Annotated in this window: 98 protein-coding genes, 2 tRNA genes and 6 pseudogenes (1 of these 106 cut by a window edge); 56 read left to right on the forward strand and 50 right to left on the reverse strand. The window is 67.5% G+C overall.

Annotation, left to right across the window (positions count from 1 at the left end; genetic code table 11):
* Both KZ813_RS00005 and KZ813_RS00010 read left to right on the forward strand, forming a co-directional pair.
* Positions 1-384: pseudogene (locus tag KZ813_RS00005) on the forward strand (molybdopterin-dependent oxidoreductase); the annotation flags it as partial.
* A 14-nt stretch (positions 385-398) separates the two neighbouring features.
* Entirely contained in the window at positions 399-881 is a 483-nt protein-coding gene (locus KZ813_RS00010; protein WP_058733707.1) for a c-type cytochrome, read from the forward strand.
* A gap of 55 nt (positions 882-936) precedes the next feature.
* Here the strand turns inward: KZ813_RS00010 and KZ813_RS00015 are convergent, their stop codons facing one another.
* On the reverse strand, positions 937-1740 hold the full coding sequence (locus KZ813_RS00015; protein WP_219752957.1) for a hypothetical protein: 804 nt from the start codon (positions 1738-1740) through the stop codon (positions 937-939).
* Between KZ813_RS00015 and KZ813_RS00020 the strand changes: the two genes are divergently transcribed.
* The 3 genes from KZ813_RS00020 to KZ813_RS00030 are packed head-to-tail and all read left to right on the forward strand — an operon-like array spanning position 1715 to position 3378.
* The gene (locus KZ813_RS00020) at positions 1715-2086 is read left to right on the forward strand and encodes a TIR domain-containing protein (RefSeq protein WP_219752958.1); all 372 of its coding nucleotides are present in this window, start codon (positions 1715-1717) and stop codon (positions 2084-2086) included. The two genes, KZ813_RS00015 and KZ813_RS00020, sit on opposite strands and share 26 nt — an antisense overlap.
* 13 nt (positions 2087-2099) lie before the next feature.
* A complete protein-coding gene (locus tag KZ813_RS00025) occupies positions 2100-3089 on the forward strand; it encodes a caspase family protein (RefSeq protein WP_219752959.1) in 990 nt (329 codons plus the stop codon).
* Position 3090: 1 nt separating this feature from the next.
* On the forward strand, positions 3091-3378 hold the full coding sequence (locus KZ813_RS00030; protein WP_219752960.1) for a hypothetical protein: 288 nt from the start codon (positions 3091-3093) through the stop codon (positions 3376-3378).
* 303 nt (positions 3379-3681) lie between these two features.
* On the opposite strand, the gene KZ813_RS00035 is transcribed toward KZ813_RS00030, so the two are convergent.
* Positions 3682-4521: a hypothetical protein gene (locus KZ813_RS00035; RefSeq protein WP_219752961.1), complete on the reverse strand. Its 840-nt coding sequence runs from the start codon at positions 4519-4521 to the stop codon at positions 3682-3684.
* Positions 4522-4742: 221 nt separating this feature from the next.
* A complete protein-coding gene (locus tag KZ813_RS00040) occupies positions 4743-7130 on the reverse strand; it encodes a DUF5703 domain-containing protein (protein ID WP_219752962.1) in 2388 nt (795 codons plus the stop codon).
* Positions 7131-7561: 431 nt separating this feature from the next.
* On the opposite strand from KZ813_RS00040, the gene KZ813_RS00045 reads away from it, so the two are divergent.
* On the forward strand, positions 7562-8587 hold the full coding sequence (locus KZ813_RS00045; RefSeq protein ID WP_219752963.1) for an IS110 family RNA-guided transposase: 1026 nt from the start codon (positions 7562-7564) through the stop codon (positions 8585-8587).
* Between the two features lie 277 nt (positions 8588-8864).
* On the opposite strand, the gene KZ813_RS00050 is transcribed toward KZ813_RS00045, so the two are convergent.
* The 3 genes from KZ813_RS00050 to KZ813_RS00060 form a co-directional block, all read right to left on the reverse strand.
* Entirely contained in the window at positions 8865-9182 is a 318-nt protein-coding gene (locus tag KZ813_RS00050; protein ID WP_219752964.1) for a hypothetical protein, read from the reverse strand.
* Between the two features lie 976 nt (positions 9183-10158).
* Complete coding sequence (locus KZ813_RS00055; protein ID WP_219752965.1) at positions 10159-10734, reverse strand: hypothetical protein; 576 nt, start codon at positions 10732-10734, stop codon at positions 10159-10161.
* Between the two features lie 869 nt (positions 10735-11603).
* Positions 11604-12065 carry a hypothetical protein gene (locus tag KZ813_RS00060; protein ID WP_219752966.1) on the reverse strand — a complete coding sequence of 154 codons (462 nt, stop codon included), beginning with the start codon at positions 12063-12065 and terminating at the stop codon, positions 11604-11606.
* A 799-nt stretch (positions 12066-12864) separates the two neighbouring features.
* Here KZ813_RS00060 and KZ813_RS00065 point away from each other — a divergent pair.
* Positions 12865-13200, forward strand: a pseudogene (locus KZ813_RS00065) (transposase); the annotation flags it as partial.
* Positions 13201-13472: 272 nt separating this feature from the next.
* Here the strand turns inward: KZ813_RS00065 and KZ813_RS00070 are convergent.
* Positions 13473-14507, reverse strand: coding sequence for an IS110 family RNA-guided transposase (locus tag KZ813_RS00070; protein ID WP_219752967.1), 1035 nt, complete (start codon positions 14505-14507; stop codon positions 13473-13475).
* 64 nt (positions 14508-14571) lie between these two features.
* Here KZ813_RS00070 and KZ813_RS00075 point away from each other — a divergent pair.
* Positions 14572-15402: pseudogene (locus KZ813_RS00075) on the forward strand (IS3 family transposase); the annotation flags it as partial.
* A 231-nt stretch (positions 15403-15633) separates the two neighbouring features.
* On the opposite strand, the gene KZ813_RS00085 reads toward KZ813_RS00075, so the two are convergent.
* The 6 genes from KZ813_RS00085 to KZ813_RS00105 form a co-directional block, all read right to left on the reverse strand.
* Positions 15634-16479, reverse strand: a complete 846-nt coding sequence (locus KZ813_RS00085) for an aKG-HExxH-type peptide beta-hydroxylase (protein WP_219752970.1) — start codon at positions 16477-16479, stop codon at positions 15634-15636.
* Complete coding sequence (yhhC, locus tag KZ813_RS00090; RefSeq protein WP_219752971.1) at positions 16476-17057, reverse strand: cyclophane-containing peptide 2OG-Fe(II) oxygenase YhhC; 582 nt, start codon at positions 17055-17057, stop codon at positions 16476-16478. Before yhhC ends, KZ813_RS00085 begins: the two co-directional genes overlap by 4 nt.
* Positions 17057-18172, reverse strand: a complete 1116-nt coding sequence (gene yhhB / locus KZ813_RS00095; protein WP_219752972.1) for a cyclophane-forming radical SAM/SPASM peptide maturase YhhB — start codon at positions 18170-18172, stop codon at positions 17057-17059. Before yhhB ends, yhhC begins: the two co-directional genes overlap by 1 nt.
* A gap of 20 nt (positions 18173-18192) precedes the next feature.
* Positions 18193-18351, reverse strand: a complete 159-nt coding sequence (gene yhhA / locus KZ813_RS20445; RefSeq protein WP_373369230.1) for a YhhA family cyclophane-containing RiPP — start codon at positions 18349-18351, stop codon at positions 18193-18195.
* Between the two features lie 587 nt (positions 18352-18938).
* On the reverse strand, positions 18939-19940 hold the full coding sequence (locus tag KZ813_RS00100) for an MvdC/MvdD family ATP grasp protein (RefSeq protein WP_219752973.1): 1002 nt from the start codon (positions 19938-19940) through the stop codon (positions 18939-18941).
* Positions 19941-19948: 8 nt separating this feature from the next.
* Positions 19949-20518 (reverse strand): hypothetical protein, encoded by a 570-nt coding sequence (locus KZ813_RS00105; RefSeq protein WP_219752974.1) that lies wholly within the window; start codon positions 20516-20518, stop codon positions 19949-19951.
* A gap of 706 nt (positions 20519-21224) precedes the next feature.
* On the opposite strand from KZ813_RS00105, the gene KZ813_RS00110 reads away from it, so the two are divergent.
* Positions 21225-23633, forward strand: coding sequence for a TonB-dependent receptor (locus KZ813_RS00110; protein WP_373369231.1), 2409 nt, complete (start codon positions 21225-21227; stop codon positions 23631-23633).
* Positions 23634-23687: 54 nt separating this feature from the next.
* Entirely contained in the window at positions 23688-24212 is a 525-nt protein-coding gene (locus KZ813_RS00115; RefSeq protein ID WP_219752976.1) for a GNAT family N-acetyltransferase, read from the forward strand.
* A gap of 90 nt (positions 24213-24302) precedes the next feature.
* On the opposite strand, the gene KZ813_RS00120 is transcribed toward KZ813_RS00115, so the two are convergent.
* Positions 24303-24602 (reverse strand): calponin homology domain-containing protein, encoded by a 300-nt coding sequence (locus tag KZ813_RS00120; protein ID WP_219752977.1) that lies wholly within the window; start codon positions 24600-24602, stop codon positions 24303-24305.
* Positions 24603-24902: 300 nt separating this feature from the next.
* Here KZ813_RS00120 and KZ813_RS00125 point away from each other — a divergent pair, with 300 nt between their 5' ends.
* The gene (locus KZ813_RS00125) at positions 24903-25553 is read left to right on the forward strand and encodes a cation efflux transmembrane domain-containing protein (protein WP_219752978.1); all 651 of its coding nucleotides are present in this window, start codon (positions 24903-24905) and stop codon (positions 25551-25553) included.
* A gap of 693 nt (positions 25554-26246) precedes the next feature.
* A complete protein-coding gene (locus KZ813_RS00130) occupies positions 26247-27593 on the forward strand; it encodes a family 43 glycosylhydrolase (protein WP_219753364.1) in 1347 nt (448 codons plus the stop codon).
* Positions 27594-27780: 187 nt separating this feature from the next.
* Here the strand turns inward: KZ813_RS00130 and KZ813_RS20450 are convergent.
* A pseudogene (locus tag KZ813_RS20450) lies at positions 27781-27960 on the reverse strand (integrase core domain-containing protein); the annotation flags it as partial.
* Positions 27961-28283: 323 nt separating this feature from the next.
* On the opposite strand from KZ813_RS20450, the gene KZ813_RS00140 reads away from it, so the two are divergent.
* Positions 28284-28478 carry a hypothetical protein gene (locus tag KZ813_RS00140; protein ID WP_219752979.1) on the forward strand — a complete coding sequence of 65 codons (195 nt, stop codon included), beginning with the start codon at positions 28284-28286 and terminating at the stop codon, positions 28476-28478.
* A 407-nt stretch (positions 28479-28885) separates the two neighbouring features.
* Here the strand turns inward: KZ813_RS00140 and KZ813_RS00145 are convergent, their stop codons facing one another.
* Positions 28886-29263, reverse strand: coding sequence for a hypothetical protein (locus KZ813_RS00145; RefSeq protein WP_219752980.1), 378 nt, complete (start codon positions 29261-29263; stop codon positions 28886-28888).
* 143 nt (positions 29264-29406) lie between these two features.
* On the opposite strand from KZ813_RS00145, the gene KZ813_RS20455 reads away from it, so the two are divergent.
* On the forward strand, positions 29407-30096 hold the full coding sequence (locus tag KZ813_RS20455) for a FadR/GntR family transcriptional regulator (protein WP_219752981.1): 690 nt from the start codon (positions 29407-29409) through the stop codon (positions 30094-30096).
* A 278-nt stretch (positions 30097-30374) separates the two neighbouring features.
* Here KZ813_RS20455 and KZ813_RS00155 read toward each other — a convergent pair whose 3' ends face one another.
* Positions 30375-30779 (reverse strand): MerR family DNA-binding protein, encoded by a 405-nt coding sequence (locus tag KZ813_RS00155; protein WP_219752982.1) that lies wholly within the window; start codon positions 30777-30779, stop codon positions 30375-30377.
* Between the two features lie 62 nt (positions 30780-30841).
* Between KZ813_RS00155 and KZ813_RS00160 the strand changes: the two genes are divergently transcribed.
* From KZ813_RS00160 to KZ813_RS00170, 3 genes are read left to right on the forward strand one after another with little or no spacing between them, the layout of a single operon-like run.
* Complete coding sequence (locus KZ813_RS00160; protein ID WP_219752983.1) at positions 30842-31606, forward strand: MauE/DoxX family redox-associated membrane protein; 765 nt, start codon at positions 30842-30844, stop codon at positions 31604-31606.
* Entirely contained in the window at positions 31606-33447 is a 1842-nt protein-coding gene (locus KZ813_RS00165; protein WP_219752984.1) for a copper resistance system multicopper oxidase, read from the forward strand. Before KZ813_RS00160 ends, KZ813_RS00165 begins: the two co-directional genes overlap by 1 nt.
* Positions 33444-34598, forward strand: coding sequence for a copper resistance protein B (locus KZ813_RS00170; protein WP_219752985.1), 1155 nt, complete (start codon positions 33444-33446; stop codon positions 34596-34598). The genes KZ813_RS00165 and KZ813_RS00170 overlap by 4 nt, the downstream gene beginning before the upstream one ends.
* Positions 34599-34886: 288 nt before the next feature.
* Here KZ813_RS00170 and KZ813_RS00175 read toward each other — a convergent pair whose 3' ends face one another.
* Together KZ813_RS00175 and KZ813_RS00180 are read right to left on the reverse strand one after the other, a co-directional pair.
* Positions 34887-37226 (reverse strand): phospholipase D-like domain-containing protein, encoded by a 2340-nt coding sequence (locus KZ813_RS00175; protein WP_219752986.1) that lies wholly within the window; start codon positions 37224-37226, stop codon positions 34887-34889.
* Positions 37223-38908, reverse strand: a complete 1686-nt coding sequence (locus KZ813_RS00180; protein ID WP_219752987.1) for a hypothetical protein — start codon at positions 38906-38908, stop codon at positions 37223-37225. The genes KZ813_RS00175 and KZ813_RS00180 overlap by 4 nt, the downstream gene beginning before the upstream one ends.
* A gap of 369 nt (positions 38909-39277) precedes the next feature.
* On the opposite strand from KZ813_RS00180, the gene KZ813_RS00185 reads away from it, so the two are divergent.
* Positions 39278-40462, forward strand: a complete 1185-nt coding sequence (locus KZ813_RS00185) for a hypothetical protein (RefSeq protein WP_219752988.1) — start codon at positions 39278-39280, stop codon at positions 40460-40462.
* An 11-nt stretch (positions 40463-40473) separates the two neighbouring features.
* A complete protein-coding gene (locus KZ813_RS00190) occupies positions 40474-43293 on the forward strand; it encodes a DEAD/DEAH box helicase (protein WP_219752989.1) in 2820 nt (939 codons plus the stop codon).
* A gap of 262 nt (positions 43294-43555) precedes the next feature.
* Here KZ813_RS00190 and KZ813_RS00195 read toward each other — a convergent pair whose 3' ends face one another.
* Positions 43556-45154 (reverse strand): hypothetical protein, encoded by a 1599-nt coding sequence (locus tag KZ813_RS00195; RefSeq protein WP_219752990.1) that lies wholly within the window; start codon positions 45152-45154, stop codon positions 43556-43558.
* Between the two features lie 377 nt (positions 45155-45531).
* Between KZ813_RS00195 and KZ813_RS00200 the strand changes: the two genes are divergently transcribed.
* A protein-coding gene (locus tag KZ813_RS00200; protein WP_219752991.1) for an IS5 family transposase occupies positions 45532-46289 on the forward strand; the annotation gives its coding sequence in 2 pieces (ribosomal slippage) (positions 45532-45865 and positions 45865-46289; 759 coding nt in all).
* Between the two features lie 35 nt (positions 46290-46324).
* Here KZ813_RS00200 and KZ813_RS00205 read toward each other — a convergent pair.
* The gene (locus tag KZ813_RS00205; RefSeq protein WP_219752992.1) at positions 46325-46735 is read right to left on the reverse strand and encodes a phospholipase effector Tle1 domain-containing protein; all 411 of its coding nucleotides are present in this window, start codon (positions 46733-46735) and stop codon (positions 46325-46327) included.
* A 333-nt stretch (positions 46736-47068) separates the two neighbouring features.
* Here KZ813_RS00205 and KZ813_RS19965 point away from each other — a divergent pair, with 333 nt between their 5' ends.
* A complete protein-coding gene (locus KZ813_RS19965) occupies positions 47069-47455 on the forward strand; it encodes an ImmA/IrrE family metallo-endopeptidase (RefSeq protein ID WP_258046314.1) in 387 nt (128 codons plus the stop codon).
* A gap of 96 nt (positions 47456-47551) precedes the next feature.
* Here KZ813_RS19965 and KZ813_RS00215 read toward each other — a convergent pair whose 3' ends face one another.
* The 3 genes from KZ813_RS00215 to KZ813_RS00225 all read right to left on the reverse strand — a co-directional run bounded on the left by KZ813_RS00215 (position 47552) and on the right by KZ813_RS00225 (position 48801).
* Positions 47552-47707, reverse strand: a complete 156-nt coding sequence (locus KZ813_RS00215) for a heavy metal-binding domain-containing protein (RefSeq protein WP_219752994.1) — start codon at positions 47705-47707, stop codon at positions 47552-47554.
* Positions 47708-47713: 6 nt separating this feature from the next.
* A complete protein-coding gene (locus KZ813_RS00220; protein WP_219752995.1) occupies positions 47714-47974 on the reverse strand; it encodes a hypothetical protein in 261 nt (86 codons plus the stop codon).
* A 314-nt stretch (positions 47975-48288) separates the two neighbouring features.
* On the reverse strand, positions 48289-48801 hold the full coding sequence (locus tag KZ813_RS00225; protein WP_219752996.1) for a hypothetical protein: 513 nt from the start codon (positions 48799-48801) through the stop codon (positions 48289-48291).
* Positions 48802-49490: 689 nt separating this feature from the next.
* Between KZ813_RS00225 and KZ813_RS00230 the strand changes: the two genes are divergently transcribed.
* The 6 genes from KZ813_RS00230 (at position 49491) to KZ813_RS00255 (ending at position 58880) form a co-directional block, all read left to right on the forward strand.
* Complete coding sequence (locus KZ813_RS00230; RefSeq protein ID WP_219752997.1) at positions 49491-49955, forward strand: hypothetical protein; 465 nt, start codon at positions 49491-49493, stop codon at positions 49953-49955.
* A gap of 9 nt (positions 49956-49964) precedes the next feature.
* Complete coding sequence (locus KZ813_RS00235; RefSeq protein WP_219752998.1) at positions 49965-50204, forward strand: hypothetical protein; 240 nt, start codon at positions 49965-49967, stop codon at positions 50202-50204.
* A 182-nt stretch (positions 50205-50386) separates the two neighbouring features.
* Entirely contained in the window at positions 50387-50896 is a 510-nt protein-coding gene (locus KZ813_RS00240) for a Ros/MucR family transcriptional regulator (RefSeq protein ID WP_219752999.1), read from the forward strand.
* A 285-nt stretch (positions 50897-51181) separates the two neighbouring features.
* On the forward strand, positions 51182-52231 hold the full coding sequence (locus KZ813_RS00245) for a hypothetical protein (protein WP_219753000.1): 1050 nt from the start codon (positions 51182-51184) through the stop codon (positions 52229-52231).
* A gap of 206 nt (positions 52232-52437) precedes the next feature.
* A complete protein-coding gene (locus KZ813_RS00250) occupies positions 52438-52770 on the forward strand; it encodes a hypothetical protein (RefSeq protein WP_219753001.1) in 333 nt (110 codons plus the stop codon).
* 488 nt (positions 52771-53258) lie between these two features.
* Positions 53259-58880, forward strand: coding sequence for a DUF3320 domain-containing protein (locus tag KZ813_RS00255; RefSeq protein WP_219753002.1), 5622 nt, complete (start codon positions 53259-53261; stop codon positions 58878-58880).
* 43 nt (positions 58881-58923) lie between these two features.
* Here KZ813_RS00255 and KZ813_RS20310 read toward each other — a convergent pair whose 3' ends face one another.
* From KZ813_RS20310 to KZ813_RS00270, 3 genes and pseudogenes are all read right to left on the reverse strand, one after another.
* Positions 58924-59697, reverse strand: a complete 774-nt coding sequence (locus KZ813_RS20310; protein WP_219753003.1) for an abortive infection family protein — start codon at positions 59695-59697, stop codon at positions 58924-58926.
* 207 nt (positions 59698-59904) lie between these two features.
* Positions 59905-60015: pseudogene (locus KZ813_RS20540) on the reverse strand (PEPxxWA-CTERM sorting domain-containing protein); the annotation flags it as partial.
* A gap of 265 nt (positions 60016-60280) precedes the next feature.
* Positions 60281-60874 carry a hypothetical protein gene (locus KZ813_RS00270; RefSeq protein WP_219753004.1) on the reverse strand — a complete coding sequence of 198 codons (594 nt, stop codon included), beginning with the start codon at positions 60872-60874 and terminating at the stop codon, positions 60281-60283.
* Between the two features lie 70 nt (positions 60875-60944).
* Between KZ813_RS00270 and KZ813_RS00275 the strand changes: the two are divergent.
* A pseudogene (locus KZ813_RS00275) lies at positions 60945-61823 on the forward strand (YifB family Mg chelatase-like AAA ATPase); the annotation flags it as partial.
* A 42-nt stretch (positions 61824-61865) separates the two neighbouring features.
* Here KZ813_RS00275 and KZ813_RS00280 read toward each other — a convergent pair.
* Positions 61866-63188: a dicarboxylate/amino acid:cation symporter gene (locus KZ813_RS00280; protein WP_219753005.1), complete on the reverse strand. Its 1323-nt coding sequence runs from the start codon at positions 63186-63188 to the stop codon at positions 61866-61868.
* 73 nt (positions 63189-63261) lie between these two features.
* Between KZ813_RS00280 and KZ813_RS00285 the strand changes: the two genes are divergently transcribed.
* Entirely contained in the window at positions 63262-64551 is a 1290-nt protein-coding gene (locus KZ813_RS00285; RefSeq protein ID WP_219753006.1) for a M24 family metallopeptidase, read from the forward strand.
* A 4-nt stretch (positions 64552-64555) separates the two neighbouring features.
* Here KZ813_RS00285 and KZ813_RS00290 read toward each other — a convergent pair whose 3' ends face one another.
* On the reverse strand, positions 64556-65302 hold the full coding sequence (locus KZ813_RS00290; RefSeq protein WP_219753007.1) for a PEPxxWA-CTERM sorting domain-containing protein: 747 nt from the start codon (positions 65300-65302) through the stop codon (positions 64556-64558).
* A gap of 173 nt (positions 65303-65475) precedes the next feature.
* On the opposite strand from KZ813_RS00290, the gene alaS reads away from it, so the two are divergent.
* The 4 genes from alaS to KZ813_RS20315 all read left to right on the forward strand — a co-directional run bounded on the left by alaS (position 65476) and on the right by KZ813_RS20315 (position 72191).
* Positions 65476-68139, forward strand: a complete 2664-nt coding sequence (gene alaS / locus KZ813_RS00295; RefSeq protein WP_219753366.1) for an alanine--tRNA ligase — start codon at positions 65476-65478, stop codon at positions 68137-68139.
* A gap of 160 nt (positions 68140-68299) precedes the next feature.
* Positions 68300-70336 carry a S9 family peptidase gene (locus KZ813_RS00300; protein ID WP_219753008.1) on the forward strand — a complete coding sequence of 679 codons (2037 nt, stop codon included), beginning with the start codon at positions 68300-68302 and terminating at the stop codon, positions 70334-70336.
* A 67-nt stretch (positions 70337-70403) separates the two neighbouring features.
* Entirely contained in the window at positions 70404-71474 is a 1071-nt protein-coding gene (locus KZ813_RS00305; protein ID WP_219753009.1) for a catalase family protein, read from the forward strand.
* Positions 71475-71525: 51 nt separating this feature from the next.
* A complete protein-coding gene (locus KZ813_RS20315) occupies positions 71526-72191 on the forward strand; it encodes a methyl-accepting chemotaxis protein (RefSeq protein ID WP_219753010.1) in 666 nt (221 codons plus the stop codon).
* 148 nt (positions 72192-72339) lie between these two features.
* On the opposite strand, the gene KZ813_RS00315 is transcribed toward KZ813_RS20315, so the two are convergent.
* From KZ813_RS00315 to KZ813_RS00330, 4 genes are all read right to left on the reverse strand, one after another.
* Complete coding sequence (locus KZ813_RS00315) at positions 72340-73236, reverse strand: acyl-CoA thioesterase (RefSeq protein ID WP_219753011.1); 897 nt, start codon at positions 73234-73236, stop codon at positions 72340-72342.
* A gap of 8 nt (positions 73237-73244) precedes the next feature.
* Positions 73245-74372 carry an acyl-CoA dehydrogenase family protein gene (locus KZ813_RS00320; RefSeq protein WP_219753012.1) on the reverse strand — a complete coding sequence of 376 codons (1128 nt, stop codon included), beginning with the start codon at positions 74370-74372 and terminating at the stop codon, positions 73245-73247.
* A 139-nt stretch (positions 74373-74511) separates the two neighbouring features.
* A complete protein-coding gene (locus KZ813_RS00325) occupies positions 74512-75699 on the reverse strand; it encodes an acyl-CoA dehydrogenase family protein (RefSeq protein WP_219753013.1) in 1188 nt (395 codons plus the stop codon).
* A gap of 253 nt (positions 75700-75952) precedes the next feature.
* Positions 75953-77971, reverse strand: a complete 2019-nt coding sequence (locus tag KZ813_RS00330) for a 3-hydroxyacyl-CoA dehydrogenase NAD-binding domain-containing protein (RefSeq protein ID WP_219753014.1) — start codon at positions 77969-77971, stop codon at positions 75953-75955.
* A 560-nt stretch (positions 77972-78531) separates the two neighbouring features.
* Between KZ813_RS00330 and KZ813_RS00335 the strand changes: the two genes are divergently transcribed.
* The 4 genes from KZ813_RS00335 to KZ813_RS00350 all read left to right on the forward strand — a co-directional run bounded on the left by KZ813_RS00335 (position 78532) and on the right by KZ813_RS00350 (position 80817).
* Complete coding sequence (locus KZ813_RS00335; RefSeq protein WP_219753015.1) at positions 78532-79269, forward strand: Crp/Fnr family transcriptional regulator; 738 nt, start codon at positions 78532-78534, stop codon at positions 79267-79269.
* 46 nt (positions 79270-79315) lie between these two features.
* Positions 79316-80533, forward strand: a complete 1218-nt coding sequence (locus KZ813_RS00340; RefSeq protein WP_219753016.1) for an AI-2E family transporter — start codon at positions 79316-79318, stop codon at positions 80531-80533.
* Between the two features lie 53 nt (positions 80534-80586).
* Positions 80587-80663: transfer RNA gene (locus KZ813_RS00345), tRNA-Asp, on the forward strand.
* Between the two features lie 77 nt (positions 80664-80740).
* A tRNA-Asp gene (locus tag KZ813_RS00350) sits at positions 80741-80817 on the forward strand.
* Between the two features lie 42 nt (positions 80818-80859).
* Here the strand turns inward: KZ813_RS00350 and KZ813_RS00355 are convergent.
* The 4 genes from KZ813_RS00355 to KZ813_RS00370 all read right to left on the reverse strand — a co-directional run bounded on the left by KZ813_RS00355 (position 80860) and on the right by KZ813_RS00370 (position 82338).
* Positions 80860-81066: a DUF2842 domain-containing protein gene (locus KZ813_RS00355; RefSeq protein ID WP_219753017.1), complete on the reverse strand. Its 207-nt coding sequence runs from the start codon at positions 81064-81066 to the stop codon at positions 80860-80862.
* Positions 81063-81614, reverse strand: a complete 552-nt coding sequence (locus KZ813_RS00360; protein ID WP_219753018.1) for a 5-formyltetrahydrofolate cyclo-ligase — start codon at positions 81612-81614, stop codon at positions 81063-81065. The genes KZ813_RS00355 and KZ813_RS00360 overlap by 4 nt, the downstream gene beginning before the upstream one ends.
* Before the next feature lie 179 nt (positions 81615-81793).
* Positions 81794-82099 carry a cell division protein ZapA gene (locus KZ813_RS00365; protein WP_219753019.1) on the reverse strand — a complete coding sequence of 102 codons (306 nt, stop codon included), beginning with the start codon at positions 82097-82099 and terminating at the stop codon, positions 81794-81796.
* Positions 82099-82338 (reverse strand): hypothetical protein, encoded by a 240-nt coding sequence (locus KZ813_RS00370; RefSeq protein ID WP_219753418.1) that lies wholly within the window; start codon positions 82336-82338, stop codon positions 82099-82101. The genes KZ813_RS00365 and KZ813_RS00370 overlap by 1 nt, the downstream gene beginning before the upstream one ends.
* A gap of 74 nt (positions 82339-82412) precedes the next feature.
* Between KZ813_RS00370 and gap the strand changes: the two genes are divergently transcribed.
* From gap to KZ813_RS00385, 3 genes are read left to right on the forward strand one after another with little or no spacing between them, the layout of a single operon-like run.
* Positions 82413-83414 (forward strand): type I glyceraldehyde-3-phosphate dehydrogenase, encoded by a 1002-nt coding sequence (gap, locus tag KZ813_RS00375; protein ID WP_219753020.1) that lies wholly within the window; start codon positions 82413-82415, stop codon positions 83412-83414.
* A gap of 22 nt (positions 83415-83436) precedes the next feature.
* The gene (locus KZ813_RS00380; protein WP_219753367.1) at positions 83437-83886 is read left to right on the forward strand and encodes an MOSC domain-containing protein; all 450 of its coding nucleotides are present in this window, start codon (positions 83437-83439) and stop codon (positions 83884-83886) included.
* Positions 83883-85073, forward strand: coding sequence for a phosphoglycerate kinase (locus KZ813_RS00385; protein ID WP_219753021.1), 1191 nt, complete (start codon positions 83883-83885; stop codon positions 85071-85073). Before KZ813_RS00380 ends, KZ813_RS00385 begins: the two co-directional genes overlap by 4 nt.
* 112 nt (positions 85074-85185) lie before the next feature.
* Here KZ813_RS00385 and KZ813_RS00390 read toward each other — a convergent pair whose 3' ends face one another.
* From KZ813_RS00390 to KZ813_RS00405, 4 genes are all read right to left on the reverse strand, one after another.
* Positions 85186-85635 carry a MaoC family dehydratase gene (locus tag KZ813_RS00390; protein WP_219753022.1) on the reverse strand — a complete coding sequence of 150 codons (450 nt, stop codon included), beginning with the start codon at positions 85633-85635 and terminating at the stop codon, positions 85186-85188.
* Positions 85636-85705: 70 nt separating this feature from the next.
* Positions 85706-87028, reverse strand: coding sequence for an alkaline phosphatase family protein (locus tag KZ813_RS00395; protein ID WP_219753023.1), 1323 nt, complete (start codon positions 87026-87028; stop codon positions 85706-85708).
* Positions 87029-87117: 89 nt separating this feature from the next.
* The gene (locus KZ813_RS00400) at positions 87118-88587 is read right to left on the reverse strand and encodes a hypothetical protein (protein ID WP_219753024.1); all 1470 of its coding nucleotides are present in this window, start codon (positions 88585-88587) and stop codon (positions 87118-87120) included.
* Between the two features lie 52 nt (positions 88588-88639).
* Entirely contained in the window at positions 88640-88942 is a 303-nt protein-coding gene (locus KZ813_RS00405) for a hypothetical protein (RefSeq protein WP_219753025.1), read from the reverse strand.
* A 76-nt stretch (positions 88943-89018) separates the two neighbouring features.
* Here KZ813_RS00405 and KZ813_RS00410 point away from each other — a divergent pair, with 76 nt between their 5' ends.
* Positions 89019-89276, forward strand: coding sequence for a hypothetical protein (locus KZ813_RS00410; RefSeq protein ID WP_219753026.1), 258 nt, complete (start codon positions 89019-89021; stop codon positions 89274-89276).
* Positions 89277-89291: 15 nt separating this feature from the next.
* Here the strand turns inward: KZ813_RS00410 and ychF are convergent, their stop codons facing one another.
* Entirely contained in the window at positions 89292-90392 is a 1101-nt protein-coding gene (gene ychF, locus KZ813_RS00415) for a redox-regulated ATPase YchF (RefSeq protein WP_219753027.1), read from the reverse strand.
* 103 nt (positions 90393-90495) lie between these two features.
* On the opposite strand from ychF, the gene KZ813_RS00420 reads away from it, so the two are divergent.
* Positions 90496-91092, forward strand: a complete 597-nt coding sequence (locus KZ813_RS00420; protein WP_219753028.1) for a TetR/AcrR family transcriptional regulator — start codon at positions 90496-90498, stop codon at positions 91090-91092.
* A 242-nt stretch (positions 91093-91334) separates the two neighbouring features.
* Complete coding sequence (locus KZ813_RS00425; RefSeq protein WP_219753029.1) at positions 91335-92237, forward strand: hypothetical protein; 903 nt, start codon at positions 91335-91337, stop codon at positions 92235-92237.
* A 98-nt stretch (positions 92238-92335) separates the two neighbouring features.
* Here the strand turns inward: KZ813_RS00425 and KZ813_RS00430 are convergent, their stop codons facing one another.
* The 5 genes from KZ813_RS00430 to KZ813_RS00450 all read right to left on the reverse strand — a co-directional run bounded on the left by KZ813_RS00430 (position 92336) and on the right by KZ813_RS00450 (position 98969).
* Complete coding sequence (locus KZ813_RS00430; protein WP_219753030.1) at positions 92336-93847, reverse strand: efflux transporter outer membrane subunit; 1512 nt, start codon at positions 93845-93847, stop codon at positions 92336-92338.
* Positions 93847-95427 (reverse strand): MDR family MFS transporter, encoded by a 1581-nt coding sequence (locus KZ813_RS00435; protein ID WP_219753031.1) that lies wholly within the window; start codon positions 95425-95427, stop codon positions 93847-93849. Before KZ813_RS00435 ends, KZ813_RS00430 begins: the two co-directional genes overlap by 1 nt.
* Position 95428: 1 nt before the next feature.
* A complete protein-coding gene (locus KZ813_RS00440; protein WP_219753032.1) occupies positions 95429-96610 on the reverse strand; it encodes an HlyD family secretion protein in 1182 nt (393 codons plus the stop codon).
* A 293-nt stretch (positions 96611-96903) separates the two neighbouring features.
* A complete protein-coding gene (locus KZ813_RS00445) occupies positions 96904-97818 on the reverse strand; it encodes a family 43 glycosylhydrolase (RefSeq protein WP_219753033.1) in 915 nt (304 codons plus the stop codon).
* Entirely contained in the window at positions 97815-98969 is a 1155-nt protein-coding gene (locus tag KZ813_RS00450) for an endo-1,4-beta-xylanase (RefSeq protein ID WP_219753034.1), read from the reverse strand. The genes KZ813_RS00445 and KZ813_RS00450 overlap by 4 nt, the downstream gene beginning before the upstream one ends.
* A gap of 243 nt (positions 98970-99212) precedes the next feature.
* Between KZ813_RS00450 and KZ813_RS00455 the strand changes: the two genes are divergently transcribed.
* On the forward strand, positions 99213-99935 hold the full coding sequence (locus KZ813_RS00455) for a FadR/GntR family transcriptional regulator (protein ID WP_308461745.1): 723 nt from the start codon (positions 99213-99215) through the stop codon (positions 99933-99935).
* Positions 99936-99945: 10 nt separating this feature from the next.
* Here KZ813_RS00455 and mobA read toward each other — a convergent pair whose 3' ends face one another.
* On the reverse strand, positions 99946-100476 hold the full coding sequence (gene mobA / locus KZ813_RS00460; RefSeq protein ID WP_219753036.1) for a molybdenum cofactor guanylyltransferase: 531 nt from the start codon (positions 100474-100476) through the stop codon (positions 99946-99948).
* A gap of 227 nt (positions 100477-100703) precedes the next feature.
* Here mobA and KZ813_RS00465 point away from each other — a divergent pair, with 227 nt between their 5' ends.
* Together KZ813_RS00465 and KZ813_RS00470 are read left to right on the forward strand one after the other, a co-directional pair.
* Positions 100704-101804 (forward strand): M23 family metallopeptidase, encoded by a 1101-nt coding sequence (locus KZ813_RS00465; protein ID WP_219753037.1) that lies wholly within the window; start codon positions 100704-100706, stop codon positions 101802-101804.
* Complete coding sequence (locus tag KZ813_RS00470; protein WP_258046287.1) at positions 101801-102295, forward strand: bactofilin family protein; 495 nt, start codon at positions 101801-101803, stop codon at positions 102293-102295. The genes KZ813_RS00465 and KZ813_RS00470 overlap by 4 nt, the downstream gene beginning before the upstream one ends.
* 69 nt (positions 102296-102364) lie before the next feature.
* Here the strand turns inward: KZ813_RS00470 and purB are convergent, their stop codons facing one another.
* Both purB and radC read right to left on the reverse strand, forming a co-directional pair.
* Entirely contained in the window at positions 102365-103678 is a 1314-nt protein-coding gene (gene purB / locus KZ813_RS00475; RefSeq protein ID WP_219753038.1) for an adenylosuccinate lyase, read from the reverse strand.
* An 82-nt stretch (positions 103679-103760) separates the two neighbouring features.
* Positions 103761-104450: a RadC family protein gene (gene radC / locus KZ813_RS00480; protein ID WP_219753039.1), complete on the reverse strand. Its 690-nt coding sequence runs from the start codon at positions 104448-104450 to the stop codon at positions 103761-103763.
* Positions 104451-104548: 98 nt separating this feature from the next.
* Between radC and KZ813_RS00485 the strand changes: the two genes are divergently transcribed.
* The 10 genes from KZ813_RS00485 to uvrC all read left to right on the forward strand — a co-directional run.
* The gene (locus tag KZ813_RS00485) at positions 104549-107647 is read left to right on the forward strand and encodes an intermembrane phospholipid transport protein YdbH family protein (RefSeq protein ID WP_308461746.1); all 3099 of its coding nucleotides are present in this window, start codon (positions 104549-104551) and stop codon (positions 107645-107647) included.
* A 32-nt stretch (positions 107648-107679) separates the two neighbouring features.
* Positions 107680-107844, forward strand: a complete 165-nt coding sequence (locus tag KZ813_RS00490) for a YnbE family lipoprotein (protein ID WP_258046288.1) — start codon at positions 107680-107682, stop codon at positions 107842-107844.
* Positions 107845-107855: 11 nt separating this feature from the next.
* The gene (locus KZ813_RS00495) at positions 107856-108230 is read left to right on the forward strand and encodes a YdbL family probable chaperone protein (protein WP_219753371.1); all 375 of its coding nucleotides are present in this window, start codon (positions 107856-107858) and stop codon (positions 108228-108230) included.
* Between the two features lie 162 nt (positions 108231-108392).
* The gene (locus KZ813_RS00500; protein WP_219753372.1) at positions 108393-108725 is read left to right on the forward strand and encodes an AtpZ/AtpI family protein; all 333 of its coding nucleotides are present in this window, start codon (positions 108393-108395) and stop codon (positions 108723-108725) included.
* Between the two features lie 28 nt (positions 108726-108753).
* Positions 108754-109542: a F0F1 ATP synthase subunit A gene (locus KZ813_RS00505; RefSeq protein ID WP_219753040.1), complete on the forward strand. Its 789-nt coding sequence runs from the start codon at positions 108754-108756 to the stop codon at positions 109540-109542.
* 43 nt (positions 109543-109585) lie between these two features.
* Positions 109586-109813, forward strand: a complete 228-nt coding sequence (locus KZ813_RS00510) for a F0F1 ATP synthase subunit C (protein ID WP_019515901.1) — start codon at positions 109586-109588, stop codon at positions 109811-109813.
* Between the two features lie 62 nt (positions 109814-109875).
* Positions 109876-110370, forward strand: coding sequence for a F0F1 ATP synthase subunit B family protein (locus tag KZ813_RS00515; RefSeq protein WP_219753041.1), 495 nt, complete (start codon positions 109876-109878; stop codon positions 110368-110370).
* Positions 110363-110980, forward strand: coding sequence for a F0F1 ATP synthase subunit B (locus tag KZ813_RS00520; RefSeq protein WP_219753042.1), 618 nt, complete (start codon positions 110363-110365; stop codon positions 110978-110980). The genes KZ813_RS00515 and KZ813_RS00520 overlap by 8 nt, the downstream gene beginning before the upstream one ends.
* Before the next feature lie 352 nt (positions 110981-111332).
* A complete protein-coding gene (locus KZ813_RS00525; RefSeq protein WP_219753043.1) occupies positions 111333-113147 on the forward strand; it encodes a DUF885 domain-containing protein in 1815 nt (604 codons plus the stop codon).
* 204 nt (positions 113148-113351) lie between these two features.
* A protein-coding gene (gene uvrC, locus KZ813_RS00530; protein WP_219753044.1) for an excinuclease ABC subunit UvrC crosses the window boundary here: on the forward strand, positions 113352-114589 show its 5' portion. 682 nt of this gene lie beyond the right edge of the window; 1238 of the gene's 1920 nt are visible here — the first part of the coding sequence; its start codon is at positions 113352-113354; its stop codon lies beyond the right edge, outside the window.

A 114589-nucleotide genomic window follows, 5' to 3' on the forward strand; every position in this document is an offset into this window, starting at 1 on the left:
CCCGGTGCCAAGGACTTCCCGACCGTACCGATCAATCGCATGATCCCGCGTAGCTGGATGACCAGCCTGCCCGATGGTCAGGCGATCGCCTATGAAGCGTCGATCCCGGTCGGCGGCATCGCAATGGGCGGCGATTGCGGCGTCGCCAAGGTCGATGTGTCGTCGGACGGTGGCCGCACCTGGTACAGGACGACGCTCGGAGCGGACGAGGGCAGGTACAGCTTCCGGCGCTGGGACGGGCGGGTGCCGCTGAGACGCGGGCCTAACCCCATCATGGTGCGCTGCTGGAACACCAACGGTGTCGCTCAGCCGATGAAGCCGATCTGGAATCCCGGCGGGTTCATGCGCGGCAACATTGAAACCACCACCATCATCGCGGCCTGAGGAGCGAGCAAATCATGAAGACTCCGTCTCCCGGCGTGATGGCTGCTGGCCTGATCGGCCTGACCGGCATCATCCTCGTCTCGATCGGCGCGCCGAGCAGCCGCAAGGCGCCCGTTCCGATCTCCGAGATGTCTGAGCCGGCACCGGCCGCCAGCGTGTCAGCGCGCGGCTTCTCGCTTGCCTCGACCAGCGTCGACCTGCCGGCCGACGACGCGACCTACCCCGACGGTCCGCACGCCGACGTCATCAATGCCAATTGCACCTCGTGCCACTCAGCCAGCATGGCGCTGACCCAGCCTGCGCTATCGGCGGATCAGTGGAAGGCGACCGTCACCAAGATGCGTGAGGTGTATAAGGCGCCAGTGGCCGAGAAGGACGTCGATGCGATCGTTGCTTATCTCACCGCTATGCCGAGCCAGAAGGTGGCACCCGCGACCGGCAAGGCGCAGGACCCGGACCCCAAAGTGGCTCCTGATGTCTCAGGTGGAACCGGCTAACCGATCTACTTCCATAATCCCGAAATACCATCCCAATGGGAAAGCCCCGGCCGTCTCACTGGTCGTTCCTCTGTGGGGTGGGGTCGGTTCCGGCTGAGGGCGGAATGACACCCGAAGCGGACTGCATGATCTTTGGGCTGTCAGCCGCCCGGGTTGGTGAGTGCTGACCGGGTGTGCCGCTTGGCACATCTCTGCGTAGGTCTCCCTGCCCTATTTCCTCGTGGGTTCCGGCGGCGGCGGGGGCGGGGGCGGAGCAACCGGTGCTCGCGGTGCCGGGACCACCCCGGTTTGCGGCTGTGACGCCCCGCCGGGGGGCAAGGGCGCGCGCGGCGGGGGCGATATGCCCCTCGACCCGCTTGACGGGCTTGGCGGAGGAGGAGGACTTGGGCGGTTGCTCATTTGTGTGGATCACATTTGCCGTAACGAATGAGAACAAACATAGAAGGGCGGCGGGGAATGACCAGAGCGCAAGGCTGTTCAGCCGATCGGACCAAACGGCAATTGGTGGCGTTTCGGCATAGAGCGCGGCCCGGCGCGAGTCGATCGCCTTTCGCGCTGTCACGAAACTGATCGTAAGCGCGAGCAGCCCTACGACGTCGAGGGTCCATCCAGCGATCAACGCACTGATCCAGACCGCCTTGGAAAGTGGCACCGCGCTCCCTACAAATGAGACAGACGCAGCAAACAAGGCCGTGTGCGCAAGCGCTACAAAGCTGTCGCGAGCTGCTTCGTTCTGAGCGTGTGCTTGATCCAGAGCTTGCAGCTCATGTTTCACATCATCTGGCGAGCGCTGATTCATTGAAGATTTAGAACCATAATGGAGGATATTCGAAATGGCCGACAAGAAGGTACTCTTCATAGCGTTCGCTATCGAGGACGAACGCCAGCGTGACTTCCTCAAGGGTCAGTCGCTTCACTCCCGCCAGCCTTTCGAGTTTATCGATATGTCGGTGAAGGAGCCCTACGACAAGGACTGGAAGGATCGCGTCCGCACCCGGATCAAGCGGTCCGATGGCGTGATCGTGCTGGTCAGCAAGAACTCGGCGGCGTCCACCGGCCAGAAGTGGGAAATCTCCTGCGCCAAGGAAGAGAAGAAGCCGATCCGCGGCATCTACGCCTACAAGGATGATCGTTCGTCGATCGATGGCGTGGCGACGGTCGTATGGAGCGACGCCAACATCACCAGCTTCATCGATTCACTCTGAGCCGGAGGCGACGGTGCGCAAGGCCCTAATCGTCGGCATCGACCATTACGAGAAGATCAGTAACCTCAACGGATGCGTCAACGATGCGCATTCGGTGAAGACCATGTTGGAACGCCACGCCGATGGCACCGTCAACTTCGCAACACCCAAGCTCCTGACCGGAACCGGCCCAAGCGATCTGGTCGATCGGGACGAGCTGAAGGCAGCCGTGCGCGAGCTTTACGCCGACGATGCAGACATCGCCCTGTTCTATTTCGCCGGGCATGGCTTCATCGAGGACACTGGCGGCTATCTCTGCACCAGTGATAGCCGTAGCGGCGATGATGGTGTTCCGCTTTCAGATATCATGACGCTCGCTGCAAAGTCCGCCGCGAAGAACAAGATCATCATCCTCGATAGCTGCCACAGCGGCGCGGCCGGGGAGCGCCCCACCCATCCGGCCGCCGAAATCCGCGATGGGATGACAATCCTGACTGCTTCGACCGCCGAGCAATACGCGATGGAGGTCGAAGGCGGCGGTGCCGGCGTGTTCACTAGCTTGTTCGTCGATGCGCTCGGCGGTGCGGCTGCCAACCTGCTGGGTGATGTTACCCCCGGCAGCGTTTACGCGCACATTGATCAGTCACTTGGGCCGTGGAAGCAGCGTCCGGTGTTCAAGACGAACGTCAAGACCTTCGTATCGCTGCGCAAGGCGGCGCCGCCCATCGCGCTGACCGATCTTCAGGCGATCGCCAAGCACTTCCCGACCGCAACCTATCAACTCCCCCTCAATCCGACGTTCGAGCCCGAGCGTTCTGAGGAGCAGAAGAAGGATGCGTCCCTTCCGCCGCCCGACCCGGAGAAGACCGCCGTCTTCGCGGTCCTTCAGCGCTACGTTAAGGTAAATCTCGTTCGCCCCGTCGACGCCCCGCATATGTGGCATGCCGCGATGGGCAGCAAAGCGTGCGAGCTGACCGTATTGGGACAGCATTATCGGAGTCTCGTTGAAAGCGGGCTGATCTAACATGACCAATCCCTTCGACGCCGATACTCGCAAAACCTTGGTCGATCGTCTCGCCGCAATCGAGCATGAGCGGTGGTCGCACTGGCAGCGTTATATGCACGGCAAGGCAGCCAGGCAGGAAGATGGCTCGCTGCTGATCCCCGCCGACCTCGTCGCGCGCTGGGAAAAGCAGATTGCAACCGACTATGCCGATCTTTCCTCCGACGAGCAGGAAAGCGACAGGGAGCAGGTCGAGCGTTACCTGCCCATTATCGAGGATGCTTTACGTTCAGACGGCTCACCGGCATGACCGGGCGCATCATTTGTCTGGCATATCTCTGAGGGGCTGGATACGCCGGACCACCTGCTCGCCCCTCGGGTGGGCGCATATCCTGCTCACCGGCGAATACCTCTGGCCGAAAGACGCCGACGCTTAGGGTGTCATCTCGCCCTCAGTCGGAGCCGACCCCATCATAGGCGAGCTTCAGCCGTGATGCCGGGTGCTTCCACCGCTCCGGCGTCCCCGTAATACGGCTATTGAGAAGGTCGCCGCATTCCCGATTTCCGATCCCAATCGGAATGCCTCGGGCGCCTCGTCTGCGCGATGAGGGAGCTACTGGGCAGTCCGTTGAGGTAGCGAAGCTGTGAGCGGGCCCCCAAGGAACAAAGTTCCTGAGTAGGGCTGGCTTGGATCGTTCTGCAAAATAACCTCGCGTTTCGGCTGAGTTGCCTCTTCAATCTCATGCACTCCGCAACCAGCCTCCGTGCAGTTCCAGGCGTTACCCCTGCCGGTCGAGGTCAGGAGAAGTGTCAGGATTTCACGTCGCGGCAAAAACGATGCCATTGGCTGAAGCGTCTGAAACTGCTCCATTGGTTTTAGGCGAGCATGGGCGGAGCCGGTTAGGACAAGCACTCTGCTTGCGTCCTCACCACCCCCCCGGATCAATGCGGCCATGCGTTTCTCGTACTCAACCTGATCGATCGGCTTGTGGTCCAGCCATGGCATCCGGAACGCGCCGTCCTTGAACTCAAGGCTTGCCTGGAATGCGATCACGCGCTGAATGCGACCTTGCTTATGCAGTTTCCACAAAGTTCGGAACAGGTTGAACATCGCCTGGCTTGATCGCCCGTCGAGAACACTGTCCGGCTGGCCCGAGCGCCACATCGTTGCATGCAGAAACGCCGCTTCAGCTTCTTTGCCGCCGTTTGAGCTGAAATAAGTGTCAATCGCGGTTTGATCTTCCTCAGGCTGCTCGACAGCGACAATCACGGGAGCGGAACGGGACGCCAGGCAAACGAGGTTCGCGAACATGGCCGGCATCTCATTTGTGCCGTGCGTCTCCCCCGACACGACCCATTTGGCTCGCGTTGCTGCAACAGCATCTTCAAATCCGAGGACTGGGCTACAGACTGACGTGGCGGCAGCTGCGGCAAAGAAGGGAATGAAGAACACCGTTTCATGCTCCTGATGTGGCAATCCAATCTGGCAGCGACCGGTAGCAGGTTTGCCGGTCGGCTTCGCGATTGTTCGGCTCGCCCCCTGCCGAAGCATCCCAAATCACCATGCCAATCGAGACGGTGGGCGGCGTAAGCCAACGTTAGCTATGAGCGCTGCCTCACTCGAAAGCGGCCGGTCCGCAAACCTGCCCGATCAAGCCAGCCGCATAGCTGCGCTTAGCTAAGCTCAAGTCCGTTCGCCCATGCCGGCAGCACCACTCGCGACTGGGCGGCAGGGGGTTCAACCAACAGCGCGACCAACCGGCCCGCTTGCAGGGTGGCATCGACGCGGGTGCCGTGCGGCGCGTGAAGGCGAAAGTCGACGTCCCACTCGCGTGGCCAGGCGGGGAAGAGGTGGATCGAGTCGCCAGGCGTCTGCATCAGCATCTCCTGTAGACCGATCATCCCCGACCCACCCCAGTTATGATCCGGCGCCCAGTCGTGACCGGGACCCCAGAAGGTCGAATAGCGGCGGCCGGAATCCTCCATCTTGCGCGCGGTGAGCTTGGCGGCCTCGTCGGTCAGGCCAAGGCGGGCGCAGAAGATCGCGTCCTGGTGCCAGCTCTTGATGTCCTTCTGCGCAGCCGTGTCGACGCCATGGTGCCAGGTGTCGACCGCGAGTTGAAGGTTGGGCAGGCCGACGCCGAAGCGATGGTATGGGAAAACCGGGTACAGCTGCGGGATTTCGACGTTCTGAATACGGTCCCATAGCGCAGCGGGCGCGATCACCTGACGGCCACTCATGCGGCGGGTCGGGAGCTTCGGCAAGGTCGCGCGCAGGGCAGCGTAGCGCGCGCGAATCGCCGTGCCGAGCATCCGCTCGGGCAAGGCGAGCAGGGCGGCCAGAACCGCGTCCAGGCCGGCGATGGTGACCGTCGAATTCAGCGTGTTCTTGTAGGTCTCGCACGCGGTGCCCGGAAAAAGGACCAGTTTGCCGTCGGCGCTCAGCTCGGACCCGGTGATGCGCGCGTGCTCCCGCCGATAATGCTCGTCGAAGAAGGTGAGGCAGCTGTCGACGAACGCGAGGTCGCCCGACACATCTACGCCGGTGAAACGGCCGACCTCGAGCATCATCAGGCAGAATTCGAGGACGGTGTCCCAGAGATAATCGACAAAGGCGCTGTCCTCGACCCCGGGCGTGCGCGTGGCGGGCTTGTTCCAGGTCCGCTGCCAGCCCCACTCCTGCCCGCAGCAGAGGCCGAAATTCTCGATCTGCTCGACGAAGCATGCGCCCTTGTGTCCCCAATAACGCTGCGTCCGCAGCTCCGCTGTGCGACGGAGCCGGCGGTAGAAGTCGAGTTGCGGTCGCATGAGGTCGGCGTCGCCGCTCTTCAGCATCGGCCAATGGACCAGCCGCTGGTTCTGCGCGGTGAACTCGCCGCCGCCCCAGGCGCGATAATCGGGCGAGAGGCGCAGCTCGGGCTGGGTAAACTCGGGATCGACCGTGAAATTGCCACCATTGAACTTGGTCGGCCACGTGCCGCGCGCGTTGGTGCCAAGCTGGTGGCGGAAGAGCTGGTAGTTGCGCCCAATGCGCCATGGCTGGCTGTTTGGCCGAGCGGCGCCGGGCTCGACCACGATCCAGCTGCGCTCCCAGAAGGATCGCCACCATCGCCGGCTGCGCCGGCGAGACACTGCCGCGCCCGGATCCGACATAGCCAGCCGGCGCAGGCCCGCGACCCACTCATCGCGCGTCGGCGCCTGGGCGACGTGGCAGAAGAGGCGAAGCGCGTGCCGGCGCTGCGGGCAGCGGCTGCCGAGCGTCCAGCCGATGAAGGCGGTGCTGGCATATCGTCCCTCCACCGTGCCTGCAGGAACGAACCCATCGCCGCGCAACAAGGCGCCGAAGCCGAGCCCGGCGAGCGGGTTCCACAGCTGATCCTTCACCTCATCCAGCCCCTGCTGCTCAACCAGCAAATCGAAGACGCTGTTGTCTCGATTGTGGTGGAGGCTGAGCACACCACCCTCCGCGAAGCCGACCTCATCGCCATATTGGCGTGGGGTGACGGGCGCGCCATCGTAGGCGCGGTGCATCGACATCTCGGCCGGCAGATAGTCGCGGTCGTGGGTTCGCCAGCTTTCCCAGGTGGCCGTCATCGCGACGGCGGCGCTGCTCTCGACCGCGACGCGGACGATTGGTGAAGCGACGTCCGCCCACAGCGTGACGACGAGATTGCCGCAGGTCACCACCATCTCGCCCGTCACGAGGCTGAGGCGCTGCTCGAAGGAGGCGCCGCGGCCGAACGGCGACGGATCGAAGCGGAGCCGCGCGCGGCCGAGCTTCAGATAGCTGTTGGTCTCGTCGAAAGCGCCACTGCGGGCGACGTAGAACAATACGTCGTCACCCTCGACCCACACGTTCAGCCCGATATCGCCCGCCCCGCAGGGCATTGACTCGCCGGCGTCGCGGCTGGCGCTGCGCCACACGGGATCATAGCCGGCCATGCGTCGATCGAGCGGATCGACATCGTCTTTCCGGCGCTCGGCGCCTGCACCCGGCCGCGCCGGAGCGACCACGGCCGTTGCCGTCAGGCCCGCAAGTGTCGCGCGTTTCGCCTTGTCCATGGCGCAGTGTCGCGGCTGTTCAGCGGCGAGGCAAGGACTGACGCCACGGCATATCCTCCGGCAACTAAGTGGAGGGCGCGACCTTTCCAAATCGGTCGGAAGGGTGGGGGGCGCCCATCAGCTCTTACTTGAGTCTCGCGGCTCCCGGCTGACCGAGACGTTCACGCAGCCAGGTGGTGGCGTGCTGCGCGCCGCGTTCATCCGGGTAAAGGCGCCCGCTATTGCGTGGAAGTACCCGAAGGGCTCGAGCGCCGGGATGAACGGACGGCGGGAGTTGGGCGGCGAGCAGATGGTTCTGAATGACCGCAAGTGGGTCCTCGGGCACGAGAGGGCAGGAGCTACAAGGCGCCCAAAAGCGTTGGGGTGGACGCCCCCTGACGGCATCGATGTGCCAGAGTGGAGGTGTTGAAGCACCACTGCAGGAGGCGTCCATGGAAGAGGTTAGCACAGTCGGCATTGATCTGGCCAAGTCGGTTTTCCAGGTTCACGGAGCTGATGCGAGCGGAGCGGTCGTGTTCCGTAAGAAGCTGCGGCGGGACCAGGTCCTAGCGTTCTTCTCGATGTTACCGCGATGCGTGGTGGCGATGGAGGCATGTGCGAGCGCTCATCATTGGGCTCGCGAGATCGCCGCGTTTGGGCATGACACGAAGCTGATCCCACCGGCGTACGTGAAGCCGTTCGTCAAACGGCAGAAGAACGACATGGCTGATGCGGAGGCGATCTGTGAGGCAGCACAGCGCCCGACGATGCGCTTTGTCCAAGGCAAGAGCGCGGAGGCACAGGCATCGGCGGTGGTGTTCCGGACCCGCGACCTGCTCGTGCGTCAACGTACCCAACTGATCAACGCCCTGCGCGGCCACCTCACCGAGTTCGGTTACACCGTGCGTCAGGGGGTCGGGCACGTCGGCAAGCTGATCGAGATGGTCAGCGACTCCACCTCCGACATCCCGGCTCAAGCGCGACCCGTGCTGGTTGTGATCGCGCAAGGGCTGGAAGCGCTGCAGACGCAGATCGCCCTGCTCGACCGCGAGATCGCGAGCCGTGCTAAAGCTGATCCCGTGGCAAAGCGGCTGATGACGATCCCCGGTGTCGGCCCGGTGATTGCAACGGCGCTGGTGGCGCTGGCACCAGCTGCCAGCACCTTCCGTCGCGGGCGTGACTTCGCGGCTTGGCTCGGCCTCGTACCCCGACAGCACTCCAGCGGCGGCAAGGAGCGCCTCGGGCGGACAACGAAGATGGGCGAGCGTAGCTTGCGCAGGCTTCTGATCATCGGCGCGAGTTCGGTGACGAAGGTTGCGGCGCGCAGTCCTGATAAAGCCGGCGCATGGCTGGCCGGCATGCTGGCTCGCAAGCCACGCATGCTGATCACCGTCGCGCTCGCGAACAAAATGGCGAGGACCGTTTGGGCGCTGATGGCGCACGGCGGATCGTACAGAGCTCCGGCCGTGGCGGTATGACCGCCAAGGCTTGAGGCGTCAGGGACGCAAGGAAGGTCAGTAGAGAGGTATGGCGCAACGGTCAGAAGACGGGGTCGGGAAAACCAGTGAAATGTCCGTGCGCCTCGAGCGCGCAAAAGCGGTGTGGACCCGATCCGCGATCTCCATACAGGCCAGCAGCCGTGATGATGGCTGCATCAACAGGCCGGACACACGGAAGCACCTGAACCTGCGCGATCCAATCTTCCGAACACCCCCTTGTATCCGACGGGGCGTCCACACACGGACAATTGCGCAGCTACATCAGCAGCCACTTAACGATGCCCGCGGCACCCAAAAGGACAAGGGCGCATCCCCACCACGGAACAGGGATGCCGTCGTCATATTCCCCATGATCGACATACCTGCGAACATCTTGTCGCTGCCTCGCCCCGTATGAGTTGTCGCGAGAGCGAATGTCGGCATCATCCAGGTAGCGATGCACCGCCTCCGGCGTGGCGTCGATTGGCAGTTCACGTTGAAGCTGGCTCGCCAACCGTTCGACTTCCAACCAGTCCGTAGGCTCTGCTTCCTCAACGGCTAAGATTGCCGCCAAGCGGCTGCGCAGCTCGTCCATATCCATGCGTATAGACTACCTTAGGGGGCACTTGGCGCAACGTCCGCTAACCTGCCAACCAGGCCAGCCGGACAGCTGGGCGGAACGCGCGAAAGGCCTGAGCGGCGAGGTGAACGAGCGGCTGGAGTTCAGAAGGGAGCAGGGGCTTCTGGATGACCGGTATTGGGTCCTCGGCACGAGAGGGCAGGGGGCCGAAACGCCCAAAAATGGCACCTTCCCGCACAAAAGCCCGAGTCCAATTGCGGACGTCTGTTCACCGGCCCAGACTACCGGCCAATCGATGTTCCTGATGTAAGTCGGAGACGCAGTATTTGGCCAGCCGCCTCAAAGGGCTCAACGTTGTAGAGCAACGTTTAAACCGGCGAGGCAATCAGCGCAGGAGGTGCAATACCTGCGACAGTCTTTCTGGAAGATGTCGCTTGCCGTCTGCCGTTAATGGAAGCGCGAGGTTAAAAGGAGCGATCGGGAGGGCATCGCTACACCGAGGGCGGCGCGGTTCAAACAACCACTAATCACAACTTACTAGAAGTGCGGTCGAGATCGCAGGGCTGAGAAGCTCGTCCCAGATAATTTACTTGACCTGGTGCCTACCTATCGCTGACTGCACTTAAGATCGATGGCGTTCTTCGCAAGGTCCGTTACCGGCGTCCCCGCTCGCGCTTCCTCAATCTCGACACACCGCTCACGGGGACTACGCGTGTCCCGTTCGACAGGGAGGAGTAGAACCGGGTAAGGGAACGAAGGCGCATGAGCAGCAGCCTGCGCCTTCGTTCCACCGTCATGTTGATTCGTGTTCCACCCGGCGACCTGAACGGACGCAATTAGGGTGACCGACAGTAGGTTGCTCAACACCATGGAGGTCGTGTACCGCTTTCGGCTGAAATTGTCAATGATCACCCTCGCCGCGAAGCCGCAGCAATCGCACAACAGTCTCTTGCCTCTGTAGAGGCTAGGCAACTTTTATCTTAATTGTCAATTACTGAACAAAGTTAATATCTGGAGAAACAGTGACTACAATCTGGATGTAACAGCCCCACGTCGGCAATGGTCCATACATGCCGATACGTGATGGCGATGTTCCATTATTCTCAAACTCGACCGTTGCCTTGTCACTCGAGGGGCCGCAGAATTGGCTCTCGCCTCCATACTTTGTGTTTGGAACGTACGCGACTAGTCCATTTAAGACGCCTGACTTGTACGGTTCGCAGACGCCACCAGCGACACAGCGAGGATCTTTCGCTGAAATTGTGGTTGGTTCAAAGCGAACGCCGGCACAAGAGTTTTGTGGATTATTATTCGCAGTGCTTAGGCTATCGATAAAAATCGTACCACTGCGATCAGGCTTTCCATTCAATGCAGTGCCGGTATGAGCCGTGATCGTAAGCGAGCACGCCCAGTACTGCGCGATGCTACCAGGCTCTTTCTTGCTCATGTTGATACTTCCCGTTCCCGTGAAGTACGTGTTTGGCGGCGAGTACCCCTGTTGGGCCGACGCATTTGCAGAAAAGCCTACCAAGGCAAGTACCGCAAAGCCAAAACCAATAGCGTTCATAAACTAACTCCGGTTTATATTGAGGATGAAGGTCTCTAAACCTTCTGAATATATTGTTTCGACGCTCGTGATGTGTAAGCCCTGCTTTGAGAGGCCGTACGGTATTTCTCCGATGGCGTAGAAGGGCTCACCATGAGCAATCATTCTAGTCTTACTTCTTAGGGCTACGCGACAGGTATATTGACTACATGACGCAGCGTCCAACTCAAGAGGAAGGCCCGATTGCGATACAAAGCGGTTTAAAACCTCTTCTACCGATTGGGTTATCTGCGCTGAACTAGCCCGCGAAACCTTTTCCTGTGGAGCTAGCAGGGAGTGCACACTCAACGATGAAGCCAAGCCGGCCCACTCGACGGCCTTTTCAGTTGAAGGCTGAAGCCCTGTCGAGCTTGTGGAGCCCGCGACAACTCGCACGTCGAGCGAATCGCCGCTTTCATCCTTCCTTATCAGATAGGCTACAGCGACGACGCAGCTCAAAGCGAGCGATAGCACCGCCAGTAAGTGTATCAGCTTTCCAATGCGCAATGGCCACCCGTACGTTGCTAATCAACGAGAGCATAGGGAATGCTGACTACATGTATCCACTCGGTCAAGGCGCTGGATCCGTTTTGGACCAATATTCATCTTTTGCGCGGTAAAAGGCGAAGCGCGCGGGATCGCGCTGACGCTGAGCGGGGCCGCACTCTCGAGCGACTCAGCACTTTCGCAGTTTCCATCGAGGTCGCCTCGCGGTTGGTTCCTCCGAACCATCACCGGAACGCGACAGAGTGTAGCGAAGGGGCTTATCACCGTCCGTCGCCTCCAAACCTGCCGGTCCGCTTACCTGCCAGGATCAGACGTTCAGAGGACAGCTATGTGCGTAGATGCGACTAGGAAACTGCGGTGACTCTGGCCTTCTCTTGACGCCAACCCGCAGGCGTTCGGACGTACGAAAACTCGGTGTAACCTCCGCAAAGACCAGAGCATTCATAGCGCATCGTGACCACCGCGCTCTTGCCATCGGGAGAAATGATTGGAGGAGCAATCGAGAAGATCTGAGTGGAGGTTAAGTCGGCTCGCCCTGCAACGGGAGCGTGTATGCTAGCTTCGGCGCGTGCCCTATTATCGGCCAGTGGGTAGAGCCGAGTAACGAGCGGGCGTAGTGATGGGCAAACGTCTAGAAGATCCTGCTGGCTTCCGCCTGGCTTTGCATAGTAGCTACGGAAATCGTGGTTGGCGTTGAAGCCGGGAAGGTCTCGAAGGGCAACACGACCAACCGCGCACACCTCGCTCAGGATGATCTGGTCTCCGGTGCCGGTCGCGGCAGCCAAAGCCATCAGCAGCGTCAACATCCTGCCCCTCCCAATAGCTCGTCTCACGTCGAGCCTATAACCGATGCGCCCGTCGGGAAAGCGGACTGTCTCCTTACCTGCCAAACTCGGCCTGTCAGAGGTCAAATTACGTTCTTAGTTACGGATCGTAATTGGCCCCGACATGATCATTCTAGCGCTCGACGCCATGGCGCGCTCGTGGCAAGCCATCTGCTACTCTTCGGGCGTTGCCGCTGCTCCACCTGTCATCGGAGACGTGGGGGCTGGCTTATCGGCAGACTGAGGGTCGGGCTACCCACCTCCGCTCCTAAACAGTCGCTCCTTCAAGGCGTTGTGGAACCTTAGGATGCTTTTTCGCGAGGGAGGCCGCTCAGGCGGTGCGCCTAGGTCTTTCCGGGGACCAGGAAGGTCATGCTGTGGGATATGCCGGGCCAAGCAAGGAAAATACCATGCTCTGACCGGCCGACCAAGACTTAACAGTGGTCCGGTGACCCTCCACGCAACCTGAACGGTCCGCTTCCGCTCCTATCATCTGGAGAGCCGCCCGTCGCTTTCCTGCCAATCTCAGACGTTCGATGTGCGCCCGGCTGGCGCCACGGTCGAATGGGCAAGGTTTGGGGGGGGCAAGCGAATGTTTAGCCTGCTAGACGCGCACCCTAGTGGTCATCCGTCTGTCGCTCCAGCCAAAGCTGTGCCTGCCTCGCTTCAGAACAACGCTCGCGCCGATTGCGGCACTGCGCTTCCAACGCCTCGATCGTCCTATTGATGTGGCCCCCTAATTGACCTGACAGGGCCTCGCTCTTGGATAAGAGTGAGGCATATGACGGAGCATACGACCAGGCGTTACAACGACGGTGAGGTCCTCTCCGGGGTTCAGCGCCGGAGGCGCTGGACCCTGGAGGGGAAGGTCCGGATCGTCGAGGAGACATACCTGCCGGGCATGAGCGTGTCGCTGGTCGCCCGCCGGCACGGCATCGGCGCTGGCCAGCTCTTCACCTGGCGGCGGCTGATGGCGCAGGGCGCGCTGACCGCAGCTGGTGCCGGCGAGGAGGTCGTGCCCGCGTCCGAGTACCGAGCGTTGCAGGCCCAGGTGAGCGAGCTCCAGCGCCTGCTCGGCAAGAAGACCATGGAAGCGGAGATCCTCCGCGAGGCCGTGTCCCCGGCCGCAGGCCCAAAAAACGTATGGCCCGCCCCGTCTGCAAGGGTGATTGTTCGACAGCTTCCTGGGTCTGCATCAACGTATCCGGTCTCAAGGTCCAGCCTTGGCCAAGATGGGTTCCGCGCGCTCCGGGCCTCATAAACTACGCGGTGTCGAGCACCACATTCTTAGCCAGGCTGCCGGGCCGCCGAATCGACCGTTAAGCCATCTATCTTCCACCTCCACAGACATCGTGCGCGGCAAGCCGGAAGCCAGCCGCGATCTCTACATCAGGCCACCGCAGGCCCATGTTGGTAATCACGGCCGTGTCGCAACACCGCCCAAACAATGCGCGCGAGCTTGGCGGCGAGTGCAACGACCACGACGTTTGGATGAGCGCGGGTGAGCATCCGACTAACCCAGGCACCGACTGGCGTCGGCTTCTTCGTGAAATGGGCCAAAGCGGCTCGCGCGCCATGGATCAGTTGTGTCCGCAGGTATTTGTTGCCGCGCTTGCTGATGCCCATCAGCCTGGTCTTGCCCCCGGTCGAGTGCTGTCGCGGAGTGAGCCCGAGCCAGGCTGCCAAATCGCGCCCCTTCGCGAACGCAGATGCATCGCCGACTGCCGCCACAAGCGCCGTGGCGTTGATGGTGCCAATCCCGGGGATTGTCGCCAACCGCCTCGCCATATCGTCCTCGCGGGTCAGCGCGGCGAGTTCGTCATTGTAGGCGCCGATGCGCCGGTCCAAGCTGGCCCATTCCTCGAGCAGATCCTGCACTAACCGAAGCGCGCGAGGACTGACCGCCAGCTCTTTGTCCTTCATCATCTCGTCGAGCCGCTTGGCCAAGCACGAACGACGCTTGGGCAGGATCACGCCTCGCTCGATCAGCACGGCTCGAAGCTGGTTGGTCAGCCGCGTCCGGCCTGCAACGAGGCGCTCGCGTGCTCGGTGCAGAACCTGCAGATCGAGCTGTGCCTCGGTCTTAAGCGTGACGAGGCGCATCGTCGGTCGAGTGGCCGCCTCGGCGATCGCTTCCGCATCACGGTCGTCGGTCTTCTGCGCCTTCACGTAGGGTGCCACGTACTCCGGCGACATCAACCGCACCGTGTGGCCCTGCGTTTCGAAGGTGCGCCCGAGATAATGAGCACCACAGCACGCTTCCATCGCCACGACACAAGCCGGCAGTTCGCCAGTGAATTTGATCAGCCCTTCCCGCGTCATCCGCTTGCGCAACACCACGGATCCGCTCGCGTCCATTCCCGCCAAGCTGCAGCTGTTCTTACCCAGGTCGATCCCGAGCGTAGCAATTGGTGTCTTCGCCATCGGTCCTCTCCTCTTGATCTGCCGACGGAGTGTGCCGGATGATAAGGGGCGGGCCATCCCATAAACTGCTGTTGCGCTCGACCTCGTTGCCGGGGGACAGTCAGTGACCGCGGTGGCCGACGCTATCGGTATCAGCCGCCAGCACCTGTCGGCCATGCGCAACCGACCACCGCCCAAGCGGCGAGGACGACCGCCGCTGCCCGACGCCGAGCTGATCGCCGACATCCGCGCCCTTGTTGCTGATCTACCGACCTACGGATACCGCCGCGTGCACGCTTTGCTGCGCCGCCAAGCCCAGCAGACCGGGCGCGCAGCGCCCAATCCAAAGCGCGTCTACCGCGTCATGAAGGTTCACGGCCTGTTGCTCCAACCCCATAGCGGCAAAAGCGAGGAGCGGCGCCACGACGGCCGTGTCTCGGTCGACCGGCGCAACACCCGCTGGTGCTCCGACGCGCTCGAGATCGGCTGCGACAACGGCGAGAAGGTCCGCGTCGCCTTTGCGCTCGACTGCTGTGACCGGGAAGCGATGGGGCACGTCGCCACTACCGGTGGCATCACCGCCGAGGACGTCCGCGACCTGATGGTCGCCACCGTCGAGCACCGCTTCGGCCCCGTGAACCGCCTGACCGTGCCCATCGAGTGGCTCACCGACAACGGCAGCCCCTAAGTCGCCGGCGACACCAGACGCTTCGCGCGTGACATCGGCCTGATCCCGCGCACCACACCCGTCAGCAGCCCGCAGTCGAACGGCATGGCAGAGGCCTTCGTCCGCACCCTCAAGAGCGACTATGTCCGCGTGAACCCCAAACCCGATGTACGCACCGTCATGGAGCAGCTGCCGGCCTGGCTGACCCACTACAACGAGGTGCACCCGCACAAGGCGCTGGGCTACTGATCACCCCGCGAGTACATCGCGCAAACCCGCGAGGCCCCGTCAGGCATTTAGGGGGCAACGACAGTAGCGGCCCATGCGCAACCCTCAGCCGGGTGGAACCCGCACTTAAGCTAGGTTTTCGCACTTCGATCTAGAATGCACCCAGGTACTCAAGGGCGGCTTGATAATGTCCTGCGCTCGATCGTCGATTTCTCATCATCAAGGTCATGGACCCGCTGCAGAAAAACGATCTCACTTCAGGAGGGCGGTTGCCAGTAGGCGGCCGTCCGATGTGAGGTCCTGGCTCGCCGTAAGATCCTGCAACTGCGCGCACTCGGCGGCGATCTCGACCATTCGCTTACGGCAGTGGACGAGGGTTGCCGCATCGACATGCGTGCCGGCGCTGACGACGGTCAACCAGTCCTGAACCGCCTTGAACACGTAGAGCCCATGCAGCACCCCTTGCGTGGGGCGGAGTCGGCTCTGCCACGGTGAGTGTCGATACTCCGCCTCGCCGGCAACGAGCGGCACGAGGTCCTCGATCAGGCTCAACTGCAGGTGCATCGCCTCGTGCAGGACGCCTTCGGCGAGCCGGATGGCGGGTACTTCGTGGTTTGCCTTGTGCGCCCCTACGAAGATTGAGAACGGAACTCCGGGATCGCTGTAGCCGGTGTCGTACTCGGGACCCTCCACATCGACCGGGGTCACGGACCAGACAAGCGCTCGCACGGCCCTCGCAGCACCAGGAGCCATGTCGATCCACGCCATGGCTTCTCTGAGAGACTGTTCGAAGTGCCGGGTGTCCAGGTCACTCCTTGGTTCACGTAAGCCGATGGTGCCATAGCGAGATAGCATGGCGACGTCGTACAGTTCGAGTGGGATCGCGCGTTGCATGCCCGCATCGCGCATGACGGAGCCCCTTCGAGGAGCCTGGGAGGAGAGCGCCAGGACGCGCGCCGTACCATAGTTCGACGTGTCGATGTCGTGTCGGGCCAGCGACTGCCACGCAAGCTCGGAAAGCGGCTCGGCCAAACCGTCGTACCACCGCGACGCGGGTTCGGACAGCGACCGCCTGATGCGATCGTGCAGCCTGGTCAACGAGCGTTCCGGAAGGTGTAGACGATCGACAGGCGACTGCCCATGGAGATGGTGGAGACCGCGTGATGCGAGTTGTCGGAGATCTCGAACCCGAAGGCGCTGCGGTGTACGGGAAGGATGACATCCGTGACGCTGCGCGGGTCATCCGATGCGAAGAGCATGAGAAGGCCGCCGTTCCCCACCGACCATCCCCTGTTGAGCTGGACGACCAGGCGGTGCGTCTCCTGCCCATCGCCAAGATGGTCGTTGTGGATGCGGATCGTCTGTCCGGCTTCCATGCGATGTGCGCATACGTCGACTAGCTCGAGAGAACCCGAGGAGAGGCGACTGGAGAGTTCCGCGGCGACCGCCTCGATGAACTCGGGCGCGATCACGACGCCTGCAGCCGGCGGTGGAGTGACGGCCAGGAGCGAGAACTCGTTCTGCTCATAGAAGTCCGCGATCCGCAATTGCCAGGGCGCGTCCTCCTCCAGCCATCGCAGAAGGGCATCCGCCACATCGCCAGGGAGCAGGCCGGAGGTGATGAAGTGGGGGAAGGGGGTCGCCTTCCGATCGCTCCGGGTGAAATCGGGCAGCATCACGCCGCCCTGCCGAGGGACAGGTGCGTTCGCATCCGCTCGATAAGCCGCTTCTGGTCGGCGCAGAACACACTGGGGTTATCAAGCCCGTTGGCGGCGCTCCAACGATGCGCCGGCATTCCACCACCGCAGATCGTGAGATCCGGACAGGAGAGGCATGTGGGTGAGGATGGCCGCTGCTCGCGATGGTACGTCTCGAAGGAGGATGACGTGACCAGATCGACGATATCGTCGTGCACACTCCATGCTCCGTCGAACCTGTCCGTTCCGCCTGCCGACTTGAGCGTGTCGTTCTTGGTGATGGAACCGTCGGTCTCGACCACGAGGATGCCGTACTCGTCGTCTCCAACGCCCTCCTTCACTGCGCGCCCTCCGAGAATCAGCCTCAGCATGTCATCGAGAAGACGAATGCGGATCGGTGAGGCATCGACGAGGTAGGTGTCGAGGAGCCGCACCATCCAATCGCCATACTCCGTCGAGAGGATGCTCGACTTGCCGACGGGAAGGACGTCGTGATTGCCGTCGCGGTATAGGAAGTCGACGCTGGCGGTGCCGGTGGTCTTGAAGAAGGCGTAGACGTCTCTTGGGTCGACGTTCAGATCGATCACGCAGAGAAGGCCCGTCAGGAGCGAGTCACCCTTGGGGTGCGACAGTACACGTGCGATGGCCGCCATCACGGCGTGATGCGAAGCCCGCCCTCGCCGATCCAGGCGGTGCCGATCGTGGATCGATGCTGGACCGTCGAGACTGATGCTGATGCCGACATCGTGACGGGCGCAGATGTCGATCACGGCGTCGGTCAGCAGCAGGCCATTGGTCTGCACGTGGAGACCCACGGGCGAGGGGAGCTCGCGCCTTAGATCGGCACAGATCTCCTCGAAGCGCCGGGCACCGATGAGGAGCGGTTCACCTCCATGGAACACGATGCTGAGCGGGCGCCCCTGGCTCGAAACTAGCCGCGCGAGGTTGCGCCCGAGAGCCTGTACCGTGTCACGCGAGATCAGTTTAGGCTGCAGCTTCCAGGCATCATCGCCCATGCGGTAGACGTAGCAGTAGTCGCAATCCAGATTGCAGCGGCTCGCCAGCTTCACGAGGACGGTGTCGATCGAGATCATGCCGCACCCAATCGCGTGATCTAGCGATTATGCCGGTTGTGCATCCGGTTGTACGCAGTCGGCGCTCCTGTCGCGCCATTCCTCACCTCCTCGATGAGCCGCGAAAGGACGGCGCTGTCGACCTCCAAACGCTCCCCTTCGTATCCGGCACGCTCGCTGACTGCCTCTCTGGTGTCCAACTCGGATCTCCACGTGTTCCTGCAAGCGCTCTAGCACGGATGACGATCCGCATCCAGCCCGCCCCGCTCGTGAGCAACGGAGCTGAGCCAGGCTCTTGCCGCGGCATGACGGTGGCGTATGGAAATACTGGATGCTCACCTCGATGTTTAAAGCTAAGATTCAACATCGAGAACGGGCGTTGTCAGCGGGAGATCGAACCAAGTCGCGGCATGTATCGATGCAGATATTCGAAATCTTCGAATTCTGGTGACGCCGCACTAAGTGCGAACTGAGATGGGTCAACCGGTTTTCTCGACTTTGTGGCCGAACAGGCGGCTCTCGGTCGCTGGGCGAGGCGGACCGTCGCTCGCGCTTGCCGGACCACGACTGGCATTGACCTGGAAAGGGTGCCCGCCTGTCAGTCATTCGCGTCCAGCCGCCGGCGTACGGCTTGTAGAAGCGCCCAATCATGGTCGGGGTGGCGGAGTCGCGGGCTCGTCGACCTCGTGGTCGGGGCCGCAGCCGCGTGCGCAGCCGCGGTCTCGAGGGATGCTCGGGTAAACGCGACGGCTGCCGATGTTCCCGTGATCCTTCGATCGGAGTATGATCACGAGTCCCCCCGTTGATGCAGGCACTCGGCTATCGCGCGCGATATGCGCAACGGCGTCTTCGCTTCGAGCCAGCCGTACTGACCATTGGGATTGATCTCCAGGAAGACGTAGTTGCCCCCTTCGTCGACGATGAGGTCGATGGCGCTGTAGCGAAGGCCGTAGGACCGGCTCAGCCTTCGACAGCGATCCGCGACGACCTCGGGTAGTTTGCACTCCTGATGAGGAAGCTCAAGTGCGTCCCCTCGGCGCCAGTCCACGCGCGAACGCTCCTCGACTTGCGAGTCGATCTCCGCCGCGAAGATGCGGTCCTCCACCAGCGTCACGCGGAGTTCGTGGCTCTTCGGTACGTATCGTTGGAAGAGGGCTGGACCGGCCTCCAGGCGCTCTATGAGGATATCTGCGATTTCATCGTCGACGATCGTCGTGAAGAGTTCTCCAACCACGCTGCCGGGGTCCCAGCTCCCCGCACGCTCATAGAGCGCTGGCTCGCCGATCGACTTGACGATCACGTTGCCCTCGGCCCTGGTCGAGCGGAAGAAGGTGCGGGCGAGCTCCCGGGAGTTGGTGAAGAGCGAGTCTGGAATGGTGAACCCAAGCCGTCTTGCCCGGCGGAGTTGTTCGAGTTTGTTGGATGCTGCCCGCATGTTCTCGAGCGGACTGATCCAGTAGGCGTCGCGGAGGGCCTCGTACAACCCGGCCAGGCCGGCGACTGCCTCGTGATAGACGTACTCGCGTTCGTGCACGCCGACCTTGTGGTGGAAGCGGGGTCGTCGGGGCTTCCGGTACCAGACCGCTTCGATGCGCGACGCGTCCGTCAAGCTGCCGTCCTCGAGTTCCAGTTCACAGGTCTCGGTGGCGGACGTGACGGATTGCCGCAGCGTGGTTCTGCTGGGGAAATCTCCCGCATTGAACAGACCGAATCGCGCTCCGAGCTCCTCGAGCTCGAGCATCACATGGTAGATCTGCTGGTCCGCGCGATCGCTGACGATCAGTATCACGCGCCCACCTAGGCGGGGAGGGTTTCGAGAGGGTCGCAGTCCGCCCCATCGGGATCGAGGCTGACCCAGAAGACGCCGCACCATGTGTAGGACTGCCGGAGCGTGCCGCAACGCGTCGCCGCGATCTCGGCGGGCGCCTTGCCCGGTTGCGCCCGCAGGCTTCGTGTCCTCTCCAACTGCAGGGCTGCTGGACTGGCCTCGTCCGCGCTCGTGATCGGCTTGGCGATCCTGGAGGCGAGCAGTCCGCCGATCGTACCTCCTGTCAGGTCGGCGATCTCGGCACCTAGGTGGACAGGTCGGTGGACGACTTCGATCAGCTCGCTCGCGAGCGGAATGTCATAGGCGTGGACAGGCTCGCCGTCTCGCAAGTAGTCGTCGACAGGGGAGTCCGAGATGACCTCCTCTCTCCTGATGATGAAGGACCGTCCCGAAGGCATCCTGACGTCGGCGTCATGCACCTTGTAGCCGTAGAACAGGATGACGAGCACGTCCTCACGCTCGTTCAAGGATGACGGTATGCCGTAGAGTGTGATGCGGTCCGTGTCGCTCGCGGTGGTGTTCGGCTGAGTCGTCGCCATCAAGACCTCCATCGTCGTCTCGCCGCGGGTCGAAGTAGAACCGGTGATCTCCGATCCTGCCGCGTCGGACGTTGGCTAGATGTCGGATCCGCGTTTCACGGATCTCGCTCGTGCGACCAGTAGTCGGCGGTGTGGAAATACCCGTCGCGTTCGGTTGTGCACGCGAGTCGAGGCATCGTCCGACTTGCAGTGGGCATGCGCCCGGCGGCTTCGCGTTGCAAGCGAACTCTTCCTCAGGCGGCGGAACTGTAAGAATTTTGTGGTCTGCTCTGGTCGAGAGCGAAACCCTTACCCTGTGCTTGCCCTGGATTGGGCGCCACGTGTGTGGTCCAGATCAGCCAGTCATCTCGGTAGCCGGGATCGTTCGCATCGCGGATGTCCTGCCATGCCGGCCCGGCTCAATCTCGTCTGCGCCGCAGCGCGCTTCCGCGAAGCTCCGCTCTCACAGCCCCGCTGGCGCATGCACTGCCGCTCGCGATGCGGGTCGCGAAGACCCGCAGCGTACCTGCCTGCGACACCGATCTGACTTCAGTCGGTTGTGACTTCCCCTGTGGGTCGCTTCCGGTCACCTGCTTCGCGAGTGCTCGGCACCATCCGAGAGCCTCGCGGGGCGGGCGATGCCGGGCCGATTGACGCACGACGGGCTTCGACTAGCATGACGTGACTACCGGGATGCAGGACAGACCGGAGAACGACAAGGGGGGGGATGATGACCAAGGTGCTGGTCGGTGGGCGATCACGTCTGCTTCTCGCGGCGGCGAGCCTGATGCCCGCGACGACTTCCGCTGCCCAGACTGCGCCGGAACAGGTTGCTCAGGCGAGCGGTTCCGCGGACGCCCGGGACGACATCATCGTCACCGCCACCAAGCGTGCGACGTCGATCAAGGACGTGCCGTTCTCGATCAACGCGCAGACGGAGGACGACATCGCGCGCGCCAACGCGGGCACGCTCGAGGATCTGTCGCGCAACGTGGCCGGCCTGACGATCCAGAACCTCGGTCCGGGTCAGAGTCAGGTCGCTGTGCGCGGCGTGTCGGCCGGTCAGATCGCGCGCGACCAGCCGGGTGTGAAGGAGCAGGTGGGGATCTACCTCGACGAGACGGTGGTCTCGTTGTCGCTCTTCACCCCCGACCTCGACCTCTTCGATCTGAACCGGGTGGAGACGCTGCGGGGACCGCAGGGCACGCTGTTCGGCTCGGGTTCGGTAGGTGGCACGATCCGCTACATCACCAACCAGCCGACCACCGAACGCATCGAGGGTCGGGTCGAAGCCAACGTCAACATGGTGGCCGAGGACGATGTCGGTGGGCACATCAAGGGCGCGATCAACCTCCCGCTCGGCAGCTCGGCCGCGCTGCGTGCGGTGGGATACTTCACGCGCTACGCGGGCTTCATCGATGCGCTGCGCGAGGGGGGTGGGCGAGACGACAACGTCAACACCGGCAAGCGCTACGGCGGCCGGGTGTCATTGCTGCTCCAGCCTGCCCCGAACGTCTCCATCACGCCGCGGGTGCTCTATCAGAAGATCGAGACCGACGGCTTCAATCGGGAGGACGTCTACAACATCTTCGCCAACCGCTTCACGACTGTCAGGCCGCAGGTTGAGCTCGGGAAGCGGGAGCAGTACCTGCTGCGCGACGAGGCGTTCCGTGACGAGATCCTGATCGCCGATGCCAATGTCGCGGCGACGCTCGGCCCCGTCGATTTCACGTCGATCACCAGCTTCACGAACCGGGACATCCTTGTCAGCCGCGACGCGAGCGCCCTGACCGGAAGCGTATCGGCTGATCTCGGCTTTCCGGATGCCGGCGTGCTGCTGCCTGCCAACCTTCGCGACACCACCAAGGTAAACCAGTTCACACAGGAACTGCGTTTCGCCTCCAATGGCGATGGTCCCTTCCAGTGGCTCTTCGGCGGCTTCTACGCCCATACGGACCGCAAGTACGAGCAGACGCTCCCGACGCCGGGCTACGACGCCTTCACCGACGCCACGCTCGGCGCGGGCAGGTCGACGGCGGTTCGGAACGGCTTCGAGCCGGACTCCCCCTACAATGCGGCGATCCCCTACACTCTGAAGCAGCTCGCGATCTTCTCCGAGCTGAACTACGACCTCTCGGAACGGCTGACCGCGACCGCAGGCCTGCGCTACTACGCCTTCAACGAGGAGCGGACCTTCCGATCCGGCGGCCTCTTCACCAATCTCGACGACAATCGCGATCGTACCGCATCGGAGGGCTTCAATCCGCGCTTCCTCCTCAAATACGAGCTGTCGGAGGCGATCACGCTCAACGCGCAGGCAGCGAAGGGCTTCCGACTGGGTGGTGTCAACGACCCGCTGAACCTCCCGTTATGCCGGCCGGGGGATGCAGCGACGTTCGGTGGCTTTCCACGGTACGACGATGAGAGTCTGTGGAACTACGAGGGTGGCATCAAGGTGCAGGCTGGTGCGCTACGCTTCAATGCCGCCGGCTTCTACACCGACATCAGCAATCTCCAGGTGACCGCCGACGCCGGCAGCTGTTCATCGCGAGTGGTCTTCAATGTGGAGAAGGCACATACCGTCGGTGCCGAGTTCGAGCTTGCTGCGACGCCGATGGTCGGGTTCGACCTGTCCTTGTCGGGAAGCGTGGTGCAGGCGAAGTTCGACTCCACGCTGGCGCGACCGGACGGCAGCGTGATCGAGGGCATAAGGGACGGCAATCGGCTGCCTTCCGTACCCAGGTTCCAGATGGCAGGCTCGGCCACCTACACCTTCGCCGTGGGGCCGGAGAGCGACGCCTTCCTCACCGCCGCGTTCCAGCACGTCGGCAGCCGCTTCACTCAGCCGGGAGATCAGGAGGGCAATCCGCGCACCTTCGTTCCCGGTTTCACATTCGGCGGTGCGCCTGCCACCGCGGCCAACGTGCTCGATCTCGAACTGCCGAGCTACGAGCTCGTCAACCTGAGCGCCGGCCTCAACCTGCCTGGTCGCCTGGAACTCTCCGTCTACGTCAACAACCTGCTCGACGAGAACGCCAGGCTCGCCTTCGATCGTGAGCGCGGCGGCCGCGCACGCCTCGGCTTCAGCGTCATACAACCGCGTACGATCGGGCTGACGGCGCGCAAGTCGTTCTAGCGACGATTCCTTAAATGGCGTCGCCGCAGCGCGGGGGGTAGTAGGGCATTCGGAATGCAGCCTTTCGAGATCGTCGAGTATAGAGGGGGACGCGATCCAGAGATCGCGGCCTTCATCCTCGCCATCCAACGCGACGATGTCGGCGTTTACGTCGCCATCGAGGATCAGCCTGAGCTGCTCGATCTCGCCCATGCCTACGGCCAAGGCGCCTTCTGGCTGGCGGCGGCCGGGGGCGAGATCGTGGGCACCATCGGAATGATGCGCTTCGGCGAGATCGGCGTCCTCAAGAAGCTCTTCGTCCGGCAGGACCATCGAGGAAGGGGGGGCGTGGCCCATGCCTTGTACGAACGCGCTCTAGCCTGGACCATGGCGCAGCATCTGACGGCAATCCTGTTGGACACGCCGGCCGTGGCCACGCGCTCGCACGCCTTCTACGAGCGCATGGGGTTCCACCGTGCAAGCCGGACTGACCTGCCCGCCGGTTACGCCTTTCCGGACCGAGACAGCCTCATCTTCAAACAGGAGCTCTGCGGTGCCGTTGCGTCTCACGCGTGTCCGCGAGTTGACGGCACGACTTAAGCCGCCTGAACGATCTCTCGATCCGGGCGGGGAGCCGCTGACATCGCAGGCGCGCGTCGGGTCTTCTCATCGGCTGCCTGAAAGCGATCTTCAGATGCCCATGCCCTTTCGCAGTTCCTCGATGTCCTTCTTGCTCCTGATGAACTGCTTGGCGCCGTCGACACTGTTGCAGTTCTGAACGACGACCGAAGGCCAACTCATCGGCGGCCGCTGAGACCCCTTCCACTTCGCGCACTCGGCGTCGAGCTCGTCGCGAAGGGGGGCGTTCTCGACCAGCTCGGTGACGTTGTGCAGCGTCATGTTGGAGGACAGTCCCTCGTCGGACGGCGAGTCTGGCGATCCGCAGCTGGAGGCGACGGCGAGTGGGACGAGCACGAGGAGAGTTCGCAAGCTGTTACCTCCCTGGTATGCGGTCGGTTGTAAGGCACCGACGACCGATCATGAACCCTCGTGATGATGGTGAGCACGACCGCCAGTCATCGATGATTAGGACGCAGGCTGATCCGGGTGTCGCCGTCGGTATGCCGCCGGCGCAACGGGGTCAGCCCGTTCGCTGCATATGGCAGGGTCGTGTCCGTCTGGCGCCCGCCGAGTGGAAGCTCCGCGATCGACATCCCGCTTTCCTCCTTGACCCTCAAGTAGGTCGAGGGTTCATATGGGCCGTCCGAACCTTCTTCAAGAGCATGATTCATGTCGGACGAATGCTGTTCCAGAAAGGGCGATGCGATCGCCGCGCTTGGTCGGAAGGTCGAGCGACGGCGAGAGCTCGTAATCGTCATGGTCATCAACCTGGCGATGTTCCTCGCCGAGTTCTGCGCCGGTGTCGTGGCTGGGTCCTCGGCGCTCATGGCGGACTCGGTCGACATGCTCGGCGATGCGGTGGTCTACGCACTCAGCCTCTACGCCCTGCATCGCGGCGCCCGCTGGGAGGCCGGCGCGGCAATCGCGAAGGGTGGCATCATACTGATGTTCGGCGTGGCGGTCTCCGTCCAGATTGTCGACAAGATCGCGAACGGCGTGCCACCTTCCTCCTCGCTGATGCTGGTCTTCGGTGGGATCGCACTGGCCGCCAACCTCGGCTGCCTTGCTCTGCTGTGGCGGTTCCGTCGGGAGAACGTCAACATGTCTAGCACCTTCGAATGCTCGCGCAACGACGTGGCATCGAACGTCGGCGTGCTGATCGCTGCCGGACTTGTCGCGTCCTCCGGCGCGGCTTGGCCGGATCTGATGGTGGGCGGTGTCATCGCGCTGGTATTTCTGCGCTCGGCATGGCGAGTGTTGGCCCAGGCGGTCCCGGCGTGGCGCGCTGCACGGCCTGTTCTGCCTGAAACCTCGTATTGACCCGCTCCATGCCGAACTTCGGCCACCCACTGCGAGCGAAGGGCACGCGAACACGATGAAGGACGATGCCCTGATCTTGAGAGGTCCTCCGGGACGGCCTGACCGCCTCGATCTATCTGGCACGCTGTCACCGAGGAGTGATCGTGATCGACGAAGCTCACAGGCGCGTCAGGTGCACTTCGCGCTCCCACAATCATGCCGGCTTCCCGACGGCGTCGGTGGCGAGGAACTGCTCGGACTTATGCGCACCCGGGCCGAGCGCTACCCCGCGACGATCGCCATCGGCACATTGACGAAGTGGAATGCAGGGGTGAAAGGCTTCCGCGCCGCCGGCGGGGACATCGACCCCACCACAAGACCCCTTTGCTGGCACAGCGGTCGGAAACGATAAGACGGCGATTGATCGCGAGATCTACCACGATGCACCGCGAAATCAGCAACGGCAGCTTGCCTCCCTTGATCTAGTTTGGTGTGCATAGACGCCCTTGGTTCGACCACCGGCCTTAAACCGCCTCATTCGGCATGGTGTTGCTCGCTGGACACACGAAGGTAGTCATGGTCGATCGGCGAGGCGCTCACGAGGCATAGGGGAAGCAAGCCCTTGCGCCATGTCATGCTGTTCTGGTTCTCTACGCCAGACGGATGCGGCTCGGCGTGAGGAGCGGGAACGGTGCGAGGACGGGGCGCGTGACGATGTCGTGGAGACGCATTCCGGCGGGCGCCGCCTCCTTGTCGCTAGCGGCGGGCTGCTGGGCCTCCGCGCCTGAAGGGATGGCCGGCAATCCGGTGATCCCGGGCTATTTCGCGGATCCATCGATCGTCAGCCACGATGGCGAATGGTTCATCTACGCGACGATAGATCCGTGGGGTGGTGACACGCTGGGCCTGTGGCGTTCGCGCGACTTCCGCCACTGGACCTTCTCGACGCCTGACTGGCCCACAAAGGCGGCGGCGACCAGCCCGACCTCCGGCAAGAGCAAGGTCTGGGCGCCATCGGTCGTGAAGACGAGCGACGGGCGCTTCTGGATGTACGTCTCGATTGGCAACGAGATCTGGGTCGGTACCGCCGCTCACCCGGCTGGGCCGTGGCGCGACGCGAATGGCGGAAAGCCTCTGATCCCGCGTGATTATCGGCCAGGGCTCCACATGATCGATGCGGAGGCGTTCATCGACGACGATGGTCAAGCGTACCTCTATTGGGGATCGGGCCTAAACTGGGTCAACGGCCATTGTTTCGTGGTCAAGCTGCGACCAGACATGGTGACCTTCGATGGCGTCCCTCGCGACGTCACACCCGCGCATTACTTCGAGGCACCCTTCATGCTGAAGCGCGACGGGCGATATTTCCTGACCTACAGCTGGGGCAACACCACCACCGACACATACCAGGTGCGTTACGCGGTGGGCGATTCGCCTTTGGGGCCGTTCACCGAGCCGATGGACGTACCGATCCTCGCTACCGACAGGGCGCGACAGGTGATCAGTCCGGGTCACCACGCCATCTTTCGAGACGGCGGCCATGACCTGATCCTCTACCATCGTCAGGCGCTGCCGTTCGTCCCGGGCGGACCGGTGCGGCGCCAGATCGCGGTCGATCGGCTGATCGTCAAGGGCGACCGGCTGGTGCGGGTGACGCCGACACGCGTCGGCGCCACGATCCATGGCGCGGCGCCAAGGAGGGACGCCGCGCGCCGGGTGACGATGACCGCGTCAACCGCCGAGCCGGGCCATGCGGCGGCCGGGGCGGGCGATGACGATTATGCGACCGGGTGGCGCGCACCCGCCGGCGACACCTGGCTGCAGGCCGATCTCGGCACGGCCACCGCGGCCACGGCGAGTTTGATACGCTCCGCGACGCCCGCTACGCCGCTCAGCTTCTCCGTCTCGACGTCAAGCGATGGTGTTCGCTGGCGACGCGTCGTGCCGCTGTCCGAGATGACCGGGTCGCCGATCAAGGTGCCGGCATTGGGCACCGCGCGCTATGTCCGGCTCAGCTTCCCGCAGGGAGCGGACATCCTCGATTGGACCTTCCCTTCCTAGACGCAGGTCGTGCCGGCGACCGACGCAAGTGAACCGATCCGAGGTGCGGGTTCGCTTGCAGCGCCTCGGAGGCTCTCCGACGCTCCGGACCCGGGTGTTCGCCGGTTTCTCATCCGAGCCGAGTGGTCGGGGTTCGGCTATCATCGGGCGGCGACCGCTGCCGCGGCGGCAACATATGATACCCGGATTAGCCAGCCATGACATGTGTGAGGAAGGATCTGTTGTAGTCCCGCCGGCAAGCCTCGAGCTTGGCCCGCGCGTCCTCCCGGCACAGAAGCCAACGCGTACTCAGGCACTCGTTCCCAAGCCGCCCGTTGAAGGAAACGAAGGAGGCATTGTCCGTGAGCTTGCCCGGCCGACCCGAAACCGGCGCGACGCCATCCTCTCAGGTCGAGAGGTCGAGAGCCTTCGAGATGAACTCCGGCCTCCTGTCCAACTGGTTCCTCCCGGCGCACGGCGGGTCGAAGAGATCCGCGTCATCGCACTGCGCGCCTCGTCGAGCCACCCGGAACGCCCATCAGGTCGTGGACGATGGTGCCGACGCGGCGTCCTGAACAATCTGTTCGTCGTGTGTCGCCGATGAGCGGCGCTTGCTCGGTCGATCCTGCGTGTACGAAAGCGCAAGCGCACGCGGATGGCGCTCAGGCGCGATGGCTCGACCGCGATCTGCCGAAGCTGTACGATGTTTGCATGAGTCGCATCGACCCCATCGAGGCGTTCGGGCTCCCTCTCTACAGGAGCACGATCGACTTCCTGGCCCGTCGTGGCGTGCGGAACTGGGAGGCTCTCTGCAGCCTGAACGACCGGGAGCGTTCTCTGATACCTGGCTGGGGGAGGGTCACCGAAGCGAAATTCCTGAAGCGTCGTGACGCGCTCGTTCGGTAGGCGGTCAGCCATCCGCCAGGGTGAACGGAAGCATGAAACGGGCCTTTCGTGTTCCCTGGAGCCGATCGCGGGATGCTGGACCCGGTCGATGATCCTGGACGAGGCGCTCTGATACACCAGCACCGCTCCGCCAGGGCATGTGCGCGGAATGCACGGCCTTCCCCGGAGCGAGACGCTCCGATCGCTTCGGCAAGTACGCGTCGGCGCGCCGGCGGCCGTCGCGCCAGCCGACAGCCCACAATGGCCCATGCAGCAGGGGATCGCGACCATCAGCCCGGCCGTCGGACATGGACGCCTTGCGTCGCAAGTCGTCCACCGGTCCTTCCGCTGCAGCTCGAAGCGGCCCTCGAACACGGAAGGGCGATTGGCGTGACGGCGCTGCAACATGCAGCGTACTTTGAGCCATGTCAGCGCGACATCGTCGGATCCCGATCGTAGTGCTTCAACGAGCGACTGATCAGCCGGATGTGGAGGACCTGCGTCCCCACGAAGAACATGCCGATGACGATGAAGGACGGTAGGACCATCCCCTCCTGACCGGCCCTTGGTCGAGCCCAGTTCGCGAGCACGCACAGGGCAGTGAGTACGACAGATCCCAGCACGGGCACGAAGGCCAACGCCAATCGACGCGGCGCCGACCACGTGACTGTGCCATCGAACCACCACTGCATCGGCAATCGGCGCTCTCTCATCAGCTTCGCATTCGCGCGCGACGCGATTACGCACATCACGAAGCCGAATAGGACGGTTATGAACACGAGAACGACGGGATCTGCCCTTGCCATGTGCGCGCATAGCACGATCGATGGAGATCTTGGCAGCGGAATTGCTCAGCTCGTCGTTCCTCGAGCCTGACAAGCGTTCTGACGTCATGCCGCGAAGCCTCACCGGCTAGCCTGCGGGTGTGGATGCGTAGGGGAGAAGGCCATTGCGTGACACTGGTGCGGATTTCATCAGCGCGCCGACGAGGCTCTATCAGTCTGTTGGCCTTGCTCTGCTCCAGCGGATACATCGCGGCATCTACTCGCCTGATCGAAGGCTGCCGTCCGAACGGGTGCTAGCGGATCAGTTCAAGGTCAGTAGACCCGTGATGCGTGAAGCTCTGATTGCCTTGGAGGTCACGGGCAATCTGATCGCGAGGCAAGGTGGCGGGTACGATGTCGCTCGGCAGGAACGGGCTGTCCCGGGTGAATGGATTGAAGGTCGTCGCATCTTCGAAGGTGAGATCGTTGCCATCGCGGCTATCGAGATCGACGCGCGGCAGATAAAGCGGCTTGAAGCTATGACTTCGGAGATGGAGGCCGACAAGGAGGACTATTATCGCGTGAATGTCCTTGATAGGCAGTTCCATCTCGAGATAGCGCAAGCCACCGGTAACGCCGCCATCTCGCGCCTCGTCGAACGGCTCTGGCGCATTCGCAGCGTCTGCGCTGAGTGCTGCACGGCGCAGATCAGAGGAGGCGCGAGGGTCACTGAAACGCGCGTGCATGAGCACCGTGCAATCCTTGGTTCTCTTCGAGAGGGTGATCCCCTTGCGGCAAGAAGGGCCATGCACTCGCATTTCGATGGAGTGGCTCTCACCATAGCCGAGTACGGAGCAGTCGCATTGGGCGACTGATCGCTGAGATGAACTGTGGGCAACTGGGGTTGAAGTTTAGGTGGCAGTGAACCTGCACCTCCCGAAACCGATCCGCAGGAACGCTGCTCGGTCATCAGCCCGCGCGCGATCCGCGAGCCTACTTCGCCTGGTGGGCATGCTAATCCATCCGCAGATCGACGAGGACGTTCGATCGGCATCGCGGAAGCCTGTCAATGTCAGAGCCGGTGCCATTCCATCCGCTCGAAGGTGCGCCCGGAGGCATCCTGGGAGGCGGACGGTGGTCTATCGGAACCGCGTCACGTGTCGAACGCCGCCAGGATCGGACAGGGGCCAGTCTCGGATCGGCTGCAGTCCTGAGCAAGACGCGCCAGCGCCGTCCGTGCCGCTTGCATCTCCGCGATCTTGCGATCCAATTCCGACAGGCGGCGACCCGCCATCTCACGCGCCCGTGCACGATCGTCGGCGGCGTCGAGCTGCAACAACTCTCCGATCTCCTCGAGCGTGAAACCGGCGGATTGCGCCGCCCGGATGAAGCGGAGGCGGCGTAGAGCCTCCGGGTCGTACCGTCGGACGCTTCCCGCAACACCGTTCCGAATGGGTCTTGCGGGCGTCTCGAGCAAGCCGCGGCGCTGGTAGAAGCGCACGGTTTCGACGCCCACGCCACCTGCGCGTGCGAGCCCTGCGATGGTGAGGGACGACATGACTTGACTCCGGACCATGGTACGTACCCCATATAGGTGTCACGATCTCTCGGAGAAGTGACATGGCCGCGGCGGCGAAGAGTGCCAGCATCTACAGGATGGTGATGCAGACCCACGTCTGCCCATACGGATTGAAGGCCAAGGACCTGCTGCTTCGCCAAGGGTACGAGGTCGAGGATCACTGGCTGACGACGCGTGAGGAGCAGGATGCCTTCAAGGCGGAACGCGACGTCCGCACGACACCGCAGATCTTCATCGGCGGCGAGCACGTGGGCGGCTTCGACGACCTGCGTCGCTTCTTCGGCAAGACGGTCCGCGATCCGACGGTCGTCACGTACCGCCCGGTGATGACGGTGTTCTCGATGACGGTGCTCATGGCGCTGGGCGCGAGCTATGCGGCGTTCGGCTCGCCATTCACGGTCCGGGCGGGCGAGTGGTTCATCGGCTTCTCGATGGTCGTCCTCGCCATGCTCAAGCTCCAGGATATCGACAGCTTCTCGAGCATGTTTCTCGGCTATGACCTTCTGGCCAGACGGTGGGTGCCCTACTCCTACATCTATCCGTACGCGGAGGCGGCGGCGGGCGTGCTGATGGTCGCCGGCACGTTGACCTGGCTGTCCGTGCCGATTGCACTCGTCATCGGCCTTATCGGTGCGGTGTCGGTCTTCAAGGCGGTCTACATCGACAAGCGCGAGCTGAGGTGCGCCTGCGTGGGGGGCGGGAGCGCTGTGCCTCTCGGCTTCATCTCGCTCACCGAGAACCTGATGATGGTCGCGATGGCGATCTGGATGGTAGCGGAGCCCGCTGCGCTGGCCGGTGCGCACTGATGGGCGCTTCGTTCGATCGTCGCCAGGTCATGCGCGGGAGCGCTGCGGTTGGCGGTGGTGCCGCGCTGGCGGCTTGTATGCCGGCCTGGGCAAAGGCGGTGTCGAGCGGCGTCGTCCGCCCTTTACCGACCGTCTTTGGCGATGAGATCAAGCTGCGCGTCGCGCACCAGATGGTGACGGTCGACGGCAGGCGGATGCACGGCATCGGCATCAACGGCACGGTGCCCGGGCCGCTGATCCGGCTCCGCGAGGGGCAGCGGGCCCGGATCCACGTGGAGAACGCTTTGGACGAGCAGACCTCGGTCCACTGGCATGGCCTGCTGCTGCCGTTTCAGATGGACGGCGTTCCGGGGGTGTCCTTCCCTGGCATCCCGGCCCGATCGAGCTTCACCTACGACTTCCCCGTCATCCAGGCCGGCACCTACTGGTATCACAGCCACTCCGGGCTGCAGGAGCAGGAGGGGCATTACGGCCCTATCGTGATCGACCCGGCCGGAAGCGATCCGGTGCGATCGGATCGCGAGCACGTCGTGGTGCTGTCCGACCGAAGCCCGCTCCACCCGCATGCCATTTTCATGAGACTGAAGAAGCAGTCGGGCTACTTCAACCGCCAGCAGCAGACGCTCGCCGGTCTGCTGGCGGGTGAGGATCAGCCGCTGAAGGATCGGCTGATGTGGGGCGGGATGCGTATGGACCCGACCGACGTCGCCGATGTGACCGGCTCCACCTACACCTATCTCGTCAACGGCCATGGCCCTCGGGACAACTGGACCGCGTTGTTCCGCCCAGGCGAGCGCGTGCGCCTGCGGATCGTAAATGCCTCGGCGATGACGACCTTCAACGTGCGGGTGCCGGGGCTGAGGCTTTCGGTGGTCGCCTCGGACGGCATGAACGTCCGTCCGGTGGAGGTCGACGAGTTCCAGATCGGCGTCGCCGAGACCTATGACGTGATCGTCACACCGACCGACGAACGCGCGTACACGCTGGTCGGCGAGAGCGTCGATCGATCGGGCATGGCCCGGATGACGCTCGCCCCGCACGAGGGAATGGCGGCCGCGGTGCCGCCGCTGCGCAAGCGTCCCGTCGCCTCGATGAAGGACATGGGGATGGGCGGGCACGACATGGGCGAAGCCGGCACCATGCAGGGCATGGACCATGCCGCGATGGGACATGCGATGCCTGCCACGCCGGCGCCGATGGATCATGCGTCGATGGGGCACACCATGCCGGCAAGCCCCGCACCGTCAACCCCCGCGCCGGTTGCAGGCGGGCATGACATGGCCGGCATGAAGATGCGCGACTTCGGCAATGCGCCGGGCGTGAGGAGGGGTCCCGGCGTCCAGACCATCTCGCCGATGCCGGTCGATCGCACCGGCGATCCGGGGCAGGGGCTGGAGGACGTAGGGCACCGTGTCCTGACCTACCGCGATCTGATGGCGGTCGAACCGAACCCCGACGTGCGGGCGCCGGTACGCGAGTTGGAGATACACCTGACCGGCAACATGGAGCGCTACATGTGGTCGTTCGACGGCGAGAAGCTGTCGGAGGTCAAGGCGCCGATCCCGTTTCTCGCCGGCGAACGTGTCCGGGTGACGCTCGTCAACGACACGATGATGGGTCACCCGATCCACCTCCACGGCCACTTCTTCGAACTTGTGACGGGACACGGCGCCTTTTCCCCGCGCAAGCACACCGTCATCGTCCAGCCCGGGGGCAAGGTCAGCTGGGACGTCACCGCGGTCGAGGGCGACTGGGCGTTCCACTGCCACATGCTCTACCACATGCATGCGGGAATGATGCAGGTCGTACAGGTGCGCTCGCCCCAGGGAGCCCCGGCATGAAGGGACCCCTCCTCGGCCTCGCCTCGCTCGTCGCCACGCCCGTTCTGGCGCAGGGCTCGGACCACTCCATGCACAGCATGTCGGGGATGAGGATGCCGGCGAAGCCCGCGCCCAAGCCGGATGCCCGCGAGGCTTCGAAGCCGATAACTGCGAAGAGAGCGACACCGCGGCGCGGCACTGCACCGCAGGCGAGCAAGGTCCGCCCTCCCGCCCCAGCGCCCGCGAAGACCGATCATCCGAGCCATGGCGGCACGACGGCGCCCGCAGCGGCGGTTCCGCACGCGGGACCACGCGCGGGCCACCATATGTCATCGATGCCGGGAATGGACGCCGGATCAATGCCTATCCGAACCGACATCACGCCAGTGGGTCGGGCGGGCGCGGCGAAGGTCGGGACCGATCTTGCGCCGGGCAAAGCGCCGGCGCCAGCTCCTCAACCCGACCATCTCGCCGATCGCTTCTGGGGAGGTGAAGCGATGGCCCGATCGCGAAAGTATGATCTCCGTCGCGAGCATGGCGGGATGACGTACTATCAGGTGCTGATGAACATTGCCGAGTATCAGGTTCGCAAGGGTCGCGACGGCTACCGGTGGGACGGGCAGGGATGGATAGGTGGCGACATTGACCGCCTGACGATCAAGGGAGAAGGCGAGGGGACTCGGGGGCGAGGTCTGGAATCGGGTGAGGTCCAGGCGCTATACAGCCACGCGCTCGATCCATATTGGAACCTGCAGGTAGGCGTCCGCCACGATGTTAGTCCGGATCCGGCACGAACCTACGCGACGATCGGGATCGAGGGTCTGGCGCCATACTGGTTCGACGTCGAGGGCGCCGTGTTCGTGTCCGACAAGGGCGACGTGCTGGCTCGAGCCGAAGCCTGGTACGATCAGCGACTGACCCAGTTCGTGGTGCTGCAGCCGCGGATCGAAGCCAACGTCGCGTTGCAGAACGTGCGCGAGACCGCCACGGGGGCCGGCCTGACCGATCTCGAACTCGGCTTGCGACTGCGCTACGAGAAGTCGCGCCGACTGGCCCCCTACGTAGGCGTTTCGTGGGAAGGGCGTTTGGGGCATACGGCGCATCTCGCACGAACCCGCGGCATCGATGTCAGCGGTCTCGGCTTCGTCGCTGGCATGCGAGCCTGGTTCTGAACCGAAGCGGACGACCTGCGCTCCGTGTTCCGCATGACGTGCCCCATCGACCGATCATCGCTTCGGTCGACCCTGATGCTGTACCTCACCATCAAGGCGCTGGTATCGGCCGTGTTGATCTGATTCGCGCTCCGGACTGTCGATGTACGCCGGTGCGCAGGTTGGAGGCCCTGTGGCTTCGGACGAGGTGGGGAGCGAGCTTGTGTCCGCGTACGTCCGACGCCAACAGCCTATCGTTGGCGACGAAATGACGGCGAGGCAGCTTGCGCGCTCCAGCGGCAACACCGATCATGCTGCCCGACCTGATCGGAGTTGCAGCCGTGCGCCGAAGCTGCGCTCTAGCGCCGAACGCAAACTGCTCATGGTCTCGCCCGAGAGTTCCGCTGGTGTCAGGCCGAGGACCTTCACCACCGCGCGCCGCAGCCTGACGACGAAGGCCAGGAACTCGCGACTGTGCGAGGAGCTCGGCACAGCCCGTTCGATCGCTTCAAGCACCCAGAGCACCGTCGCCCAGCACTCCAGGAAGTCGACTGGCATTTCGATGAACTCTCGCGAGATCATCAGGCGCTTGATCGGCGCTCTGCGGCCGCAGAAGAAGGCCGCCACGACGCGCAGCGCCATTCTCGGCCATCCCTGCTCGCCGACATCAGCCGCCAAGCCCTGCGGCAATCCGTCATGCCTGGCCTTGTGTAGCAGCATCGTGAGCCAGAAACGGAGGCGGAGCACGTCGCTCGGCCCGCATGCCCCTTCGTCAACGGTCAGTTTTGCGACGTAGGCGCGGACCATTTTCTCGTATTGGCCGCCATCGATCCGCCGTGTGGCGGGGGGCGGCTCGATCGCAGGCTCCACGGCGTCGGCCTCGGCACGTCGCGTCTCCTCATCAAGGTCCCTCTCCTGATCCTCGTCGCCCAGCTCCATCCAACTGTCATCGAAGGTCCCTGCCTGCGCCGGGGAGTGATTGGATGCGCCACCTATCAGAAGGTTCAGAAAACCGCGTACGATGTCCGAGTGCGTTCCCGCGAGCGCGCAGTCCTTTCGGCCGACGGCGCGGCTGTCCGGCGAACGGACCTCCATGAACTCCTCGTAGCTGAGATGCCGTTCCACCTTGTCCTCGCTCGCAGGCGCGGCTCCGTGCGGCCGTGCCGCGGCCGGAGTTGGGGCGGGGCGAGCGGCGATGTCCGCACGGGCGAGTTCGTCAAATGCCTGGTGTAGCCAGAGGTCAAGGTCGGCGCCGGCGTCGAAGGCTCCAATGGCCTTGGCGACGGCACCGCTCGCGACTTCGCGACGTCGTCGACGGAGAAGCGGGCGATGGGAGATGTGAGCAGGGTTTGAGACGAAGCCGTCCTGCTCCACGACCACGAACGCAAGATCCTGGGAGTCTGCGCCTTCGACCAGGAAGGTCGTCCGGGAGTCTTCTAGCGGCAGATCAAATTGGATCTCGCCGACGTCGAAGCCGAAGATGTCAAGCAGTCGAAGCCGTCCCCTCCCGCTCAAGCAGGGCGGGGGCGACCAGCCGAGCGTGCATCCGTCCAGCTCGAAGGTGCCTGCGCGACGGGAGCCGAGTTCCGCGAAAGGGATCGGTGGAGACCACTCGATCTTCTTGACCTTCGATGGATCGAGCCCGTCGGCGGAGAGGCACTCCGCCAGGCCGAGTGCGTCCACGGCCCGGTCTCGGGCGAGCGATCGGTATATGCACGCCTCCGCATTCGACCCGCCGTGGCCGCGTCCGCCGAGCGCGGCTACGGTGCAGTTGGCGCTTCCGATGAGCAGATGGTCGTGAGTGGCGGTCGAGGCGATGAGGAACTTGGCATGCTTGAACCGACCTCCAAGGGAGGAGGGGTAGGCGCGCAGCGAAACGCCGCTCGGAAGGGGCACGTCGACCGGGAACTCCGTGCCGGCCGGGTCAAGCAGCACTGCGGTGGAAGCCGGCGAGAGCGACGCCACCAGCCCGGAGAGGGCGCGAAGATCCTCATCCCAATAGGGGCTCGCGACGACAAGGCGCTCCACCGCATCCCCACCAACGAGGTCGACGAACCTCGTGCCAATGCCGGCATCGGCACGTCGAACGAGGAAGGCAACGCCAGTTCCGTCATCGAGCAGTTGAAGCGGGCTCGGCTCCGCGCCGGCAAGCCACGGCGCCCGCTCGGCGGCCCAGATCAGGGCGTCCCGCGCGGTGCGGCTGTCGCGTGGCACGAGGGTGTCGAGATACCGCCATGCTGATCGCACGATCTCACGCTCGGGGCTGGGCTCGTCACCACACTCGATCTCCATCACGGTTTCGGCGTTCCCGGCGAGCCCCGCCGCCGTCACGTTGGCCGAGCCGACGAACAGCCTTCCCGAGCGCCGGCCAACCTGCAGCAGGATCTTGGGATGGAAGAGCCCGTCCGAGACGGGCGGCGAGATCAATTCGTAGTCACGTCCGAGCTGGCGCGGCAGCGGAGAGCCGTCGGACAGGGACATCGAGGCCATCCGCTCATCCGCGACCACCAGCAGGTTGGTCGCGCCGCTTGCCAGGACATGGGGAAGCATGAGCTCCTCCAGGGCGGCGAACTCGATCGAGAACGTGGTCGCGATGGTCGTATGGAAGGGTCGGGACCCGCGCCGCGACATGCGCTCGGGGTACTTCACTTCGTCGCTCCGATGAGGGAGAGCGCTCGTTCCGTAACGCCGGCGCGGCCAATAAGCCCTATGTCCTCCAGGAATTGGATGGCTGGACCAAGTCTAGGGTTGGTGGGGACGGGGGGGTAGCCGCTCCTTCGCACGAGCCGGCCGTCTCGCGAATCGAACAGAAACGTGTAATCGCGCTGTCGCCGCAACTTCTGCATCGCGACCCAGCTATGCCGGCGGACGACCCGCTCGACGACAAAGGAGGCGATCACCTCATGGATCGACCTGTCCGCGTGTTGGCCCAGCCAGGCGAGCTCCGTTGTGACAGACCGGGCCGGCCCCTGCGGCTTGAACTCGCGCGTAGCTACCTGCGACAGCTCGGGCCTGCTCGCCACGCGACCGTCGAGGGCTGCCATCAGCCGGATTGCGTCCCATGCCTTCCCCTCGGCTGTGCCGCGACGGCTGATGAGACGCGCCGCCGCGCCACGGTAGTCGAACTCGTCTGGATCCAGATCTGCCCGCAGGGAAGCCCACGAGACATCCGCTTTGCAACCGGCCTCAGCCGCGCTGACCAGCAGGCGCGCTTGGACCTCCGCACCGATCTCCGCGGGAGTTCGTCCCGAGTCGAACTCGCCCATGAGTTCCGTTGACCAATCGAGCAGCGAGGCGGCCGCGATCTGCATCAGGTCCTGGCATTGATAGGCCTCCCAGCGGATACGCTGTCGCTCCAGGTCCGCCGCGGCCAGCGGCGCTGCCGCAAACAGGTGCCATCGTACCATATCGCCATTCGGTCGACAGCCCAGCGCCTGCGCGGTTATCAAGATAAGCCGGAGCGAAGCCGCCCGGCTCGCGTCACGGTCGTTTGTTTCGGCCGGGACGAACAGAAGGCGTTCGTAGCAGCTCCGCTCGTATTGGACATCCGGGATCGCCGACGGCACGATGGCAGCCAGCCGTGACAGGTCGGCGCGGGCTACCCGAGCCGACGAGATGCTTGTCAGGAGGAGCGCTTCCACGGCCGGACCGATCGATGTCCGGAACGCGCTCGCAGTTTCGAGGCCGACTCCGTTGGTCGCGCGCTGGATACCGTGCTCGCCTCGGCGGAACAGTCCCATATCTACCATCTGCGAGTAGTAGGCGCCTCCGAAGACGCCGAGCGATTGCCGTAGATAGCGGACCACCCCGGCCTCGTTGGATGCGGCCTCGGCGAAGTCGATCACGTCCTCTTTAAGCGCCAGCCGTCGATCGGCCCATTCGACACCGCCAACACCAACCTGACCTGTCGCACTCGATGACACCAGGGCGTAGATCGCCTCAGCCCTGCGCACCCAGCTTCGCCAGGCGGCGAACTCGTCGGACGCTCCGGAGCGGGCGTAGGCGTCACTCACCCAGCAGTAGTAGCCGTAGTAGCGCATCCGCAACGTGACGTTGCTGATGCCGGGCAGCAGCGACTGGTAGAGCGCAACGCCGGCATTCTGCATGCCAAGCGGGTCGAGGCCACGCTTGTCCATACGATCCGTCCAGTCAGGATCACCGATCAATGCCCAGGCCCCCTTTTCTGCAGTACATCGTCGATAGGCGATGCTAGCGCCAGGCGAGGCTTCGCCAAGAGCGGAGCGGCAATCGAGTCCGAAGCGGGTGGAACGATGAGCTGAACTCAAGCGCCGAGTCATGCGATCGATGCGCATGACATCGTCATGCAACATGACGTGTCGGCGACATCAAAGGCGGTGTTCGGCCCGGCACGTCGACCCGACGATCAGCTTGAGCAGTGCCGCGCGACCTGGTCGTATCCAGGCGGCCTACTTGCCCATTCTGCTGGTTGCCAGGATCCACCCGTGGAATTGATCGCGCGACACCTTTCGGAGCCTGCGGCCCATCTACCGAGCGACGCGATCCAACGCTCAACTATGCCGGGCGGGACACGCTCTGGAGCTGGGATGATCCAGATCGGACCGGTCTGTTGGCGCTCTACTGATCCGCGCACACCGCATTTCGATCTTTGATGCCCTCATGCCTGTGTCGCGCGCTTGACGTCCAAGGATACTTGCTGAACCATTGTTCGCGGAGGGGCGATGGGTTTGCTGGAAAGCGGTTTAGAATTCGGACGACGATCGTCGGCACGTGCAGGATCTGGCGGATCCTCAGCAGCGACCGGCGGCTTGTCCGAAGAAGGGACCCCCTCCGCCGGCGCGTTCTGGAGCGCCGAGGACTATCTTGGTGCGGCAGGTCAGTCGAGCGACTTGGAGGATCATTGGGCCGAGGCGCCGCCTGCGAATGCGCTGCCCAGGAGACACGTCGCATCAGCCGCGATCGTCTCGCCGGAGCGCGACGTAACGGCAACCTCCTTCGATCACGTTGCGGAGGTGCCCCCTCCGGAGGCGACGCGGGCGCCTTCGATCGGCCTCTCCCCGGAGTTCGGCTTTTTCGAGGAGTGTGCCGACACCGCGAGCGGCGCGGGCGGTTGGATCGAGCATGGTGAGCCGGACCTATCGTTCTTCGACCCGGCCGCGACCGCAGCCCCCGTCCTCGCGGATGTTTTCGCAGGCCGTCACACCTGGCGCATCAGCACCCGCGCCGGCATCCTCGCGCTTGCGACTTCGATTCCGCATCGGCATGGACGCGAACTTGCCGGACGGGTTTTCGAGGAGGCGTTGGCCGAGGCGCGATGGCCGGGCTTCTTCCGCAGCTGGTTGCGGCTCGCCCCGTCACTCGAGTGTCCGCGTGTGATCGCGTTGGCCATCGAGTTGAAGCAGCATTGGGACGACAGCCCTCACCTCTGGCGATTCCGCGAGGCGCCAGGACGGCCGTCGCGGCAGCATGAAGGAGCCTGTGACCAACTGGGATGGCGTCGAGCGGTGGTCATGGCGGAGACGAAGACGCACGAGCCGTGCTGGCGCATTCTCGACGACGACCTGCTGGGTGCCTGGGAGGAGCTGGACGAGTCTTGTCCTGGCTTCTGGAGCTTCGCGGAGTGGCTGGAGGTGATGTGCTGCGGCGACGAGGCCGAGGTCCATGCGCTGAGTCTGGTCGCGGCTCGCGGGCGTGGTCGACGCGCGCTCCATCTTCAGGACATGTGCGAGCGGCTAGGGCTCGGCAGGGCCGGTGCCGCATGCAGATCGGGGAGGATGCCGAACGTCGATCAGGATGTCGCGACGTTCGCCTTCCGAGACGGACACTTCAGGCCAGGCGTGGGTGTGACGATGATCGAACGTCGGGCACCCACCGTTGACGAGATGCGTGTGAGGGAGGATCAGTGAACGTCAGGACGATGCTGATGCCGGTCGAGGGGACGTGGGTCCGCCGTCGAGGCGAGACGAGGATCGGGCGTGTACTTGCAATGGTCGGTGAAGGCCAATCAACGGTGCTGACGATCGAGTGGGGCGACGGCGAGACAAGCGAGCCGCTGTCGGCGGTCGAGAGCGGGATGCAGCCCGGGTTCGCCGTGCAGGATGTGCCGAGCTCCATCGGACGCCGTGGTCTGGGTGTGGGTCGCATCCGGGCGGTGCGCCGCCTCGCGGGCGTCGACCAGGCGCTGGTGCAGTGGCAGTCCGATGGCCGTTCGCTCTGGGTGCCGTCCTTCGGATTGCGCAGGCTCATGGATGCCGAGCTCGCCTTCCTGCGGTCGAGGCCGGCGCACGACGACTGCGGGGAGCGCTTTGCCCTCTGCGTGGTAGGTCACGCGCTGAGATCCTGGAACGAGGCGACGGGCGCGCTCGACCGCCTCGACGTCGACCCCCTGCCGCATCAGATCCAGCTGGTACACCGCATCGTCACCTCCGGAGACACGAACTGGATCATCGCCGACGACGTCGGGCTGGGCAAGACGATCGAGGTGGGCCTTCTGCTCGCGGCGCTGCAGCGCTCGCGATCGCTGAGGCGCGTGCTGGTCGTCTGCCCCGCCGGGCTGACCCGGCAGTGGCAGGACGAGATGCGCGTCAAGTTCGACCGGGAGTTCATGATCTACGGATCCGATTTCCAGGTCGATGAAGATTGGAAGTGGCGTCTTCAGGATGCGGTTATCGCATCACTCGACCTCGTCAAGCCGCGTGACCGCGAGGACGACGGTAGCGATCCGGCCACCCACTTCGGCCGGCTTATGATGGCGGGCGTGTGGGATCTGGTGATCTTCGACGAGGGGCACCGTTTGAGCCGGACGGACGACGGCAGCCAGACGCTGCGCTTCCTTCTCGGGCGCGCACTGCGCGAGCGCACGGCTTCGCTACTGCTGCTCACCGGCACGCCGCACCAGGGCGACACGGGCAAATTCCGTTCGCTCCTGAAGCTGGTCCGTCCCGACCTCGCACCGGCAATCGACGAGCTCGAGTTGCACCCGGAGGTCGTTGGCGACATCGTACTTCGGAATCGCAAGATCGACGTCACCGATGCTGAGGGCGCGTTCATCTTCCAGGGCCACACGGTGACGCAGGTGGGGATCGAGCCCTCGGCGGAGATGCGCGAGCTCGACCGACGCCTGCAGACCTACCTGCGGTCCGGCTACCGCGCCGGAGAGCGGCTCGGCGGGTCGGGTGGGCGCGCGATCGGCTTTGTCATGACTACGTACCGCAAACTCGCCTCCTCAAGTGTCGCGGCGATCGAGCGGGCGCTGCGCCGCAGGCTGGAGCGCCTCGCACCCGGGGCGCCGGTCGGCTTGGTCAGCGACCTTCCGGGGTGGGATGACGAGGATACGCTGGACGACGCGGCGGACCGCGATCTCGGCGGACCGGCGGGTGAGTTCTTCGCCGACGAGGCGGCGATGATACGCGGCGTGCTCGTTTGCTGCGCGGCCGCCGCCGAGGCGGATGCGAAGATACGCGAGTTCCGCCGCATCTACGAGGACGTCGTGGTGAAGGGAGGCCGCAAGATGCTGGTCTTTTCCGAATACCGCGCCACCCAGGACCGGCTGCTGGAGGAGGTCCGACGATTGTCGGGGCGCGACGGGGTCCAGATAAACGGCGGCCAGAGGCTCTTCGACAAGCTAGCCGCAATCGAGGCGTTCGACGGCGACGTTCAGGTCCTGGTCTCGACGGAGGCCGGTGGCGAAGGCTTGAACCTTCAACGCAACTGCCACGTCGTCGTGAACTACGATCTTCCCTGGAATCCTGCGAGGATCGTCCAGCGCATCGGTCGGGTCTACCGTTACGGGCAGAAGCGGCACGTGGTTGTTCTCAACTTCCTTTCCCGCGACACGATCGACGCAGACATTCTGTCCACCGCGCTCACCCGCGTAGACGCGCTGTCGCGTGAGATGGCGTCGGTCAGCGGCGAATTCGATGGCCGCTACGCCTCGGAGATCCTCGGCGAGCTGCTGGACCAGCTCGACCTGTCCGCGCTGCTTGCGGACGCGGCCACGGGGGCGGTCGAGCGCACGGACGAGCGGATCGCCGAGGCGGTCGCGAGAGCCCGGCGTGCCCGCGACCTCCAGGACGAAATCCTGAGCCAGGCAGGAGGCTTCGACCCGACCGCCATGGCGCGACTTGGCCGCTTCACCACCGCGGACGTGCTACGCTTCGTGCTGCGCATGGCGCCCTATCATGGCTACGAAGTCACCAACGTCGACGATCGACGGGAGCGGTTGACGCTGCGTCTGGGCGATCGCCTGCGGGGTCGCCACCACGAGTTCGGCGGCCGGACGGTGATCGAGGCCACGACGAGCCGCGCGGCCGCGACCGCAAGCCGCTCCCTGACGCTTCTGGACTTCAGCTCGTCGTTCCTGCGCGAGCTGGTCGCGATATCAGGTTCGCCTGAGTTCGGCGGCGGATACGCGTCGCTCGCTCTCGCCGGTAGGCGGGGCCAAGTCGCCGCCTTCCTGGGTCGCTGGCAGTCGGAGCAGGGCGAGACGCTGGCGGAGGAACTGCATCTCGTACGATGCGCCTCCGACGGGCGCCCCGCCGAAGACGAAGGAATGGTCGCGGCGCTGCTTTCCGCGCCGGTGATCAGCGTCGAGCCTGCACGCGCAAACGACTCGGCCGCACGCAGGCAGTTGCTTGACGGTTTGCGGGCGCACGTCGAGACATCCGCATCGGGGCAGGTGACCCGCCAGCGCATGCTCAACGACCTTGTCCTCCTCGCCGCGGCGGACGTGGTGTGACGACGACGTTCAAGCCGAGAGAGGTCATCGTGCCGCACCATGAGTCGGAGGCTCGATGCGTCGCCGATGACCACTCCGCTCAGGAAACCTGAGCGTCGCTGCCAATGCCGCCGAACCCCGGACGGGCGACTTCGATCGGCGATTGATCGCCGCCGCCGTACGCGTGGAGAGCCGATGCGCCTGACGCAATGAGACTGAAGCCGCGCGGCGCTTCGTCGAGGGCGGACGTCGGGCCGCCCCTCTGCGCTCTCGGATCGCCCGGCTATCTCGACTTCTGCTTCGCAGCGTCGAGGGCGATCGAGTTCAATCTCTCAGGTGTTCGGCGGGGCGAGTCTACCAGCAGCTCCCTTTCTTCACCCGGGTGGACCGATCGTTGGAGATCACCCATGGCCAGTACGTCTATGTGTTCGGACAGTCGGTCGAGCTCGTCCATGTAGAGATCGGGCAGGCGGCGCACGCCCGCCACGTCGGTCGCGCAATGCAGAGGCGTTGCGGGACCGAGGTCGATGCGGCGTCGTTCTCCGATCATCGTGTCCGCGGTCACGCGACGGAAGGCGACGGCGCCCACCTCCATGTCGCCGTATACGACTGATGCATATGCGAGGAAGGCACCGACCTCAGCGTCTCCTCCTAGCGTGGGCGTGAACTCGATGCGCAACGGTCTCGTGGAGACGAGGGCCTCCAATACGGAGAGCGGCAGGAAGCGATCGTTGATTGCATTGATGGAACTCGCGACGGGCTCAGCGCCGTCGAATGCGGCGATCCGCCGCAGGGCGTCGATGACGAAGACAAGCTGCTCCCAACCGGGATCGGAACCGGCATTGTTGACGTATCCGAGATCGATCCAGGAATGGTCAGTTCGAATACTCATGTTGAGCTTGGTCGAGGGTGTCGATCTGCGAAGAAGAGCGAGCCCAGCGATGTGGTCGAGCATCGCGATCCGATCACGATCCTCTCGGCACCGGACGCTGAGACGCCCGCCCGCGGAAAGTATCACGTCGATGAAGCCCGCCTTGATGCGGACCTTTTTCCGGCGTCGTCCGGGCAAACCGGCGGAATACACCTCGGCCGGCATGAAGGCCTGCCGCCCGTCTGGTGATCGGAGGCGAAGTGTTCCTCTTCTACCCTGGGGCATGATCTCGATCGTGCCACCCTGAACCTCGATCTCGGGCTCGGGAGACTCGATGCCGAAGCGAATGGGAGTCAAGCTGAAGCGATCGATTTCGAGGCTGTCGATCAGCCCGAGCTGAAGGTCGGCCAGAGCCGACGGCGTCGCGTTGCTGAACTGGATGCGAGCAATGCCATGCCCATCCTCGAAGCCGAGCGTGTCGACCAGCAGCTGCTTAAGCGCCGCGTAGCTCGATCCACCGACACGTTCGATCTCATCGGACATCCAGCCGAGAACGTCCGGGCGTCTGGTCTCGTCTCCGAACTGGAACGATATCGTGCGATGGTTGATGACTTCGTCGCGCTCGACGTAGGCGCGTCTGGCCGCCTTGAGAACGGTGGCGATGTCCTCTCGCCAGAGATGGATCGCATGGAAGGTTTCGCGGTCCGACGCGTCGATCTCCACGCAGACGATGAAGGCGGGCAGGGGCGACCTGATGAGAGACAATGCGTTTTTGAGGCTGATCGACCATCGCCTGGCGGCCACCTGCGTCGCCTTGATCTGAACGAGCGCGGCGATCCCGCTCGATCGACGATCGGTCGGAAGGTGGAGCAAGTTGGGCGGTGGGAAGTGGAGGATGTAGTCCCAGCCGAGATCGTCCTCGTCGGCCTTGTTGCAGGTCACGGAATGCTTGCTGCAAAGCAGGCTGAAGGCCTTCTCTCCATGGCGACCGGTCCAGCGAGCATCACTCATGCAGCGACGATCGGGCAACTCACCATCGGGTGCAACCTCGATGTCCCAGCATCGCAAGTCAGCGCTTACGTAGGCCTTGCGGCCGCCGGCCGAGCCGGTTTCCCGATAGACGATCCAGTCGGTGGCGGTTGTTGAAGACGGAGCCGGCTTCGAGCTCGACTCTGTCGAGCTCGCGCAACGTGCTCGAGGGTGGCCCCTGGAAGTCGGTGGCGCGGTCGCTCTGAGCCACGGGATCGTGACGCGGTGGAGCCGCTGCGTTGCCTCGGCGACCCAGCTTTGATGTTGGAAAACGCTCAGTCGATCCGCCGGCTCAGCTAGGGTCAGGACCCATTGATGTGAGCGTCGCAATCTGATTCAGGCTCCTTGAGGAGGGCGGGATGAGCGACCTGTTTTGGCTGACGGACGAGCAGATCGAGCGACTGCGGCCGTTCTTTCCCAAGAGCCACGGCAAGCCGCGGGTCGATGACCGGCGGGTGCTGAGCGGCATCGTGTTCGTCAACCGCAACGGGCTGCGCTGGCGCGATGCACCCAGCGTCTACGGGCCCCACAAGTCGCTCTACAACCGCTGGAAGCGTTGGGGCGAGGCGGGCGTGTTCACGCGAATGATGGAGGGTATGGCTGCGGTCGGCGCCGAGCCGAAGACGGTCATGATCGACGCGACCTACCTCAAGGCGCACCACACGGCATTGAGCCTGCGGGTTAAGAAGGGGATGCCGGCCGCCTGATCGGGCGCACCAAAGGCGGCATGAACACCAAGCTCCATGCCGTCGCCGATGCTAACGGCCGCCCCTTGAGCTTCTTCACGACGGCCGGACAGGTCAGCGACTACACCGGCGCGGCAGCGCTGCTGGACGACCTGCCGAAAGCGCAGTGGCTGCTCGGCGACCGGGGCTACGACGCCGATTGGTTCAGGGACGCTCTCTATGCCAAGGGCATCCAGCCCTGCATCCCAGGCCGGCGATCGCGCAACGAGCCGGTCAGATATGAGAAGCGCCGCTACCAGCGCCGCAGCCGCATCGAGGTCATTTTCGGCCGTCTTAAAGACTGGCGGCCCGTTGCCACCCGCTACGATCGCTGCCCCACGGCCTTCTTCGCTACCGTCGCCCTCGCTGCCACCGTAATCTTCTGGCTGTGATCAACGAGTCCTGACCCTAGGTCATCGGCGCGACATCACAGATACAACCCTCGGAACGTCTCGTGATCCCGCAGTGCCTCGGGTCTGTATGGACCGTCGCCGTTCTGACTTGGCACGCTCACCATAGCGAACCGCCTGGCCACGCTCTCATGCATCGTTGCGTTGTGAACGGGTGAGCGCGGCTGCGCTTTCCAGGTGATGGGGCGGGTCAAGCGACGGAGCCAGGTGGGTGTGCAGCGCCGTACGGTGTCGGACATCCCAGCAATCTCATCGTGCTGCAGGCCATCCGCTGCCGGGTGGATGCGGAGGCGCGTCGCGTCGACGATGAGCGAGTGTTCTACCGACTGCGCTTCGTCGAGCATCCAGCCAAGCGCGATGTCGGACAGTTGGGATTTCGACTCCGGGTAGCTGCCGCCTATGTCGGAGTGGTTGCCTGCGAACCACATTCCGACTTCCTCGAGCGGTCACGCAACCTGCTGGCACCGGTTGCCCAGCGTCAGGCGGCTCATCTTAGGAAAAGCCGCACCGACCGTACCAACGCCAAGACCGACACGGCTGCCTTGGAGGGCTGGTGCGCGGCTGCCGTGCTTAAATCGTGTGACGCGGCCATTCCGAAGAAGGCGCGCATGGCTAAGCACGACATGGCGACCGCCCGCGAGCTTGCAAAGCTGAGCGCCGATCCGAATGGCCTCAAATCAGTTGCCGGTTTCCTGGCCTCACGAGGCATAGCACTGGTCATATTGCGTCATCTGCCCGGCACCTACCTGGATGGTGCCGCTATGCGCAGAGCTGACGGTGTCCGTGTGATCGCCCTGACGCTCCGATACGATCGCATCGACAACTTCTGGTTCACTCTTCTGCACGAGTTCGCCCACGTCTCATGTCACTTGAACGAGGAAATCAGCATGATCTTCGACGATCTCGAACTTGGATCGGAGGACAAGATCGAGGAGGAGGCCGATCTCTTCGCGCAACGGGCCCTCATCCCGGACGACATATGGGCGCAAGCGCGTGCCGACTTCGGAGTACAGGAGATCTGCTCCCTAGCTGAACGGGCCGGCGTGCACCCCGCGATCGTGGCGGGCAGGTGGCAGCGCGAGTTCAGAGACTATCGTCGATTCTCCAAGTTGGTAGGTCACGGGGAGGTCCGAAGCGCGCTTGGCTGACGCGGTGGGGCCGACCGCCTTTCACGCCGCCAGATCGCCAGCCCGTAGGCGGCGAAGCTGCGAGATGCGGGCAAAGGCGTCGTTCAGCGCCTCCGCTCAATCGAAGGTGTCTTCCGCCAGCACGGCCGACAGGTTGGCGATCACGACGGCGGTCCCCTGCATGTTCACCGTGGCCGCGTTGTTGCCGGTCGTGCCGTAGTCGATGTCCACGGCGAGGATGCAGTTCGCGCCTGAAGCCAAGGCGTTCGTCACTAGGATCTAGCGGGCCGCCGCTTCACCCTTGTTCACCTTGTAGCTCATACCTGAATTCGTGTTCACCGCTCCAGCGAAGTCGGAGAAGCCCTGGCTGAACTCACTGAAGAAGCCCGTTCCCACGGTCACGTTCGCTGTCACCATGTTCTTAATCCTCACTTCGGCATGGGCAGGAAGCCACGACACGGTCAGCATCGGGAAGTCGGTGATGTTCGCCTCGACGTACCGGGTGCGCTCGAAGATCTCGCGATCGATGCCACGGTGCACCTGGGCGATCAGCGGATCCCCGCACTTCGCACACAATTCCTCATACTAGGTGCCGCTGACGAAGTTGACCAAGGCCACCACCTTCTCGGGCTTACGGCCGTTGGCCGCCTTGAAGGCCGACCCCGACGTGATCGTCGCGCCACAGTTACCGCAATCGTCCGACATGCTTCCTCCTCGTACTCGATTGATGACGCGCGTACGCTCTAGTAGCCCGCGTGAAGTGCATCCTCTCTGACCAAGCGCAAATCACGCGAAGCTCGACGGCGGCGATCCTCGCTTACCGATGCGGATGCTCGCATCGCGCGCTTGCGTCGTCACCGACGACGAGGTTGCACCTTTGGAGCAATGGACTGCGAGCGCCTGCGCTGGATCATCGTCGAGGCCAGGAGGTTGCAGCGGCCCATCACCGTCTGATCCGGCGCCTCGCGGACGGCGCCCTCCTTGCGATCAACGAAGAAGTTGAGCGTGTGCCAGGTGTTGAAGCGATAGATCGGCAGGGAGAGCGCGTCCTTGCGGGGAGCGAAGCGACTGATGTGTCCCTCCACCCGCTTCGAGAAGTCCGCGAGATCGTACTCGTACGCCTTGCCGTAGGCGGCCTCGAAGTCCCTGTCGGTCGCGTTCCTGTAGATCTTGAGGTAGCAGGCCAGCTTCTCGCCGACATCCGCCGCTTCGGTCTTCAGCGCCTCCATCGAATAGTGCTCATCTCCGTCGGCCACCTGCGCCGCAACGACGTTCGAGGTCGCTACAAGCAGCGTCGGAGCCGCGAGGAAAATGCAGACACTCGGCCAGCCCGGCTGGCCGGGGCCTCGACGGAGTTGGTCGGTCATCAAGAGCTCCGCAGGATGGTAAGGGTGCTCTGGGGCTAGCCGGCGCAGCGAAGGCATAGCAACTGCTATTCCACCTCGAAGCGGATGCGAACCGCAGAGGTGTGACTGGCAGTGTTGTTACTTGGTTCTACTTGACTTGCCCAGAGTTCCGCATCAGCTTAGGGCTAGTCGAGTCGGGGGGCTCAATTGTACAAAATCGATGTGCGATCGCCACGGGGTAGAAACCGAGAGGCGAGCATTCGACCAACCAGCATGTGCATGCGGCACATATCAGGGGTCGTCGCCTCAGCGATGCTCCTTTCGGCGTGCTCATCGACCGGCGGCCTCTATGCTCCGCGGTCACCGTTCCCGATAGATCAGGACATAGCCGAGCTTCATGAACAATTTGGGAGCGCTGCTTCGATCAAAGGGTTCTACGCTGGCGCCGCGACGGTCGAGCGCCGCAACGAGTTCATCGCAGGGCGGCTCGTCCTCTACGATCTCGAGTACATCCGCTTCGTCTCTCGCTTTCGGGTCGGCCGCGCCGGGAGGCGACTGCCTTCGACGCGCTTGCGCTTGGCGTAGGCTTCGCCACCACGATCACGACCGGCGAGAGGGTCAAGACGATCCTCGGCGCGGTCACAACCGCCCTGACGGGTGCGCGAACCTCGTATGAGAAGAACTTCTACGAGGACAAGACGGCCGATGCGGTGCTGGCGGCGATGAACGCGCAACGGAAGCAGGCGCTCGTGGCGATCATCGCCGGAAGCAAGGGCAGCCTCACGGAGTACTCGCTGACACAGGCCGTCACCGACCTCTCAGCCTATCAACATGCAGGCACTCTCGGCGGCGCGCTGGAGGGCATACAAGTGGACGCCAGCGCAAAGGCGCAGTCTGCCGACGCCGCTATCGCTCGCCTCCGCAACATCTCATATGGGCCCGACGATGCTTCTTCGCGCATCGTGAAGTGGCTCTATCCGACAGCCTCCACGGTCGCCAGCGGGGTCGGGCTGGACGCGTCAGGGCAACCGGTGAACGTCGATCCGGCTCGCGTCGTCAGCCTGCAGACGGAGCTGAATAAGCTCGGGCTCGACATCCCCATCGCGGTGCTGCTCGACGACCCTGGATCCACAACCACCAGACAGACCATCATCAAGGATCTGTCCATTCCGTAGGAGGTAAGCATGCCGTGCGGCGAGTACACCATCAGCAAGGTTCCAGACGCGAACCTATCAGCGACTGTCGCGATCCTGCAGCTTGATCATCCTATCAAGGTCGGCACGACCAGGCAGCCCGATGGAACCTGGACGATTGTCGCTACTTTCCCGCCTTGCACGAATCTAGCCGATGACAAGAAGCCGAAGCTGACCTTCGATGAGCTGCTCTCTCATGTGTCTTTGGATAGGTTGGAGATCAAGGCCTGACGAGATGTAGACCGATCAGCAGCAAACCGCATGATGCGGCGGCGAGGCAATAATTCCAAAGCCGGCATGCACTTGTTCTTGCCGTCGTGACGGACAGACTGGTACGTGATCGCCGTGAGGGTCGAACGCAAGCTAATAGGGCATGGCGGGGTCGGCGAGCTCGGTGATCGACGAGGAAATACATGGGCGACGAAAACGACAACGTGACTTTGGCTACCGAGCTGACGGTGGCTTGGCTCAGCAATCCCAACACCCGGGCAGGTGAAGAGGATGTACCGGGCTTCCTCTCTTCGGTGCATCGCGCCCTGAACGAGCTGGGTACGACCGGGCCAGCCCCCGAGGCGAGCGAGCCGGCGCATGTCGGTGCCGTCTCGGCGCGCAAGTCGCTGGCATCCGACGAGCACATCATCTCCATGATCGACGGCAAGCCCTACAAGACGCTGCGCCGCCACCTCTCGGGTCACGGTCTTACGCCTGACCAGTACCGTCAACGCTACGGCCTGAAAGCCGACTACCCGATGGTTGCGCGCGCCTACTCCGAGGCGCGGCGCAGCCTCGCCGTCGCGCGCGGGCTGGGCCGGAAGGCCGTCGCCAAGGTGGAGGAGGTGGTCGAAGATACCGCCACGAAGGTCACCAAGGGTCGTGGCAAGGCGGGCAAGGCCGCTCGAGAGACCCTCAGCTTCAAGAGCTGAGGGTTCAGGGACAGGCGTGTCGACGATCATGCAATGTCGAAGCCATACACAAGTCGTTCGTCGTACCAGGGTCCCAGGGAGCAACAGCCTTCCAACGACGGCTCAGTGACGTCTTGGTGCAAGCACCTGCCTGAGGTACTGGGCTTGACTCGCGCCCGGTAATGCAAGGTATCCCAGATCGACCAAGGTCCTGAATTTGTTGCGAGCGGTGGTGCCAGCGTCTAGTCGCAAGGCCGTCCGACGTACCGAACCTCGTAGTCGTCGTGACTGGCCCGGGGGAAGTCGATGCCGAGGATCGTCACCGGCTGCATGAGCGGAGCCTCCGCGCGAACCTACAGGAAGCGCCTGCCCGCACGTGCGGCAACGATTTCCAACGCCGACGTAAAGGCGCCGATTCGGTGGCAGCCCATTGTCGAGACGTCGATCAAGTTGGGTGGCCTCACCTGGTTGCTCACCAGCTTCCTCGCATGGCTCCTCCTCAACGCCTACCTCGGGGCGATCGGTCAGAGGGGCGTTCCCCTCGACCTCGCCGGTACTTGGGCGGCGCTGGTGCTCATGGGCGCCCTCCTCACCGTCGCGCTCGCCGCCATCGGCTCGGTATTCGTGATCGGGGGCCAGATGATGCAGGCGCTGCATCCGAACAGTCAGGTGCCCCGCGAAACAAGGATCATGTTCTTCTGTGCAACCTCGGCCGCGGTGGGAGTGCTGCTCCTGCTCGAACGGTTGAGCGGCAGTCTCCTCCTCGGCTCCGCGCTCGCGCTGCCTATGGGTCTTGGCGCAGCACTCGGCGTCCGCCGCGGGCTGAGCGGGCCGGGGCAGCAAATCTCTGTGGTGAAGCTCGTCTCGATCGTCGCGGCTTGGATCGTGATTTCAACTGTCCTCTACCTCCTGGTCGCTGCCGAGTTCGACATCGTTCTGCGCCTGCAGATGGAAGGTTCGGCGCCCCTTCTGCTGGCCTTTCTGCTCTCACTCGTCCAGCTGGCGCTCTGCATCTTCCTGCCCACGCTTCCGGCCATCTGCGTCACCGTCGTGAGCATCGCCTGGCTCACTCTGGCGGTGTCGCCTGGCATCTACGCTATCGTCCTCGTAGCGCTACAGGCGACCAATCTCGGCGGAGGACTGCCGCTGGGGCCACTCGTCACCGAGGAGGCGGCCTCTGTCTGCAATCTCGGCATTGCGCAGCGACCTGTCGTCTACAGCGTACCCACCGGCTGCGAGAAGAAGTACGCGTTCGCACACCTGAAGACGATCGTCGCGCAGGAATCTGCTATGAAGAAGGCGAAGGTCGCCGCCGGATGGCAGCGCGGAGTGCGGGCGGCGCCCTCCACGGATTGATCCTGATTGAGGTGCGCGCCTTCCAAGCCCCTTCGTCTCTCACGCAAGCGTAGTGGACACTCGATCGATCCCCACCTCGTGCCCATCCTGCCACGAGCAAGCACCGTCAAAGACGCGGGCCAACACACGCAACGATGGCAGTGAGCGCGCCGAACAGGTACGCGACACCTGCGTGCTTCTAACGCAGCGCCGAGAGGGAAATGTCGGTGGACAATGGCGACGGGGCCGCGCTGCCCGACCGTGGCGATTGGCGGATCCCCTACGATCACGTGGGCGACCTCTTCCACGAAGGCGAGAAGCCCAGCGTGACGATGGGGCGGATGCGGGCGCATCTGCCAATTGCGTTTCCCACGCTGCATGCGTCGATGCGCTTCATGCGAGAATCGCACGACATAGCCATCTTCATCCACCGCTTCGGCGACGTCGATTTGACCGATGGTGCCGCCGCTCAGCGCCTGCGCACCGCATCGACGCCGAGCTGGAGCGGTTCATCCGCTACGAGTGGTGGCCCAACCACGGCATGCGCGCGGTGTCGTTGAACACGGTCCTCTTCATGGACCTGAACGGCGAGCAGGAGAACGTAAGTAGGCGGGTAATTGCTTCGCCGGCCTTGCTCATCGACGCAGACCGATGCTGCAGCGCGCCGAACTCCTGCCGCCATCGCCGCGTGCGTTACGCACTGAGGGCGCCATGTGCCTGTTGGCTCGAGTCGCCTCGATAGCCGCAAAGCGCTCGTTAAATCGATCGGGCCGACCGCCCCTCTGCTTCGATCCGATATGAACGCGATAGTTTCGCCCTTCATGACCGGGAGCAACACGATGCGGATTAGCAGGCGTGAGCGCAGACCTCCGCGTCGCGGGTCAGAGAGCTGAGGGGATCGGCTCGCGGGCGAGGCGCCACGTTCCCGCGATCCGGCGCAGTCACGTCACTGCTCGGTCGAGCGGAGGTGATCGAACCGACCGGTCTAACCCTCTGGACAGCGCCACTATTCGCGAGCCACGATCCCCACGATCAAGGGGGAACTTCATTGGCGACTTCGGCTGTCGACGCGATCGGATCTGACGCGTCCGTTTTCCAGAGCGACCTTCCGCTCGACGTCAAGCTCGACCGGGCCCGGACCGAGCTGCTGGACCTGTCCGCCCGCAACCGGCTGCTCAACATGCCGCGTTCGTCGAAGAACGCGAAGGCGGTGGAGATCGTCGACGAGAAGGCGGCCGAGATCTTCAGACTGCTGGTGACGGAGGGCCGCGCCTTCACCTTTCTTGCGGGTAGGTTGGTTCAGGGGGACGGCGACGATGGAGCCGAGGAGATCGTCGAACTCGCTCAGCCGGACGAGGAGGCCGATGAAAGCGGCACCTTCGCGCGGCACGTAGACACCAAGCTGCAGACCCGGCTCACCTCCAAGGGGCTGCAGAAACGCCTGCTCGAACTCTACTTCGACGCCCGCACACTGGAGGAGGAGCAGGGCGTAAACATCCTCTACCTGGCACTGGGCGCGCTCAAGTGGATCGATCCGCAGAACGCCGCCAACGTTCGCTACGCTCCGCTCGTCCTCGTCCCGGTCTCGCTCGAGCGCGGCAATGCGGGCGAGAAGTTCAAGCTGCGCGTCAGGGCGGAGGAGTTCGCGCCCAACCTGTCCCTCGAGGCCTTCCTGGACCGCACGCAAAGAATACGGCTCCCCGCCTTCGAGGCGAGCGACCAGTTCGACTACTCGGGCTATGTCGACGAAGTCGCCGAAGCCGTCGTCTCCAAGCAGAACTGGGCGGTGCTGCCGGACGACATCACCCTCGGCTTTTTCTCATTTGCCAAGTTCCTGATGTACCGAGACCTCGATCCGGCGAACTGGCCCGTTAGCGGACGCATCAGCGACCGGCCGCTCATCCGCGGCCTGCTCTCCGACGGCTTCGACGTCGGTGAGGGCATGATCCCCGAGGATGCGCCCATCGATCCCTTCATCCCGCCTGCAGACATGCTCCACATCGTCGACAGCGACAGCAGTCAGGCGCTCGTCGTGCACGAGGTGCGCAAGGGGCGGGACATGGTCGTCCAGGGGCCGCCCGGCACCGGCAAGAGCCAGACCATCGCCAACATCGTCGCCTCCGCCATCGCGGACGGCCGAACCGTGCTCTTCGTCGCGGAGAAGATGGCCGCGCTGGAGGTCGTCAAGCGCAGGCTCGATGCCAACGGCGTGGGTGACGCGTGCCTCGAACTCCACAGCAACAAGGCCAACAAGCGCGCGCTTCTCGAGGAGCTTAGGCGAACCTGGGAGCTGGGCGCGCCGCGTGGTCAGGATCCCGGCACGCTCAACACCCGCCTCACCGAGGCCCGCGACCGGCTCAACGAACACGTGAGTCGCATGCACGCGCCGCACCCGGCTTCGAGCCTCACGCCGTTCCAGGCGATCGGTCAGCTTGCCCGGCTGAGGATCGACGGGCAGGAGCCCAACGACATACGTCTCGAGGAAGCCGCGTCGTGGTCCAGGGACGGCTTCATCGAACGGCGCGAGACCCTGGCGGAACTCGTCGAACGCATAGAGGCGATCGGCGTCCCGGCACACCATCCGTGGCGCGGCGTCGGTTTGCCGGCCATTCTGCCGGCGGAAGTCGATCGTCTGCTGACTCGCGTGAAGGGCATCGCGGACGGGCTGTCGACCCTCGCGCACGACGACGCAGCCCTTGCGGTGACGCTCGCCATAGAGCCCTCGGCCCACCTGGGCGATGTCGAGCACGCGATAGCCTTTGCGAGGCGCGTCGCCGATGCTCCCGCGCTCGAAGCCGAGGCACTCGCGTCAGAGGCGTGGATGCATTCGCGCGACGTGATAGACGCGCTCCTCGCTGCAGGGCACCGGTACGCCTCGGCGCGGCAGGAATTGGCGCGAACCTTCGGCGAAGCCGCCTGGTCCGCCGATCTCAACGAGGCTGTCGAGGCCTTGAAGGTCCTTCCAGCGACGTTCTCCGCGGACGATTTCGCCACAGCTCACGAGGTCTCGCGGTTGCTGCCGAGGCTGATGGACGCATCGGCCGCGCTCGCCCGCAGCCTCGGCCATGACGCGCCCCGGACCCTCGCCGACGCCCTGCATCTGGCTGAGATCGGCGATCGGGTCGCAGCTGCACCCGAGGCCAACGCCGAGGTCTTCGCCGCCGACCTGTGGAACAGCGGCATCGAGCGAGCCGGGGATCTGGTCACCACGGTCGGCCGACTCGAGGCGGCCCGCGCCCGAACGTCCATGGCGCTCTCCGACGCGGCCTGGGACGCGGACCTGGCGGGCGCTCGCGCCGCGCTCGCCTCACATGGCACCGGCTTCCTCCGGTTCCTGAGTGGCGAGTGGAGGCGCGCGAATCGGACCGTGCGCTCCTTCCTGACGAACCCCGAGCAGCCGCTCGAGGAGACCCTGGCCCTTCTCGATGCGCTCGCCGACGGACAGGCGGCACGTCGCGAGATCGAGAGCGAGGATGCACTCGGCCGCACCGCCTTCGGAGATCACTGGCGCGGCGCACGAACAACGTCGGCGCCCCTCGGCACAATCGTCGAGTGGATGAGATCGCTCAAGGGGCTCGGCGCCGAGCCTCGGCTCATCGCCGCCAGGCGACCGGATCAGCGGCTCATCGAAGCTCAGGCGGCGGCTGTGCACGAGCAGGGGCCGGCGGTGGCGGAGGGCACCGGTCGGCTATGGACCGCGATGGCCGAGCGGCGAGAACTCGCGTTCGGCTCCGCCGTCACCCACGATCGCGGCGACCTGGAGGCTCTGCTCGCGACCGCCGTGCGCGTCGATCAGGCGGACAGGTCCATCCGCGAGGTGATGAGTGAAGTGCCGCCGGGACTGCCCAAGCGTCTCGAGCTCATCTCGCGTCTTCAGGACGGGCAGTCCGAGGCGGCAGCCATCAAGGCGGGAGAAACGCTCGGCTCACACGCCTTCAAGGGCGCATGGCATGGCGACTCGTCACAGTGGGATCTGCTGGCGGCCGCAAGCGACTGGCTCCGCGACAATGACGACATCCGACGACTTGCGAGCCGGCTGACGAACCGGAGCGAACTCGCGACTGTCGCCACGGCGCTCGAGAGGCACCGAACCGACGTCGGATCGACGCTCGCAGCCCTCGCCGCCGACCTGATGCTCGATACCGCGGAGGCGTTCGGCAGCTCGAGCATCGACGTGGCGCCGCTTGCCGTCATCGGACAGCGGCTGGAGCTCTGGCGCAGCAACGGCGAGCAGCTCTCCCGCTGGGTCGCCTACCGCGATCGCGCCTTCCGGGCGCGTGAGCTCGGCTGCGGCGAGGTCGTCGATCGTCTACGCGATGGCCGGCTGACCGGACCGGACGTCGTGCCCGCCTTCGAGATGGCCTACCATGAAGCCCTCTACTCCGACATGGTTGCCCATGATCCCGAGCTCGGCCGCTTCGACGGCACGCTGCACGGCCGCCTCGCCCGCGAGTTCGCGGACATGGACCGCCAACGCATCGCGGCGGCGAGCGTCGAGGTCGTCAGATCGCATCATCGACGTATGCCGGCACGCGACGGCATGGGCTTCGGTCCGCTCGGCACGCTCAAGGCGGAGATGCAGAAGCGGCGCGGACACATGCCGATCCGCAGGCTGATGGATAAGGCGGGTCCTGCGATCCAGGCCCTCAAGCCCGTCTTCATGATGAGCCCACTGTCCGTGGCACAGTTCCTCGCACCCGGCGTGTTCGAGTTCGACCTCCTCGTCATGGACGAGGCGAGCCAGATCCAGCCGGTGGACGCGCTCGGCGCCGTGGCGCGCGCCAAGCAGGTCGTGGTCGTCGGCGACCCCAAGCAGCTGCCGCCGACGGCCTTCTTCGCCAAGATGACCGGGAGCGGATCGGACGACGACGAGAACGAGGGGCGCGTCGCCGACATCGAGAGCGTGCTCGGTCTTTTCACGGCAAGGGGGCTCCCCAACCGCATGCTGCGATGGCACTACCGCAGCAAGCACCAGTCGCTGATTGCCGTGAGCAACCGCCAGTTCTACGAAAGCAAGCTCTTCATCGTACCCAGCCCGTACACCGCCGAGGCGGGGATGGGCCTGCGCTTCCACCGCGTCCCCCAGGGCATCTTCGACGCCGGCGGCACGCGCACCAACCAGGTGGAGGCGAGGATCGTGGCGGAGGCGATCGTGGCCCACGCGCGCGAGCACCCGAACCTGTCGCTCGGCGTCGCTGCCTTCTCGGCAGCCCAGCGTCGCGCCATCCTGGATCAGCTCGAGCAGCTTCGTCGCGAACTTCCGGTCGAAGTCGAGGGCTTCTTCCAGTCGCACCATTCCGAGCCTTTCTTCGTCAAGAACCTCGAGAACGTGCAGGGTGACGAGCGCGACGTGATCTTCATTTCCGTCGGATATGGTCCCACGGTGCCGGGCGGCCGCGTGCCGATGCGCTTCGGCCCGCTCGGGACGGAGGGCGGCGAGCGACGCCTGAATGTGCTAATCAGCCGGGCGAAGCAGCGGTGCGAGGTGTTCGCGTCCATGACGGACGAGGACATCGAGCCCGACTTCGCCGCCAGCCGCAAGGGCGTGTTCGCCTTCCGCATGTTCCTGCACTACGCGCGGACCGGCAACCTGACGATCTCGGAAAGCACCGGGCGCGATCAGGAGAGCGTGTTCGAGGAACAGGTCGCCCGCGCGCTGCAGGCGCGGGGCTACCAGGTGCATCGAAACGTGGGACTGGCCGGCTTCTACATCGATCTCGCGGTCGCCGACGAGGAGCGGCCAGATCGGTACCTGCTCGGGATCGAGTGCGACGGCACCTCTTACCAGGGCGCCAAGTCGGCCCGCGATCGCGATCGTCTTCGTCAGTCCGTCCTCGAGAGCCACGGTTGGACGATCCACCGGCTATGGAGCGGCGATTGGCTCCAGCGCCCGACGGAGCAGCTGGAACTCGTGATCGCCAGGATCGAAGCGGCGAAGGCGGAGCACGACGCTGCGGCCGTTCCACGCTCCTCCCGCGCGGTGCCGGTCGATGTCGTCGCGATCGATCGCGAGGACACGACGGAGATCGGCTTCGTTCGAGCGGAGGAACCCGAGCCGGCTCCGTCCAACCTCTATATCGAGTCGATCGTAACGCGACCGCCGAACCACCCGGAGGAGCTCCACGACGCACCCACCGGCGTCCTCTCGATGCTGGCGGATCAGGTCGTCGCCGTGGAAGGGCCGGTGCACGTCGACGAGGTGGTGGCGCGCATCCGCGAGGGCTGGGGCCTGAAGCGGGCCGGCGGCCGCATACAATCCGCCATCGCCCGGGCGATCGACGTGTCGGTGCGGGTCGGCAGGCTGGTCCAGGAAGGCGACTTCCTTTCCATGCCCGGCTCGGTGCCCATCGCGCGCGATCGCAGCTCCACACGTTCCACCGCCCTTAGGCGGGCTGACATGCTGCCGCCCTCCGAGATCAGGGTCGCTGCTTTGGCGACGGTACGGGACAACTTCGGTGCCACCCCGGACCAGGTCGTGCAGGCGGTATCCCGCGCACTCGGCATCAAGGCCACGAGCGCGCAGGTGCGAGCCGTCATGCTCGACGTCGTCGAGTCGGCGGTCACCGATGGAGAGCTGGTCCGTCAGGGAGAGATGCTCGCGTCACGACCTGACGATCCGCCGAGACGCTCCGGACGCGTTCCGACCGGCGCTGCACCCGCGGACTTCTAGTCGGTTGGCGGAAGCGGCGGCCAGTTGAAGTGCGGGTGCGGCTCTAGCCCGTGTTCGAGACCCGCTCGACGAAGCGTAAGACCGACAGGACGCTGTCCACGATGAGGCGGGCCTCGTCGGCGTCGACGATCTCGTTGTCGTGGGCGAACGAGGCGTTGTTGCGCACGTCGTTGAAGGCCTGGAGCACGCCAACCGAGTTCTTCAGGATCTGCAGGGTCATCGAGCGCAGCTGGCGCGTGGCGTTCAGGTGCTTGACGTGCTTGCCGACGCGGCTGTGCAGCGGCTCCTCACGCGTGCACTCGAGACCTGCGTCTTGGAGCAGATGCGCGAACCGCTTGCACGAGTACGTGTGCAGCCGATCCAGGGCCGCCGCGTGCGCACCCGCCGCGACATCCCGGTTGATCGCCTCGATGAGCTCGCCGAGGGTCGCCCCCTCGGCGAATTGCGACAGTGCCTCGAGGTCGGACATTCCGGCCTGTCGCTCGAGCCGGTCCACCACAGCCATGTAGCGGGCTCGCACGACGCTGGGTCGCGGCTCCACCAGGTCACCCGGCGTCCACCCGCGTTGCTCGCGGTGATCCCACAGCGCCCGCAGCACACGCGCGACTGCTCCTGGTTCCGCCTGATCCCACAGCGATCGCAGACGATTCGCCTTCGACGTTCCGCGACTCGCGTACTTGGCCGAGTCGATGTCGATGCCGAGCTCGTCTCGGACGAGCTCGGCGAAGGCCCGGTTGCTCAGGTCCATGACGTAGCCATCGCCCATGCCGAGGAGCTCCTCGACACAGAGGCGGTCGGGACGGGCAAGGTCCGCCACGTCTAACGCCTACACGAGTGAGCCGCCCTCGAGGTTGAGACGTAACACCAGCAAGTCGCGTGGTGACCCATGCCCACCCCCCCCCGTTAGCCCGTACACCTAACGGCTTACGACCGCACGCCTAGGATGCAATGCGTAGATGTGCTTCGGGATACCGTCCGTCCGCAGGCGAACGAACGCGTGGCCGTCATCTCGCGTCGTATGCGATCAGGCGGTCTTGAACACCGTGGGTGAGCGGTGGTGCCGGAGCGCGGAGCCCACTTCGCCGAAGCCGACGATCAGCATCGTCCATGATGCGGGCTCCGGCACGGCTGCGACGTCGATCCGCACGGACGATAGGCCAAGCCGGCCGAGTACGAACCAGCCGCGCGTCGTCAGCGCTGATCCCGGAATGCCGGAGCCCGTCTGCTCCGCGAAGGAGCCGGCGACGCCGTAGTAGCCGATCTGGATCAAGGCGAACGGGACGGGTGTGATACGGCTCCTGCAGGCGGGCGGCGACTTAGGCGCCGAAACGAAGCGCCTGAAATGCTACGTCGCAGATTGCGAGGCTTGGTCTCTTTGGCGCGCCACTCCCTGGAGGTTCTTATGCCATCTGATCCCTGTAGCCCTGCTCCGACGACCAGTATCCCCAATTGTCGTGGGACCACTCATCGATCATCGTTATGAGGAGTCCGCGGCGCGGCGCCCGCTTGTTGTAGTCGACGGTGCACATGCGCACGACGTTCCGGATCGATCTAACGCGGAGGTTCGCACGGAAGAAGAACCACGGCTTGTAGCCGCTGGAGTCGACGATCTCGCACAGCCTGTACTTGTCGCGGGGCAGTCCGGCGCACACCTGCTCGGGAAGCGTGGTGCCGAAGAGCGTGAGCGACGAAACCCCGGTAAGGTGTTCGCGATATCGGCACCAACGGAATTCCAAGTCGAGGACTGCGAAAGGCGCCGGTCTCGCATGGGTCAGCGAACCCGTGACGAGACCCCTCGTCCTGACGTTGACGTTGCATTCCGACCTGACGCTGTAGATGTTGTCGACGAACCGGATCTGCTGTTTGCGGGCGGCGTTGACACCGCCGCCGCCCTGCGCGAGGCCGGGTTTCAGATCGACATCTGAAAGGAAGTTTGCGCATGCACGGCTGATCTTCGCGTCCGCCATGATCTTTTCCCGAACCCTGTCGTACATGTCACCTCCTGAAAGGGCCGGTCGGATTACTCGTCCCGCCCAGCAGATCCTGATGAGTGTAGCTTTATCGGATTTCCTGTTCGTCGGGCCGCCCGGCGCGGGCAAGTCGCTGATGGCGGCGTGCCTGCCCGGCATCCTGCCGCCGCTCGACTCCGCGGAGGCGCTGGAGGTATCGATGGTCCAGTCGGTCGCGGGAACGCTCGCGGGCGGCGCGCTGACGCGCGTACGACCCTTCCGCGCGCCGCACCATTCCGCCAGCATCGCCGCGCTGACCGGCGGCGGACTGCGCGTGCGACCGGGCGAGGTGAGCCTGGCGCACAACGGCGTGCTGTTCCTCGACGAGCTGCCCGAGTTCCAGCGCGCCGTGCTCGACTCGCTGCGCCAGCCGCTCGAGAGCGGCACCGTCAGCATCGCGCGCGCCAACGCGCACGTGACCTATCCGGCGCGGGTGCAGCTGGTGGCGGCGATGAACCCGTGCCGCTGCGGCCATCTCGGCGACCCCGCCCTGTCGTGCGGGCGCGCGCCGCGCTGCGCCGCCGACTATCAGGCGCGCGTCTCGGGGCCGCTGCTCGACCGTGTCGACCTGCACGTCGAGGTCGCCGCCCTGACCGCGCTGGAACTGGCGCTCCCACCCGCGGCGGAGGGCTCGGCCGAGGTGGGCGCGCGCGTCGCCGCCGCGCGCGCCGCGCAGCGCGAGCGGCTCGCCGGCACCGGGCTGCGCACCAACGCGCAGCTCGACGGCGACCTGCTCGACCGCTTCGCCACGCCCGACGAGGCCGGGCGCACACTGCTGGTCGAGGCGGCGACGGCACTCCACCTCTCCGCGCGCGGCTATACCCGGGTGCTGCGGACGAGCCGGACGATCGCCGACCTGGCCGGGTCCGAGCAGGTTCGCCGCGCGCATGTCGCCGAGGCGCTGAGCTACCGACGGCGCGCGCCGACGCGCTGAGCCGCCGCGAACGCGCGTGCGGCCGCTAGCTCTCGATGTGGCTCACACGTCGCGGAAGCGCTCGACCGTTCGGGCCGGGCCATCGCCAGCGGGGGCGCGCGCCGGTTCGACCGCGACCGACTCGGGCGGGTCGAAGCCGCCCTCCCATTTGGCGATCACCGCGCTCGCCACCGCGTTGCCGATCACGTTGGTCGCGGTCCGACCCATGTCGAGGAAATGGTCGATCGCGAGGATCAGCAGCAGCCCCGCCTCGGGCAGCCTGAACATCGGCAGCGTCGCCGCGATCACCACCAGGCTGGCGCGCGGCACGCCCGCGATCCCCTTGCTGGTGACCATCAGCACCAGCAGCATCGTCACCATCTGCCCCAGCGACATGTCGATGCCATAGGCCTGGGCGATGAAGAGCGACGCGAAGGTCATGTAGATCATCGAGCCGTCGAGGTTGAACGAATAGCCCAGCGGCAGCACGAAGCTGGCGATCCGCGGCGGCACGCCGAAACGGTCGAGCGCCTCGAGCATGCGCGGATAGGCTGCCTCGGACGAGGCGGTGGAGAAGGCCACCAGCAGCGGCTCGCGGACGTGGCGGATCAGCGCGCCGACGCGCGGCCCGAGGAACAGGAAGCCGATGCCGAGCAGCGCCGCCCATAGCACCAGGAGCGTGAGATAGAAGCTGCCCATGAAATACGCGAGCTGGCCGATCACGTCGGGGCCGCGTTCGGTCAGCGTGCCGGCCACCGCGGCGAATACCGCGAGCGGCGCGACGCGCATCACATAGTCGGTCACCTGGAGCATGACATGCACCAGCGCGTCGATCGCACGCACCAGCGGCGCCGCCTTCTCGCCCACCGCGGTGATGGCGACGCCCACGAAGACCGACATCACGACGATCTGCAGGATCTCGTTCTTGGCCATCGCGTCGACCATCGAGGACGGCACGATATGCGTGAAGAAGTCCTTCAGGTTGAACGCCGCGGTCTCCAGCCCGCTCGATCCGCCAGCGGCCGGCAGCGCCAGCCCGACGCCGACCCCGGGCTTGAGCAGGTTGACCATGATCAGCCCGAGCGTGAGCGACAGCAGGCTGGCCGAGATGAACCAGGCGAGGCTGCGTGCGCCGATCCGGCCGAGCGCGCGTGTGTCGCCCATCTGCGCGATGCCCGAGACCAGGGTGGCGAACACCAGCGGCGCGATGATCATCTTGATCAGTCGCAGGAACAACGTCGTGACGATCGAGAAATAGCCGGCGACCTCGGTGGCGCGCGCCGCCCCCGCGGGCGTGCCGTCGTCGAGCCACACGTTGAGCACGAGGCCCAGCACGAGGCCGAGTGCGAGCCCGACGAGGATGTAGAGGGTCAGCCGCTTGGCCATTCGTCGCTCCGGTTGATGCGCGCGCGAGGGAAGGGGATTGCGGGCACTCGGTCAAGCGCCCTAGTGCCGGCCTATGACGACGCGAAGCCCCTATCGCCCCGCCCGCCGCGACGTGCTGGCGGGCGGCGCCGCGCTGATCGCCGGCGTTGGTGCGGCATCGGCCGACGCGGCCGCGGCGGCGGTGCGCGCCGCCGCCCCCGACCTCGACGCGCTGCGCGACCTCACCGCCGACGCGCGCCCGATCGACGCCGCCGAGCGCGCCGCCCGGCTGGGACGCGCGCAGGCGCTGATGCGCGCGCACGGGATCGGCGCGGTGCTGATCGAGCCGGGGTCGAGCCTGATCTATTTCACCGGCGTGCGCTGGGGCCGTAGCGAGCGGCTCACCGCGGCGATCCTGCCGGTCGAGGGCGAGCCCTGCGTCGTCACGCCCTTCTTCGAGGAGCCGTCGGTCCGCCAGACGCTCGCGGTGCCCGCCGAGGTGCGCGTGTGGCAGGAGGACGCCGACCCGCTCGGCGTGGTCGCCGGCTTCCTGCGCGACCGCGGGCTGGCGGCGCGGCCGGTCGGGGTGGAGGAGAGCGTGCGCTATTTTGTCCACGCCGGGCTGAAGCGTGCGCTGCCCGACGCGCGCCTGGTGAGTGCCGACCCGGTGGTGCGCGGCTGCCGCATGATCAAGACCGCGGCCGAGATCGCGCTGATGCAGCGTGCCACCGACGTGACGCTCGCGGCCTATCGCTGGACCTACGCGCGCGTCGAGCGGGGCATGACGGGCCAGCAGATCGGCGCGCTGATGACCGCCGCGACCGAGAAGCTGGGCGGCGAGCCAGAGTTCGCGCTGGCGCTGATCGGCCCCGCCGCGGCGCTGCCGCACGGCAGCCGCGAGGTGATCCGCGTCGCCGACGGGCAGGTGGTGCTGATGGACTGTGGCTGCACCGTCCAGGGCTACCAGTCCGACGTGTCGCGCACCTGGGCGCACGGCAGCGCCTCGTCCGAGCAGCGGCGCGTGTGGGATCAGGTGAAGGCGGGGCAGGCGCTGGCGTTCCGCACCGCGCAGGTGGGCGTCGCGGCGGGCGCGGTGGACGACGCGGTGCGCGGCTCTTACGAGCGGCTCGGCTACGGCCCGGGTTATCGGTTGCCGGGCCTGTCGCACCGCACCGGGCACGGGATCGGCATGGACGGGCACGAGCCCGTCAACCTCGTCCACGGCGAGACGACGCGGCTCGCGCCCGGGATGTGCTTCTCGGACGAACCGGGGCTCTACCTGCCGGGCAAGTTCGGCGTGCGGCTCGAGGATTGCTTCCACGTCACCGCCGAGGGGCCGCGCTGGTTCAGCGAGCCGCCCGAGTCGATCGAGCGGCCCGTCTGAGGCGTCAGGCGGCGGCGTGCGCGTCGGCGCGGCGACGGCGGCGGATCGCGGCACCGGCGAGACCGAAGCCCAGCACCATCATCGCCCAGGTCGCGGGCTCGGGCACCGCGGCGCCGAACGGCGTGTAGTCGTAGCTGAGCGTGTAGCGGACCGTGCCACACATATCGTCGTCGTTGAACGGCGGCAGCGGGCCGTCGCTACCGAGACGGCAGGCGCCGGAGGCGGGGATCGGCCGGACGTTGGCGGGAAGGTTGGTGAGGGCGGTGCCCGCCGGATCGCCGTAGAAGCCGTTGTCGAAGCCGTTGAAGTAGACTCGGCGGTTGCTGACGAACAGCGCGGGATCGAACGTGGTGGAGCCCGATCCGCTGGCACTGACCTGAAAATAGCCGTAGTCGGAGGACGGACCGGTGCGGAAGGTCACGTCGCTGCTGCCCGCGCCGGTGATCGCCACGGTGAAGCCCGGCGTGCCGAAGTTGCTGCTGCCGAGACCCCAGCTGCTGTCGACGGTCCAGCCCACGGACGCGGTGCTGCCGACGAGCGACCCCGCGGGCGCGGTGAGGATCCAGACTCTGTATTTCTGCACGCTGACGTCGAGCGTGACCTTGTTCAGCGTGCCGAGCGTCGCGTCGAACCCGGGGATGCCGAGCATGATCGACTCGGTATCACCGGCGACGATCGTCGCCGCCGAGGCGCCCAGCGGCGCGAGCGCAGCACCGGCCGCCGCGGCGAGAAGCCACTTTCGTACGTTCATGTCGTGAAACCCCCTGCTCCTGTGCGCCGGCTCTACCCGTTAACCCTAAATTCACAAAGAGGCTGGCTCTGTCCCAAAGCGGGATCGGGCGCGAGCGTTGCCGCTTTGCAACGCCCGAGGCTAGGCAGCGCCGCCCCGGGCGATTAAGTCACCCCGCCATGAGCTCCACCAGCATCACCTCGACCAACGACCTCCGTCGCTCGTTCCTCGACTATTTCGGCGGCAGCGGGCATCGCATCGTGCCCTCGGCGCCGCTGGTCCCGCAGAACGACCCGACGCTGATGTTCGTCAACGCTGGCATGGTGCCGTTCAAGAACGTGTTCACCGGGCTGGAGACGCGCCCCTACACCACCGCGACCAGCGCGCAGAAATGCGTCCGCGCCGGCGGCAAGCACAACGACCTCGACAATGTCGGCTACACCGCGCGCCACCACACCTTCTTCGAGATGCTCGGCAATTTCTCGTTCGGCGACTATTTCAAGGAGCAGGCGATCACGCACGCGTGGACGCTGCTGACGAAGGAATGGGGGCTGCCCGCCGACAGGCTGACCGCCACCGTCTTCCACACCGACGACCAGGCGTTCGACCTGTGGAAGAAGATCGCGGGCCTGCCCGACCATCGCATCATCCGCATCCCCACCAAGGACAATTTCTGGGCGATGGGGTCGGACGGGCCGTGCGGGCCGTGTTCCGAGATCTTCTACGACCACGGCGACCACATCCCCGGCGGACCGCCGGGCAGCCCGGACGAGGACGGCGACCGTTTCGTCGAGATCTGGAACCTCGTCTTCATGCAGTTCGTGCAGGAGGCGGACGCGATCGTCGGCGACCTGCCGCGCCCGTCGATCGACACCGGCATGGGGCTGGAGCGCGTGGCCGCGGTGATGCAGGGCGTCCACGACAATTACGACACCGACACGTTCAAGGCGCTGATCGCCGCCTCCGGCGCGCTGACTCACACCGCGACGACCGGCGACAACCAGGCGAGCCATCGCGTCATCGCCGATCACCTGCGCTGCTCGGGCTTCCTCGTCGCCGACGGCGTGCTGCCCGCCAACGAGGGCCGCGGCTATGTGCTGCGCCGGATCATGCGCCGCGCCATGCGCCACGCGCACCTGCTCGGCGCCAAGGAACCGCTGATGCACCGCCTGGTGCCCGCGCTCGTCGCCGAGATGGGAGCGGCCTATCCCGAGCTGGTGCGCGCCCAGCCGCTGATCGAGGCGACGCTGCAGCAGGAGGAGACTCGCTTCCGCCAGACGCTGGAGAAGGGGCTGCGCCTGCTCGACGACGCCACCGGCGGGATGCGGCCGGGCGACACGCTCGCGGGCGAGACCGCGTTCAAGCTCTACGATACCTTCGGCTTCCCCTATGATCTCACCGAGGACGCGCTGCGCGCGCAGGGCTATCGCGTCGACCGCGCCGGGTTCGACGCGGCGATGGCCGAGCAGAAGCGTGCGGCCCGCGCGGCGTGGAAGGGCTCGGGCGCCAAGGCCTCGGACGAGCTGTGGTTCGACCTCGCCGACCAGTTCGGCGCGACCGAGTTCACCGGCTATGCCAGCGAGAGCGGCGAGGGGGTGGTCCTCGCGCTGGTGAAGGACGGCGCGCGGGTCGAGGTCGCCGCCGCGGGCGATCAGGTCGACGTGATCGTCAACCAGACCCCCTTCTACGGCGAGAGCGGCGGCCAGGTGGGCGACGCGGGCACGCTGGCCACCGACGCGGGCACCGCGGCGCGCGTCACCGACACGTCGAAGCAGCTCGGCAAGCTCTGGGTCCACCACGCCACGCTCGACTCGGGTGAGCTGGCGGTCGGCGACACGGTGCGGCTGACGGTGGATCACGCGCGGCGCGGCGCGATCCGCGCCAACCACTCCGCCACCCACCTGCTGCACGAGGCGCTGCGCCAGCGGCTCGGCGGGCATGTCGCGCAGAAGGGTTCGCTGGTCGCGCCCGAGCGGCTGCGCTTCGACGTCTCGCACCCCAATGCGATGACGCCGGCCGAGCTCGCCGAGGCCGAGAGGGCGGTGAACGCGCAGATCCGCGGCAACGGCGCGGTCGAGACGCGGCTGATGACCCCCGACGACGCGATCGCGATGGGCGCCATGGCGCTGTTCGGCGAGAAATACGGCGACGAGGTGCGCGTCGTGTCGATGGGGCGCGAGGATGACGGCGAGACCTACTCGATCGAGCTGTGCGGCGGCACGCACGTCGGCGCGCTCGGCGACATCGGCCTGTTCAAGATCGTCGGCGAGAGCGCGGTGTCGAGCGGCGTCCGCCGCGTCGAGGCGCTGACCGGCGAGGCGGCGCGGGCCTATCTGTCCGCGCGCGACGAGACGCTGCGCGCGGTGGCGGCGTCGCTGCGCACCACGCCCGACGAGGTGCCCGCGCGAGTCACCGCGCTGCTCGACGAGCGGCGCCGGCTCGAGCGCGAGCTCGCCGAGGCGAAGAAGGCGCTGGCGCTGGGCGGCGGCGCCGGCGGTGCGCCCGCGGGGCCCGAGCAGGTCGGCGACGTGGCGTTCGTCGGCCAGGTGCTCGACGGCTTCGACGCCAAGGGCCTGCGCGGCGCGGTCGACGAGGCCAAGCAGCGCGTCGGCTCGGGGGTGGCGGCGGTGATCGCGGTCAACGACGGGCGCGCCTCGGTCGCGGTCGGCGTGACCGAGGACCTGGTGGCGCGCTTCAACGCGGTCGAGCTGCTGCGCCGCGCGGTCGCGGCGCTGGGCGGGCAGGGCGGCGGCGGTCGTCCCGACATGGCGCAGGGCGGCGGGCCGGACGGGTCGCAGGCGGCCGAGGCACTCGCCGCGATCCGCGCCGTGCTGGAAGAGGCGACCGCGGCAGCGTGACCGGCCGCGAGCGTGCCGCCTGCCGCCTCTGAGCTCCTGCATGCGTAGGAGCACGGCGCGGCGATCGGGGGTGGTGGAGAAGCGGGGAAAGCGTCGCTTGCCCCCCGGGCGCCACCCGCCGGATTGTCTCAGCCGTCACCTTCTGCTGTATCGTCGCGCGATGAACCGCACCTCCGCCGCGAGTCTGCTCGCGCTCGCCGCCGCCGCGCTCGCCCCTCCCGCCGTCGCGCGCCAGCTCACCATCGACGACGTCACGATGCTCAGCCGCGTCGGCGCGCCCACCCTGTCCGACGACGGGCGCTGGCTCGTCTGGGCGCAGCGCGAGACCGACTTCGACGCCGACCGCGGCCGCTACGACCTGTGGCGGCTCGACCTCTCGCGCCCCGGCGCGGCGCCCGAGAAGCTCGCCGCCGACCCGAAGCTCGACGAGAACGACCCGCAGATCGTCGGCACCACGGTCTATTTCACCGCCGACGACGCGATCTGGTCCGTGCCCCTCAGCGGCGGCACGCCGCGCCGGCTCACCGACTTCAAGGGCGGCTTCGGCGGCTTCAAGGTCGCGCCGACCGGCGACAAGCTCGTGGTCTGGGCCGACCGCAACCCCGGCGCGCCCACGCTGGAGCTGCCGATGGTCAAGCGCCGCGCCGACGCTGGCGCCGGCCGCACCTACGACCAGCTGTTCGTGCGCCACTGGGACACCTGGGCGGACGGCACCCGCTCGCAGCTGTTCGTGCTGCCGCTCACCGCGCAGGGCGCGCGCGGCAACGGGCGCTCGGTGATGGGCGGGCTGGTCGGCGACACGCCGTTCAAGCCCTATGGCGGCGGCGAGGAAGTGAGCTGGAGCCCTGAGGGCCGCACGCTCTATTTCGCGCTGCGCGAGGCGGGACGGATCGAGCCGCTGTCGACCAACCTCGACGTCTTCCAGGTGCCCGCCGACGCGAGCGCCGCGCCGACGAACCTCACCGCCGCCAACCGCGCCACCGACACGCAGCCGAGCGTCTCGCCCGATGGTCGCACGCTGGCCTATCTCGCGATGCGTCGCCCCGGCTACGAGGCCGATCGCTACGTGCTGACGCTGCGCGACCTCGCCACCGGGCGCTCGACCTCGCTGACCGAGCGCTGGGACCGCTCGATCGGCTCGCTGCGCTGGGCGCCGGACTCGCGCTCGCTCTTCGTCACCGCGGAGGACACGCAGGAGACCCCGCTGTGGCGCGTCGACGCCGCGAGCGGGCAGGTCACGCGCCTGACCGAGCAGGGCAATGTCGCCGCGGTGGCGGTCGGCGCGCGCGGCGCGGTGGTGGCGATGAACAGCCTCACCGCACCCGACGACTTCTACCGGGTCGCGCCCGGCCGCGCGCCCCAGCGGCTCACCAGCGTCAACGCCGCCAGGCTCGCCGGCATCGACATGCCCGCGGTCGAGCGGTTCAGCTTCAAGGGCGCCAACGACGACACCGTCTGGGGCTATGCGGTGCGTCCGGCGGGCAGCACCGGCAAGCTGCCGATCGCCTATATGGTCCATGGTGGGCCGCAGGGGTCGAGCAACAACAGCTGGTCCTATCGCTGGAACCCGGCGGTGTTCGCGGGCGCGGGCTACGCGCTGGTGGCGGTCGATTTCCACGGCTCCACCGGCTACGGCCAGGCCTTCACCGACGCGATCCGCGGCAATTGGGGCGGCTGGCCGCTAGAGGACCTGCAGAAGGGGCTCGCCGCGGCGACCGCCAGGTTCGACTGGATGGACGGCGGCAATGCCTGCGCGCTTGGCGCGAGCTACGGCGGCTATATGATGAACTGGATCGAGGGGCGCTGGCCCGATCGCTTCAAGTGCATCGTCCAGCACGACGGCGTCTTCGACGCGCGCGCGATGGCGTACGAGACCGAGGAGCTGTGGTTCGACGAGTGGGAGCACGGCGGCAAGGCCTATTTCGAGGACCCGCAGGCGTTCGAGAAGTGGAACCCGGTCAACTATGTCGAGCGCTGGAAGGCGCCCCAGCTGGTGATCACCGGCGAGAAGGACTTCCGCATCCCCTATACGCAGGGGCTGGCGGCCTTCACCGCGCTGCAACGGCGCGACATCCCGTCGCGGCTGCTGGTTTTCCCGGGCGAGAACCACTGGGTGCTCAAGCCCAAGGACTCGCGTCAATGGTACCGCGAGGTGATCGGCTGGATGAACCGCTGGACCGGCCGCGCGGCGCAGTGAGGGGCAGGGCGGAGGAACGAGCGAGGCTAACCTGGGTTGGTAGAAGCACCCGTCCAGGAGAGTGAAGATGTACGCTGCCCCGATCCGCTACCGCCCCGAGCTCGAGCAGGTGAAGCCCGACGAGGCGGATACGGTCGCGCAGCTCAACGCGACGTTCGACAAGATCCTGGAGACCACGCACGAGGATTACGGCCACGCCGTCCGCGCCGTGCATGCCAAGGCGCATGGCGTGCTCGAGGGGACGCTGACGATCGACGCCGACCTGCCGCCCGAGCTGGCGCAGGGCCTGTTCGCGACGCCGGGCGAGCATCGCGTGATGATGCGGCTCTCGACCAACCCGGGCGACATCCTGGACGACGCCATCTCGCTGCCGCGGGGGCTGGCGATCAAGGTGTTCGACGTCGACGGCGAGCGGCTGCCCGGCGCGGAAGGGCGCACGCAGGACTTCGTCATGGTCAACGGCAAGGTGTTCCAGGCCAAGGACGCTGACAAGTTCCTCGGCAGCCTCAAACTGCTCGCACCGACCACCGACGCGATCGAGGGCGGGAAGAAGATGCTGTCCGCGGTGCTGCGCGGGATCAGCAGCGCGATCGGGGCGGTCGGGATCGAGAGCCCGGCGATCAACTCGCTCGGCGGCGCGCCCAACGTCGACCCGGTCGGCGAGACCTATTACAGTGTGACGCCGTTCCGCTACGGTGACCTCGTCGCCAAGTTCAGCCTGCGGCCGATCGCGCCGGGGCTGCGCGCGCGAAAGGGCGACATCATCGAGACCGACGGTGAGCGCGACGCGATCCGCCGGACCGTCCAGGAGGACCTGCGGGACACCGACGGCGAGTGGGAGTTCCGCGTCCAGCTCGCCCGCGACGAGTCACGGCAGCCGATCGAGGACCCGACGGTCGAGTGGGACGAGGAGGAGGCGCCGTTCCAGCGTGTCGGGGTGATCCGCACCAAGGCGCAGGACAGCTGGGACGCGGCACGGGTCGAGCAGGTCAACGAGCAGATGCGCTTCAGCGTCTGGACCGGCCTTGCCGCCCATCGGCCGCTCGGCAACATCAACCGCGCGCGCCGCGACACGTATGAGCGTTCGGCCGAGTTCCGCGCGCGTGCCAACCGCTGCCCGATCCACGAGCCGGGTTGAGCCGGGGACCTTAGCCTCTCGTTAACCTCAAGCTTCTAGCCATTTCCTCACATGAATGAGGAAAACCGGGTGCGCGAGGGGCCGTTGTGGGACGCGATCAAGCGATCGCAGCTGGTGATCGAGTTCGCGCCCGACGGCACGATCACCTGGGTGAACGAGCGCTTCCTCCAGGCGATGGGGTATGGCGCGCGCGAGGTCGAGGGGCGGCACCATCGGCTGCTATGCCCCGCCGCCTTCGCCGACTCCCCCGACTATGCCGCGCTCTGGCACGCGCTCGCGCAGGGCAAGCACCAGAGCGGCCTGTTCGAGCGGGTCGCGCGCGACGGTAGCGCGGTGTGGCTGCGCGCGGTCTACACGCCGATCACCGACGACAGCGGCGCGGTCGAGCGGATCGTCAAATTCGCCAGCGACGTCACCGCGGAGGTGAACCTCGCCGACGAGGTCGAGCTGCGGCTGAGCGAGAGCCTGCGCTACCGCGGCGAGGCCGAGGTCGATCGCGGCAAGATGGAAGCGTTGATCGAGCAGCTCGGCAGCGTGGTCGACGCCATCGCCGGCATCGCGGCGCAGACCAACCTGCTCGCGCTGAATGCCTCGATCGAGGCGGCGCGCGCGGGCGACGCGGGGCGCGGCTTCGCGGTGGTCGCCGCTGAGGTGAAGAAGCTGGCGGGCGACACCCAGGCGGCGACTCTGCGCGCGCGCCAGATGATCGCGGCGTAGCGAGCGGCGCGCCCCTGGAGCCCGACTCACCGGGGTTTAAGTGGGCTTCGGCTAAGGCCGGAGCCAAGCTCCCTGGGAACGACGCGCGTGGCTCTGGGCTCCTGCCCGCGCAGGAGCACGCCCGCCCGTCGGACGTGGCGCATCCCTCTCATCGATCGGCGTCGATCCCCCCTCGCTGCCGCCGCCGGATCAGGCCCTCCTGCGCCACGCTCGCCACCAGCCGCCCGTCACGCGCGTAGATCGCGCCGCGGTTGTATCCGCGTCCGCCGCCGGCCCAGGGACTGTCCGACGCGTACAATAGCCACTCGTCCACCCGCGCCGGGGCGTGCAGCCACAGTGCATGGTCGAGGCTGGCGGTCTGCATCCCGGGCGTGGTCCAGCTCACCCCGTGCGGCAGCATCGCGGTGCTGAGCAGCGCGGTGTCGCTGGCATAGGCGAGCAGCGCGCGGTGCACCGCCGGATCGTCGCCGAGCGGTGCCACCGCGCGGAACCAGCTGTGCTGCACCGGCTCGCGCGGTGCGGGATCGGTCCAGCGCCGCGGCGCGACGGGGCGGAACTCGATCGGCCGCTCGCGCAGCAGCGCGGCGCGCCAGCGCTCGGGAATGCTCTCGCGCTGCTCGATCCGCCACTCGCGCTCGCTCCGCAGCGTCTCGGGACCGGGCACCTCGGGCATCGGCGCCTGGTGGTGGAAGCCTTCCTCCTCGCGCTGGAACGAGGCGGTGAGCGTCAGGATCGGCCGCTCGTCCTGCCACGCCACGACGCGGCGCGTGGCGAAGCTGGCACCGTCGAAGTCGCGGGTCACGCGATAGTCGATCGGCGCCGCCTCGGACCCCGGCCGCATGAAATAGCCGTGGAGCGAGTGCGCCGCGCGGCCGGCGACCGTGCGCTGCGCTGCCTGGAGCGCCTGCGCCACGACCTGACCGCCGAACACTCGCCCGATCCCGCCGGTCGAGCGGCGCCCGCGGAACAGGTCGACGTCGACCGCGACGACGTCGAGCAGGTCGACGAGGTCGGCGACGAGTGCCGCCGGCGTTGCCTCCTCCATCGCGCGGGTCAGTAGCCGGCGGCGCGCGCGAGCCGTTCGGCGTGATAGTGCGCGTCGCCGAACATCTCGGCGAGCACGCGCGCGCGCTTCATGTAGAAGCCGACGTCATATTCGTCGGTCATGCCGATCCCGCCGTGCATCTGCACGCTCTCCTGCACCGACAGCGTGGTCGCCAGCCCGGTCATCGCCTTGGCGACGGAGACCGCCTCGTCGGCGGCGTCGCTGCCGGCGTCGAGCAACTGCTGTGCCTTGAGCAAAGCGGCGCGCGCCACCTCCATCTCGCTGTAGAGATGCGCGGCACGGTGCTGGAGCGCCTGGAAGCTGCCGATCGGCACGCCGAACTGCTTGCGCTGCTTGAGATAAGCGATCGTCATGTCCATCGCGCCGGCGCCGACTCCGACCAACTCGGCCGCCGCGCCGGTGCGCCCGGCACGCAGCGCGCGGTCGAGCACGGCGCGGCCGGCGTCGACCTCGCCGAGCACCGCGTCGGCGTCGACCGTGACGTCCTCCAGCGTCAGCCGAGCGGCGACGCTGGAGTCGGCGAGCCGCTCGGGTGTGGCGTCGAGGCCCGGCGCGTCGCGCGGCACCGCGAACAGCGTGACCCCCTCGGCGTCGTCGTCCGCGCCCGCGGTGCGCGCGGCGATGATCAGCACGTCGGCGACATGGCCGTGGGTGACGAACTGCTTGGCACCAGACAGGCGGAAGCCGTTGCCCTCGCGCTCGGCGCGGAGCGCGACGCGGTCGCGGTGCTTGGCGCCCTCGTCGATCGCGAGCGCGGCGACGGTCTCGCCGGCGAGGATACCCGGGTACCAGCGCTCGGCCTGCGCGCCGCCGCGCAGCGCCTCCACCGCGGCGACCGCGGTGGTGAGGAAGGGGGAGGGCGACAGGTTGCGTCCGATCTCCTCGAGCACCACCCCCGCCTCGACGTGGCCGAGCCCGAGCCCGCCCTGCTCCTCGCCGATCAGGATGCCGGTGAAGCCCATCTCGGCGAACTGCTTCCATAGGTCGCGCGAGAAGCCGGCCGGGTCGCCGGCGTCGCGCAGGCGGCGCAGGTGGGAGACGGGGGCGTGCTCGGCGACGAAGTCCCTGGCGGTGTCGCGGAGCATCGTCTGTTCGTCGTTGAGGTAGAGCGGCATGGTCGGACTCCTTTCTCCCTCTCCCGTGGGGAAAGGGGCGGGGTGGGGGTGAGGCGCGGTGGCGCTTCCTCTCACCCTCACCCTTCCGCCGCGCTGGCGCGCGGCTCCTTCCCTCTCCCGTCGGGAGAGGGTCTATGGCTCACGCCCCCGGCAGCTCGAGGATACGCTTGGCGACGATGTTGAGCTGGATCTCGCTCGTCCCGCCCTCGATCGAATTGGCCTTGGTGCGCAGCCAGGCGCGCGCGCCCGCGCCGCCGCGCGACCGCTCACTCTCCCACTCGAGCGCGTCCGACCCACCCGCCGCCATCATCAACTCGTGGCGCGCCTTGTTCAGCTCGGTGCCGACGTACTTCATCATGCTCGGCTGCGCGGGATGCGCGCGGCCCGCCTTGAGCTCGTCGATGAAGCGCTCCGACATCGCCGCGAACGCCCTGGCGCGGACCTCGAACAAAGCGATCTGCGCGCGCAGCAGCGGGTCGGCGAGGCGGCCGTCGTGGTCGAGCCCGACCGTCGCGATCGCGCCCTCCACCAGCGGGTTGCGCCCGCCGCTCGCCAGCCCCATGCCGCTGATCATCTCGCGCTCGTGGCCGAGAAGATATTTGGCGACGTCCCAGCCCTTGTTCTCGTCGTGCACGCGGTTGGCCTTGGGCACCTTCACGTCGTCCATGAAGGTCTCGCAGAAGGGCGAATAGCCGCTGATCAGCAGGATCGGCTTGGTCGAGACCCCGGGCGAGTCCATGTCGAACAGCACGAAGCTGATCCCGCCCTGCTTCGATTCCTTGCTCGTCCGCACGAGGCAGAAGATCCAGTCGGCCTTGTCGGCATAGCTGGTCCACACCTTCTGGCCGTTGACGACATAATGGTCGCCCGCGTCCACGGCGCTGGCGGCGAGGCCGGCGAGGTCGGAACCGGCGTTGGGCTCGGAATAGCCCTGGCACCAGCGGATCTCACCGCGCGCGATCCTCGGCAGATGCTCCCGCTTCTGCGCCTCGGTGCCATATCGGAGCAGCGCCGGGCCGAGCATCGAGATGCCGAACGAGTTGAGCGGGTTGCGCGCGCGGATCGCGGCCATCTCCTCGCGCAGCACCTTGGTCTCGGCCGGGGAGAGCCCGCCCCCGCCATAGTCCTTGGGCCAGTCGGGGACGGTCCAGCCGCGCTCCGCCATCGCCCTGAGCCAGCGCGCCTGCGGCGGGTTGGCCGCGGGATCGTAGCGCCGGCCGCCCCAGCAGATGTCGGTGTCGGCGCGGACCGGCTCGCGCATCTCGGGCGGGCAGTGTTCGGCCAGCCAGGCGCGGGTCTCGGCGCGGAAGGTGTCGAGGTCGGTCATCGGCGGGTCCTCGCTTGAGACATAAGTGGGTCGCGGACGGCGGCCGTACAGTCGAGGGCGGCGGTGCCGACCGCCGCCGTCATCCCGGACGTGTTCCGGGATGCACCGTGCCGCTTACTCAGGCGTGGCGGCGCGTGCGGGACAGTGGATCCTGAAACGAGTTCAGGATGACGCCGGCGGGTGGGGACAAGTCGCGTGCCATGACTGGCCGAACCAGGCCTTCTATCTCGCGACCGCCCACCATCCCGAGCCGTCACTTGATCTCACCCGCGCGCAGGCTCTTCGCCACGGTGAAGCCGTGCTTCTCCAGCCCGGCGACGACCTTGTCATAGCCCTCGGTCTTGGCCCAGAACATCGGGCCGCCGCGATAGACCGGCCAGCCATAGCCGTAGATCCACACCACATCGACGTCGGACGCGCGCTGCGCCTTGCCCTCCTCCAGGATCAGCGCGCCCTCATTCACCATCGGGTAGAGCGTGCGCTCGACGATCTCCTCGTCGGTCACCTCATGCTGCGGCGTGCCGGTCCGCTCGCGCCACTCCTGGATGATCTCGGCGACGCGCGGGGAGGGGGTGGGGGTGCGCTTCTCGTCATAGTCGTAGAAGCCGGCCTGCTTCTTCTGCCCCCATCGGCCCTCGGCGGCGAGCGCGTCGCGGACGCTCTCGATCCGGCTCGGGTCGCGGTGCCAGCCGATATCGACGCCGGCGAGATCGGCCATCTGGAACGGCCCCATCGGCATGCCGAACTCGGTGTGGACTCGGTCGATCTGCTCGGGCGTGGCGCCCTCCAGCAGCAGCTTGTTGGCCTCGACCTGGCGCGGCATCAGCATGCGATTGCCGATGAAGCCGTAGGTGACGCCCGCCACCACCGCGACCTTCCGGATCTTCTTGGCCAGCGCCATCACCGTCGCGAGCACGTCGGGCGCGGTCCTCGCACCGCGCACCACCTCGAGCAGCTTCATCACGTTGGCGGGCGAGAAGAAGTGCATGCCGAGCACGTCCTGCGGCCGCCGCGTGCAGGCGGCGATCGCGTCGATGTCGAGATAGGAGGTGTTCGACGCGAGGATCGCGCCCGGCTTGGCGATACCGTCGAGCCGCGCGAAGATCTCCTTCTTCACGTCCATGTTCTCGTACACCGCCTCGATCACGAGGTCGCAGTCCGCCAGCGAGTCGAAGTCGAGCGTCGGCGTCAGCGCCGCCATCGCCGCCTCGACCTGCTCGGGCCTCATTCGCCCCTTGGCCGCGGTCGCCTCGTAGTTCCTGCGGATCACGCCCGTGCCGCGATCGAGCGCCTCCCGCGCGGTCTCGACGATCGTCACCGGGATCCCGGCGGAGAGGAAGTTCATCGCGATGCCGCCGCCCATCGTCCCCGCGCCGATCACGCCCACGCGCGCGATCGGGCGCAGCGCGATGTCGGCCGGCACGTCGTCGATCTTGCCGGCCTGGCGCTCGGCGAAGAAGATGTGGCGCTGCGCCGCCGACTGCACGCCCATAATGAGCCGCATGAACTCCTGGCGCTCATAGGCGAGTCCCTCGGCGAAGGGCAGCTCGGTCGCCTTGACGACGCAGGCGATATTGGCGGCGGGCGCGTCGAAGCCGCGGAAGCGGCGGGCGTTCTCCTTCTGGAAGGCGGCGACGGCCGACGGATCGGGCGCGGCGGTCTTCTCCGCGGCGCGCGGGATCGGGCGCTTGTCCTTGATCTCCTCCGCGAAGGCGAGCGCGTCGGCGGCGAGGCTGTCCTCGCCGACCACGCGGTCGATCAGCCCGGCCTCCTGCGCGCGCTTGGCCGAGATCGGTTCGCCCTTGGCGGTCATCTCGAGCGCCAGCGCCACGCCGCCGAGCCGCGGCAGCCGCTGCGTGCCGCCCGCGCCGGGCAGCAGGCCGAGCTTCACCTCGGGCGTGCCGATCTTCGCCGAGGGCACCGCCACGCGATAGTGGCAGCCGAGCGCCACCTCGCAGCCGCCGCCCAGCGCGGTGCCGTGGATCGCGGCGACGACGGGTTTGCCGCACGCCTCGATCATGTCGACCAGCACGGGCAGCAGCGGCTCGACCGGTGGCTTGCCGAACTCGGTGATGTCCGCGCCCGCGAAGAAGGTGCGCCCGTCGCAGCGGATCACCATCGCCGCGATCGACTGGTCCGCCACGCCCTCCTTGATCGCCGCCTCCAGTCCGACGCGCACCGCGGCGCCGAGCGCGTTCACCGGGGGATTGTCGGCGACGATCACGAGCACGTCGCCGTGGCGCTCGGTGCGGATCGGGGAGGGAGAGGTCATGCGTGCGGTGCTCCTGCGGCGGTGTCGTTGTGGGGTGCGCTGGTCGGAATGGGGCAGTGAACGCGCGGAGGGCAGCGACGCCGCCTCTCCCCGCGCTGCCGGACGCGACGTGACGGTCGCCTCGTTCGGCTGGCAAGCCGCGACATCACTCCGTTGCCCTCCATACCTCACCTTCGAACGACTGGGGTTTGTATCGCCCCGACCACGTCGAAAATCAACTCACGTCTGGCGAACTGGCGGACCCGATGTTCGAGCGATGGCATGTGGCGCCGATGGCAGGGGAGGACGAGGTGCGCCGGACGCGCAGACGGACGAGGCAGTGTGCCTGGCCCCGACCGCGGCGAGGAGCGTCATCGCGACGAGAGAGGTGGTCTGTCGCGCGGCGCTGCCGCCCCCGTCCGATGACCTCATGCCGATGCGCGCCCAGCGGCGAGCGACGGCATCGGCGGGTCGCTGCCGTGCGACGCCATCGGCCAGATCGGCGAGCGTGAGTTCAAGGGCTTGTTCTGGGAACGTTTCGCGGCGTAGGGCTGTTGCTCGATACAGCGGGGGGAGCAGTGATGCGAGTGACACGGGACTTCCTCCGGGGGCGCGGTCGCGAGTCGATGAGCGAGGCCGACAAGGAGATCCTCGAGCGCGCGGTCGAGCGGGTCGAGACGTTGCCGGCACGCACGATCGTGACCCGACGCGGCGATCGTCTGCGCTACAGCACGCTGCTGCTCGACGGTGCGATGTGCCGTTACATGGACGCGCGCGACGGCTTCCGTCAGCTCGTCGCCTTGCAAGTGCCCGGCGACTTCGTCGACCTGCACGGCTACCCGCTGCGGCGGCTCGATCATGACGTCGGCACGCTGACCGAGGCGCGCGTGGCGATGATCTCGCACGCGGCGATCGACTCGATCGTCGCCGATCAGCCCCAGCTCGCGCGCATCCTGTGGCGCTCGACGCTGCTCGACGCCGCGCTGCATCGCGAGTGGATCTTCCGCATCGGCCGGCTCGACGCGGCGGGGCGGATCGCGCATTTCCTGCTCGAGACGTATCATCGGCTCAAGGCGACGGGGCGCGGCAGCGACGGCGTGTTCGAGCTCGCCCTCATCCAGCAGGACCTCGGCGAGGCGTGCGGGCTCACCAGCGTCCACGTCAACCGCACGCTGCGCCGGCTGCGCGAGGAGAGACTCGTCGAGGCGGCCCGCGGCACGGTGACGATCCTCGACGAGGCCGGGCTGGCGCGCGTCGGCGAGTTCGACTCCGACTACCTCTACCTCAAGGAAGGGCCCTGGCAGGCCGCCGCGGCCTGACGTCGACGCGCTTTCGCGCCGCCTTTCCTCTCGCTAGGTTGATCCGATGGCCGACTCCCCGCCGCCGACCCCAGCGCCGGGCGCGCTACCGCCCGACGCCGCCGCTCTGTCGGCCGAGGGTGACCCGCAGGTGGTGCTGCGGCGCGACCGGCTGCTCGCCGCGCTGACGCTGACCGCGGGGGTCGGGCTGATGCTCGGCCTGCCGTTCGCGCTGAAGGCGGGCGCCGAGTTCTTCATGCCGACCGCGGTGGCGCTGGTGGTGGCGCTCGCGCTGATCCCGCTGCTCGAGTGGCTCGAGCGGCGTCGGCTGCCCTCGGCGGTGGCGGCGCTGGTCTGCGTGCTGCTGTTCCTGGTGATCGCCAACGTCGCGCTGGCCGCCATCGTGGTGCCGGCGACCGAGTTCTTCCGCCTGCTGCCCTCGCGGATCGGGCGCATCCAGGACAATCTCGCGCCGCTGCTGGATCTCTATTCCAGTCTCGAGAAATACGCCAACCGCACCTTGCGGCAGATCGCCAGCACCCCGGTGCGCCCGTCGCCGACGGCGGCGGTGGCGCCGCCCAGCTCGATCGTCGAGCTGGCCGCCACCTCGGCGCCGGCGGTGATCATCCAGGTGTTCTACGCGATCCTCGTCGCGTTCTTCTTCCTCTCGGGCTGGACGCGCACGCGCGAGCGGATGATCACCGAGCGCGCCAGCTTCGGTGGCGCCATGGCGACCGCGCGCGTCCTGCAGGAGATGGTCGACGACGTCTCCTCCTACCTCGGCACGATCACCGTGATCAACGTGGCGCTCGGCGCGATCATCGCCGGCGCGCTCCACCTGCTCGGCATGCCCTTCCCGCTGATGTGGGGCGGGATCGTCGCGCTGCTCAACTACATCCCTTATTTCGGGCCGGTGGTGGCGGCGCTGCTGCTCGCGGTCGGCGGGCTGATGACCTTCAGCGACGTGTGGACCGCGCTGTCGGCGCCCGCCATCATGTACGGCGCGCACCTGATCGAGGCGAACGTCGTGACTCCGCTGATCGTCGGCCACCGGCTGACGATCAACCCGGTGATGATCCTGATCTCCATCTCCTTCTGGGGATGGGTGTGGGGGACGGTGGGGGCGCTGCTGGCGGTACCGATCCTGATCATCGTGCAGACCATCCTGTCGGCCGCGGGGCGCCCCGATATCGCCGGTTTCCTGTTCGAGCACGGCACGCTGACTCGCACCCGCGAGGGACGGCCCGGGGTGCTCGCGCGGCGCGGCGAGAAAGACGCCGAATAGCCGTTGACAGCCCCCGGCGTGCCGCCTAGTTGGCGCGCCTCACGCTTCTGCAAGCGGGTGTAGCTCAGTTGGTTAGAGCGCCGGCCTGTCACGCCGGAGGTCGCGGGTTCGAGCCCCGTCACTCGCGCCACCCCTCGGGGAGGCCGCAGATCCAAGCATGACCGTCGTCTCAGCGCGTCGGGCCGTCGCCGGTCCGAGGTGTCACACGCGGGTGTAGCTCAGTTGGTTAGAGCGCCGGCCTGTCACGCCGGAGGTCGCGGGTTCGAGCCCCGTCACTCGCGCCACGGTCCGTGGTGGTCGCGGTCGCGGGTGATCGCGACATCATCTCACCGCCAGCGCCCGGTCTCCATCCAGCGCAGCAGCGGCTTGAGCGGCGTGATCCACACGATACCGGTCACCAGGTAGAAGCCGAGCTGGAGCAACGCGGGCCAGCGTCCGATCACCCCCGACAGCGACGCGATCGCCACGCACCACAGCGCGATCAGCAGCAGGATCGCGAGCATGCCCACGGGCTTGCGCCACGACGGCGTCATCGCACCGTCCCCGTGAGCCAGCCGCGCTCGGTCACGATCGCGTCGAGCGGGGCGTCCCAGGGGTCGGGCGTGATCGAGTCGAGCTGCTGCACGCTCCACGCGATACCGATGCGCCGCGCCGCGGGATAGGCCGCGAAGGCACGGTCGTAATGACCCGCTCCCTGGCCGATGCGGTTGAGTGCGGCGTCGAACGCCACCAACGGGGTGAGCACCAGGTCGGGCACCACCTCGTCGCGCGCGCCATCGGGCTGACGCAGACCGAACGGCCCCGCCGCGAGCGCGTGATCGGCCTCCCAGGCGAGGAAGCGGATCGGGGTGGCGCGATCGACCACATGGGGCAGGGCGAGCAGGCAGCCCGCGGCTCGCGCGGCGGTCTCCAGCGCACGAGGGTCGGCCTCGCTGCCCAGCGGCGCGTAGCTCGCCACGACCAGTCCGGGCGCGAGCAGCGCGACGAACTCGCGCGGGCAGGGCAGAGCGGGAGCGCCCGCCGCGACGAACGAGTCGCGTGCCGCGCGCGCCGCGGCGCGGAGCGCGCGCTTATCAGCCATGGGGAGAGCGGGTGGCGGGACCGCCGTGGCCGTTGGCCGGAGTATCCACTGACGCCCAGTACGTCAGGTGGGAGTCATATACGTCGGACCAGGATCCGGGCAGGGACAACCCCCATGGAAGATGAATAGCCTCAGGGATATTTGTAAGCTCGTACCGGGCAGAACCCGCCGACCCCTATCTAGGAGGTCGGGGGCGCCTGCTCAAGGGCCGCGGCGAGCTTCTCGAGCCGTTCCGACAGGCGGTCGAGCGCGATGCCCTCGGGAGTCTCGGGCGGGGGCGCCTCGCGCGCCTCGATCAGCGAGTCGGCCACCATCAGCGCGGCGAGCAGCATGGTGCGGTTGACCCCGCCCGCGCCGGCGGCACGGCGCGCGTCGTCCCAGCGCTCGTCGATCAGCGCCGCGGCCTGCATCAGCCGCGCCTCGCCGCCGTCGCCGCAGCCGAGGTCGTAGCTGGTCTCGCCGATGCGCAGCGTCACTCTCGCCATCAGTCCTGCCCCCCGCGCGCGATGATCTCGTCGAGCGCGGCCACGGCCTCGCCCATCTTTTCCCTGAGCGCGGCGTGGCGGCGCGCGAGCGTGGCGGCGGCGGCGAGCCGCTGTTCCAAGACGCGTTCGACGCGGGTGATGGCGGCATCGAGCCGGTCGATCGCTGGGTTGTCCATGGACAGAGGCGATAGGATCGCGCGCGCGCGCCGACAAGATGGCGTCGAGACGAGCGGATGCACCGCAGCGGTTGACGGCCGCGCGCCGTCCGGCGCAAAGACCCGCGCGACACCGAACTTACGGCGGAGACAGGCGCATGACCAAGGTAGCGATCAACGGCTTCGGGCGGATCGGGCGGCTGGTGGCGCGCGCGCTGATCGAGCGCGGCAGCGACCTCGAGCTGGTGGCGATCAACGACCTGGCCGACACCAAGTCCAACGCGTGGCTGTTCAGCCGCGACAGCGTCCACGGCAAATATGCCGGCACGGTCGAGGCCGACGGGCAGGACATGGTGATCGACGGCAAGCGCATCCGAGTCACCGCCGAGCGCGACCCCGCCAACCTCCCGCACCGCGAGCTGGGCGTCGACATCGTGCTGGAGTGCACCGGCTTCTTCACCGACCGCGCCAGCGCGCAGAAGCACATCGACGCCGGTGCGAAGAAGGTGCTGATCTCGGCACCCGCCAAGAACGTCGACCTCACCGTCGTCTATGGCGTCAACCACGACAAGCTCGAGGCCGGGCACACGATCGTGTCGAACGCGTCGTGCACCACCAACTGCCTCGCGCCGGTCGCCAAGGTGCTCAACGACGCGATCGGGATCGAGCGCGGCCTGATGACCACGATCCACGCTTATACCAACGACCAGAAGATCCTCGACCAGATCCACAGCGACCTGCGCCGCGCGCGGGCGGCGGCGATGAACATCATCCCGACCACCACCGGCGCGGCGCGCGCGGTGGGCGAGGTGCTGCCCGAGCTGAAGGGCAAGCTGGACGGCTCGGCGATCCGCGTGCCCGTGCCCGACGGCAGCCTCGTCGACCTCACCTTCACGCCCAAGCGCGACACCAGCAAGGAAGAGGTCAACCAGCTGCTCAAGGCCGCGGCCGAGGGCGCGATGAAGGGCGTGCTGCATTATTCGGACGAGCCGCTCGTCTCGATCGACATCGTCCACACGCCTTACTCTTCGACGGTCGACAGCCTGGAGACCGCGGTGATCGACGGCAAGCTGGTGCGCGTCGTCAGCTGGTACGACAATGAGTGGGGCTTCTCCAACCGCATGGTCGATACAGCGACCGCGATGGCGAAGCTCGGCTGAGGCGGGCGCGGGCGTGGCCGCCATGCTGCTGGGCATCGCGCGTCACGCCCGCTCGCGCGCGCCGGTCGAGACGGTGACTCACGCCGAGGTGTCGCCCGCGGGCGGCATCCACGGCGACTTCCGCGGCGCGATGCGCGGCCAGCCGTACAAGCGCCAGGTCACGCTGATCGAGCGCGGCGACTGGGAGGCGGCGATGCGGCAGGTCGGCCACTCGATCGACTGGTCCGAGCGGCGCGCCAACCTGCTGGTCGACGGCGTCGACCTGCCACAGCGCCCGGGGGCGCGGGTGCGCATCGGGGCGGACGTCGTGCTGGAGATCACGCGCGAGTGCGACCCGTGCGAGCGCATGGAGGCGCTGGCGCCCGGGCTGCGCGAGGCGCTGACGCCGGATTGGCGCGGCGGCGCCTGCGCGATGGTGATACAGGGCGGCACGATCGCCGTCGGTGACCCGATCAGGATCGAGGACTCATGACCAAGGCTTTTCGAACGCTCGATGATATCGGCGACGTCGCGGGCAGGCGCGTGCTCGTCCGCGAGGATCTGAACGTGCCCTTCAAGGACGGCCATGTCACCGACGACACGCGGCTGCGCGCCACCGTCGCGACCGTGGCGGAACTCGCCGACAAGGGCGCGATCGTCCTCGTGCTCGCGCATTTCGGCCGCCCCAAGGGGCAGCCCGCGCCCGAGTTCTCGCTCGCGCAGATCACCAGGCCCTATGAGAGCGTGCTGGGGCGCCCGGTGCGCTTCGTCGACTGGGCGGGCGCGGCCGACGCGATCGCGACGCTCCGGCCGGGCGACGTCGCGGTGCTGGAGAACACGCGCTTCTTCACCGGCGAGGAGAAGAACGACCGCGAGACGATCGACCGCATCGCCGCGCTGGGCGACCTCTACGTCAACGACGCTTTCTCCGCCGCGCACCGCGCGCATGCCTCGACCGCGGGGCTGGCGCAGGTGCTGCCGGCCTATGCCGGCCGCGCGATGGAGGCCGAGCTCGACGCGCTGGAGCAGGCGCTGGGTGCGCCCCAGCATCCCGTCGCGGCGGTGGTCGGCGGTGCCAAGGTCTCGACCAAGCTCGACGTGCTCAAGCATCTCGTCGGCAAGGTGGATCACCTCATCATCGGCGGCGGCATGGCCAACACCTTCCTCGCCGCGCGCGGCGTGAACGTGGGCAAGAGCCTGTGCGAGCACGACCTCACTGGCACCGCCGAGGAGATATTGGAGGCGGCCGAGCGCGCCGGCTGCACCGTCCATCTGCCCTATGACGTGGTGGTGGCGACCGAGTTCCGCGCCAACCCGCCGGTGCGCACGGTCAACGTCCACGAGGTCGCCGCCGACGAGATGATCCTCGACGTCGGCCCGGCCGCGGTCGAGGCCTTGGGCGACGTGCTCAAGACCTGCCGCACCCTGGTGTGGAACGGCCCGCTCGGCGCGTTCGAGACGCCGCCGTTCGACGCGGCGACCGTGGCGTTGGCGCGCACCGCGGCGGCGCTGACCAAGGAGGGCAGCCTGGTCTCGGTGGCGGGTGGCGGCGACACGGTCGCGGCGCTCAACCAGGCGGGCGTGGCGGAGCAGTTCAGCTTCGTCTCGACCGCGGGGGGTGCCTTCCTCGAGTGGATGGAAGGGCGCGAACTGCCGGGCGTCGCGGCGCTTAAGCGCTGAGCGACGCCGTGCTCCCGCGGACGCGGGAGCCCAGGGCCGTGGGCGTCACGCGTGTGATCCTGGGTCCCCGCTTGCGCAGGGACACGGGCGGCTGCTGCCCGAAGGCGCCTGCTCACTCCGCCGGCCGCGTCGCGATCAAGGCGTTGGATACCATCGTCAGCACCGCGACGTCGTGCTGGTTGAAGGCGGTGAGCCGGCTCTTGTAGATCCCCATCTCGGGGCGCGAGCGCGACGCGCGCTTCTCCAGCACCTCGGTCTCGCAGCGCAGCGTGTCGCCCGGGAAGACCGGGGTGAGCCAGCGCAGCGCGTCGATCCCGGGCGAACCGAGCCCCGCCTGCTCGACGGCGCGGAGCTGTTCGACCAGCATCGCCATCACCATCGCGCACGTGTGCCAGCCGCTCGCCGACAGCCGGCCGAAATGGGTCGCCGCCGCGGCCTCCTCGGAGAGGTGGAATGGCTGCGGGTCGAACTTGCGCGCGAAGTCGACCACCTCCTCGCGCGTCACCGCATAATGGCCGAAGCGCGCGGTGGCGCCGACGACGATGTCCTCGAGATATTGCACGGGCGCGGCTCTCCTCTCGCGCGCCACTCCGCCACGTCCGCCGCCGCGGTTCAAGCCATCGCGGCGTGCCTCACCGCCGCATCACCGCGCGGAACGGGCGATCGTCGCCGTCCAGACCGCGCCCGGCCGGGAGGCCGAGCAGGTCGCGCAGCAGCGGCGCCACGTCGGTATTGTCGAAGCTGGGCAGTCGCCTGCCCGCGGCGAAGGCGGGGCCGTGGGCGATGAACACAGCGCGCATGTCGGGCGAGTCGTTGTCATAGCCGTGCGCACCGCGGTGGCCGGCCTCGTCCGTCGCGCTCCTGGCGAGGATCCAGCCGCCCGCCGGACCGTCCTCGGCGAGGCAGAGGAAGGCGGGCACGCGGGGGTTCCGGCCGTAGCGGAAGCGCGGCGGCAAGGCCTGTCTGCGCCAGCAGGTCATGTGCGGGTGCGGGCGCAGCAGCGCGCGCGCGACCGCGAGGTCGCGACCCGGGAGCGGCACGAGCGTCGCATAGGGGCCGCTCTCGATCACCCGGGCGTCGGTCGCCGGCACGATCGAGTCGATGGCGATCCGCCGCTCGGGCGCGATCGGCGCCATGCCATGGTCGGAGACGATCACGAGATTGGCGCCCTGGCCCAGCGCGGCGAGTCCATCGACGAGCCGCCCGACGCTCGCGTCCACCGCGGACACGGCCGACAGGGTGCGTCGGTCGGCGGGACCATATTCGTGTCCGGCGGTGTCGACCTCGTCGAAGTAGAGCGTGACGAAGCGCGGCCGCGTCTCGGCCGGGCGACGCAGCCAGTCGATCACCGAGTCGACGCGCTGACGGTCGCTCACCGCCTCGTTATACTGCTGCCAGTCGCGCGGGCGCGTGCCGCCGCTGATCTCCCGCGGCCGAGCGGCGTCGCGCGTGCCGCCCCAGGCGACGTTCGCGCCCGGCCAGAACATCGTCGCGGTCGGGATACCGGCGCGCTCGGCGGTGACCCATAGCGGCTTGGCCGTGTTCCACCAGAACGGGTCATCGCTCGCCATGGTGAAGGTCTCGCCGGGGCGCGCGGCGTCCTCCATCCGATTGGCGACGAGGCCGTGGCGGTCGGGCACCAGCCCCGTGACGAGCGTCCAGTGGTTGGGGAAGGTCTTGGACGGGAAGGACGGTCGCATCGCCGCGCTCACACCCTCCGCGGCCAGCGCCGACAGCCGCGGGGTGACGCCGCGGTCGAGGTAATCGGGGCGGAAGCCGTCGATCGAGACGAGGATGGTGACGGGCGCGCGCGTAATCGTCGATGCCGTGCCTGCGCCGGCGACGCCGGCGGGGGCAGCGGGCGCGGTCACCGGTGGCAGCGCACGCGGGGTATAGGGGTAGGCGCAGGCGCCCAGGGCGAGCAGCGCGGCGGCGAGAAGCGGGCGAAGCGTCATCCCGGGCGTTTACGCCGCTGAGATGACGGCGGAAAGTCTCGCGACCCGGTGGAGGATCCTCGCCGCGACCCGGCGAGGATCCATGGGCGCTACAGCCCCACCGCGAACTTGGCGAAGAGCGTCCAACTCACCGGCGCGTCGCCGTAGGCCGCGTTCAGCGCCGCCGGCTTGGCATAGGCCGCCACCGTGCCGCCGAGCGCCACCCCGAGCGGTCCGACGATCGGCAGCCGATAGGCGTATCCCGCCTCCGCCTTGGTAACGCGGAAACGCCGGTCGTGGAGCGGGTCGTCATGGTCGGGGAAGAGCTCGTCGTTGGCGACATTCTCCACCCGCGCGAAGACGGCGTGGCGCCGCGTCAGCTCGTAGGTCGCCTCGGCGAGGAAGGCGTCGAGCATGTCGCCCGGGCGGCGGTCCTTGCGCGACCAGGCCAAGGTTGTCGCCAGCCCGGCGCGCGCATATTGCACGCTGGCGGTGGTGCGGTCCTCGTCCTCGCCGGGGTGGAGCGCCTCGGGTTGCTCGAGCCGGCCGTGGCTGACCTGCAGCGCGACATGGGGCGAGGGAGTCCAGGTGCCGCGCACGCTCCACGAATCGAGCCTGACGGGATCGAAGCCCCAGCGCCGCTCGTCGGGCTCGCGCCCCTTGAACCATGATCCTTCCAACTGGACCTTGGGGGCGGACACGCCCGCGGTGAGCACGCCATAGGTGATGTGGGTCGAGTCGAACCAATGGTGCGTGATCGGGGACATCGGCAGGTAGCGCGCCGAGCCGCGGTGCATGAAGGCGCTGGGGCCGAGCGCCGGCTCGCCGACGGGGGCGGCGTAGACGAACAGGCTGGTGTCGCCGCCGAGGCGATAGTCGAGCCGCGCGGCCAGCTCCATGAACAGGTCGTGCGGGTGCTGGCGGTCGACGAGCGCCTGCCCGTTCGCGGTCTCCCCGGTGGCGAACAGGTTGGGATAGCCGCGCGCGCCCATCGCCGGCTCCAGACTGCCCATGCCGCGGAGCTGGAGGTGGACCCGCTCGCTGACGTCCTTGTCCGCCATCACCATCGCCATCGACTGGACATAGGCGCCGTCGCCGCCGCGCGGTCCGCCCTGCTCGGTCGCCATGGCCCAGGCATAGCCGTGCGCCATCAGCATCCAGTCGCCGGCGTGGAGCATCAGGCCGCGCATCGGTCCCTCGCCGGCGGGGTTGCGCGCGGTGCCGCTGCCGGGGGTGTACCAGCCGGCGGCGGTGCCCATCGTCATGCCCGGCATCGCCGCGCCCTCGGGGGCGCGCGCGAGCGCGGCGTCGGACGCGTCGCGCCACCCGGGCGGGGCGGTGACCTGCGGCATCGCGTGCATCATGCCGGCGTGCGGACCTGGCCGGGGCGAGGATGCAGGCGGCATGGCGGCGTCGTCCATCGCGCGGTGGTCCATCTCTCCAGCCTCGCGGGCGGTCGGGGCGGCGCTGGGCGAGGGGGCGGGTGAGGCGGTGGGCGCGTGATCATGGTGCTGCGCGGACGCGAGCGCCGGGCACAGCGCCGCCGCCGCGCAGGCGGCGAGCAGGGCATAACGGGACATGGATTCTCTCCGGATAATGGCGGTGACGATCCGGGGCCGATGCCCCGGCGAGTCACGCCGCGCGCGGAGGAGGGGAGAGCGGGATCAGCAGCGCGCCCGCGGTCATGTCGGCGCGGGTCGGCGGGCGCTGGCGCGCGACGGCGCGCCACGGCGACGCCACGGTGCCGCCGGCGAGGTCGAGCGGGGGCACGCAGCCCAGACAGTCGTGCGTCGCGGTCGGCGCGGGCAGGGTCGGTCGATGGCCGTGGTGCTGCGTCGTCGCGGACATCGCGGCGGCGGGCTCGTGGCACGCCGGCGCCGCGCTCGCCGGGAGCGCGAGCAGTAGCGCGAGGATCGAGACGAGCAGCCGCAGCATCCCCGGTGCTCTAGCCGCTCGCACGCGCCCGCGCCAGCCGGTGGGAACGCGCGGCGCGCTGGCGCTTTGTCCCATCATGCGCGCGCTTCCCCTCATCGCCCTGCTCTCGCTCACGGCCTGCGGCGGCGGGGGCGAGGAAGGCGCGGGCAACAAGGCCGCGCCCGCGCCGACACCGACCGGCCCCGCCCCCAAGACGCCGGTGATGCAGATCACCCCCGCGCCTGGCAAGGAGGTGGAGTGGATGGAGCCGCGCGACGCGCCCAACGCGCCGCCCAGCGCGCCTTATGGCAACCTGCTCGACCAGCCGGTGGTGAAGGGGCCGGCGGCCCGATAGCGCTCGTCGGCGCCGTCACACGTTGAAGCGGAACAGCATCACGTCGCCGTCGTGGACGACATACTCCTTGCCCTCCTGGCGCAGCTTGCCCGCCTCGCGCGCGCCCGCTTCACCGCCGCAGGCGACGTAATCGTCATAGGCGATCGTCTCGGCACGGATGAAGCCGCGCTCGAAGTCGGAGTGGATCGCGCCCGCCGCCTGCGGCGCCTTGGAGCCGGCCGGGATCGTCCAGGCGCGCGCCTCCTTCGGCCCGACGGTGAAGAAGGTGAGCAGGTGGAGCAGCTCGTAGCCGGCGCGGATCACGCGGGTGAGACCGGTCTCCACCAGCCCCAGCTCAGACAGGAACTCGCCGCGCTCGTCGGCGGGCATGGTCGCGATCTCGGCCTCGATCGCCGCGGAGACCACCACCGCCTGCGCGCCCTCCGCCTTGGCCTTGGCGAAGACCCGCGCCGAGTAATCGTTGCCCGCCGCGGCATGCTCCTCGTTGACGTTGCAGACATATAGCACAGGCTTGGCGGTGAGCAGCTGCGCCTGATCGAGCACGCGTACCTCCTCGGCGTCGTTCGCCTCGGTCAGCCGAGCGGGCTTGCCGTCGCGCAGCAGGTCGAGCGCGCGGCCGAGCACGACCGCGGCGAGCTTGGCTTCCTTGTCGCCCTGCTGGCCCTTCTTGGCGAGGTTGGGGACGCGCTTCTCCAGGCTCTCCAGGTCGGAGAGCATCAGCTCGGTCTCGACCGTCTCGGCGTCGGCGATCGGGTCGACGCGATTGTCGACGTGCTGGATGTCGTCGTTCTCGAAGCAGCGCAGCACGTGGACGATCGCGTCCACCTCACGGATGTTGCCGAGGAACTGGTTGCCCAGCCCCTCGCCCTTGCTGGCGCCGCGCACCAGCCCGGCGATGTCGACGAAGCCGAGCTGGGTCTCGATCACCTTGGCCGACTTGGCGATCTCTGCCAGTCCGGCGAGCCGGGGGTCGGGCACGCCGACGTTCCCGACATTGGGCTCGATCGTGCAGAACGGATAATTGGCGGCCTGAGCCGCGGCCGTCTCGGTCAGCGCGTTGAAGAGGGTGGACTTGCCGACGTTGGGCAGGCCCACGATGCCGCAGCGGAAACCCATGGGAAGAACCTGTGTGATGGGGAAAGCGCGCCAGATAGGCGAGGGGCGCGCCGCTGGCTAGGCCATGCTTTCCCAGCCGTCGTCCAGCCTCTAACAGGGGTGGATGAGCGACGAGATCAGCGTGGCGGCGGCACGCCCCCTGCGCCGCGACGCGCAGGCGCGCCGCGACGCGCTGATCGAGGCGGCGCGGCTGTGCTTCGCCCGCGCCGGTTACTTCGTGCCGCTGGAGGACATCGCCGACGCCGCCGGGGTGGGGCGCGGCACCTTCTACCGCAACTTCAAGGACCGCATGGCGCTGGCGCTAGCGGTGTTCGAGCAGGAGATCGAGCGGATGCGCGCGCGGCTCGACCCGGCGCTGCCGCTCGACCAGGCGCTGGCGCAGGTGGTGCTGGAGGGGGCCGACGCCGCCACGCTGTTCGCGCGGCTGGCGCTGGACATGCCGCGCGACGGGGCCGATCGCGCCGCCTTCGACGGGCTGCGCCGCCGGCTCGAGCGCCTGTTCGAACCGATCGCGACGCGCGCGCACGGCGACGGCTCGCTCGCGCTCGAGCTCGGCGCGCGCGACCTGGTGCTGGCGATGCGGATGCTCAGCGGCCTGCTGCTCAAGCACAACAGCGCGGCGGAGCGGCGTGGCCAGATCGATGACGCGCTGCGGCTGCTGTTGGCCGGGTTACGCCCGCGGTCAGGATCAAAAGGTTAGAAGTATAGGTGGCGACGAGCGCGGCCACGCGCGTGGTGCGGACCGCAGCTGCTGCTGGTCCGACACGTCATATTGGTGAATCTCGTCGCCCTAGGTCTGTCCTGTCCCGGCGAAGTCCCGCTATATAATTGGACAGCTACGGAGTACCTCGCGCGGCATTGTTCGTCTCTGATGTTCGTCGACTGGGCTCCGCTGTGTTAACCTCTCGGCGGTGGCCCGGGGGGGTAGATCGGGGAGCGACCATGAGCATCGTGACAGCAGTGAGCGCGGCACGGCCCGTGCAGCATGTACCGGAATATGTTGATCCTTCCGTCTTCGCCTTCGCCCGCGGCGATTGGGGGCGGAGTTCCTACGCCACGCTGCTGGAGTCCAGCGCGCGTCCGTCGCGGCTGGCGGCGAGTGGCATGGCGGCGACGGAGACGCCGTTGACCGCGCGCGACGACGGTGAGGCGAAACGCCGACTGCAGGTGATGGAGGAGGTCGCCGCGCGCTTGGCGAAGCTCGCCGAGTCGAACCGGGGCGATCTCGCCGTACGCGCGCTGGCGGCGCTGCGTCAGAAGCTGTCGCTGTCGAAGACGCGGGCGTTGGCGGCGATCCTTCGCGGCGATCGGCGCGCGGCGCTGGGCATGGCGGAAGAACTCGAGCAGATCGCGCGTGCGATCACCGCCGCCGAGCGCGAGTATACGACGGTGGTGGACGGCGTAGACGCGCTCGGCGCGGCCCCTATCCTGGGTCCGCAGACCCCCAAGAGGAAGGACGAACCGCCGATCGCCGGTGAAGCCGCGCTCGAGGTGACGATGCCGATCAGATCCGTGACCTTCGAGGGCGATAGTGCCGAGGCGGCGGCGGTCTCGCGCGCGGCGGCCGCAGTCGCGGGCGCCTCCGATGCTGCCGATCTGCGCGAACTCACGGCCGCTCTCACCAGGCACTCGTCGCCGCTTCTGCCGCTCTTCGACACGAGTGACGGTCCCGGGGCGGTCGCGAACGAGGCCGCGCAGCTGATCCGCTCGCTGCGGCGGGCGGCGAGTCGACCGATCAAGCGGCGCGGAGAGGCAGCAGCGGTCGGTGCCGGCATGGACGCCAGCGCCATCGCGGCGTCGCTCGGTACCGCCGCGCCGCCGACGGTCCAGCGCAGCCTGGCCTGAGTCCCGAGACCGGCGTCGCGAGACAGGCGCGGCGCCGGCGCGTGCTCACACGTTCGTCTATGAGTTGAGAGCTGCGCACCTTCGAGGAGAGGGAGCGATCAGCCGCCCTCGGTCGGCGCTCCCTCGCGCGGCCGCTCGCTCGAGCTGCCCGCACTCACCGGCGGCTCGCTCCAGCCGAGCCCCAGGCTCTTCTGCACCGTGATATAGCTGTCGGTCAGCTGCGCCTTGGCCTGCGCCACCGCGATCGCGGCGGAGAGGCGCTGACGCTCGACGTCGAGCTGATCGATCACGTTGCTCGTGCCTGCCGCGACGCGCTGGCCGTTGAGCGTCGCGGCGCGCGCGGCGGACTGTTCGGCGCGGAGCAGCTGCGCATATTGCAGCCGCGTGTTGCCGAAACGCGACAGGCTCGTCTCGGCGTCCTGCAACGCCTCGAGGACGCGCTGGCGATATTGCGCGGCGGCGAGGTCGCGCTGCGCCTCCGACTGGTCGATCGCGGCGCGGGTCCGGCCGAAGTCGAGGAAGGACCAGCTCAGCATCGGCGCCACCAGAGCGGTGAGCTTGTTGGGATCGACGACGTCGCCGATGTTGGTGCCACCCAGCCCGAAGATGCCGAGGAAGTTCAGCGAGGGGAACAGCTTGGCGGTGTTCACTCCGATCTGCGCGTTGCTCGCGGCGAGCGCGCGCTCGGCCGAGCGGATGTCGGGCCGGTGGGCGATCAGCGCCGCTGGATCGCCGATCGGCACCTCGGCCGGCGGCAGCGGCACCGGCACCGCGGTGGTCAGCGTCCGGTCGAGCGCGCCGGGGGTGCGGCCGGTCAGCACCGCGAGTTGGTCGAGATATTGCGCGACCTGCGCGCCGAGCGGGATGCGCTGCGCGTCGGTGCTCTCGAGCTGGTTCTGCAGCCGCTCGACCTGCAGCTGCGACGCCGCGCCCGCGGCGTAGCGCTGCTGGGTGAGCTCGAGCTGGCGCTGCTGGAGCCGGCTCGACTCGGCGTTGAGCCGGACGCGCTCCTGCACGTCGCGCAGAGCAACATAGGCCTGCGCCACCTGCGCGGACAGGCTCACCTGCGCGTCGGCGAGATCGGCGAAGCGCTCCTCCACCGTGGCGCGCGCGCCCTCCACGCCGCGGCGTCGCGCGCCGAAGAAGTCGGGTTCCCACGAGGCGGTGCCGCCGAGATTGTAGAAATCGACCGCGCTGCTGCCCGACCCGTCCGCAGCCTCGCCGCCGCTCTCCCCGCCGCCCAGCGCGGTGCCGGGTAGACGCGCGTGAACATAGGCCACGGTGGGGCTCACGCTGGGGAGCTGGTTGGCGCGCTGCGTCCGCAGCCGCGCGCCGGCCTCGCGGATGCGCGCCTGCGCGGCGTCGATCGTCGGGCTGTGCGCGAGCGCGTCGTCGACCAAGGCGGTGAGCGTCGCGTCGCCGAGCCCCTCCCACCAGCGCGCCACGCCCGGGACGGGGCGGAGTGCCGGGTCAGCGGCGCGGACGAAGCTGCCGCGCTGGACCGCGTCGGCCGCGGTCGCGGGCGGGCCGTGATAGTCGGGGCCGACGGTGCAGGCGCCGAGCAGCGCGAGCGGCAGCAGCGCGAGGGCGGGGAGGGGAAAGTGTCGCATCAATGTGTCGCCGCCGGAGGGGCGCCCTTGGGTAGCGGGCGGAGGAACAGCACCAGCGGCATTACCGCGAGCGTCCCCATGCCCATGATCCAGAAGATGTCATTATAGGTCATCACCAGCGCCTGACCCTGGATCTGCTGGCCGAGCGCGCGCAGCGCGGTCGAGCGGCCGCCCAGCGACTGCGCGGTGGCGTTGACGTAATCCTGCACCATCACCGAGTTGGCGTTGAGCGTCTCCTCGATGCGGCGGCTGTGGAACCAGCTGCGCTGGTCCTGAATCACCGAGATGCCGGCGAGCGCGAAGCTGCCGCCCAGGTTGCGCGCCGAGTTGAACAGCCCCGAGGCGTCGCCCGCCTCGATGGCGGGCACCGATCGCACCGCCGCCTGGCTGAGGAACAGCATCGCCAGTATCTGCCCGACGCCGCGCAGCAGCTGCGATTCGACGAAGTCGGCGCCGACCGCGTCGATCGTCAGGGTCGAGTCGAGCAGCGCCGACGTGCCCATGATCGCCAGCCCCATGCCCACCGCGATCCGCACGTCGACGTGGCGCAGCAGGATCGGCACGATCGCCATCATGAAGAAGCTGGGGATACCCGACAGCAGCACCACCTTGCCCGACTGGAGCGCGTTGTAGTCGGCGATCGCGGCCAGGAACTGCGGGATGGCGTAGGAGGTGCCGTACAGCACCACGCCCACCACCATGCCCATCAGCGCGACCGAGCCGAACTGGCGGTCGAGCAGCAGCCGCAGCTTGATGATCGGGCGCCGTGCCAGGAATTGTCCCGCCATCAGCAGCGCGAAGCCGAGCGCCGAGACCGCGGCCATGTAGCGGATCAGCTCGGACGAGAACCATTGCTCGCGCTGGCCCTCCTCGAGGAAGACGGTGAGCCCGCCGAGCCCGAGCGCGAGGCCCAAGATGCCGAGCCAGTCCGCCTCGCCGATCAGGTTGAGCTGCGCCTTCTCGTGCTTGAGCCCGACGAGCAGCAGCACCACCAGGATCGCGCAGATCGGCAGGTTGATGAAGAAGGCATAATGCCAGCTGATGTTCTCGGTCAGCCAGCCGCCCACGAGCGGGCCGAGCACGGGGCCGAGGATCGCGGTCATGCCGAAGGCGGAGATGCCGATCGGCTGCTGCTCGCGCGGCAGCCGCTGCGCGATGATGGTCTGCGCGGTCGGGATCATCGCGCCGCCGGTGAAGCCCTGGCCGATGCGACCGACGATCATCTGCGGCAGCGTGTCCGCGGTGCCGCACAGCACCGAGAAGATCGTGAACAGCACCGCCGCGATCAGCAGGAAGGTGCGCAGACCGAGCAGCCGGGTGAGCCAGGCCGACATCGGGATGATCACGATCTCGGCGACCAGATAGGAGGTGGCGACCCAGGCGCCCTCGGTGCCGCTCGCGCCGATCTCGCCCTGGATGGTCGGCAGCGCCGAGTTGACGATCGAGATGTCGAGCGTCGCCATGAACGCGCCGAGCGTGCCCGCCGCGACCGCCAGCCAGGCGGCGAGGTCGGCGCGCTGCGGCGCCGCCGGCGTGGGGGCGGGCGAGGCGCCGCGGCGCGGCGCGGCCGCGCTCGCCACCTCAGCGCTCCCGCTGGTTGAGCTGCTGCTGCCGGTCGCGCAGCCGATCGATCTCGTCCTTGGCGGAGATCGTGTCGACGGTCGCGGTCACCGACAGGCCGGGGACGAGCAGGCGGCGCACCTCGGGCGTGGCCTCCAGCTCGATCCGCACCGGCACACGCTGAGTGATCTTGGTGAAATTGCCCGTCGCGTTCTGCGGCGGCAGCAGCGAGAATTGCGCGCCGGTGCCCGGCGAGAAGCTGGCGACGCGGCCCTTCAGCGTGACGCCGTCGAGCGCGTCGACCTCGATCTCCACCGGCTGGCCCGGCCGCATCAGCGCCAGCTGAGTCTCCTTGAAGTTCGCGGTGACGTAGAGCTTGTCGAGCGGCACCAGCGACATCAGCCGCGTGCCCGTCTGCGCATATTGGCCGACCTGCACCGTCTTGTCGCCGACGCGCCCGTCGATCGCGGCGCGGATCAGCGTCGCGCCGACGTTCACGTTGGCGGAGGCGAGTTGCGCGCGTGCCGCCTGGGCCTGCGCCAACCCCTGGCGGATCTGCGTCTCATAAGAGGCGACGCGGCGGCGCTGCATCTCGACCGCCGCGGCCTGGGCGCGCGCCTGGTCGGACGACTGGCGCGCGGCGAGCTCGAGCGAGGCGAGCTGCTCGCGGCTCTCCGCGCCGGAGGCGGCGAGCGGGCGATAGCGCCTCACCTCGGCGGCGTCGTGCGCCGCCCGCGCCTGCGCGGCCGTGAGCTGCGCCTGCGCCTGGTCGATCGCGGCATATTGTTCCTGGACCTGCGCGCGTGCGCTGTCCGCCTGGGCGTTGGCGACCGCGATCTGCGCGTCGGCCTGCGCGGCCTGGGCGCGCGAGTCGCGCGGGTCGATGCGGACGAGCGGCTGGCCCGCGCGCACGTCCTGATTGTCGCGCACGAACACCTCGGCGACATAGCCCGCGACTCGCGGGGCCACGGTCACCATGTCGGCGCGCACCTGCGCGTCGTTGGTATCCTGCAGATATTTTCCGTGGCTCTCGTAGCGCAGGTACCAGATCGCGATCCCCGCCAGCGCGCCGAGCGCGAGCGCGATCAGGATCGTCTTGGCGCGACCGCTCAGCTTGCGCCTGGCGGGCGCCTGCCGGTTCTCGTTCTCGGTCTCGGCTTCCTCTCCAGGCGTGTCGTTCTCGTGCGCAGCCTGTTCAGCCATGTCGTCTCGTCCAGCAGCAGCAGGCCGCCCGCGGAGACGTTCCGCGAGCGGCCGGCGAGTCGTTGTAAGCGGACAATATGTCCGGTTGTTGTCGCTGGCAAGTGGATGTCGTCGCGGCGGGAGAAACCTCGCGAGTGCTCCAAGATCCTCCCCGCGGGGGGGTGGGCCAGCCGAAGGCTGGTGGAGGAGGGCTCCCCACGAGCGCTGCGCTACGTGGTGAACCCCCTCTACCACCGGCCTGCGGCCGGCGGTCCCCTCCCCGTGCCGGGGAGGATCTGAGAAGCCCCGAGACCCTAAGGCGTCATCCGGATCGGCGCGATGCGGCCGTCCGGCAGGTAGCGGATCCGCTCGATCGCCACCTGACGCTCACCGCGGTATGGCCCATCGCCGCTGACATGCTCCCAGCGATGGTAGGCGATCTTCCACCGGCCGTCGGCGGGGTCGCGGAAGAAGCTGTGATGCCCCGGGCCCTTGTAGCGCGAGTCACTGGCGAGCAGCCGCCCACGATAGGTCCAGGGACCGGTCACGCTCGGCGCGGTCTCGTAATGGACCGAATAGTCCCCGCGGTTCCAGCGGCCGTGGCTGTACGACAGATAATAGGTGCCGTCGCGCTGGTGCAGATACGCGCCCTCGGTGAAGTACGGCGGCTGCGCCACCGGCAGCTCGCGCGCGATCGAGACCCGGTCGGGCGCGAGCTCGAACAGGCGCAGCCGTGCGCCCGCGCTGCCGCCGGCGAGCAGATAGGTGCGGCCGTCGCGCGGGTCCGCGAACACCGCGGGATCGATCGCCTCGAAGCCCGCGCCGCCGGTGAGCAGCGGTCGCCCGGAGTCGACGAACGGCCCGTCGGGGCTGGCGGCGGTGGCGACGCCGATGCGGCTCGGCGTCGGGTCCTGCGGCCCGACCGAGTAATAGAGATAATAGCGCCCGTTGGTCGCCAGCATGTCGGGCGCCCAGAGGAAGTGACGCGGCGCCCCGTCGGCGACCCAGCCGATGTCGGCGAGCGCGATCAGCGGCGGCCCCGCGCGCCAGCGGCCGCGCTCCCGCACCCAGCCGCGCAGCGTGTCGCCCCCGGCGGTAGGGAAGAGCCGGACCGTGCCGCGCTCGACCAGCACCGCCGGGTCGGCGCCCGCGAACAGCGGGTTGCGCGCCGGCGTCGCGCAGCCGGCGAGCAGCGCGGCGGCGGACGCGATCAGCGCGCGACGCCTCACCGCGCCGCGCCGCCCGGCCCGCCATTGGCGTCCGTCGTCAGCCGCTTGATCAGCTCGACCTCCGCCGGGCGATAGGGCGTACCGTCGGCGCGCAGCACCTCGTGGAACCAGACGGTGGGTTCCTCATAGGTATAGGGCTTCTTCCAGCTGTCCCACGGCATGCGGGTCTGCGTCTTGCCGTCGACGAACCCCCAGTTGATCATCGCGACCTTCAGCTTGCGGCCGAGCGGCAGCGAGCCGTCGAAGGTGGAGCCGTTGCCGCGCGCCATATACTCGCTGCACAACACCGGCCGGCCGTAGCTCGCCATCTGGCGCGCGCGCTTCTCCCATTGCTCGGGCCAGTTATAGTCGTGGAAGCTCATCACGTCGGATTGCGCGACTTGGATCTTCTCGACCGCGTCGAGCGTGTCCTGCCGGTCCCAGGTCTCGCCGGTCCACAGCCCGCTGGTGAGCGGCTGGCTCGGGTCGGCGCTGCGTGCCCAGTCGAACACCTGGCCGAGCAGCCCGGCGACCAGCTCGGTCTTGCGCGGTGTCGGCTTGTAATTGCCGCCGCCCGCGTTGTTGGGCTCGTTCCACACGTCCCAGGCGACGACGCGCTTGTCGCGTGCGAAGGTGCCGACCACGTCCTTCACATAGCCCTCGAACTTGCCGTACTGGCTGGCGTCGGCGAGGCGCGCCGCGCCCGGCGCCTGCATCCAGCCGGAATTGTGCACGCCCGGGATCGGGGGGCGCTGCGGGCCGGCGACCGGGTCGGGGTCCCAGCAGCTGTCGAACAGCACGAACATGACGCGGACGTGGTGCCGCTCCGCGATGTCGAGGAACTGCGCCATGCGCCGCTTGAGCCCGGCCGCGTCCCCCTCCCACAGCATGTTATGGAGATAGACGCGCATCACGTTCATCCCCATCGCGTGCGCCCAGCCGAGCTCCTGGTCGATCTGCCGCGGGTTGAACGTGTCCGCCTGCCACATCTCGAACTGGTTGATCGCCGAGCGGTTGGTGTAATTGGCGCCGACCAGCCAGGGTTGCGCGTCGTACCAGCGGTTCGCCTCGTCCTTCGACCACATCGCGCGAGCGTTCGCGGGCAACGCACCCGCCAGCCCGGTCAGGGCACCCAGCGTGGCGGTGCCGGCGAGCAGCAGCTGGCGGATCATCTCGTCTCCTCTCGAATTTTCTTGTACGGGAGTAAGGCCTCGCACGGTCGTGCCGCAGTCTAGCCGCGTCGTCGCGGCGGGAGAAGCGGTATAATCATATCAAAGCCTTGCGGGTGGAGACGGCACGGAACGTGTCGGTTCGCGCCGATCCCAGACATGATTAATCTTCTCGATGGCGATCGCGGCGGCTAGGATCGTTCGTTGGGCCGATCGGGGCCCGGTGTCAGCTACGGGGCTCCGCCAGTGCAGCATGAACTCGGCCGCAATCTCACCTACGGCCTGCAGGAGGTGCTCGGGCGCGCGATCGTGGTGGGCGACTATGCCGATCGCCCCTTCCCCAACGAGGCCGACATCGTCAAGGCGCATGGTGTCAGCCGCTCGGTCACGCGCGAGGCCGTCAAGATGCTCGCCGCCAAGGGCCTGCTCGGCGCCCGCCCGAAGCAGGGCACGTTCGTGCGCCCGCAGGACGCGTGGAACCTGTTCGACCCCGACGTGCTGCGCTGGCTGCTCGAGCGCAAATTGTCGATCGAGCTGCTGCGCCAGTTCAACGAGCTGCGCATCGCGATGGAACCCGAGGGCGCGGCCCTGGCGGCGCAGCGCGCCACGCCCGAGCAGCAGGCCGCGATCAGCGCGGGGCTGGAGCGGATGCGCGCGGCCGAGCGCGGCGAGGACGACACGCTCGACGCCGACATCGCCTTCCACGTCGCGGTGCTGCGCGCCTCGAACAACCCTTTCTTCACGCGGCTTCGCGACATCGTCGAGACCGCGCTGCGCACCTCGATCCGTTTCACCAACCGGATCTCGGGCCGATCGGCGAGCATCGCCGAACATACCGCGGTCCGTGATGCCATCCTGGCCGGAGACGTCGAGGCGGCGCGCGCGGCGATGCGGGTCCTGATCGTCAACGTGCTGACGCTGATCGACCAGGTCGAGGCCAAGGAGTCCGAGACCGCCGCGGCGCGCTGAGCGGTGCGGCTCAGCCGGTCGTGAGCCGTGATAGATCATCGGGCGTGTTGACGTTGACGAGCGCGACGCCGGGGCAGACCGCGATCACGCCCGCGCCAGCCGCCCAGCGGCGGATCGAGCGGTCGCCGCCGCCGGCGAGATAAGCCGCGAGCGGCTCGGCGAGCGCGGTCGGCCAATAGCCGACGGTCGGTGCCTCGGCCGCGTGCGCCGCGCCGGACGCGCGGAGGGCAGTGACGAGCGAGTTCGGCAAGATGGGCGTGTCGCACGCGGTGGTGAGCACCGCGTCGAAGCCGTGCGCCGCGGCATGCGCCAGTGCGCCGGCGATGCCGCCGAGCGGACCCAGGCCAGGGCTCGGCCGATCGGGCACCACCGGCACCGGCGCCGCGTCGCGCCCGACCACCACCAGCCCGGCGACGTATGGCGCGAGGCTGGCCAGCGCGTGGTCGAGCAGCGCGGTGCCGTCGAGCGAAGCGAGCGCCTTGTCGCTCCCGAAGCGGCGCGACTGCCCGCCGGCGAGCACGGCACCGAGGATCATGGTCATGCCGCCCTTGTCGCGCGGCGCGGTGCCAGAGGAAAGTGTGTTCGATCCGTCAATCATGGCGACAGTTCCGGCGCGCTGTCGTCAAGTAACGTACTGTCATCGAACCGATCGTCACAAGTTGAGCGCGAGCGACTGGCCCGTTATGGCGAGATCGCCGCGCTCCGCAGTGGCTTAGCTTAAGGACGATCGTTAGGCGCGATGCGGGATCAACGGTGGGGTCGCGCATTTTGTCGAGGAACAGCTCGTGGCAGGCGATCGCGGCATGGTCGCGACAGACGTTCGTCGACCGCGAGCTGTTCCTTCGCACCGACGGACGGGTCCGTTTCATCCGCGTCACGCGGCGGAGCCAGCTGCGTGCGGTCACCGCCGGCGCACTCGTGCTGCTGGTATGGGGTGGGGGAACGCTCACCGCGGTGGTGTGGAGCCTGCGCGCGCCGACGCCACCGCAGCGCCGCGCGCAGGAGCGAGTCGCGGTCGCCGCTCCCCCGGCGACCACCATGCCCGCGTCGCGCCCGGTGCCGCCCGCCGCCGCGCCGCACGACTCGGCGGCCGTTCGCGAGCTACTGCGGCGCCAGCGGCTGATCGAGCAGCTCGTCGCCTCGAAGCTGGGGCAGCCGGTGGCGCATACCGCGCTCGACCGGCCGGTCAGGGCGGGGGAAGACACGCTCGGCGCGCTCGACGCGGCGCAGCAGGCGTTCGCGCGCGGGCTCGGCGAAGCCTTCGACGCCGACCGTGAGAAGCGGACGGCGGCGCTTCACCGGCTCGGGCTCGACGCCGAGCGCCTCGCCGCGCAGGGGCGGCGCGCCGAAGGGGGGCCGCTGATCCCCTGGCCCGACGATGGCACGTCGGTGCCGGCGGCGCTGGAGACACTCGCCGCCGCGGTGGTGCACTGGGCCGCGGTCGGGCAGGGCGCCACCGCGGTGCCCTCGGGGCGGCCGACACGCGACTCGAGCCAGACCAGCAGCTTCGGCGTGCGCGCCGATCCGTTCAACGGCCGCCCGACCTTCCACGCCGGACTCGATTTTCGCGGCAGCTACGGCGAGCCGATCTACGCCGCCGCGGCGGGGCGGGTGAGCTTCGTCGGCGAGCGCGCCGGCTATGGCCGGCTCGTCGAGATCGACCACGGCAACGGCATCGCCTCGCGCTACGGCCATCTCTCCGGCGCCGACGTCACCCTGGGCCAGCAGGTCACGCGCGGCCAGCGGATCGCGCGCATGGGATCGACCGGCCGCTCGACCGGAACCCACGTCCACTTCGAGGTGCGGCTCCACGGCAATGCGGTGAACCCCCAGCCGTTCCTCGCCTTCGGCGACACGAAAGGAAGATGAAGATGTCGATGTTCGGCAGCCGGCACTCGCCGCCGCCCCCGCCGCCGCCCACGCGCGCCGCCGCGCTGGTGCCGCCCGCGCCGGCCACGGGGGCGCGGCACACGCCCTTCTCGCTGATCGGCGGCGACGTGGTGGTCACCGGCAATCTGAGCGCGACGGTCGACATCCACATCGACGGTCGGATCGACGGTGACCTGACATGCGCCAGCCTGGTGCAGGGCGCGGAGAGCGTGATCTGCGGCAACATCGTCGCCAAGGCGGCGCGGATCGCCGGTCAGGTCGAGGGCAGCATCACCGCCGACAATCTGGTGATCGAGCGCAGCGCGCGCATCTTCGGGGACTGCCGCTACGGCACGCTGGCGGTGGAGAATGGCGCGCAGGTGGAGGGGCGCTTCTCCGCGCAGAGCACGATCGTGGTGCCGCCCGAGCTCGCCGCGCCCGAGGAGGATTATGTCGACGAGATCGAGGGGGAGGAGCGCTACGTCGACTGAACGACGGGGCGTCGGCGCGAGCGGATCGAGCGCGTAACCGCCGCGCCGCCGCTACCCGCCGCGCCGCGACTACGCGCCGAACACGCGCGCGAAGATCGTGTCGACGTGCTTGAGGTGATAGGCCAGATCGAACTTGTCGTCGATCTCGGCCGGCGACAGCGCCGCGGTCACCTCGGGATCGCCCTTGAGCAGCTCCTGGAGCGAGAGCGCGCCGTCCGACTCCCACACCTTCATCGCGTTGCGCTGGACCAGCCGATAGGCGTCCTCGCGGCTCACGCCCGCCTGGGTCAGCGCGAGCAGCACGCGCTGCGAGTGGACCAGCCCGCCCATGCGATCGAGATTCTTCTGCATGCGCTCGGGGTAGACGAGCAGCTTGTCGATCACTCCCGTCAGCCGCGCCAGCGCGAAATCGAGCGTGATCGTCGCGTCGGGTCCGATGTAACGCTCCACCGACGAGTGCGAGATGTCGCGCTCGTGCCACAGCGCCACATTCTCCAGCGCCGGGGTGACATAGCCGCGCACCATGCGCGCGAGGCCGGTGAGATTCTCGGTGAGGACGGGATTGCGCTTGTGCGGCATCGCCGAGGAGCCCTTCTGCCCGGGCGAGAAATACTCCTCCGCCTCCAGCACCTCGGTGCGCTGCAGGTGGCGCACCTCGGTGGCGACCCGCTCGATCGACCCCGCGATCACGCCCAAGGTGGCGAAGAACATGGCGTGCCGGTCGCGCGGGATCACCTGGGTCGACACCGGCTCCACCGCGAGACCGAGCGCGGCGGCGACATGCTCCTCTACGCGCGGGTCGACATTGGCGAAGGTGCCGACCGCGCCCGAGATCGCGCAGGTGGCGATGTCGGCGCGCGCGGCGCGCAGCCGCGTGCGGCAGCGATCGAACTCGGCATAGGCCTGCGCCAGCTTGAGCCCGAACGTGACCGGCTCGGCGTGGATGCCGTGGCTGCGCCCGATCGTCGGCGTCAGCCTGTGCTCGCGCGCGCGGCGCTCGATCACCGCCAGCAGCCGGTCGAGATCGGCGAGCAGCAGGTCCGCGGCGCGCGCCAGTTGCACCGCCAGCGTGGTGTCGAGCACGTCGGACGAGGTCATGCCCTGGTGCATGAAGCGCGCCTCATCGCCGACCTGCTCCGCCACCCAGGTGAGGAAGGCGATCACGTCGTGCTTGGTCACCGCCTCGATCGCGTCGATCGCGGCGACGTCGATCGCGGGCTCGGTCGCCCACCACGCCCACAAAGCGTCGGCGGCGCTCTGCGGCACCACGCCGAGCTCGGCGAGCTTCTCGGTGGCGTGCGCCTCGATCTCGAACCAGGTCGCGTAGCGCGCCTCGGGCGTCCAGATCGCGGTCATCTCGGGGCGGGAATAGCGGGGGATCATGCGCGCGGTCCTGGAGCGAGGCGGGAGGATGCGCGGGCGGGTAGCAGCGCGCGGCGCGGGGGGCAAATGGCGGGGCGCGCGCTCAGATCAGCCCCTTGGCGCGCAGGCTCAGTTGGCCCGAGCCCGCGACGATGACGTGATCGTGGATCACGATGCCGAGCGGTCGCGCCGCAGCCACGATCGCGCGCGTGATGTCGATGTCGGCGCGGCTCGGCGACGGGTCGCCTGAGGGATGGTTGTGGACCAGGATCAGCGCCGCGGCACCGGTGTCGAGCGCGCGCCTGATCACCTCGCGCACGTGCACCGCGGCCTGGTCGATCGTCCCGTGCGCCATCACCTCGTCGCGGACGATCATGTTGCGCGTGTTGAGATGCAGCACGCGGAACCGTTCGATCGTGTCGTGCGCCATATCGGCATGGAGATAGTCCGCCAGCGCCTGCCAATTCGACAGGATCGGCGCCGCGTTGGCGCGCTCGCGCAGCAGTCGGATCGCGGTGGCACGCGCGACACGCAGCGCGGCGATGCTCACCTCGCCGAGCCCCGGCACGCGCGCCAGCACCGCCGGGTCGGCGTCCATCAGCGCGTTGAGGCTGCCGAAGCGGCGCAGCAGCTCCTTGGCGAGCGGCTTGGTGTCGACCCGCCTGAGCGAGAGGCCGAGCAGATACTCGACCAGCTCATAGTCGTGCAGTCCCTCGGGATCGAGGAGAAGCCGCTCGCGCAGCCGCCCGCGATGCCCCAGGACGTCGCTCGCGGCGGTCTCCTCGTCGACCATCGCGGGTCGCCTAGGCGAGCGCGCGGTCGCGCGCAATTGCGCACGGCGGTCGCGACGGCCTATGCTGGCGATCGAATGACGCGCGACGGAGATCCGAGGTGACCAGCGCGCGACGTCGCGCCCTGATCGCGGTCTCCGGCCTGGCGCTCGCCGGCGGCGCGACGCTGTGGCTGTCGCGCGTGCCGATCGCGACCCACGTGATCGACCGCGAGCTGGCGCGCCGCGACGTGCCGGCGCGCTACGCCATCGCCGACCTGGGTTTCGGCCGCCAGCGGCTGACCGGCGTGGTGATCGGCGATCCGCGCGCCCCCGACCTCGTCGCCGACTGGGTCGAGACCGAGACCGACCTCGGCCTGTCCGGCCCCAGATTGATCGGGGTGCGCGCGGGGCATGTCCGCCTGTCGCCGCGGCTGGCGAACGGCAAGCTCTCGCTCGGCGCGATCGACCGGCTGCTGCCGGCGGGCGCGGGGGGCGGCTTCGCGCTGCCCGCGATCGACCTGGACCTCGCCGACGCGCGGGTCGCACTGGCGACGCCCCAGGGCGACGTCGCGCTCCGGTTGAGCGGGCGCGGGCGGCTCGACGACGGGTTCAGCGGCCGCCTGCTCGCCGCCGCGCCGCGGCTCGACGCGGGCGGGTGCGCGCTGCGCGCGCTCGACGCGCGCGTGGACGTCCGCGTGGTGGAGAGAGCGCCGCGGCTCGCCGGCCCGGTCCGCGCGGCCGCGCTCGACTGCGCGGGCGCCCGGCTGGTCGCGCCCGCGGTCACGCTCGACGCCACGCTCTCGCCCTCGCTCGACCGGTGGCGCGTCAGCGCGCGGCTGGGCGCGAAGGGAGCGACCGCGCCGGCCGGCCGTCTCGATGGCCTCGGCGGGACGATCACCTTCGCCGGCGACGCGCGGCGCAGCGGCGGCACCGTGGCGCTCACCGCGGCGCGCGTGCGTGCGGTCGCGGCGAGCGGCGGCCCGAGCCGCTTCACCGGCACGTGGCGGCTGGCGGACCGCGGCGCGACCGTCGCGGGACGGCTCGAGGCCGACGCGGTGGCGCTGGCGCCGGGGGAGCGCGCGCGCCTACGCCTCCTGCGCGACTCGACCGCGGGCACACCGTTGGCGCCGCTCGGCGCCGCGCTCGCGCGCGACCTGGACGCCGCGGCGCGACGGATGCGCCTCACCGCGGAGCTGGCGCTGGCGAGCGGCGCGCCGACGCTGCTGACGATCGATCGCGCCGAGATCGCCGCGGCGACCGGCGCGCGCGCGGCGCTCGACCGCGGCGGCATCGTGCTGGGCCATCCCGCCGGGCCGCGGCTCGCCGGGCGGCTGACACTCGGCGGCGGCGGACTGCCCGCGACCGAGCTGCGGCTGACGCAGGCGGCGCCCGGCGGGGCGATCGGCGGCACCGCGACGATCGCGCGCTACGCCCGCGGCGGCGCCGCGCTGGAGCTCACCCCACTGACCTTCTCGACCGCGGGCGGCAGCGTCCGGCTCAGCGCCGATGCGACGCTCACGGGGCCGCTCCCGGACGGGCGGGTCGAGCGGCTCAGCCTGCCGCTCGACGCGCGCCTCGGCCTCGGCGGCACGCTGACGCTCGCGCCCGGCTGCGCGCCGCTGCGCTTCGACCGCCTGCTCGTGTCCGGCCTCGCGCTCGGCCGCACCGCGCTGACGCTCTGCCCGCTCGACGGCGCGCTGGTCCGCGTGGCGGACGGCCGGGTGAGCGGCGGCGCGCGCGTCGCCGACGTGGCGCTGCGCGGCACGCTGGGGGGCACGCCGCTGCGGCTCACCGCCGCCGAGGCGCTGCTGCGGCTCGCGGACCGTCGCGTCACGCTCGGCGACGTCGCCGCGCGGATCGGCATGCCGGATCGCGTGACTCGGATCGACGCCGCGCGCGTCGACGGCATCCTGAGCGCCACCGGCGCGGCGGGCCATTTCGCCGGCGCGGGCGGGGCGATCGCCAACGTGCCGCTGGCGATGAGCGCCGCGGCGGGGACGTGGCGCGTTCACGGCGGCGCGCTGGCGCTCGACGGCGCGCTCACCGTGGCGGACCAGGCCGCGCCCGCGCGCTTCGAGCCGCTCGCCGCGCGCGCCGTCGCGCTGACGCTGCGCGACGGCGCCATCGCCGCGACGGGCACGCTCCACGAGCCGAGCACCGGCACCAAGGTCGCCGACGTGGCGATCGCGCATCGGCTCGCCGCGGGCACGGGCACCGCGCATCTTACGGTGCCGGGCATCACGTTCGGGGACACGCTCCAGCCCGACAAGCTCACCCGCCTCACCTTCGGTGTCATCGCCGACGTGCGCGGCACGGTGAGCGGCGCCGGCGACATCGCCTGGAGCCCCGACGGCGTCACCAGCACCGGCCGCTTCGCCACCCCGGGCACCGACCTGGCCGCCGCGTTCGGGCCGGTCGAGGGGATCGCGGGGACGATCGCCTTCACCGACCTGCTCGCGCTGGAGAGCGCCCCCGACCAGGTCGCCACGGTCCGCTCGATCAACCCGGGCGTGCCGGTGACCGACGGCCGGATCATCTACCAGACGCTGCCGAACACGCGCGTCCGCGTGGCCGAGGGGCGCTGGCCGTTCGCGGGCGGGACGCTGACGCTGGAGCCGACGCTGCTCGACTTCGGCAACCCGCAGGAGCGCCGGCTGACCTTCCGCGTCGACGGCATGGACGCGGGCAAGTTCCTCCAGCAGTTCGACTTCAAGAACCTGAGCGCGACCGGCACCTTCGATGGCGTGCTGCCGATGCTGTTCGACGAGAGCGGCGGCCGGATCGCGGAGGGGCGCCTGGTCGCACGCGCGGGCGGCGGCAGCATCGCCTATCTCGGCGAGCTGACCGAGAAAGACCTCGGCTTCTGGGGCAATCTCGCCTTCCAGTCGCTGCGCTCGCTGATCTATCGCGACCTGGCGCTGGAGATGAACGGGCCATTGGCGGGCGAGATGGTCACCGGCGTGCGCTTCGCGGGCATCCGCCAGGGGCAGGGGGCGAAGAGCAACTTCCTGCTGCGCCGGCTGACGCGGCTGCCGATCCAGTTCAACATCACCGTGCGCGCGCCGTTCCGCGGGCTGATCGACTCGGCCGCCAGCTTCTACGACCCGCAGCGGTTGGTGAAGCGCAACCTCCAGGCGCTCATCGAGGAGCAGAACCGCCGTGCCGGCACCGTTCAGCCGCCGGCAAGCGCGCCCGTGGCACCAACCAGGAAGGATTGACGAACCCGATGCGCCTCCCGATCTTGACCATGATGACGACGGCCATGCTGGCGGCGGCGAGTGCGGGGTGCGTGAACATCTCCGCGCCCGACAAGCCGATCCAGATCAACCTCAACATCAACGTGACGCAGGAAGTGGTGTATCGCCTCGACAACGAGGCCAAGACGCTGATCCAGCAGAACCCGGGGATTTTCTGAAGGTGACCATGATGAAGGCCTATCTGATGCTCGCCGGTGCGGTGACGCTCGCCGGCCTCTCCACCGCGGCGCTGGCGCAGCGCGACCCTGCCTATGCCGCGGCGCGTGCCGCCGGGCAGGTCGGCGAACAGCCCGACGGCTATCTCGGCGTCGTCGGCGGCGGCAGCGCAGAGCTGCGCGCGCTGGTCAGCAACATCAACATTCAGCGGAAGTCGGCGTATACCCAGAAGGCGCAGGCCAGCGGCGCGACGGTGGAGCAGCTCGCCTTCACCAGCGGCTGCAACCTGATCGCGCAGACCCAGCCGGGGGAGAAGTACAAGGCGCCCGACGGCAGCTGGCAGACCCGCGGTGGTGGCGCGCCGCAGCGCGACCCGCGCTGCGTCTAGGGCAGCGTTCGACGGGGACGACGCGCAACCTCCGTTAACCCCGCGTCCACACAGGTTGACACCCCCCGACCCCCCGGCTAACCGGACGGCGCCTTGGCGGGGCTGCTCGCCGCTCGCGCGCACTCTCTCCTGGTCAACGAACTTCAGGGCGAGGGTGGCGGCGTGGCGGAGAACGGCCCCGGACAGGATTTCCACGACGCGGCGGACCCGCGCCTGACTTCGCTCGACGATCGGTTGAGGCAGGCGCGCCGGGACGAGGCGGTTCGCACGGGGGCTGTGCGCGACGGGGGTGGTGCGGGCTACGCGCTCGGCAACCGCGTGCTCGCCGCCCTTATCGGAAGTCTCGTCGGCTCGGCGCTGATCGGCTGGCTCCTCGACCGCTGGTTCGGCACGACGCCCTGGGTACTGATCGTGATGCTGTTCCTCGGGATCGGCGTCGCCTTCAGGCAGATCATTCGGTTGACGACCAAGCGTCCGGACGAACCGGGCGCTTGATCTATGTTATAGGCGCAGGGACCAGCACGTGGCGGCAGAAGGCGGCAAGATCGATCCGATGCACCAGTTCCTGATCGAGCCCGTGCTCGGTCAGCGCTGGATCGTGGGCGGCTACGATGTGTCCTTCACCAATTCCGCGCTGTGGATGGTGATCACGCTCGTCGCGCTGTGGCTGTTCATGCTCGGCGGGATGAAGCGCGAGCTCGTGCCCGGCCGCTGGCAGGCCGCGGTCGAGGGCTTCACCGGCTTCGTCCAGAACATGCTGACGTCGAACGTCGGGCCCGAGGGCAAGCGCTTCGTGCCCTATGTCTTCTCGCTGTTCATGTTCATCCTCTTCGCCAACATCCTCGGGCTGCTGCCGGTCGGCATCGTGCCCGGTTGGCACCCCTTCACCGTCACCAGCCACCTCACCGTCACCGGCGTGCTGGCGATCATCAGCTTCTCGATCGTGCTGATCGTCGGCTTCGGCCGCCACGGCTTCCACTTCTTCAGCCTGTTCGTGCCGCACGGTACCCCGCTGCCGATGGTGCCGCTGATCTTCGTCGTCGAGCTGATGAGCTTCCTGGTGCGCCCCTTCTCGCTGGGGCTGCGGCTGTTCGTCGCGATGACCGCGGGGCACATCCTGCTCAAGGTGCTCGCCGCCTTCGTGATCAACGGCCTGAACCTGGGGATCGGCTATGCCGCGATCGTCAGCGTGCCGAGCTTCCTGCTGATGCTGGGCATCACGCTGCTGGAGCTGCTGGTGGCGGCGATCCAGGCCTATGTCTTCGCGCTACTGACCAGCGTCTATCTCAACGACGCGGTCAACCTGCACTGAGTTTTCCACACCAACCTTTGTTTTCTGAACGGGAGTTACTGACATGGACGCAAACGCCGCCAAGCTGCTCGGCGCCGGTCTCGCCGCGATCGGCATGGGCATCGCCGCGCTGGGCGTGGGCAACGTGTTCGCCGCCTTCCTCGAGGGCGCGCTGCGCAACCCGGGGGCCGCCGACGGCCAGCAGGGCCGCCTCTTCATCGGCTTCGCGGGCGCCGAGCTGCTCGGCCTGCTCGCCTTCGTGACGATGATCATCCTGGTGTTCGTCGCGTAACCTCACGCCGATGGACCAGCCCCGCCCGATCATGGGGCGGGGCGCAAGGATAGCGGATCACCATGCCTCAAATCAGTCAGATCGCCGCCACCTACGCCTCGCAGATCTTCTGGCTGCTCATCACCTTCGGTCTCCTGTACTTCGGGATCGGCAAGCTGATGGTGCCCAGGGTGCAGGGCGTGATGGACCTGCGTGAATCGAAGATCGCGCAGGACCTCGCGAGCGCGGAGACCGCGCGCGTCGCGGCGGACACGACCGAGGCGGCGTGGAACGCCGACATGGACGCCGCGCGCGCCGCGGCGCAGGCCGAAGTGGCCGCCGCCAAGGCGCGCGCCGCGGCCGCGGCCGAGGCGCAGCTCCGCCACGCCGACGCCGACCTGGCCGAGCGCGTCGCGCACCACGACGTCGCGGTGGCGAACGCCAAGGCGGCGGCGATGGTCAACGTCCAGACGATCGCGACCGAGGCCGCGCAGGAGCTGGTGCAGCGCCTCGCCGGCGTCGCCGTCCCCACCGAGGCCGCCAACGAGGCGGTGCGCAGGCAGCTGAACCATGGCTAACGCCCCCGCCCAACCGATCCAGGGTCCCGCCTCCGAGGGGCTGGCACCGCACGATCTCGCCAACGGCAGCGGCTATGCCGCTTCCACGGAGCACGGCGGCGCGGGCGACCATGTCGCGCCCACCGCGCTGGGCTTCAACGACACCGGCTGGGTCGGCATCGCCGCGCTGGTGGTGCTGATCGGCATGGTGATCGTCCGCGTGCCGAGGACGATCGCGGCGATGCTCGACAAGCGCATCGGCGAGATCCGCCACCAACTCGACGAGGCCGCGGCGCTGCGCCGTGAGGCCGAGGCGCTGCGCGACGAATATGCCGCCCGCGCGCGCTCCGCCGAGGCCGACGCGGCCAAGATGCGCGAGAACGCGCACCACGAGGCCGCGGAGATCGTCGCCAAGGCCAAGGCCGACACCGAGCAGCTGATGGAGCGCCGCGCGCGCATGGCGGAGGACAAGATCGCCGCCGCCGAGCGCGCCGCGATCGCCGAGGTCCGTGCGCGCACCGCCGAGGCCGCCGCCGCCGCCGCCGCGGCGCTGATCGCCGAGCGCCACGACGCGGCGAGCGACCGCGCGCTGGTCGACCGCGCGATCGTGGGGGTGGGCCGCCTCAACTGAGGCCGGTCTCCTGGGATCACCTGTCTCCGCCGTAGCGGTGCGCCTTCGTTCCGGCGCTCGCCCGAGCACGATCACGTTCGAGTGCGGCGATCGTGTCGGGGTGCACGGCCGATCGCCAGGCGCGACCTCTGCCCCACTCACGGGCGTGATCCTGAATTCGTTCCCAGATTAGTCTCCCGCGAATGCTGCATTTCCTCGGCGCGCCGCACCGTGGATCCTGAACCGAGTCCAGCGTGACGGGAGGCGGGGTACGCATCATCGATGGCGTCGGACCACGCTTGGGTGCATCACTCCGCCCCGCCTGCTCACGACCATCCTTTCTCCACCTACCCCTTCGATCCGAGGTGACCTGATGTCGCGCCCGTTCGCCGTCGCCCTGCTGCTCGCGTCCGGCCTCGCCGCGCCGCTCCCGGCGCTCGCCCAATCTGGCACCGCCGCCGCTCCCGGCGATCCCGCCGAGGATACCAAGCTGAGAGCGCTGTTCGCCGCCAGCGACGAGGACTCGCTGAAGCGCAACCCCGTCAACGCCTTGTTCCGCGGCGACCTGCGCTACGCCGACCGGCTCGGCGACCCGTTCTCCGACTCCTACATCGCCGCCGAGCGCGCCGCCGCGCGGCGCGACCTCGCGGCGCTCGCCACGATCGACCGCGCCAAGCTCACCCGCACCGACCAGATCGCCTATGACGTGTTCCAGCAGCAGAGCTCGGTCACCCTGCGCGGGCTCGCACCCGACCTCGTCGCGCTCAACATCGTCCGGCCGCTCGACCATTTCTACGGGCTGCAGACCTTCTACCCCGAGCTCGCCTCCGGGCAGGGCGCGGCGCCGTTCAACACCGTCGCCGACTATGACAACAACCTGAAGCGCAACGCGCGCTACGCCGAGCTGCTCGACCAGGCGATCGCGCGCTTCCGCGAGGGCATGCGCGCCCGCGTCGTCCAGCCCAAGCTGGTGGTGCGCAACATGATCGCGCAGTTCGACCACCTGCTCGAGGGCGGCGCGGAGAGCTCGCCTCTCTACGGCCCGGTCAAGACCTTCCCGGCGGCGATCCCCGCGGCGGATCAGGCGCGGCTCCGCGCCGCCTACACGCGCCAGATCACCGAGGTGGTCAACCCGGCGCAGCGGCGCATGCGCGACTTCCTCGAGAAGGAGTATCTGCCGGTCGCGCGCGACAGCGTCGGCCTCTCGGCGATGCCGGGTGGTGACAGGCTGTATGCCTATCTGATCGAGTCGAACACGACGCTGCCGCTCTCCGCGGGGAAGGTCCACGAGCTGGGCCTGAGCGAGGTGGCGCGGATCACGCGCGAGATGGAGGCGCAGAAGGCCAAGGTCGGCTTCGCCGGCCCGCTCGCCGACTTCTTCACCGCGCTGCGCGAGGACAAGCGCTTCCAGCCCTCGTCCAAGGAGCAGTTGCGGCTCGGCTATGAGGCGATCGGGCGGCGCGTCGACTCGCGCGTGCGCGAGCAGTTCTCGCTGATCCCGAGAACGGCGCTCGAGATACGCCCCGTGCCCGCGTTCAAGGAGAAGACCGACGCGGGCGGCTCCTACCAGTCGGGCACGCCCGACGGGTCGCGGCCGGGCGTGTTCTACTACAACACCTATGATCTCCCGGTCCGCTACATGTGGGAGATGGAGACCTTGTACCTGCACGAGGCGGTGCCGGGGCATCACTTCCAGATCAGCCTGGCGCAGGAGAATGAGTCGCTCCCCGCCTTCATGCGCTTCGGCGGCAACACCGCCTATGTCGAGGGCTGGGCGCTCTACGCCGAGACGCTGTGGCCCGAGCTGGGGATGGAGACCGACCCGTACCAGCGGATGGGCGGGCTCAACGACGAGATGCTGCGCGCGATGCGGCTGGTGGTCGATACCGGCATCCACGCCAAGGGGTGGACGCGCGACCAGGCGATCGAATACATGCTCTCGCACTCGCCGATGGCGCGTACCGACGCGACCGCCGAGGTGGAGCGCTATATCGCGATCCCGGGCCAGGCGCTGGCCTATAAGATCGGCCAGCTGACGATCTCGCGGCTCAAGGCCGACGCGCAAGCGAGGCTGGGCGATCGGTTCGACGCGCGCGCCTTCCACGCCCAGGTGCTCGACACCGGCGCGCTGCCGATGCCGGTGCTGGAGGCGAAGATCGGCGCATGGGTGAGGGACGGGGGCAAGTAGGGAGCCGCTCGCTACGTCCTTTCTCTTCTCCTCCCACCGTCATCCTGAACTCGTTTCAGGATCCACCGTCCCGCAAGCACCTCCGTACTGAGGGCGCGGTAAGGTGGATCCTGAGACAAGCTAAGGATGACGCCGGTGGGCGGGCGACAGTCGCGCAGCCCACCCCCGTTGTCCCACGCCGCGCTAGAGCCTAGATCGCCCGCGATGAACGGCAGTTACGGCCCCCCAGACCGCTTCAACGAAGAGCAGGCCACCTTCACCATCCGCGGCTCTGACGCCCCCGACCTCAAGGCGGGCGAGGCGGCGATCCGCAACGTGCTCAAGACGCTGCCGCTCAAGCCCGGCGTCTACCGCATGCACGACGCCAAGGGCGACGTGCTCTACGTCGGCAAGGCGCGCGCGCTGAAGAACCGCGTCGCCAATTACGTCCAGGTCGAGCGCCTGCCCAAGCGGCTCCAGCGGATGGTGTCGCAGACGCGATCGATGACGATCGTCACCACCAACAACGAGGCCGAGGCACTGCTGCTCGAGGCGCAGCTGATCAAGCGCTACCGGCCCGCGTACAACGTCCTGCTTCGCGACGACAAGAGCTTCCCCTTCATCCTGCTGCGCGCCGACCACGACTTCCCGCGCATCCAGAAGCACCGCGGCGCGCGCCGCGCCAAGGGCGATTACTACGGCCCCTTCGCCAGCGCGGGCAGCGTCAACAACACGCTGAACGCGCTCCAGAAGCTGTTCCTGCTGCGGAGCTGCACCGACGGCTTCTTCAAGACGCGCGACCGGCCATGCCTCTTGTACCAGATCAAGCGCTGCTCGGCGCCGTGCGTCGGCCGGATCGACCCCACGGGCTATGCCGATCTCGTCGGCGACGCCAAGAAGTTCCTCGCCGGCAAGGCGACCGACGTCCAGGCCAAGCTCGGCGCGCAGATGCAGGCGGCGGCCGAGAACATGGACTTCGAGCTGGCCGCGGTGCTGCGCGACCGGCTCAAGGCGCTCACCTTCATTCAGGGCACGCAGTTCATCAACGCGGAGGGCGTGGGCGACGCCGACATCTTCGCGCTCGCCAGCCACGAGGGCTTGATCGGGATCGAGGCCTTCTTCATCCGCGGCGGCCAGAACTGGGGCCACCGCAGCTTCTTCCCCGCGCACACCGCCGATGTGCCCGAGGACGAGGTGCTGACCCAGTTCATGATGCAATTCTACGAGGAGGTGCCGCCCGCGCGCACCATCCTGATCGACCGCGCGCTGCCCGAGGCCGAGCTGCTCACCCAGGCGCTGTGCGAGCAGGCCGGGCGCAAGGTGGAACTGGCCGTGCCGCAGCGCGGCGTGCGCAAACGCCTGCTCGACCAGGCCAGTCGCAACGCCAAGGAGGCGCTGGAGCGCCGCCTCGCCGAGAGCACTACCCAGGCGCGACTCCATCGCGAGCTGGCCGAGCTGTTCGA

The sequence above is a fragment of the Sphingomonas folli genome, from assembly GCF_019429525.1.
In the GTDB taxonomy this organism is placed as follows: Bacteria; Pseudomonadota; Alphaproteobacteria; order Sphingomonadales; family Sphingomonadaceae; genus Sphingomonas; species Sphingomonas folii.

Excerpts from the sequence above, each read along its gene's own strand:
- KZ813_RS00325 (WP_219753013.1), bottom strand. The coding sequence starts at position 75,699 with ATGACCGACCTCGACACCTTCCGCGCCGAGACCCGCGCCTGGCTGGCC.
- KZ813_RS00140 (WP_219752979.1), top strand. The coding sequence starts at position 28,284 with ATGAGTCGCATCGACCCCATCGAGGCGTTCGGGCTCCCTCTCTACAGG.
- KZ813_RS00510 (WP_019515901.1), top strand. The coding sequence starts at position 109,586 with ATGGACGCAAACGCCGCCAAGCTGCTCGGCGCCGGTCTCGCCGCGATC.
- KZ813_RS00040 (WP_219752962.1), bottom strand. The coding sequence starts at position 7,130 with ATGGACAAGGCGAAACGCGCGACACTTGCGGGCCTGACGGCAACGGCC.
- KZ813_RS00070 (WP_219752967.1), bottom strand. The coding sequence starts at position 14,507 with ATGGCGAAGACACCAATTGCTACGCTCGGGATCGACCTGGGTAAGAAC.
- KZ813_RS19965 (WP_258046314.1), top strand. The coding sequence starts at position 47,069 with ATGCGCAGAGCTGACGGTGTCCGTGTGATCGCCCTGACGCTCCGATAC.
- KZ813_RS00335 (WP_219753015.1), top strand. The coding sequence starts at position 78,532 with ATGCGAGTGACACGGGACTTCCTCCGGGGGCGCGGTCGCGAGTCGATG.
- KZ813_RS00130 (WP_219753364.1), top strand. The coding sequence starts at position 26,247 with ATGTCGTGGAGACGCATTCCGGCGGGCGCCGCCTCCTTGTCGCTAGCG.
- KZ813_RS00385 (WP_219753021.1), top strand. The coding sequence starts at position 83,883 with ATGACCAAGGCTTTTCGAACGCTCGATGATATCGGCGACGTCGCGGGC.
- KZ813_RS00380 (WP_219753367.1), top strand. The coding sequence starts at position 83,437 with ATGCTGCTGGGCATCGCGCGTCACGCCCGCTCGCGCGCGCCGGTCGAG.
- KZ813_RS00440 (WP_219753032.1), bottom strand. The coding sequence starts at position 96,610 with ATGGCTGAACAGGCTGCGCACGAGAACGACACGCCTGGAGAGGAAGCC.
- KZ813_RS00280 (WP_219753005.1), bottom strand. The coding sequence starts at position 63,188 with ATGGCCAAGCGGCTGACCCTCTACATCCTCGTCGGGCTCGCACTCGGC.
- KZ813_RS00320 (WP_219753012.1), bottom strand. The coding sequence starts at position 74,372 with ATGCCGCTCTACCTCAACGACGAACAGACGATGCTCCGCGACACCGCC.
- KZ813_RS00180 (WP_219752987.1), bottom strand. The coding sequence starts at position 38,908 with ATGTTGCATGACGATGTCATGCGCATCGATCGCATGACTCGGCGCTTG.
- KZ813_RS00245 (WP_219753000.1), top strand. The coding sequence starts at position 51,182 with ATGCCGAGGATCGTCACCGGCTGCATGAGCGGAGCCTCCGCGCGAACC.
- KZ813_RS00365 (WP_219753019.1), bottom strand. The coding sequence starts at position 82,099 with ATGGCGAGAGTGACGCTGCGCATCGGCGAGACCAGCTACGACCTCGGC.
- KZ813_RS00290 (WP_219753007.1), bottom strand. The coding sequence starts at position 65,302 with ATGAACGTACGAAAGTGGCTTCTCGCCGCGGCGGCCGGTGCTGCGCTC.
- KZ813_RS00410 (WP_219753026.1), top strand. The coding sequence starts at position 89,019 with ATGCGCGCGCTTCCCCTCATCGCCCTGCTCTCGCTCACGGCCTGCGGC.
- KZ813_RS00360 (WP_219753018.1), bottom strand. The coding sequence starts at position 81,614 with ATGGCTGATAAGCGCGCGCTCCGCGCCGCGGCGCGCGCGGCACGCGAC.
- purB (WP_219753038.1), bottom strand. The coding sequence starts at position 103,678 with ATGATCCCCCGCTATTCCCGCCCCGAGATGACCGCGATCTGGACGCCC.
- radC (WP_219753039.1), bottom strand. The coding sequence starts at position 104,450 with ATGGTCGACGAGGAGACCGCCGCGAGCGACGTCCTGGGGCATCGCGGG.
- KZ813_RS00430 (WP_219753030.1), bottom strand. The coding sequence starts at position 93,847 with ATGCGACACTTTCCCCTCCCCGCCCTCGCGCTGCTGCCGCTCGCGCTG.
- KZ813_RS00495 (WP_219753371.1), top strand. The coding sequence starts at position 107,856 with ATGAAGGCCTATCTGATGCTCGCCGGTGCGGTGACGCTCGCCGGCCTC.
- KZ813_RS00190 (WP_219752989.1), top strand. The coding sequence starts at position 40,474 with ATGCTGATGCCGGTCGAGGGGACGTGGGTCCGCCGTCGAGGCGAGACG.
- yhhB (WP_219752972.1), bottom strand. The coding sequence starts at position 18,172 with ATGATCTCGATCGACACCGTCCTCGTGAAGCTGGCGAGCCGCTGCAAT.
- KZ813_RS00270 (WP_219753004.1), bottom strand. The coding sequence starts at position 60,874 with ATGTACGACAGGGTTCGGGAAAAGATCATGGCGGACGCGAAGATCAGC.
- KZ813_RS00195 (WP_219752990.1), bottom strand. The coding sequence starts at position 45,154 with ATGAGTGATGCTCGCTGGACCGGTCGCCATGGAGAGAAGGCCTTCAGC.
- KZ813_RS00490 (WP_258046288.1), top strand. The coding sequence starts at position 107,680 with ATGACGACGGCCATGCTGGCGGCGGCGAGTGCGGGGTGCGTGAACATC.
- KZ813_RS00330 (WP_219753014.1), bottom strand. The coding sequence starts at position 77,971 with ATGACCTCTCCCTCCCCGATCCGCACCGAGCGCCACGGCGACGTGCTC.
- KZ813_RS00520 (WP_219753042.1), top strand. The coding sequence starts at position 110,363 with ATGGCTAACGCCCCCGCCCAACCGATCCAGGGTCCCGCCTCCGAGGGG.
- KZ813_RS00030 (WP_219752960.1), top strand. The coding sequence starts at position 3,091 with ATGACCAATCCCTTCGACGCCGATACTCGCAAAACCTTGGTCGATCGT.
- KZ813_RS00515 (WP_219753041.1), top strand. The coding sequence starts at position 109,876 with ATGCCTCAAATCAGTCAGATCGCCGCCACCTACGCCTCGCAGATCTTC.
- KZ813_RS00185 (WP_219752988.1), top strand. The coding sequence starts at position 39,278 with ATGGGTTTGCTGGAAAGCGGTTTAGAATTCGGACGACGATCGTCGGCA.
- KZ813_RS00470 (WP_258046287.1), top strand. The coding sequence starts at position 101,801 with ATGAAGATGTCGATGTTCGGCAGCCGGCACTCGCCGCCGCCCCCGCCG.
- KZ813_RS00240 (WP_219752999.1), top strand. The coding sequence starts at position 50,387 with ATGGGCGACGAAAACGACAACGTGACTTTGGCTACCGAGCTGACGGTG.
- KZ813_RS00525 (WP_219753043.1), top strand. The coding sequence starts at position 111,333 with ATGTCGCGCCCGTTCGCCGTCGCCCTGCTGCTCGCGTCCGGCCTCGCC.
- gap (WP_219753020.1), top strand. The coding sequence starts at position 82,413 with ATGACCAAGGTAGCGATCAACGGCTTCGGGCGGATCGGGCGGCTGGTG.
- KZ813_RS00055 (WP_219752965.1), bottom strand. The coding sequence starts at position 10,734 with ATGAACGCTATTGGTTTTGGCTTTGCGGTACTTGCCTTGGTAGGCTTT.
- ychF (WP_219753027.1), bottom strand. The coding sequence starts at position 90,392 with ATGGGTTTCCGCTGCGGCATCGTGGGCCTGCCCAACGTCGGCAAGTCC.
- KZ813_RS00110 (WP_373369231.1), top strand. The coding sequence starts at position 21,225 with ATGATGACCAAGGTGCTGGTCGGTGGGCGATCACGTCTGCTTCTCGCG.
- KZ813_RS00355 (WP_219753017.1), bottom strand. The coding sequence starts at position 81,066 with ATGACGCCGTCGTGGCGCAAGCCCGTGGGCATGCTCGCGATCCTGCTG.
- KZ813_RS00015 (WP_219752957.1), bottom strand. The coding sequence starts at position 1,740 with ATGAAGAGTACCTTCTTGTCGGCCATTTCGAATATCCTCCATTATGGT.
- KZ813_RS00125 (WP_219752978.1), top strand. The coding sequence starts at position 24,903 with ATGTCGGACGAATGCTGTTCCAGAAAGGGCGATGCGATCGCCGCGCTT.
- yhhC (WP_219752971.1), bottom strand. The coding sequence starts at position 17,057 with ATGCTGCCCGATTTCACCCGGAGCGATCGGAAGGCGACCCCCTTCCCC.
- KZ813_RS00395 (WP_219753023.1), bottom strand. The coding sequence starts at position 87,028 with ATGACGCTTCGCCCGCTTCTCGCCGCCGCGCTGCTCGCCCTGGGCGCC.
- KZ813_RS00425 (WP_219753029.1), top strand. The coding sequence starts at position 91,335 with ATGAGCATCGTGACAGCAGTGAGCGCGGCACGGCCCGTGCAGCATGTA.
- KZ813_RS00020 (WP_219752958.1), top strand. The coding sequence starts at position 1,715 with ATGGCCGACAAGAAGGTACTCTTCATAGCGTTCGCTATCGAGGACGAA.
- KZ813_RS00340 (WP_219753016.1), top strand. The coding sequence starts at position 79,316 with ATGGCCGACTCCCCGCCGCCGACCCCAGCGCCGGGCGCGCTACCGCCC.
- KZ813_RS00105 (WP_219752974.1), bottom strand. The coding sequence starts at position 20,518 with ATGGCGACGACTCAGCCGAACACCACCGCGAGCGACACGGACCGCATC.
- KZ813_RS00225 (WP_219752996.1), bottom strand. The coding sequence starts at position 48,801 with ATGACCGACCAACTCCGTCGAGGCCCCGGCCAGCCGGGCTGGCCGAGT.
- KZ813_RS00160 (WP_219752983.1), top strand. The coding sequence starts at position 30,842 with ATGGCCGCGGCGGCGAAGAGTGCCAGCATCTACAGGATGGTGATGCAG.
- KZ813_RS00405 (WP_219753025.1), bottom strand. The coding sequence starts at position 88,942 with ATGCTGCGGCTGCTCGTCTCGATCCTCGCGCTACTGCTCGCGCTCCCG.
- KZ813_RS00010 (WP_058733707.1), top strand. The coding sequence starts at position 399 with ATGAAGACTCCGTCTCCCGGCGTGATGGCTGCTGGCCTGATCGGCCTG.
- KZ813_RS00420 (WP_219753028.1), top strand. The coding sequence starts at position 90,496 with ATGAGCGACGAGATCAGCGTGGCGGCGGCACGCCCCCTGCGCCGCGAC.
- mobA (WP_219753036.1), bottom strand. The coding sequence starts at position 100,476 with ATGACCATGATCCTCGGTGCCGTGCTCGCCGGCGGGCAGTCGCGCCGC.
- KZ813_RS00305 (WP_219753009.1), top strand. The coding sequence starts at position 70,404 with ATGTACGCTGCCCCGATCCGCTACCGCCCCGAGCTCGAGCAGGTGAAG.
- KZ813_RS00050 (WP_219752964.1), bottom strand. The coding sequence starts at position 9,182 with ATGGACGAGCTGCGCAGCCGCTTGGCGGCAATCTTAGCCGTTGAGGAA.
- KZ813_RS00170 (WP_219752985.1), top strand. The coding sequence starts at position 33,444 with ATGAAGGGACCCCTCCTCGGCCTCGCCTCGCTCGTCGCCACGCCCGTT.
- KZ813_RS00400 (WP_219753024.1), bottom strand. The coding sequence starts at position 88,587 with ATGTCCCGTTATGCCCTGCTCGCCGCCTGCGCGGCGGCGGCGCTGTGC.
- KZ813_RS00235 (WP_219752998.1), top strand. The coding sequence starts at position 49,965 with ATGCCGTGCGGCGAGTACACCATCAGCAAGGTTCCAGACGCGAACCTA.
- KZ813_RS00045 (WP_219752963.1), top strand. The coding sequence starts at position 7,562 with ATGGAAGAGGTTAGCACAGTCGGCATTGATCTGGCCAAGTCGGTTTTC.
- KZ813_RS20315 (WP_219753010.1), top strand. The coding sequence starts at position 71,526 with ATGAATGAGGAAAACCGGGTGCGCGAGGGGCCGTTGTGGGACGCGATC.
- KZ813_RS00300 (WP_219753008.1), top strand. The coding sequence starts at position 68,300 with ATGAACCGCACCTCCGCCGCGAGTCTGCTCGCGCTCGCCGCCGCCGCG.
- KZ813_RS00155 (WP_219752982.1), bottom strand. The coding sequence starts at position 30,779 with ATGTCGTCCCTCACCATCGCAGGGCTCGCACGCGCAGGTGGCGTGGGC.
- KZ813_RS00060 (WP_219752966.1), bottom strand. The coding sequence starts at position 12,065 with ATGTTGACGCTGCTGATGGCTTTGGCTGCCGCGACCGGCACCGGAGAC.
- KZ813_RS00450 (WP_219753034.1), bottom strand. The coding sequence starts at position 98,969 with ATGATCCGCCAGCTGCTGCTCGCCGGCACCGCCACGCTGGGTGCCCTG.
- KZ813_RS00165 (WP_219752984.1), top strand. The coding sequence starts at position 31,606 with ATGGGCGCTTCGTTCGATCGTCGCCAGGTCATGCGCGGGAGCGCTGCG.
- KZ813_RS00145 (WP_219752980.1), bottom strand. The coding sequence starts at position 29,263 with ATGGCAAGGGCAGATCCCGTCGTTCTCGTGTTCATAACCGTCCTATTC.
- KZ813_RS00205 (WP_219752992.1), bottom strand. The coding sequence starts at position 46,735 with ATGTGGTTCGCAGGCAACCACTCCGACATAGGCGGCAGCTACCCGGAG.
- KZ813_RS00285 (WP_219753006.1), top strand. The coding sequence starts at position 63,262 with ATGACGACGCGAAGCCCCTATCGCCCCGCCCGCCGCGACGTGCTGGCG.
- KZ813_RS00115 (WP_219752976.1), top strand. The coding sequence starts at position 23,688 with ATGCAGCCTTTCGAGATCGTCGAGTATAGAGGGGGACGCGATCCAGAG.
- KZ813_RS00315 (WP_219753011.1), bottom strand. The coding sequence starts at position 73,236 with ATGGAGGAGGCAACGCCGGCGGCACTCGTCGCCGACCTCGTCGACCTG.